Origin of the sequence: Massilia sp. YIM B02443, assembly GCF_030411955.1 — a bacterium.
Taxonomy (GTDB): Bacteria; Pseudomonadota; Gammaproteobacteria; order Burkholderiales; family Burkholderiaceae_D; genus Telluria.
Genome location: NZ_JASNRA010000007.1, coordinates 1 through 114,952, shown reverse-complemented (window position 1 = coordinate 114,952; position 114,952 = coordinate 1). Strand labels below are relative to the sequence as shown.

The 114,952-nt window shown below is 65.2% G+C and carries 101 protein-coding genes, 1 tRNA gene, 2 pseudogenes and 1 riboswitch (1 of these 105 cut by a window edge); of the genes and pseudogenes, 68 read left to right on the top strand and 36 right to left on the bottom strand.

Translation table 11 applies throughout. The annotated features are described in order from the left end of the window. The 20 genes from lptE to QPK27_RS09595 all read left to right on the top strand — a co-directional run. Positions 1-62 carry the 3' end of an LPS assembly lipoprotein LptE gene (gene lptE / locus QPK27_RS09690; protein ID WP_290418013.1) on the top strand. It extends 460 nt beyond the left edge of the window, so only the last 62 of its 522 coding nucleotides appear in the window; its start codon lies off the left edge, out of view; it ends in the stop codon at positions 60-62. Between the two features lie 7 nt (positions 63-69). Continuing rightward, on the top strand, positions 70-1,083 hold the full coding sequence (holA, locus tag QPK27_RS09685) for a DNA polymerase III subunit delta (protein WP_290418012.1): 1,014 nt from the start codon (positions 70-72) through the stop codon (positions 1,081-1,083). Positions 1,084-1,160: 77 nt separating this feature from the next. After that, entirely contained in the window at positions 1,161-2,426 is a 1,266-nt protein-coding gene (locus QPK27_RS09680; RefSeq protein WP_290418118.1) for a glutamate-5-semialdehyde dehydrogenase, read from the top strand. 17 nt (positions 2,427-2,443) lie between these two features. Then, the gene (locus tag QPK27_RS09675; protein WP_290418011.1) at positions 2,444-2,860 is read left to right on the top strand and encodes a CopD family protein; all 417 of its coding nucleotides are present in this window, start codon (positions 2,444-2,446) and stop codon (positions 2,858-2,860) included. 103 nt (positions 2,861-2,963) lie between these two features. Then, the gene (locus QPK27_RS09670; protein WP_374047042.1) at positions 2,964-4,166 is read left to right on the top strand and encodes a class I SAM-dependent RNA methyltransferase; all 1,203 of its coding nucleotides are present in this window, start codon (positions 2,964-2,966) and stop codon (positions 4,164-4,166) included. A gap of 9 nt (positions 4,167-4,175) precedes the next feature. Continuing rightward, positions 4,176-5,465 carry a multidrug effflux MFS transporter gene (locus tag QPK27_RS09665; protein WP_290418010.1) on the top strand — a complete coding sequence of 430 codons (1,290 nt, stop codon included), beginning with the start codon at positions 4,176-4,178 and terminating at the stop codon, positions 5,463-5,465. Between the two features lie 331 nt (positions 5,466-5,796). Continuing rightward, the gene (locus tag QPK27_RS09660; RefSeq protein WP_290418009.1) at positions 5,797-7,992 is read left to right on the top strand and encodes an HDOD domain-containing protein; all 2,196 of its coding nucleotides are present in this window, start codon (positions 5,797-5,799) and stop codon (positions 7,990-7,992) included. 96 nt (positions 7,993-8,088) lie between these two features. After that, positions 8,089-10,248, top strand: a complete 2,160-nt coding sequence (locus QPK27_RS09655) for an EAL domain-containing protein (protein WP_290418116.1) — start codon at positions 8,089-8,091, stop codon at positions 10,246-10,248. Between the two features lie 8 nt (positions 10,249-10,256). Beyond that, positions 10,257-11,684, top strand: coding sequence for a tetratricopeptide repeat protein (locus QPK27_RS09650; protein WP_290418008.1), 1,428 nt, complete (start codon positions 10,257-10,259; stop codon positions 11,682-11,684). Between the two features lie 199 nt (positions 11,685-11,883). Beyond that, complete coding sequence (locus QPK27_RS09645; RefSeq protein WP_290418007.1) at positions 11,884-14,640, top strand: pitrilysin family protein; 2,757 nt, start codon at positions 11,884-11,886, stop codon at positions 14,638-14,640. 203 nt (positions 14,641-14,843) lie between these two features. Continuing rightward, positions 14,844-16,073: a putative DNA modification/repair radical SAM protein gene (locus QPK27_RS09640; protein ID WP_290418115.1), complete on the top strand. Its 1,230-nt coding sequence runs from the start codon at positions 14,844-14,846 to the stop codon at positions 16,071-16,073. Then, on the top strand, positions 16,070-17,671 hold the full coding sequence (locus tag QPK27_RS09635; RefSeq protein ID WP_290418006.1) for a UdgX family uracil-DNA binding protein: 1,602 nt from the start codon (positions 16,070-16,072) through the stop codon (positions 17,669-17,671). Before QPK27_RS09640 ends, QPK27_RS09635 begins: the two co-directional genes overlap by 4 nt. Positions 17,672-17,792: 121 nt before the next feature. Next, the gene (locus QPK27_RS09630) at positions 17,793-18,857 is read left to right on the top strand and encodes a TraB/GumN family protein (protein WP_290418005.1); all 1,065 of its coding nucleotides are present in this window, start codon (positions 17,793-17,795) and stop codon (positions 18,855-18,857) included. A 91-nt stretch (positions 18,858-18,948) separates the two neighbouring features. Then, positions 18,949-19,022 (top strand) — tRNA-Gly (locus QPK27_RS09625). 245 nt (positions 19,023-19,267) lie between these two features. Then, positions 19,268-19,867 carry a hypothetical protein gene (locus QPK27_RS09620; RefSeq protein ID WP_290418004.1) on the top strand — a complete coding sequence of 200 codons (600 nt, stop codon included), beginning with the start codon at positions 19,268-19,270 and terminating at the stop codon, positions 19,865-19,867. A 93-nt stretch (positions 19,868-19,960) separates the two neighbouring features. Then, the gene (locus QPK27_RS09615) at positions 19,961-22,387 is read left to right on the top strand and encodes a hypothetical protein (RefSeq protein ID WP_290418003.1); all 2,427 of its coding nucleotides are present in this window, start codon (positions 19,961-19,963) and stop codon (positions 22,385-22,387) included. Further along, positions 22,387-24,624: an RHS repeat-associated core domain-containing protein gene (locus QPK27_RS09610; protein ID WP_290418002.1), complete on the top strand. Its 2,238-nt coding sequence runs from the start codon at positions 22,387-22,389 to the stop codon at positions 24,622-24,624. Before QPK27_RS09615 ends, QPK27_RS09610 begins: the two co-directional genes overlap by 1 nt. A 2-nt stretch (positions 24,625-24,626) precedes the next feature. Then, a complete protein-coding gene (locus QPK27_RS09605) occupies positions 24,627-25,010 on the top strand; it encodes a hypothetical protein (protein WP_290418001.1) in 384 nt (127 codons plus the stop codon). Positions 25,011-25,281: 271 nt separating this feature from the next. Then, positions 25,282-25,764 (top strand): suppressor of fused domain protein, encoded by a 483-nt coding sequence (locus QPK27_RS09600; protein ID WP_290418000.1) that lies wholly within the window; start codon positions 25,282-25,284, stop codon positions 25,762-25,764. Between the two features lie 123 nt (positions 25,765-25,887). Further along, the gene (locus QPK27_RS09595) at positions 25,888-26,202 is read left to right on the top strand and encodes a hypothetical protein (RefSeq protein ID WP_290417999.1); all 315 of its coding nucleotides are present in this window, start codon (positions 25,888-25,890) and stop codon (positions 26,200-26,202) included. 316 nt (positions 26,203-26,518) lie between these two features. On the opposite strand, the pseudogene QPK27_RS25325 reads toward QPK27_RS09595, so the two are convergent. Further along, positions 26,519-26,638 (bottom strand): annotated as a pseudogene (locus tag QPK27_RS25325) (RstR family transcriptional regulator); the annotation flags it as partial. A gap of 807 nt (positions 26,639-27,445) precedes the next feature. Between QPK27_RS25325 and QPK27_RS09585 the strand changes: the two are divergent. Both QPK27_RS09585 and QPK27_RS09580 read left to right on the top strand, forming a co-directional pair. Beyond that, positions 27,446-28,279: pseudogene (locus QPK27_RS09585) on the top strand (aldo/keto reductase); the annotation flags it as partial. A 100-nt stretch (positions 28,280-28,379) separates the two neighbouring features. Further along, positions 28,380-29,066, top strand: coding sequence for a DUF6064 family protein (locus QPK27_RS09580; RefSeq protein WP_290417997.1), 687 nt, complete (start codon positions 28,380-28,382; stop codon positions 29,064-29,066). On the opposite strand, the gene QPK27_RS09575 is transcribed toward QPK27_RS09580, so the two are convergent. After that, positions 29,038-30,153 carry a succinylglutamate desuccinylase/aspartoacylase family protein gene (locus QPK27_RS09575; protein ID WP_290417996.1) on the bottom strand — a complete coding sequence of 372 codons (1,116 nt, stop codon included), beginning with the start codon at positions 30,151-30,153 and terminating at the stop codon, positions 29,038-29,040. The genes QPK27_RS09580 and QPK27_RS09575 overlap by 29 nt on opposite strands. A gap of 179 nt (positions 30,154-30,332) precedes the next feature. On the opposite strand from QPK27_RS09575, the gene trmB reads away from it, so the two are divergent. The 3 genes from trmB to QPK27_RS09560 all read left to right on the top strand — a co-directional run bounded on the left by trmB (position 30,333) and on the right by QPK27_RS09560 (position 33,132). Then, positions 30,333-31,013 carry a tRNA (guanosine(46)-N7)-methyltransferase TrmB gene (gene trmB / locus QPK27_RS09570; protein ID WP_290418114.1) on the top strand — a complete coding sequence of 227 codons (681 nt, stop codon included), beginning with the start codon at positions 30,333-30,335 and terminating at the stop codon, positions 31,011-31,013. A gap of 164 nt (positions 31,014-31,177) precedes the next feature. Continuing rightward, positions 31,178-32,392, top strand: coding sequence for a sensor histidine kinase (locus tag QPK27_RS09565; protein WP_290417995.1), 1,215 nt, complete (start codon positions 31,178-31,180; stop codon positions 32,390-32,392). Beyond that, the gene (locus QPK27_RS09560; protein ID WP_290417994.1) at positions 32,389-33,132 is read left to right on the top strand and encodes a LytTR family DNA-binding domain-containing protein; all 744 of its coding nucleotides are present in this window, start codon (positions 32,389-32,391) and stop codon (positions 33,130-33,132) included. The genes QPK27_RS09565 and QPK27_RS09560 overlap by 4 nt, the downstream gene beginning before the upstream one ends. 10 nt (positions 33,133-33,142) lie before the next feature. Here QPK27_RS09560 and recQ read toward each other — a convergent pair whose 3' ends face one another. Next, on the bottom strand, positions 33,143-34,975 hold the full coding sequence (gene recQ, locus QPK27_RS09555; protein ID WP_290417993.1) for a DNA helicase RecQ: 1,833 nt from the start codon (positions 34,973-34,975) through the stop codon (positions 33,143-33,145). Between the two features lie 46 nt (positions 34,976-35,021). Next, entirely contained in the window at positions 35,022-35,855 is an 834-nt protein-coding gene (locus QPK27_RS09550; protein WP_290417992.1) for an undecaprenyl-diphosphate phosphatase, read from the bottom strand. A 278-nt stretch (positions 35,856-36,133) separates the two neighbouring features. On the opposite strand from QPK27_RS09550, the gene QPK27_RS09545 reads away from it, so the two are divergent. Next, complete coding sequence (locus QPK27_RS09545) at positions 36,134-36,541, top strand: hypothetical protein (RefSeq protein WP_290417991.1); 408 nt, start codon at positions 36,134-36,136, stop codon at positions 36,539-36,541. 24 nt (positions 36,542-36,565) lie between these two features. On the opposite strand, the gene QPK27_RS09540 is transcribed toward QPK27_RS09545, so the two are convergent. Continuing rightward, the gene (locus tag QPK27_RS09540; protein WP_290417990.1) at positions 36,566-36,841 is read right to left on the bottom strand and encodes a YkgJ family cysteine cluster protein; all 276 of its coding nucleotides are present in this window, start codon (positions 36,839-36,841) and stop codon (positions 36,566-36,568) included. 119 nt (positions 36,842-36,960) lie between these two features. On the opposite strand from QPK27_RS09540, the gene QPK27_RS09535 reads away from it, so the two are divergent. The 5 genes from QPK27_RS09535 to QPK27_RS09515 all read left to right on the top strand — a co-directional run bounded on the left by QPK27_RS09535 (position 36,961) and on the right by QPK27_RS09515 (position 41,371). Continuing rightward, positions 36,961-37,851, top strand: coding sequence for an SDR family oxidoreductase (locus QPK27_RS09535; RefSeq protein ID WP_290417989.1), 891 nt, complete (start codon positions 36,961-36,963; stop codon positions 37,849-37,851). Between the two features lie 114 nt (positions 37,852-37,965). Then, positions 37,966-38,607, top strand: a complete 642-nt coding sequence (locus QPK27_RS09530; protein ID WP_290417988.1) for a TetR/AcrR family transcriptional regulator — start codon at positions 37,966-37,968, stop codon at positions 38,605-38,607. 372 nt (positions 38,608-38,979) lie between these two features. Further along, positions 38,980-39,633, top strand: coding sequence for a protein-L-isoaspartate O-methyltransferase (locus QPK27_RS09525; protein ID WP_290417987.1), 654 nt, complete (start codon positions 38,980-38,982; stop codon positions 39,631-39,633). Positions 39,634-39,649: 16 nt separating this feature from the next. Continuing rightward, positions 39,650-39,973, top strand: a complete 324-nt coding sequence (locus QPK27_RS09520; RefSeq protein ID WP_290417986.1) for a rhodanese-like domain-containing protein — start codon at positions 39,650-39,652, stop codon at positions 39,971-39,973. Positions 39,974-40,012: 39 nt separating this feature from the next. Further along, complete coding sequence (locus tag QPK27_RS09515) at positions 40,013-41,371, top strand: TolC family outer membrane protein (protein ID WP_290417985.1); 1,359 nt, start codon at positions 40,013-40,015, stop codon at positions 41,369-41,371. A 96-nt stretch (positions 41,372-41,467) separates the two neighbouring features. Here QPK27_RS09515 and ribB read toward each other — a convergent pair whose 3' ends face one another. The 4 genes from ribB to QPK27_RS09495 all read right to left on the bottom strand — a co-directional run bounded on the left by ribB (position 41,468) and on the right by QPK27_RS09495 (position 43,842). After that, the gene (ribB, locus tag QPK27_RS09510; protein ID WP_290417984.1) at positions 41,468-42,115 is read right to left on the bottom strand and encodes a 3,4-dihydroxy-2-butanone-4-phosphate synthase; all 648 of its coding nucleotides are present in this window, start codon (positions 42,113-42,115) and stop codon (positions 41,468-41,470) included. A 113-nt stretch (positions 42,116-42,228) separates the two neighbouring features. Then, positions 42,229-42,375, bottom strand: a riboswitch (FMN riboswitch). A 144-nt stretch (positions 42,376-42,519) separates the two neighbouring features. Then, on the bottom strand, positions 42,520-42,933 hold the full coding sequence (gene gloA, locus QPK27_RS09505; RefSeq protein ID WP_290417983.1) for a lactoylglutathione lyase: 414 nt from the start codon (positions 42,931-42,933) through the stop codon (positions 42,520-42,522). Between the two features lie 152 nt (positions 42,934-43,085). After that, the gene (locus QPK27_RS09500) at positions 43,086-43,517 is read right to left on the bottom strand and encodes an OsmC family protein (protein WP_290417982.1); all 432 of its coding nucleotides are present in this window, start codon (positions 43,515-43,517) and stop codon (positions 43,086-43,088) included. A 13-nt stretch (positions 43,518-43,530) separates the two neighbouring features. Beyond that, positions 43,531-43,842, bottom strand: coding sequence for a hypothetical protein (locus QPK27_RS09495; protein WP_290417981.1), 312 nt, complete (start codon positions 43,840-43,842; stop codon positions 43,531-43,533). A 158-nt stretch (positions 43,843-44,000) separates the two neighbouring features. On the opposite strand from QPK27_RS09495, the gene QPK27_RS09490 reads away from it, so the two are divergent. From QPK27_RS09490 to QPK27_RS09445, 10 genes are all read left to right on the top strand, one after another. Beyond that, positions 44,001-44,912, top strand: a complete 912-nt coding sequence (locus QPK27_RS09490; protein WP_290417980.1) for a DUF3667 domain-containing protein — start codon at positions 44,001-44,003, stop codon at positions 44,910-44,912. 130 nt (positions 44,913-45,042) lie between these two features. After that, positions 45,043-45,957: an NAD kinase gene (locus QPK27_RS09485; protein ID WP_290417979.1), complete on the top strand. Its 915-nt coding sequence runs from the start codon at positions 45,043-45,045 to the stop codon at positions 45,955-45,957. A 68-nt stretch (positions 45,958-46,025) separates the two neighbouring features. Next, a complete protein-coding gene (gene recN, locus QPK27_RS09480) occupies positions 46,026-47,690 on the top strand; it encodes a DNA repair protein RecN (RefSeq protein ID WP_290417978.1) in 1,665 nt (554 codons plus the stop codon). A gap of 127 nt (positions 47,691-47,817) precedes the next feature. Beyond that, positions 47,818-48,246 carry an organic hydroperoxide resistance protein gene (locus tag QPK27_RS09475; protein WP_290417977.1) on the top strand — a complete coding sequence of 143 codons (429 nt, stop codon included), beginning with the start codon at positions 47,818-47,820 and terminating at the stop codon, positions 48,244-48,246. Positions 48,247-48,380: 134 nt separating this feature from the next. Beyond that, positions 48,381-49,484 (top strand): ferrochelatase, encoded by a 1,104-nt coding sequence (gene hemH / locus QPK27_RS09470; protein WP_290417976.1) that lies wholly within the window; start codon positions 48,381-48,383, stop codon positions 49,482-49,484. A 188-nt stretch (positions 49,485-49,672) separates the two neighbouring features. Next, positions 49,673-50,245, top strand: coding sequence for a nucleotide exchange factor GrpE (grpE, locus tag QPK27_RS09465; RefSeq protein WP_290417975.1), 573 nt, complete (start codon positions 49,673-49,675; stop codon positions 50,243-50,245). 124 nt (positions 50,246-50,369) lie between these two features. Then, a complete protein-coding gene (dnaK, locus tag QPK27_RS09460; RefSeq protein WP_290417974.1) occupies positions 50,370-52,319 on the top strand; it encodes a molecular chaperone DnaK in 1,950 nt (649 codons plus the stop codon). Positions 52,320-52,441: 122 nt separating this feature from the next. Then, entirely contained in the window at positions 52,442-53,575 is a 1,134-nt protein-coding gene (dnaJ, locus tag QPK27_RS09455) for a molecular chaperone DnaJ (protein ID WP_290417973.1), read from the top strand. Between the two features lie 272 nt (positions 53,576-53,847). Further along, a complete protein-coding gene (gene can / locus QPK27_RS09450) occupies positions 53,848-54,546 on the top strand; it encodes a carbonate dehydratase (RefSeq protein ID WP_290417972.1) in 699 nt (232 codons plus the stop codon). After that, entirely contained in the window at positions 54,497-54,892 is a 396-nt protein-coding gene (locus tag QPK27_RS09445; RefSeq protein ID WP_374047041.1) for a nucleotide pyrophosphohydrolase, read from the top strand. Before can ends, QPK27_RS09445 begins: the two co-directional genes overlap by 50 nt. Before the next feature lie 90 nt (positions 54,893-54,982). Here the strand turns inward: QPK27_RS09445 and gabD are convergent, their stop codons facing one another. Continuing rightward, positions 54,983-56,437: an NADP-dependent succinate-semialdehyde dehydrogenase gene (gabD, locus tag QPK27_RS09440; protein ID WP_290417970.1), complete on the bottom strand. Its 1,455-nt coding sequence runs from the start codon at positions 56,435-56,437 to the stop codon at positions 54,983-54,985. A gap of 192 nt (positions 56,438-56,629) precedes the next feature. Between gabD and QPK27_RS09435 the strand changes: the two genes are divergently transcribed. From QPK27_RS09435 to QPK27_RS09425, 3 genes are all read left to right on the top strand, one after another. Continuing rightward, a complete protein-coding gene (locus tag QPK27_RS09435; RefSeq protein WP_290417969.1) occupies positions 56,630-58,000 on the top strand; it encodes a S41 family peptidase in 1,371 nt (456 codons plus the stop codon). A gap of 258 nt (positions 58,001-58,258) precedes the next feature. Further along, positions 58,259-59,017, top strand: a complete 759-nt coding sequence (locus QPK27_RS09430; protein ID WP_290417968.1) for a gamma-glutamyl-gamma-aminobutyrate hydrolase family protein — start codon at positions 58,259-58,261, stop codon at positions 59,015-59,017. Positions 59,018-59,098: 81 nt separating this feature from the next. After that, entirely contained in the window at positions 59,099-60,469 is a 1,371-nt protein-coding gene (locus tag QPK27_RS09425; RefSeq protein WP_290417967.1) for a glutamine synthetase family protein, read from the top strand. Between the two features lie 147 nt (positions 60,470-60,616). Here QPK27_RS09425 and QPK27_RS09420 read toward each other — a convergent pair whose 3' ends face one another. From QPK27_RS09420 to QPK27_RS09410, 3 genes are all read right to left on the bottom strand, one after another. Beyond that, positions 60,617-62,077, bottom strand: a complete 1,461-nt coding sequence (locus QPK27_RS09420; RefSeq protein ID WP_290417966.1) for a sodium:solute symporter family protein — start codon at positions 62,075-62,077, stop codon at positions 60,617-60,619. Positions 62,078-62,170: 93 nt separating this feature from the next. Next, positions 62,171-62,908, bottom strand: coding sequence for a LytTR family DNA-binding domain-containing protein (locus tag QPK27_RS09415; protein ID WP_290417965.1), 738 nt, complete (start codon positions 62,906-62,908; stop codon positions 62,171-62,173). After that, on the bottom strand, positions 62,905-63,996 hold the full coding sequence (locus tag QPK27_RS09410; RefSeq protein WP_290417964.1) for a sensor histidine kinase: 1,092 nt from the start codon (positions 63,994-63,996) through the stop codon (positions 62,905-62,907). Before QPK27_RS09410 ends, QPK27_RS09415 begins: the two co-directional genes overlap by 4 nt. Positions 63,997-64,176: 180 nt before the next feature. Here QPK27_RS09410 and QPK27_RS09405 point away from each other — a divergent pair, with 180 nt between their 5' ends. The 3 genes from QPK27_RS09405 to QPK27_RS09395 are packed head-to-tail and all read left to right on the top strand — an operon-like array spanning position 64,177 to position 67,015. After that, complete coding sequence (locus QPK27_RS09405; protein ID WP_290417963.1) at positions 64,177-65,343, top strand: MFS transporter; 1,167 nt, start codon at positions 64,177-64,179, stop codon at positions 65,341-65,343. Between the two features lie 29 nt (positions 65,344-65,372). Next, positions 65,373-66,074, top strand: a complete 702-nt coding sequence (locus QPK27_RS09400; RefSeq protein ID WP_290417962.1) for a hypothetical protein — start codon at positions 65,373-65,375, stop codon at positions 66,072-66,074. A 47-nt stretch (positions 66,075-66,121) separates the two neighbouring features. Beyond that, complete coding sequence (locus QPK27_RS09395) at positions 66,122-67,015, top strand: pirin family protein (protein ID WP_290417961.1); 894 nt, start codon at positions 66,122-66,124, stop codon at positions 67,013-67,015. Positions 67,016-67,019: 4 nt separating this feature from the next. On the opposite strand, the gene thpR is transcribed toward QPK27_RS09395, so the two are convergent. From thpR to hda, 7 genes are all read right to left on the bottom strand, one after another. Next, entirely contained in the window at positions 67,020-67,538 is a 519-nt protein-coding gene (thpR, locus tag QPK27_RS09390) for an RNA 2',3'-cyclic phosphodiesterase (protein ID WP_290417960.1), read from the bottom strand. Positions 67,539-67,542: 4 nt separating this feature from the next. Further along, positions 67,543-68,412: a 3-methyl-2-oxobutanoate hydroxymethyltransferase gene (gene panB, locus QPK27_RS09385; protein WP_374047040.1), complete on the bottom strand. Its 870-nt coding sequence runs from the start codon at positions 68,410-68,412 to the stop codon at positions 67,543-67,545. A gap of 87 nt (positions 68,413-68,499) precedes the next feature. Beyond that, positions 68,500-68,847, bottom strand: coding sequence for a DMT family protein (locus QPK27_RS09380; protein ID WP_290417959.1), 348 nt, complete (start codon positions 68,845-68,847; stop codon positions 68,500-68,502). A 2-nt stretch (positions 68,848-68,849) separates the two neighbouring features. Further along, a complete protein-coding gene (folK, locus tag QPK27_RS09375) occupies positions 68,850-69,323 on the bottom strand; it encodes a 2-amino-4-hydroxy-6-hydroxymethyldihydropteridine diphosphokinase (RefSeq protein ID WP_290417958.1) in 474 nt (157 codons plus the stop codon). After that, entirely contained in the window at positions 69,320-70,714 is a 1,395-nt protein-coding gene (gene pcnB / locus QPK27_RS09370) for a polynucleotide adenylyltransferase PcnB (protein ID WP_290417957.1), read from the bottom strand. The genes folK and pcnB overlap by 4 nt, the downstream gene beginning before the upstream one ends. Beyond that, the gene (locus tag QPK27_RS09365) at positions 70,707-71,381 is read right to left on the bottom strand and encodes an HAD family phosphatase (RefSeq protein WP_290417956.1); all 675 of its coding nucleotides are present in this window, start codon (positions 71,379-71,381) and stop codon (positions 70,707-70,709) included. The genes pcnB and QPK27_RS09365 overlap by 8 nt, the downstream gene beginning before the upstream one ends. Further along, positions 71,378-72,061: a DnaA regulatory inactivator Hda gene (gene hda / locus QPK27_RS09360; RefSeq protein ID WP_290417955.1), complete on the bottom strand. Its 684-nt coding sequence runs from the start codon at positions 72,059-72,061 to the stop codon at positions 71,378-71,380. Before hda ends, QPK27_RS09365 begins: the two co-directional genes overlap by 4 nt. A gap of 156 nt (positions 72,062-72,217) precedes the next feature. Between hda and purM the strand changes: the two genes are divergently transcribed. Further along, positions 72,218-73,261 carry a phosphoribosylformylglycinamidine cyclo-ligase gene (purM, locus tag QPK27_RS09355; protein ID WP_290417954.1) on the top strand — a complete coding sequence of 348 codons (1,044 nt, stop codon included), beginning with the start codon at positions 72,218-72,220 and terminating at the stop codon, positions 73,259-73,261. Positions 73,262-73,324: 63 nt separating this feature from the next. On the opposite strand, the gene QPK27_RS09350 is transcribed toward purM, so the two are convergent. The 6 genes from QPK27_RS09350 to QPK27_RS09325 all read right to left on the bottom strand — a co-directional run bounded on the left by QPK27_RS09350 (position 73,325) and on the right by QPK27_RS09325 (position 82,095). Further along, positions 73,325-75,352: a prolyl oligopeptidase family serine peptidase gene (locus QPK27_RS09350; protein ID WP_290417953.1), complete on the bottom strand. Its 2,028-nt coding sequence runs from the start codon at positions 75,350-75,352 to the stop codon at positions 73,325-73,327. Next, on the bottom strand, positions 75,349-77,388 hold the full coding sequence (locus QPK27_RS09345) for a S9 family peptidase (RefSeq protein WP_290417952.1): 2,040 nt from the start codon (positions 77,386-77,388) through the stop codon (positions 75,349-75,351). Before QPK27_RS09345 ends, QPK27_RS09350 begins: the two co-directional genes overlap by 4 nt. A gap of 88 nt (positions 77,389-77,476) precedes the next feature. Then, entirely contained in the window at positions 77,477-79,537 is a 2,061-nt protein-coding gene (locus QPK27_RS09340; RefSeq protein ID WP_290417951.1) for a sodium:solute symporter family protein, read from the bottom strand. Next, positions 79,534-79,866, bottom strand: a complete 333-nt coding sequence (locus QPK27_RS09335; protein ID WP_374047039.1) for a DUF4212 domain-containing protein — start codon at positions 79,864-79,866, stop codon at positions 79,534-79,536. The genes QPK27_RS09340 and QPK27_RS09335 overlap by 4 nt, the downstream gene beginning before the upstream one ends. After that, positions 79,853-81,322 carry a sensor histidine kinase gene (locus QPK27_RS09330; protein WP_290418111.1) on the bottom strand — a complete coding sequence of 490 codons (1,470 nt, stop codon included), beginning with the start codon at positions 81,320-81,322 and terminating at the stop codon, positions 79,853-79,855. The genes QPK27_RS09335 and QPK27_RS09330 overlap by 14 nt, the downstream gene beginning before the upstream one ends. A gap of 56 nt (positions 81,323-81,378) precedes the next feature. Beyond that, entirely contained in the window at positions 81,379-82,095 is a 717-nt protein-coding gene (locus QPK27_RS09325; RefSeq protein WP_290417950.1) for a response regulator transcription factor, read from the bottom strand. A 199-nt stretch (positions 82,096-82,294) separates the two neighbouring features. On the opposite strand from QPK27_RS09325, the gene recA reads away from it, so the two are divergent. From recA to QPK27_RS09295, 6 genes are all read left to right on the top strand, one after another. Further along, on the top strand, positions 82,295-83,371 hold the full coding sequence (gene recA / locus QPK27_RS09320; RefSeq protein WP_290417949.1) for a recombinase RecA: 1,077 nt from the start codon (positions 82,295-82,297) through the stop codon (positions 83,369-83,371). 70 nt (positions 83,372-83,441) lie between these two features. Then, a complete protein-coding gene (gene recX / locus QPK27_RS09315; protein ID WP_290417948.1) occupies positions 83,442-83,900 on the top strand; it encodes a recombination regulator RecX in 459 nt (152 codons plus the stop codon). Positions 83,901-84,491: 591 nt separating this feature from the next. Continuing rightward, entirely contained in the window at positions 84,492-85,055 is a 564-nt protein-coding gene (locus QPK27_RS09310) for a DUF2889 domain-containing protein (RefSeq protein ID WP_290418110.1), read from the top strand. 68 nt (positions 85,056-85,123) lie between these two features. Next, entirely contained in the window at positions 85,124-86,296 is a 1,173-nt protein-coding gene (gene sucC / locus QPK27_RS09305; protein WP_290417947.1) for an ADP-forming succinate--CoA ligase subunit beta, read from the top strand. Between the two features lie 18 nt (positions 86,297-86,314). Beyond that, complete coding sequence (gene sucD, locus QPK27_RS09300) at positions 86,315-87,196, top strand: succinate--CoA ligase subunit alpha (RefSeq protein ID WP_290417946.1); 882 nt, start codon at positions 86,315-86,317, stop codon at positions 87,194-87,196. A gap of 201 nt (positions 87,197-87,397) precedes the next feature. Continuing rightward, positions 87,398-87,880 carry a prepilin-type N-terminal cleavage/methylation domain-containing protein gene (locus tag QPK27_RS09295; RefSeq protein WP_290417945.1) on the top strand — a complete coding sequence of 161 codons (483 nt, stop codon included), beginning with the start codon at positions 87,398-87,400 and terminating at the stop codon, positions 87,878-87,880. Positions 87,881-87,984: 104 nt separating this feature from the next. Here the strand turns inward: QPK27_RS09295 and QPK27_RS09290 are convergent, their stop codons facing one another. Beyond that, entirely contained in the window at positions 87,985-90,042 is a 2,058-nt protein-coding gene (locus QPK27_RS09290) for a S9 family peptidase (protein WP_290417944.1), read from the bottom strand. 247 nt (positions 90,043-90,289) lie between these two features. On the opposite strand from QPK27_RS09290, the gene QPK27_RS09285 reads away from it, so the two are divergent. Further along, positions 90,290-91,219, top strand: coding sequence for a MerR family transcriptional regulator (locus tag QPK27_RS09285; RefSeq protein ID WP_290417943.1), 930 nt, complete (start codon positions 90,290-90,292; stop codon positions 91,217-91,219). Positions 91,220-91,256: 37 nt separating this feature from the next. On the opposite strand, the gene QPK27_RS09280 is transcribed toward QPK27_RS09285, so the two are convergent. The 3 genes from QPK27_RS09280 to moaC all read right to left on the bottom strand — a co-directional run bounded on the left by QPK27_RS09280 (position 91,257) and on the right by moaC (position 93,132). Further along, positions 91,257-91,970 (bottom strand): flagellar brake protein, encoded by a 714-nt coding sequence (locus tag QPK27_RS09280; RefSeq protein WP_290417942.1) that lies wholly within the window; start codon positions 91,968-91,970, stop codon positions 91,257-91,259. Between the two features lie 199 nt (positions 91,971-92,169). Further along, positions 92,170-92,508: a hypothetical protein gene (locus QPK27_RS09275; protein ID WP_290417941.1), complete on the bottom strand. Its 339-nt coding sequence runs from the start codon at positions 92,506-92,508 to the stop codon at positions 92,170-92,172. 117 nt (positions 92,509-92,625) lie between these two features. Next, positions 92,626-93,132 carry a cyclic pyranopterin monophosphate synthase MoaC gene (moaC, locus tag QPK27_RS09270; protein WP_290417940.1) on the bottom strand — a complete coding sequence of 169 codons (507 nt, stop codon included), beginning with the start codon at positions 93,130-93,132 and terminating at the stop codon, positions 92,626-92,628. 124 nt (positions 93,133-93,256) lie between these two features. Between moaC and QPK27_RS09265 the strand changes: the two genes are divergently transcribed. Continuing rightward, positions 93,257-94,813 carry a M48 family metalloprotease gene (locus QPK27_RS09265; protein ID WP_290417939.1) on the top strand — a complete coding sequence of 519 codons (1,557 nt, stop codon included), beginning with the start codon at positions 93,257-93,259 and terminating at the stop codon, positions 94,811-94,813. A gap of 150 nt (positions 94,814-94,963) precedes the next feature. Here the strand turns inward: QPK27_RS09265 and QPK27_RS09260 are convergent, their stop codons facing one another. Genes QPK27_RS09260 through QPK27_RS09250 form a run of 3 tightly spaced genes read right to left on the bottom strand, consistent with a single transcriptional unit; the run spans position 94,964 to position 96,794 of the window. Further along, on the bottom strand, positions 94,964-95,551 hold the full coding sequence (locus QPK27_RS09260) for a DUF2946 family protein (RefSeq protein ID WP_290417938.1): 588 nt from the start codon (positions 95,549-95,551) through the stop codon (positions 94,964-94,966). Between the two features lie 4 nt (positions 95,552-95,555). After that, positions 95,556-96,566, bottom strand: a complete 1,011-nt coding sequence (locus QPK27_RS09255) for a YheT family hydrolase (protein WP_290417937.1) — start codon at positions 96,564-96,566, stop codon at positions 95,556-95,558. Between the two features lie 33 nt (positions 96,567-96,599). Beyond that, entirely contained in the window at positions 96,600-96,794 is a 195-nt protein-coding gene (locus QPK27_RS09250; RefSeq protein ID WP_078033632.1) for a zinc-finger domain-containing protein, read from the bottom strand. Positions 96,795-97,050: 256 nt separating this feature from the next. Between QPK27_RS09250 and QPK27_RS09245 the strand changes: the two genes are divergently transcribed. Beyond that, the gene (locus QPK27_RS09245) at positions 97,051-97,827 is read left to right on the top strand and encodes an AzlC family ABC transporter permease (RefSeq protein WP_290418109.1); all 777 of its coding nucleotides are present in this window, start codon (positions 97,051-97,053) and stop codon (positions 97,825-97,827) included. Beyond that, a complete protein-coding gene (locus QPK27_RS09240) occupies positions 97,820-98,164 on the top strand; it encodes an AzlD domain-containing protein (protein ID WP_290417936.1) in 345 nt (114 codons plus the stop codon). Before QPK27_RS09245 ends, QPK27_RS09240 begins: the two co-directional genes overlap by 8 nt. A gap of 322 nt (positions 98,165-98,486) precedes the next feature. Here the strand turns inward: QPK27_RS09240 and QPK27_RS09235 are convergent, their stop codons facing one another. Beyond that, positions 98,487-99,740: a DUF2167 domain-containing protein gene (locus tag QPK27_RS09235; RefSeq protein ID WP_290417935.1), complete on the bottom strand. Its 1,254-nt coding sequence runs from the start codon at positions 99,738-99,740 to the stop codon at positions 98,487-98,489. A 194-nt stretch (positions 99,741-99,934) separates the two neighbouring features. Between QPK27_RS09235 and QPK27_RS09230 the strand changes: the two genes are divergently transcribed. From QPK27_RS09230 to QPK27_RS09190, 9 genes are all read left to right on the top strand, one after another. Continuing rightward, positions 99,935-101,134 (top strand): phosphoglycerate kinase, encoded by a 1,200-nt coding sequence (locus QPK27_RS09230; protein WP_290417934.1) that lies wholly within the window; start codon positions 99,935-99,937, stop codon positions 101,132-101,134. A 54-nt stretch (positions 101,135-101,188) separates the two neighbouring features. Then, positions 101,189-102,637: a pyruvate kinase gene (gene pyk / locus QPK27_RS09225; protein WP_290417933.1), complete on the top strand. Its 1,449-nt coding sequence runs from the start codon at positions 101,189-101,191 to the stop codon at positions 102,635-102,637. Between the two features lie 117 nt (positions 102,638-102,754). Beyond that, positions 102,755-103,819 carry a class II fructose-bisphosphate aldolase gene (fba, locus tag QPK27_RS09220; RefSeq protein WP_290417932.1) on the top strand — a complete coding sequence of 355 codons (1,065 nt, stop codon included), beginning with the start codon at positions 102,755-102,757 and terminating at the stop codon, positions 103,817-103,819. A 156-nt stretch (positions 103,820-103,975) separates the two neighbouring features. Next, a complete protein-coding gene (locus QPK27_RS09215; protein WP_290417931.1) occupies positions 103,976-104,872 on the top strand; it encodes a phosphoribosylaminoimidazolesuccinocarboxamide synthase in 897 nt (298 codons plus the stop codon). A 4-nt stretch (positions 104,873-104,876) separates the two neighbouring features. After that, the gene (purE, locus tag QPK27_RS09210; RefSeq protein WP_290417930.1) at positions 104,877-105,374 is read left to right on the top strand and encodes a 5-(carboxyamino)imidazole ribonucleotide mutase; all 498 of its coding nucleotides are present in this window, start codon (positions 104,877-104,879) and stop codon (positions 105,372-105,374) included. A 3-nt stretch (positions 105,375-105,377) separates the two neighbouring features. Further along, positions 105,378-106,559: a 5-(carboxyamino)imidazole ribonucleotide synthase gene (locus tag QPK27_RS09205; RefSeq protein ID WP_290417929.1), complete on the top strand. Its 1,182-nt coding sequence runs from the start codon at positions 105,378-105,380 to the stop codon at positions 106,557-106,559. Beyond that, on the top strand, positions 106,559-107,575 hold the full coding sequence (locus tag QPK27_RS09200; RefSeq protein ID WP_290418108.1) for an L-threonylcarbamoyladenylate synthase: 1,017 nt from the start codon (positions 106,559-106,561) through the stop codon (positions 107,573-107,575). The genes QPK27_RS09205 and QPK27_RS09200 overlap by 1 nt, the downstream gene beginning before the upstream one ends. 256 nt (positions 107,576-107,831) lie before the next feature. Next, positions 107,832-109,193 (top strand): SGNH/GDSL hydrolase family protein, encoded by a 1,362-nt coding sequence (locus QPK27_RS09195; RefSeq protein ID WP_290417928.1) that lies wholly within the window; start codon positions 107,832-107,834, stop codon positions 109,191-109,193. 54 nt (positions 109,194-109,247) lie between these two features. Next, the gene (locus tag QPK27_RS09190) at positions 109,248-109,931 is read left to right on the top strand and encodes an OmpW family protein (protein WP_290417927.1); all 684 of its coding nucleotides are present in this window, start codon (positions 109,248-109,250) and stop codon (positions 109,929-109,931) included. A gap of 59 nt (positions 109,932-109,990) precedes the next feature. Here QPK27_RS09190 and QPK27_RS09185 read toward each other — a convergent pair whose 3' ends face one another. Next, complete coding sequence (locus tag QPK27_RS09185) at positions 109,991-112,099, bottom strand: bifunctional diguanylate cyclase/phosphodiesterase (RefSeq protein WP_290417926.1); 2,109 nt, start codon at positions 112,097-112,099, stop codon at positions 109,991-109,993. 285 nt (positions 112,100-112,384) lie between these two features. Between QPK27_RS09185 and QPK27_RS09180 the strand changes: the two genes are divergently transcribed. Beyond that, a complete protein-coding gene (locus QPK27_RS09180; protein WP_290417925.1) occupies positions 112,385-114,688 on the top strand; it encodes a hypothetical protein in 2,304 nt (767 codons plus the stop codon). A gap of 51 nt (positions 114,689-114,739) precedes the next feature. Here the strand turns inward: QPK27_RS09180 and QPK27_RS09175 are convergent. Further along, the coding region (locus tag QPK27_RS09175; RefSeq protein ID WP_290417924.1) for an acyl-CoA dehydrogenase family protein at positions 114,740-114,952 on the bottom strand (213 nt) is incomplete at its 5' end.

Here is a 114,952-nt window from a genome sequence, read left to right as displayed (position 1 = left end):
AGACCGACCTGGTGCAGCAGATCCTGCGCCGCCTGGTGGCGATCAAACCGGTGGGAGCCTGACCCCGCGATGCAGTTACGGCTCGAGGCGCTCGACGGCCAGCTGGCCAAGGGATTGGCGCCGTTGTACGTGATCACCAGCGACGAGCACCTGCTCGCGCTGGAAGCGGCCGACCGCATTCGCAAGACGGCGCGCGCGCAAGGCTACACCGAGCGCGACGTGCTGACGGTGGAGCGCACCTTCAAGTGGGGCGAGCTGCTGGCGGCCAACCAGGCCTTATCGCTGTTCGGCGACAAGAAGCTGATCGAATTGCGCATCCCGACCGGTAAACCAGGCAAGGACGGCAGCGCCGCATTGCAAAGCTACGCCAAGGACCTCAGCCCCGACAACCTGACCCTGATTACCCTGCCCAAGCTGGACTGGCAGACCGCCAAGGCGGCCTGGGTAACGACGCTGCAGCAGGCCGCGGTGTATATCGAGATCCCGAACGTGGAGCGGGCGCAGCTGCCGCAGTGGATCGGCATGCGCTTATCAAGCCAGGGCCAGAGCGCCGAGCGCCAGAGCCTGGACTTCATCGCCGACCGGGTCGAGGGCAACCTGCTGGCGGCGCACCAGGAAATCCAGAAGCTGGGCCTGTTGTACGAGCCGGGCCGCCTGACGTTCGAGCAGGTGCACGACGCGGTGCTCAATGTGGCGCGCTACGACGTGTTCAAGCTGTCCGAAGCGATGCTGTTGGGGGATGCCACACGATTGGCGCGCATGCTCGAAGGCCTGAAAGGCGAGGGCGAGGCGCTGCCGCTGGTGCTGTGGGCGGTCACCGAAGAAATCCGCACGCTGCTAAAATTGAAATCCGGGATGGGGCAGGGAAGGCCGCTGGGCGCGCTGCTCAAGGAATACCGGATCTGGGGTCCGCGCGAGCGGATGATGGAACCGGCGCTGCGCCGCGTGTCGCTCGCCACCCTGGAAGCGGCGCTGCAGGACGCGGCGCAGGTCGACCGCATGGTCAAGGGCTTGCGCTCCAAGGCGTTCGCCGGCGACGCGTGGGATGCGATGTTGCAGCTGGCGTTGCGGGTGGCGCGGTAGGGCGGACGGGTTTCCCGTCCACGCGTTCAAACCAGGCACGCATCCCATGCCACCGATTACAACGCAACGGGACAATGATGGACATCACCGCACACATGCACCTGCTCGGCCGCCAGGCGCGCGCCGCTTCGCGCGCGATGGCGCGCGCCGACACCGCCACCCGCAACCGCGCGTTGCACCTGATTGCGGACGCCATCGAGCGCGACGCGTCCGAGCTGCGCGCCGCGAATGAAAAAGATCTCGAGACCGCGCAAGCCGCCGGCCTGGCCCCGGCCCTGATGGACCGCCTGGCCTTGTCCGATGCGGCCATCGCCACCATGGTCGCCGGCCTGCGCCAGATCGCCGCGCTGCCCGATCCTGTGGGCGAGATCTCGAACATGAAGGTGCGCCCGAGCGGCATCCAGGTCGGCCAGATGCGCGTGCCGCTGGGCGTGATCGGCATCATCTATGAAGCGCGGCCCAACGTGACGGTCGATGCGGCCGGCCTGTGCATCAAGAGCGGCAATGCCGCGATCCTGCGCGGCGGCTCGGAAGCGATCCACTGCAACCGCGCGCTGGCCAAGCTGGTGGCCGAAGGCCTCGGCAAGGCCGGCCTGCCGCTTGATGCGGTGCAGGTGGTCGACACGGTCGACCGCGCCGCCGTCGGCGCCCTGATCACGATGCCGCAGTACGTCGACGTGATCGTGCCGCGCGGCGGCAAGGGCCTGATCGCGCGCCTGATGGCCGAGAGCACGGTGCCGATGATCAAGCACCTGGACGGCATCTGCCACGTCTACATCGACGCCAGGGCCGACGTCGACAAGGCGCTGGCGATCGCGTTCAACGCCAAGTGCCACCGCTACGGCACCTGCAACACGATGGAGACGCTGCTGGTATCAAGCGCGATCGCGCCGAGCGTGCTGCCGCGCCTGGCCACGCTGTATGCCGACAAGCAGGTCGAACTGCGCGCCGATCCCGAAGCGCAGGCAATCCTGGCCGGCTACCCGCACCTGGTCGCAGCCGTCGAAGAAGACTGGTCGACTGAATACCTGGCACCGATCCTGGCGGTCAAGGTCGTCGCCGGCATCGACGAGGCGATGGACCACATCGAGATGTATTCGTCGAAGCACACCGAAGCCATCGTCACCGAAGACTACAGCGCCGCCATGCGCTTCCTGCGCGAAGTCGATTCGGCCTCGGTGATGGTGAATGCCTCGACCCGTTTCGCCGACGGCTTCGAGTACGGCCTGGGCGCCGAGATCGGGATCTCGAACGACAAGCTGCACGCGCGCGGGCCGGTCGGGCTGGAAGGGCTCACTTCGCTCAAGTACGTCGTGTTCGGCCACGGCGAAATCCGTCAATAAACTCAACAAGGAACCGCATGCTGTATCTCTGGACCAAAGCCCTGCACATCGTCTTCATCGCCTCATGGTTCGCCGGCCTGTTCTACCTGCCGCGCATTTTTGTCAACCTGGCCCAGGAAACCAATCCGGAGGCGACCGCCCGCCTGCTGGGCATGGCGCGCCGCCTGTACCGCTTCTCGATGATCATCTCGGTGCCGGCGGTGCTGCTCGGCCTGTACCTGTGGATGGGCTTCGGCATCCAGGGCGGCTGGCTGCACGCCAAGCTCGCGCTGGTGCTGGTGACCATCGGCTACCATCATATGTGCGGCGCCATCCTCAAGAAATTCGAACGCGGCGTCAATACGCGCAGCCATACCTGGTATCGCTGGTTCAACGAAGTGCCGGTGGTATTGCTGCTGGCGATCGTGGTGCTGGTGGTGGTCAAGCCGTTCTAAGCAGCACAGTAATAAACCGCATTTTACGGTCAGCCGATTCCCCGGCTGACGCGTTATCTCCATGGCTTCACAGTTTCATCAACGGACAAAAGGTACCCCTGTAATGGCATCTTATTTTTGCCCATGCCCGCGCGGCATGGAAGCGGCGCTGGCCGAAGAACTGGGCGAGATCGCCCAGCTGAGCACCACCTTCAAGGTGCACAACCAGGTTCCCGGCGGCGTGCACTGCTCCGGTTCCCTGCAAGACGCCTGGCTGGTCAACCTGCACTCGCGCATCGCCTCGCGCGTATTGATGCGCATGGGCCAGCGCAGCTACAGCAACGAAAACGACATCTACGACCTGGTGCTCGAGCAGCCCTGGGAAGACTGGTTCGGCCCCGAGCACACCATCCGGGTCGACGTCACCGCGGTGAAATCGCCTTTGAAGAGCCTCGAGTTCACCACGCTCAAGATCAAGGACGCCGTCTGCGACCGCTTCCGCGACCAGTTCAACAAGCGCCCGTCGGTCAACACGCGCGAGCCGGACATGCGCATCGCCGGTTTCCTCGACCAGCGCAACTTCATCATCTATCTGGATACCTCGGGCGAGGCGCTGTTCAAGCGCGGCTGGCGCGAAGAGACGGGCGACGCGCCGCTGCGCGAGAACCTGGCCGCGGGCCTGCTGCGCGTGTCGGGCTGGAAGCCGGGCGTGCCGCTGTTCGATCCGATGTGCGGTTCGGGCACGATCCTGGTCGAGGCGGCCCAGATGGTGCAGGGCATTCCGCCCGGCGCGCGCCGCAAGTTCGCTTTTGAAAAATTCCGCGACCATGACCGCCAGGCCTGGGCCGCGATGAAGTCGGCCATCAAGCCGAACCCGCTACCGGACCAGCCGACCATCTTCGGCTCCGACATCTCGGGCGACATGGTCGCCATGACGCGCCATAACCTGAAGGTGGCCGGCATCCTGTTCGACGTGCCGCTCAAGCAGATCGAAGCCCAACACGTGGTGGCGCCGACCGAACAGCCGGGCATCCTCTTGACCAACCCGCCGTACGGCGAGCGGATCGGCGTGCGCGGCGACAGCACCATCCCGCAGGACGACATGGCGAGCGGCTTCTATTCCGCCTTCAGCACCACGCTCAAGCAGCGCTTCGCCGGCTGGACCGCTTACCTGTTCACTGCGGACCTGGGCCTGCCCAAGCTCTTGCGCCTGAAGGAATCGCGCAAGACGCCGTTCTTCAACGGCGCGCTCGAATGCCGCCTGTTCCGCTTCGACATGGTGGCCGGCTTCAACCGCCGCGAGGAAGCAAAACCGAAACAAGACTGACGAGAACCCATGCTGCCGCCCACAGAACCATCCGATCTGCCCAAGGACCCGGTCACCCCGGTGCCGCTTCCCCCGCCGCACAAGATCGCGATGCTCACGGCCGGCGGCCTGGCCACGCTGCTGGCGGCCCTGTCGATGCTGGGGCCGTTCTCGATCGACGCTTACCTGCCGGCCTTCCCGCAGATCCAGGCCGAGCTGCGCGCCACCCCGCTGGAGGTGCAGCAAACCCTGACCGCCTACATGCTGGCCTTCGCCGCCATGGTGCTGTGGCATGGCGCGCTGTCCGACGCCTTCGGCCGGCGCAACGTGATCCTGGTGGCGCTGGTGGTGTTCGCGATCGGCACCTTCGGCTGCGCCGCGGCGTCCTCGGTGCACTACCTGTGGGTGTTCCGCATCATGCAGGGGGTGTCGGCCGGGGCCGGGGTGGTGGTGGGGCGCGCCATCATCCGCGACCTGTATTCCGATACCGCCGCCGCGCGGCTGCTGTCGATGGTGACCATGATCTTCTCGATCGCGCCGGCCATCGCGCCGGTGGTGGGCGGCTGGATCGTGACCCTGTTCGACTGGCGCAGCATCTTTATCGCGCTGTGTCTGTACACCGTGCTGCTGGGCTGGTTCTGCTGGAAGCACCTGCCCGAGACGGTGCCGCTGCCGAAACGCCAGCCGTTCAATCCGCGCTTTTTGGCGCAGAGCTACGGCGCCATCTTCAGCTCCTTCCTGTTCCACATGAAGGCCGGCGTCACGGCCCTCAACTTCGCCGGCCTGTTCCTGTACATCGCGGCGGCCCCGGTGATGCTGCCCGAAAGCCTGGGCCTGGGTCCGTCGCAATTCGCCTGGCTGTTCGTGCCGACCGTGAGCGGCATCTTCCTCGGCTCGCTGATGGCCAACCGCCTGGCCGGCACGATGGACTTCGCGCGCCAGATCCGCATGGGCTTTTTCTTCATGCTCGGCGCCGTGGCGTTCAACGTGAGCTACCACGTGTTCCTGCCGCCGGCGCTGCCGTGGAGCGTGGCGCCGATGTTCTTCTTCACCTTTGGCAGCTCGCTGATCGCGCCCGGCGCCACGCTGCTGGCGCTGGATTTGTTTCCGCACATCCGCGGCACCGTGGCCTCGTGCCAGTCGTTCGTCTCGACCCTGCTGGGCGCGGTGGTGGCGGGGGCGGTGGCGCCGGCGCTGTCGCATTCGGTGCTGGCGCTGGCGCTGGGCCAGGCCGGCTTCGTGCTGCTGTCGCTGGCCTGCTGGGTAACCGCGCGCCGGCACCGGCGCAAGCTGCGCGCCAGCGGCCACCACGTCCCTTGAGCATGCCACTACCCGGGTGTATCATGCAGCCCGGGTAACGTTGTGTAATTGCAATTGCGACAAGTCTCTTGGGTAAAATTTAACCATTTACCACAAGTTGCTGTACAATGCGCCCCTAGCATTAGAGCAATTACTCGGCAAGAGTTTCCAGCGTAACTATTGTTCCAGATCAGAAATATATATATGCTAAGATGCGTTTTTACTTTAGCATCGGGAGCAGAGGGCACAACGCGCGCCTGTTCCATGGAATGAAGCGCTAGACGTTGTGGCAAGCCACCCGGGCCCGCCACCAGGTAAATACCTTCGACAAGTGGCGGCCGTGTTTGAAAACATGCACCAATCCGACCAGGACATCCGCAATCGCCTCCTGATTGCCCGACTGCCGGCCATGCCGCAGATCCTGGTCAAGCTGATCGAGCACCTGCAGGCCGACGACCTCGGCATGCCCGAACTCGCCGCCCTGATCGGCAAGGATGCCGGCATGACCGCCAAGCTGCTGGCGGTGGCCAACAGCTCCGCCTACCACCGCACCACGCGCAGCGCCAATCTCGAGCAGTCGCTGGTGGCGCTCGGCACCGACATGATCAAGACGCTGGTGATCAGCGACTCGGTGTTCCAGACCTTCAACAGCTTCCCCCATGCCGGCAGCGTCGACCTGCGCGCGTTCTGGAAGAACGCCCTCGGCGCGGCGGTAATCGCGCGCGACGCGGCGCGCATGCTCGACTACCCGCATCCCGAAGAAGCCTATCTTGCCGGCCTGCTGCACAACGTCGGCCGGCTGGCGCTGCTGGCCGCCGCGCCCAAGGAATACGGCTTCAATTTCACCGCGCGCGACGACGAAGACCTGTGCGCGGTCGAGCAGCGCACGCTGCAGATCACCCACACCGAGGCCGGCGCCTGGCTGATCGAGCGCTGGCGCCTGGACTCGTTCCTGGCCGACGCGGTGCTGTACCACCACGAGCCGAGCGAACGGCTGGAAGCGAGCCATCCATTGATCCGCATCGTGCGCCTGGCGCACGTGCTGGCGGCGCACGCGGACGACGCGGCGCAGGTCCTGGACGCCTGCGCCTTGTGCGCGATTCCCGTCGAACGCGCGACGCAGATGCGCGACGGCGCCGGGCGCCAGGTCGAGCAGGCGGCCGCCCACCTGGGCATCGACCTGAACGGGGCCGACGACATCGCGGCGCCGCCGGCCTGGGCGCCGCCGCCCGCCGACCCGGTGCAGCAGCGCCTCAACGAAGAGATGCGCAATATGGTGCTGGTGTCCGAAGTGGGCCAGAGCCTGGCGCGCCAGCAGGGAGAAACGGGCCTGGTCGAGGCGATGACGCGCACCGCGCGCATCCTGTTCGACTTCGAGAGCGCCGTGGTGCTGCTCGAGAACCCGACCGGCCAGGCGCTGGCCGGGGCGCCGCTGGCCGGCGTGCAGCGCATCGCCGGATTCAGCGTGTCGCTGGCCAGGGGCGGACCGGTGGCGCAAAGCGCGCTCGATCGCCGTCCCGCTTTTGTACAGCGCGAGCGCCAGCCGCTCGGCCTGGCCGAGGAACAGCTGCTGCGCATGCTGGGCAGCGAGAGCATGGTGGTGGTGCCGCTGGTGGCGGGAGCGCGCTGCCTGGGCGTGCTGGTGGGCGGCGTCGCCGCCTGGCAGCTGCCGCATTGCCAGCGGCGCGAGCGCTTCATGCAGGCCTTCGGGGTCCAGGCCGCCGGCGCGCTCGAAGCCCTGCTGGCCGAACGCGGCCAGGCGCGCCGTCAGCTGGCCCATGCCGCCGAAGAGTTCCGCGAAGCGTCGCGCCGCGTGGTGCACGAAGTGAACAATCCGCTGTCGATCATCAAGAACTACCTGAGCGTATTGGACAGCAAGCTGGCGCGCCAGGAACCGGTGGGCGGCGAGCTGTCGATCCTGAACGAAGAGATCGACCGCGTGGGCCAGCTGATCGGCAGCCTGGCCGACGGCGGCGCGCAGGAAGACGAACGCTGGGGCGCGGCACGGCCCACCGATGCCGCCAGGGTGGTCGACGAGGTGCTGCGCCTGTTCCGCGCCAGCAGCTTCGTGCCGTCCTCGATCGAGATCGTGGCGCGCATGGCCGGCGACGCCGCGATCGAAGGCGACCCGGACGTGCTCAAGCAGATCCTGGTCAACCTGGTCAAGAACGCGGTCGAAGCGCTGGGCCAGGGCGCGGGCAATCACGGCGGCGCCGGCCGGATCGAGATCGTCAACCGCGGCCACGTCAACCGCGAGCGCCAGCTGTACCTGGAGCTGGTCGTCAGCGACAATGGCCCCGGCCTGTCGCGCGAAGTGCTGGCCAACCTGTTCGCGCCGGTGCGCAGCACCAAGGCAGCGACCGACGGCAACGGCAGCGTCCCGCGCGGCATCGGCCTGTCCATCGTGCACGGCCTGGTCAAGAAGCTGGGCGGCCACATCGACTGCCGCAGCTCCGCCGCCGGCACCGCCTTTGAAATCCTCCTGCCGGCGTGGTCCGGCGCAGGCACGGCGCTCGCCCTGCCGGCGCGCGCGCTCGGCTCCGCCTGACCCACGTCCGACTTCACCATGCCTGCGCATCCCGCGAACAACGCCAACCCGGCCGCCGATCTGTTTTCCGGCGCACCCGCTCCGTTCTCCCAGCACATGGAGACCGATAGCCAGCCGCGCCTGCTGCTGGTAGACGACGAACCGCGCCTGCTGTCGTCGCTGTACGAACTGCTGCAGGGCCGCGGCTACCGCCTCACCACCGCGCCGTCGGGCTCAGACGCCCTGGATCATCTGTCGCGCCAGCGCTTCGACCTGGTCCTGCTCGACCTGCGCCTGCCCGACATCGGCGGCCACCAGATCATGGACTTCATCAACGAGCGCAACATCGACGCCGACGTGATCGTGATGAGCGGCGAGGTCGGGATCGACGCCGCCATCGGCGCCCTGAAACGCGGCGCCTACAGCTACCTGCGCAAACCCTACGGCCGCGAAGAGCTGCTGAGCACCGTCAGCAACGCGTTGCAGCGGCGCCGGCTGGCGGCGGAAAACGCGCGCATCGCCAACCAGCTCGAGAACTCCGAGAAGATGTACCGCTACCTGGTCGACTCGTCGCCGGACATCATCTATACGCTCAACCACGAAGGACGCTTCACGTTCGTGAACGACCGCGCCTACCAGCTGCTCGGCTACACGCGCGAAGAGCTGATCGGCCAGCACTACTCGATCGTGGTGCACGAGGAAGACAGCGAGCGCGCGCGCTATGTGTTCAACGAACGGCGGGTGGACGAACGCGCCTCGCGCAACGTCGAACTGCGCCTGAAATGCAGGAATGGCCACGGCAACAGCGACCGCACCTTCAACACCACCCTGATGACGATCTCGCTCAACGCGATCGGCATGCACGTGCCGGACCATGAAGTGAAAAAGCTCGAATTCTTCGGCACCTATGGCGTGGCGCGCGACATCACCGACCGCAAGCGCGCCGAAGAAGTCATCTCCTACCAGGCCTACCACGACATCCTGACCGACCTGCCGAACCGGATCCTGTTCAAGGACCGCCTGGGCCTGGCCGTGATCCAGGCCAAGCGCAAGCAGACCGAGCTCGCGGTGATGTTCATCGACCTGGACCGGTTCAAGCTGGTCAACGACACGCTCGGCCACGTGAAGGGCGACGAACTGCTGCAGCAGGCCGCGGCAAGACTGAAGGAATGCCTGCGCAAGGGCGACACGCTGGCGCGCCAGGGCGGCGACGAATTCACCATCGTGCTGCCCGAACTGCGCGACCGCGACGACGCGCGCATGGTGGCCGACAAGTTTCTCGAAGTGCTGCAGGCGCCGTTCGACCTCGATGGCCACGAAGTGCACATCTCGGCCTCGATCGGCATCGCGATCTACCCCAAGGATGGCGAGTCGATCGACGAGCTGCTGCGCCACGCCGACATTGCCATGTACCAGGTGAAAGCGCTGGGCAAGAACGGCCACAGCTTCTACCACGACTCGATGCTGGAAGTGTCGCACCAGAAGATCGCGCTCGAGCAGGCGTTGCGCCGCGCGCTCGAGCACGACGAGCTGGAGATGTACTACCAGCCGCAGATCGACGCCCTCAGTGGCCGTATCGTCGGCGCCGAGGCGCTGATGCGCTGGAACCATCCGACCCGCGGGCGGCTGGCGGCCGGCGAATTCCTGCCGTTCGCCGAAGAGAACGGCCTGATGCTGCCGATCTCGGACTGGATGATCGGCGCGCTGTGCCGCGACATGCTCAAGTGGAACGCGGTCGGCGCCAGCGACGTGCGCCTGTCGCTGAACCTGTCGCCGCAATACCTGGACCGCGGCGACTTCTTCGAAAAGATGCGCGGCGCGCTGGTGCGCTACGGCCTGGCGCCGAACCAGATCGAAGTCGAGATCACCGAGAACATCTGCATCCGCAATCCGCAGTACGCGATCGAGCAGCTCAATAAACTGTGCCAGCTCGGGGTGTCGATCGCGATCGACGACTTCGGCACCGGCTACTCGTCGCTCTCGTACCTGCACCGCTTCCCGATCCACACCGTCAAGATCGACCAGTCCTTCGTCAACGAGATCCATGAAGAGAACGGCCACTATCCGGTGATCCTGGCGATCATCTCGATCGCGCGCGGACTGGGCCTGAACCTGATCGCCGAAGGCGTCGAGACCGAGGAGCAGGCGCGCTACCTGACCGCCAACGGCTGCCTGACGATGCAGGGCTACCTGTTCTATCGCCCGATCGCGCTATCCGACTTCATGGTGGCGCTGCGCACCCAGCCGGGCCTGAACTGGCAGGCGGCGCAAGCCTAGGCCCTGCGATGCTCGATCTTCCTCCCCAGGCCGATGACGCCGATGGCGCGGCGCTGCACGCTGCTGCGCCGGCCGGCGCGCAAGCTCAGTACAACCTGGGAGTGATGGCCCAGAAGGGGCAGGACCTGAAGCAGGCGCTGCACTGGTACGAGCGCGCGGCGGCGCAAGGCTACGCGCCGGCGCAGTACAACCTGGGCTGGCTGTACGCCAAGGGCCAGGGCGTGCCGGGCGACGTGGGGCGCGCGCTGCACTGGTTCGCCCAGGCCGCGGCGCAGGGCGAACCGGGCGCGCAGCACAACCTGGGCATGATGCTGGACACCGGCAAGGGCGTCGCGCGCGATCCGGAGGCGGCCCTCGGCTGGTACCGGCGCGCCGCCGAACAGGGTTATGCGCGCTCGCAATTCAGCCTGGCGCTGCGCTACGACGGCGGACAGGGCGTGCCGCGCGATCCGGCGCAGGCGCTGAATTGGCTGCGCAAGGCGGCAAGCCAGGGCCACGCGCCGGCCCAGTTCAACCTCGGCCTGCGCTACGACAAGGGCCAGGACGTGGCCCAGGACAGCGCCCAGGCGCTGCTGTGGTACGGCCGCGCGGCAAGCCAAGGCCACGCCAGCTCGCAGTTCAACCTGGCGCTGATCCACGACGCTGGCCACGGCGTGGCGCGCGACGAAGCGCTGGCCCTGGCCTGGTACCGGCGCGCGGCCGAACAGGGCCACGCCGGCGCCCAGGACAGCCTGGGCATGCGCCATGAGCACGGCCAGGGCGTGGCGCGCGACCCGGCCCAGGCGGCGCTCTGGTACCGGCGCGCCGCCGAGCAGGGTTTCCCGGCTGCCCAGTACCACCTGGGCCAACTGCTCGACGCCGGCAACGGCGTGACGCAAGACCAGGCGCAGGCCACGGCCTGGTACCGCCAGGCGGCCGAGCAGGGCCACCTGCGCGCCCAGTTCGACCTCGGCCTGCGCTACGAAAACGGCGTCGGCGTGGAGCCGGACGCCAGGCAGGCGCTGGGCTGGTACCGGCGCGCGGCGGCGCAGGGCTATGCGCCGGCCCAGTACATGGTCGGCGCCCTGATCGACCGGCTCGACGCCGGCTCGCCGGGCGAAGCCGCCGACTGGTTCCACAAGGCGGCCGAGGGGGGCCATGCGCTGGCCCAGTTCGAGCTGGGGCTGCGCTACGATTGCGGCAAGGGCGTCGAGCGCGATTACGAGGCGGCGCATTTCTGGTACCTGTGCGCGGCACGCCAGAATCATGCGCGCGCCCAGTTCAACCTCGGCGTGATGTACGCGACGGGGCAGGGCGCGCAACGCGACCTGGCCGAGGCGTATGCCTGGCTGCACCGCGCCGGCGGCGCCGGTGTCGGCCCCGCGGCCGGCTACCTGGACAGGATCGCGGCGCGGATGGATCCACAGCTACTGGCGCAGGCGCGGCGTTTGCTGTAGGGTTGGCGGCTATGCCGCCGACGCGGTGATGGTTGGCTTGGGCGTAGTCGCGCACGAAAGCGGAGGCGGGTTTTTGCAGCTGTTTGCAACTGTTTGCAGCTATACAGCAAACGTCAGAACCGGTGCCGATTTGTTGGCGTGGCGATTCCCAAGCCAACCATCACCGCGTCGGCGGGGAACCCGCCAACCCTACGCCTCAATGAAAAAGCTGATCCTCCCTCTCATGCTCGGCCTGGCCTTTGCCGCGGCCAATCCGGCGCACGCCGCGCCCGTCTCCAAACCCGTCGCGTTCGACCGCAAGGCCTACGCCATCGACTACAAGAAGTTCGTCCTGCCCAACGGCCTGACGCTGCTGGTGCACACCGACCACAGCGTGCCGGTGGTGGGCGTGAATATGTGGTACCACGTCGGCTCGCGCAACGAGAAGCGCGGCAAGACCGGCTTTGCCCACCTGTTCGAGCACTTCTTCTTCAACGGGTCCGAGAACTACCCGCACGGCTTCCGCGAAGCGATGGACGACCTGGGCGCCAACAACCGCAACGGCACCACCAACACCGACCGCACCAACTTCTTCGAGGACGTACCGGCGTCCGCCCTGGAGCGCACGCTGTTCCTGGAATCGGACCGCATGGGCTTCCTCGGCAACTACATCTCGAAGGAGATGCTCGAGCGCGAACGCGGCGTGGTGCAGAACGAGAAGCGCCAGGGCGAGAACCAGCCTTATGGGCGCGTGCGCCTCGAAGTCGCGGCCAAGATGTTCCCATACTCGCACCCGTATTCGTGGTCGACCATCGGCAGCATGGAAGACCTGGCGGCGGCCTCGCTGGACGACATCAAGGAGTGGTACCGCACCTATTACGGCCCGAACAACGCGGTGATCTCGCTGGCCGGCGACATCACGCCGGAACACGCCTATGAATTGGTCAACAAGTACTTCGGCGCGATCCCTCCGGGTCCGCCGCTGCCGCGCACCGAAGCATGGATTCCCGAACTCGAACGCGACATCCGCGACGAGATGGAAGACCACGTGCCGCAGGTGCGCATCTACCGCAGCTGGCACGTGGCGGGCTGGCGTGACGCCGACAGCCAGCGTCTGAACCTGCTGGCGGGCGTGCTGGCCGGCTCCAAGAGCGCGCGCCTGGACCGCAGCCTGGTCTACGAGAAGGGCCTGGCGACCAGCGTCGCGGCCTACGTCAACGACCGCGAACTGGGCGGCACCTTCGACATCGTCGCCACCCTGAAACCGGGCGCCGACCCGCTCGCGGTGGAGCGCGAGATCGAACGCGTGCTGGCCGAGCTGCTGGCCAAGGGGCCGACGCCGGCCGAGCTGTCGCGTGTAAAAACGCGCGAGCTGGCCGACTTCTCGCGCAGCCTGGAACGCCTGGGCGGTTTCGGCGGCCGCTCGGACGTGCTGGCCGAAAGCATGACCTACGGCGGCAAGCCGGACGCCTATCTGGATCGCCTGGAGCTGTTCGCCAACTCCACGCCGACGCAGGTGCAGGACGCCGGCAAGCGCTGGCTGCGCGGCCACCACTACACGATGACGGTGCGCCCGGCGCCGAAACTGGCCGCCAGCGCCTCCACCATCGACCGCAAGCAACTGCCGGCCTTGGGCGAGGCGCCCGACGTGAAGTTCCCGGCGCTGCAGCGCGCGCAGCTGAAGAACGGCGTCAAGGTGGTGCTGCTCGAACGCCACTCGGCGCCGATCGTCAACGCGGCCCTCGCCGTCGACGCCGGCGCCGCGTCGGACAGCGCGGCAAAAGCCGGCGCCGCCTCGCTGGCGCTCGACCTGCTCGACAAAGGCAGCAAGACGCGCGACGCGTTCGCGTTGTCCGACGCGCTGGAGAACCTGGGCGCGCGCCTGTCGACGTCGACCACGCCGGACCTGTCGCTGGTGCGCCTGCAAGCCACCAGCGCCAACCTGGCGCCGTCGCTCGGCGTGATGGCCGACGCGGCATTGAATCCCGCCTTCGCGCCGGACCAGTTCGCGCTGCAGAAGGCGCGCCGCCTGGCCCAGATCGGGCAGGAAAAGGCGCAGCCAAACAGTCTGGCGCTGCGCCTGATGCCGGGCCTGCTGTATGGTCCGCAACACGCCTACGGCAAGCCGGCGTCGGGTTTCGAAACGACGGTACAGGGCGTCGGGCGCGACGACCTGGCGGCGTGGCACGCGGCCTGGTTCCGTCCCGCGAGTGCCACGATCGTGGTCGCCGGCGACACCACCATGGACCAGCTGCTGCCGGCGCTGGAAGCGAGTTTTGGGCGCTGGCAGGGCGGCAGCGCGCCGGCCAAGCAGATGGCCACGGTGCCGGCCACCGCCGGCAAGCGCGTGATCCTGGTCGACAAGCCGGACGCGCCGCAATCGACGGTCGTCGCGGCGCACGTCTCGCAAGCCTACGGCCAGCCGGAAGACCTGGCGATCGAGCCGGTGATGCAGAACTTCGGCGGCATCGCCACCTCGCGCCTGAACCGCAACCTGCGCCTGGACAAGCACTGGAGCTACGGCACCAGCGCGCGCCTGCCGGAAGTGCGCGGCCAGCGTCCGTTCTACGTGCTGGCGCCGGTGCAGACCGACAAGACGGTGGAAGCGATGCGTGAAGTGGCGAAGGAAGTGCGCGGGGTGGCGGGCGAACGGCCGCTGGTCGGCGCCGAATACCAGAGCATCATGCGCAATATGACGGCGCGCCTGCCGGGGCGCTTCGGCACGCTCGATGCGCTGGAAGGCGCGGCGCTGTCGACCGTGAACCTGGGGCTGGCGGACGATTACTGGAACCGCTATGCGGCCGGCGTGCGCGGCCTGTCCGAGCAGCAGCTGGGGGCGGCGGCGGGCAAGTTCGTGCGGCCGGACGAAGTGGTGTGGGTGGTGATCGGCGACCTGCGCCGGATCGAAGCCGGGGTGCGCGCGCTAGGATGGGGCGAGGTCACCGTGGTCGATGCGGATGGCAAGCCGATCCGCTGATCGCTGACGGGGGCCGGCGCATGCCGGCCTGTCATCCTCGCGATCAAAGTGACGGTCATCCAGTTCAGCATCAGTTCAGTAAACCAACACATTCCTTGATGTCTCACATTTGAACCGTCGCCAGCGGTGCACGAGTGCGGCTTCACACGAAGCGCTGGTGTCCATCGCGTTATACTGTATGTCCATACAGTCACGTGCGCATGATGGAACTTACCGACAAGCTCGAAATCCTGGCCGACGCGGCCAAGTACGATGCCTCCTGCGCCAGCAGCGGCGCGCCCAAGCGCGGCTCGGAGGGCAAGGATGGCCTGGGCGCCACCACCGGCATGGGCATCTGCCACAGCTACACGCCCGACGGCCGCTGCGTCTCGCTGCTCAAGATCCTGCTCACCAATTTCTGCATCTACGACTGCCAGTACTGCATCAACCGGCGCAGCTCGAACGTGCCGCGCGCCCGCTTCGCGGTCGACGAGGTGGTCAAGCTGACGCAGGATTTTTACCTGCGCAACTACATCGACGGCCTGTTCCTGAGCTCGGGCATCATCCAGTCGGCCGACTACACCATGGAGCAACTGGTGGCGGTGGCGCGCCAGCTGCGCGAGGTGCACCAATTCCGCGGCTACATCCACCTCAAGACCATTCCCGACGCCGACCCGAAACTGATCGAGGAAGCCGGGCGCTGGGCCGATCGCCTGTCGGTGAACATCGAGCTGCCGACCCACGACAGCGTGACCCGTCTGGCGCCCGAAAAGAACGTGCACACGATCAAGCTGGCGATGGGCTCGATCCGCCGCAAGCTCGACGAAAAGGCCGAGGAGCCGAAGGCGCCGAGCTTCGCGCCGGCCGGCCAGAGCACCCAGATGATCGTCGGCGCCGACAGCAGCGACGATCACACCATCCTGAACACGGCCGAGACGCTGTACGGCAGCTATAAACTCAAGCGCGTGTACTACTCGGCCTTCAGCCCGATCCCGCAAAGCCCCAAAAGCGTGCCGCTGGCGCCGCCTCCGCTGCTGCGCGAGCACCGCCTGTACCAGGCCGACTTTCTGCTGCGCGGCTATGGATTTACGGCGGGCGAATTGATGCCGCAGACCGGCAACCTGGCGCTGGACGTCGATCCCAAGCTGGCCTGGGCGCTGGCCAATCGCGAGCACTTCCCGATGGACCTGAACCGGGTCGATGCATCCCTGATCCCGCGCATTCCCGGCATCGGCATCCGCAACGCCAAGCGCCTGGCCGACCTGCGCCGGCTGCGCCGCATCCGCTGGGAAGACCTGTCGCGCCTGCGCTGCAGCCTCAAGAAGCTGGCGCCGTTCGTCGTCACCGCCGACTACAAGCCGGCCCAGGGAGGGACCAGTTCCGAACTGCTGCGCAAGCACATGGCCGATGCGCCGCAGCAGATGAACCTGTGGCCGGAATTGCAGGCGGCATGAGACCCGACCGGGGCGCAGGGGGCAATACGGCCAACGGCGCCAGTGAGGCCGGCAGCGCCAACACCGCCGCCGCGCTTGCCGCCACGGCCGCCGCCGACGCCCGCGCCGGCCGGCCGCTGCTGGTCTCGAACTTCACCGAATGGCGCGCGGTGGCGCGCGAACTGCTGCGCGCCGGCGTGCCGCCCGAAGCGGTGACCTGGGGCGCGCCCGGCGCCGACCTGTTCTCGGGTGCGCCGGCTCCCGCGCCGGCTGCGCATAATGGGGCAGACCTCCTGTCCACCCCGCCACCGGCGCAGCGCCAGGAGCCTTCCAACCCGACGGCGCCGCGGCCGCAAGTGCCGCGTTCGCTGATGGACATGCTGCAGACCGCCGCCTGCTACCGCGACCATGACCGCTGGGCTTTCCTGTACCGCGTGGTCTGGCGCTGGCAGCAGGGCGAGCACGACGTGCAATCGCCCGCCGATGCGGACGGGCAGCGCTTGCACACGATGGTCAAGGCGGTGCGGCGCGAGGTACACGATATGCATGCCTACATCCGATTCCGCGAACGGCCGATCGAAGCCGGCCCGCCGCATTTCGTGGCCTGGTTCGAGCCGGCCCACGACGTGCTGCCGCAGGTGGCCGAACACTTCGTCGCCCGCATGGGCAAGGTCAGCTGGATGATCGCCACACCCGACGCCAGCGTGCTGTGGGACGGCCGAACCCTGCACAACACCGGCCCCCTGATGTCGAGCGCGGCCGACCTCGACGATGCCGGCGAAGCCCTGTGGCTGACCTATTACCGCAGCATCTTCAACCCGGCGCGCCTGAACACGCAGGTGATGAACAGCCATATCCCGTCGCGCTTCTGGAAGAACCTGCCCGAGGGCGCGCTGGTGCCGTCCCTGGTCAGCCAGGCCGGCCTGGGCGCGCGCCGCATCGGCCAGGTGCAGACCGTCGGACGGCGCAGCGGCACCACGATCCCGATCACGGCCGAGAAGGCGCAGCCCGAGCGCCAGCAGCCGTCGCAACTGGACGAATGCCGGCGCTGCGACCTGTGGGAACACGCCACCCAGGCGGTCGGCGGCGAAGGGCCGAAAAGTGCAAAAATCATGATCGTCGGCGAGCAGCCGGGCGACCAGGAGGACCTGGCCGGCCAGCCCTTCGTCGGCCCGGCCGGCAAGCTGCTCGACCGCGTGTTCGAGCAGGCCGGCGTCGAGCGCAAGGGCGTCTACATCACCAACGCCGTCAAGCATTTCAAATGGGAGCCGCGCGGCAAGCGGCGCCTGCACAAGACCCCGGCGCAGAAGGAAATCGAAGCCTGCCACTACTGGCTCGAGAAAGAAATCGCCAGCCGTAAACCGAAGGTGATCGTGGCCATGGGCGCCACTGCGCTCAAGTCAGTGCTGCAGACCGGCAGCGTCACGCTCAAGGACAAGCTCGGCCGGCCGGTGCGCCACGGCGACAGCTGGGTGGTGACGATCTACCACCCGTCGTACGTGCTGCGCGTGCCGGATGAAGCGAGCAAGCATGAAGCATTTTCGGTCATGGTCAAAGGCTTGCGGATGGCGCAGGAATTGCTGGATCGTCCAGATCTGCCAGAGCCGCCGGCAGAATGACATACGCATAAAATATGCATAATATGCAACACTAATTGATTTGCAACATCTTGTTACGTCTGGCTTGTGCCGGCGCTGAATCGCCTTAAGCTTGCCGTCACCACAACAACAGGATGTCTCCATGCGCACACTCGTCGTACCGGCACTTTGCCTGTGCCTGCTGTCCATTCCCGCCGCGGCGCAGTCGACCGATGGCGCTGCTGTCGGCCCGCCCGCCGCCCAGCCATCGACGGCGCCCGGCGCCGGCACCGCAAGTGCCGCGCTTGACACCGCCGAAGCAGTCCCGGAACAGATCCGCGTCGTCGCCCAGCGCCCCGGCCCGGGCATGTGGAAAGTGTCGAAGGGCGAGCACGTGCTATGGGTGTTCGGTACCTATGCACCGCTGCCGAAGGACATGCAATGGCGCTCGGCGCAGGTCGAGGCCGTGATCCGCAATGCGCAGGAATACCTGGCGCCGCCGCAAGCCTTGGCCAAGCCGGGTTTCTTCAAGTACGTCACGCTGTTGCCGTCGATGATCGGCATGCGCAAGAATCCGGACGGCGCCACGCTGCGCGACGTGATGCCGGCCGACGACTACACCCGCTGGAGTGGGCTCAAGGCGAAATACCTGCCCGACAACGACGACATCGAACGCGAGCGCCCGATCTTCGCGGCCCAAGCCCTGACGGATGCCGCGCGCCGGCAGGCCGGGCTGTGGAGCGACAAGGCCGTGCGCGAGCAGATGGTCGCGCTGATCAAGAAGAACAAACTCAAGGAAACGACCTCGACCTTCGAGATCCCGATGGACAATGCGCGCACGGTGCTGAAGAACTTCAAGAAGTCGACCATCGGCGACGCCGCCTGCCTGGCGCGGACGATGGCGACGCTGGAGAGCGACATCGCCGCCGCCAGCGCGCGCGCCAATGCCTGGGCCAAGGGCGACATGGAAGAAATGCGCAAGCTCGACTTCTCGAGCCGCGAAGAAGCCTGCTTCGGCGCCATGATGAACAGCGCCGCCTTCGACGCCGAGCCGGAATTCAGGAACATGAAGGACCGCGCCAATGCCAAGTGGATCGTGTCGGCCGAAAAGGCGCTGGCATCGAATGCGTCGACCTTCGCCATGCTGCCGATTGGCGCCATCCTCGATCCGAAAGGCGTGATCGCGGCGCTGGCAGCGAAAGGCTACAGCGTCGAACAGCCGGAGTGATGCGGCAGCGCGCAGGGCAGGGATGCCGTGCGCGAATTGCAGCTTGAGAATTTGTCAAAACTTCGCAAAGACGCGTAGAATGCTGGCACACGCGGGTGTAGCTCAATGGTAGAGCAGGAGCTTCCCAAGCTTAAGACGAGGGTTCGATTCCCTTCACCCGCTCCAGTCACTACGGCAGGCGCCGAACCAGAACGCTTCATCGACGCATGCCGCCCTCGGCGCGATCCAGCCAAACTTCAGCCGAACTCAGCGCGTATGCGCTTCCCTGTTGCCATCCCTGAGCACGACCCAATTGCTGCTGACGATATCCGTCTCCAGCTCTTCATGCTGGCTGCAGATTGTGCCGGTACCGGCCGCTTGCCCGACGAAGCGCTGCGCAGGCGTATCGCCCAGGATGCCGGAAGGCTGGCATGAACGAGTGGTGGACCTATTCGCTGAGCGACTTTCTGATGTTCTCGGTGCGCAGCTACTGGCGTCTGACCGAGCTGACCAACCGTGACCTGTGGCCGGCCCAGCTGACCATCGAAGCCACAGGAAGCGATGCCTCCGGCAGCCCGCGCACCATATTGCTAACTTATGTAACGCTTGGTTCCACTGCCTCAAATCTAGTAGCCAGCGTCTCGGATGGAACGCGCACCTGGCGCTACACTTATGACAATCCGTCGTCGTACGCCGCTCAACTTCAGTCCATCACTTTGCCGGATCAGTCGTCCTGGTCCGTCGGACAAGTATCGAGTCTTTTAAAAAGCATTCAATACCCCGGTGCAGGATCGTGCGAGAACCCAGGAATTCTATTTCCTGACGATCGGGTCGGTACCATAACGCATCCTTCCGGCGCAATTGGCCGGTTCACGTTGACGCCTACCCGCCATGCACGTTCTCAGGTCGAAAAGGATTGCCGTTACGAGATAGCGACGGAAAGTGAGCTGATCAGATATCCGTATCTCTTCGATACCTACGCGTTGACGAGAAAAGAGCTGATCGGTTCGACGATCGGTACCCTTGCCTGAAGCACGAGCTATCCCCAGGCTGAACCGAGCTGGAGCGATTGCCCCGGCTGCGCAAAGAGCAAAACGGTAAGCGTTACCGACCCGGCCGGCGACGTGACCTCGTACACCTTCGGTACCGTGTGGCGTGAAACCGAGGGCCAGCTGCAGCGGACCGATGTAAGTAGCAGCAGTGGCTTGTTATTGCGTTCGACCGCGGTCGATTATGTCACCCCGATCAATCAATTCGGCGCCAGCCTGCAGCCGCGCGGGGATGGACTCATTTCCGCCAAGATCACGGAAGTGTCGCGCCGCCAGATTACGCAACAGGGAGCCACCTTCACTTGGGAGGCCAGTGCTTTCGATAGCTTCGCTCGTCCAGCACAGGTTACGAAATCGAGCTCGCTGGGATTCCAGCGCCGCGAGACGATCAGCTATGACAACAACTTCGGTAAATGGGTGATTGGCCAACTCAAGCAGATCACGGACACCGATTCGGGCAAAGTAAGTGTATCCAACGCCTACAACGCCTCGACCAGCACACTGACCAGTGTGACCGAATTCGGCAACCTGAAGCGCTCGATGCTGTATAACGCCGATGGCACGATCAGCTCGGTCAGCGACGGCAAAAATCAGGCGACGAGCTATTCCAGCTACATGCGTGGCGTGCCCAGACTCATCCGCTTTGCAACGGGAGAAAGCCAGAGTGCTACGGTCAATAACGTCGGTCGCATCACGGCACTGACCGATGAGAACGGGTATACCACTGGCTTCGAATACGACGCGATGGGCCGGCTGGCAAAAATCACTTACCCCACAAGTGATTCCCGGGTATGGAATCCCACCGTGGTCGAGGTATCGCGCTCTTCCAGCTCAAAATTCGATCTTCCTGCCGGGCACTGGCGCCAGCAAATTTCGACCGGCACCGGCTACAACATCAATTATTACGACGAACTTCTTCGGCCGGTCTACACCGAACAGTACGATAGCGCGAGCCCGTCTACGACCACCCGCATTGTCAAGCGCAGCTACGACTTCAACGGCCATACGACGTACGAGTCGTATCCGAAACGCGGTTATGCGCAACTTGGCGATGGCGTGAGCACTTCTTACGATGCGCTTGGAAGAATCACCGGCACGATCGCATCCAGCGAGATCGGAAATCTGTACACGAGCCGTTCTTACGACAGCGGATTTACCACGACGGTGTCCGATGCTCGGAATAACCGATCGACCTACGGCTACCAGGCGTTCGATGAGCCGAGCGAAAACGCAATCACGAGCATCGCCATGCCTGAAGCGGTAAGCGTGTCGATTCAGCGCGACGTATTCGGCAAACCGACGTCGATCACCCGCGCCGGGAATGAAGCTGCCGTGACACGCCGTTATGTCTACGACAGCAAGGAGCGGCTATGCAAGACCATCGAACCGGAAACCGGCACAAGCTTCCAGGAGTACGATGCCGCCGACAATATTCTGTGGCGCGCGTCCGGGACCGATTTGTCGACAGTCCTGTCCTGCAATTCCTCGACCGTTGGAGCGGGCAGGAAGATCTCGTACAGCTACGATGCGCGCAACCGGTTGAAGACGACCACGTTCGGCGATGCGAGCCCCGCGATCGACCGCACTTATACGCCGGACGGCTTGCTTGCCACCACCACGTCCAAGAACTCCAAGTGGACCTACACCTATAACAAACGCCGTCTTCTGGAACGCGAAAGCCTGGTGTATGGCACTACGCCGTACAACATCGATCGCGGCTACGACGCCAATGGATCGGCGGCGACATTGACGTATCCGGGCCGAGGACTGGCCGTGACTCTGGCGCCGAATGCACTCGGCGAGCCGCAGCAGATCGGTTCCTACGCGACCGGCATCAGCTACCATCCTAATGGCGCAGTGGCCCAGTTCACTTATGGCAACGGCATCGTGCACAGCATGGCGCAGAACGCGCGGGGCTTGCCGATGTCGGCGAATGATGCCGGTGTGCTGAGCGACAAATACACTTACGACCAGCAAGCCAATGTCCAGGCTATCCAGGATGTGCAGGAGGGCGTCACCACCCGCGGCATGACCTACGATGGACTGGACCGGCTCAAAAGCGTCTCGGCGCCAGGCCTGTGGGGACTGGCCAGCTATTCCTATGACGGCCAGGACAACCTGATTTCCACCACGATCAGTGCGGGCAGCAATGCGCGCAACAGCGCGCACGCGATCAACCGTTCCACTAACCGTCTCGAGAACGTTACTAGCGGCAACGCAGCTTTCAGTTTTGCATATGGCTACGACGTGCAGGGCAACATCACCCGGCGCGGCAATCGCAGCTATGTCTTCGATATCGGCAACCGCATGTCGGCCGCAACCGGCCTGGCGACCTATGAGTATGACGGCCATGGTCGTCGGGTGAGTGTGGTGGGCACCGATGGCGTAAATCGCATCCAGGTGTATAGCCAGGCCGGCCAGCTTCTATATGACACGGCCGGTGCGAGTGCATCGACCAGCTATATCTATCTGCATAACCACGTCATCGCGGAGGTGAAATAATGCGCGCGCCCGGATTCTTAAATTTTGTCCTCAAGGCGCCCGATCGCGTTCTCTCGATCCATTGGAGCGTGCTGCTGACGTTGGTCTTGTGTGTTCTTCTTTGCACGGGTAGTGCAATTGGCCAGACTTTGCCGAAATCAGGTCCTGGTGCACAACCTCCTTCGACGGATTTCGTGCCACCTCCGCCCCCTGAGGAAGAGGTGATCGATGATTCGAACATCACCTATACGTCAATGCCGTCCACGATCGAAGCGGGCAGCACGGCCACTGTGACGGTGACCGCAAAAAACTTGGGATCAACGACCTGGTCGTCTGCCAGCCCCTATCCCTACAGGCTTGGCTCGGCGCTTCCTGCCGATAACCAGGTATGGGGTGTCGGCCGTGTGAATGTGCAGTCGTACGTTCCCTTCGGCTCCACGATAACCTTTACTCTGAATATCAAGGCTCCCTCCACACCGGGTACCTACACCTTTGCCTGGCAAATGTTGCGTGAGGACCTGCACTGGTTTGGCCAGATCTTGTCGCGCACCGTGACGGTCACAGCCCCTCCACCGGTGTATGACGCGCAGATCACGAACGCGACAATTCCGGCACAAATGTCAGCAGGAGGCACGTATAACGTTTCGCTGACGTTTAAAAACACCGGTAATGTCACCTGGACACAACCAGGGTATCTGATCGGCACGAGTAGCCCGTACGATAATCAGATTTTCGGCCCCAACCGTGTCGGACTGAATGTAGCGAGCGTGGCGCCTGGCCAGTCCGCTACGTTCAATTTCCAGGTAAAGGCGCCGAGCGCAACAGGTAATTACGCGTTCGACTGGGGAATGCTGTGGGAGCATAATCTTCGCTTCGGCCCAACTACACGTGCTACGGTGGCAGTTGTCGCAGCAGTGCCATTGCCGACACTCAGTACCGCGCACTCACCATCCCTGGTTGCAGGAAGCACCTTCACGACATCGTGGAGCACGACCAACGCAACATCGCTGACTCGGGTGTGTACTGCAGGCGGAACCGGTTTCAAGGTCAATGAATCGCTACCAGTCAACGGTCAGCGCAGCCAGACTGCTCTGGCCGCCTGGGTTGGCTATCCGTCGTCCTGCACATGGACCGCTGTCGGGCCATCGGGAACGACGGTGCGTACCGAGACCATGCGAACCGACCCGGCACCGACATCGACGCCGAAGCCGACGATCAGTGTGGCACGTACGCCTGCGCCAGTGGAAGGCCAGTCGTTCACGACGACCTGGAGCACGACAAACGCAACGGCATTGTCGCGAGTGTGCACGGCGTCGGGAGCCGGTTATAAAGTCAACGAATCGCTTGCAGTTACCGGTTCCCGGACTGAAACAGCGGTCGTGGGATGGGCTGCAAATCCGTCCACGTGCAGCTGGACGGCAAGCGGCGCGGGCGGGACCACGACCTATGCGGAGACGATGACCACGACGTCCAATGCTGGCGGGAATGTCACGTACATCCATACGGATGGACTCGGCAGTCCGGTGGCGCGCACAAACGCATCGAAGCAAGTAATCAGTCGGACGCGTTACGAGCCGTATGGGTATGTTGCTGCTGGGACACAGCCGACCATCGGGTTCACTGGCCACGTCAATGATGTGGATACCGGGCTGACATACATGCAGCAGCGGTATTATGATCCGGTGGCGGGAAGGTTTTTGAGCATTGATCCGGTGACCACGGATGCGAATACCGGGGGCAGCTTCAATCGTTATGCGTACGCTAACAACAGCCCTTACAAGTACATCGATCCGGACGGACGCAACGCGGTAACAAAGTTCATTAAGCAAACCATCAAACACCGTGGGGACGCGATTCAAGCTGTCGCAGATGTTGCCTCGGATGTCGTTACGGTTGTATCCCCGTCCTCAACCATGGGAGAGCGAGTTGAGGCTGCAATTTCCTTACTTTCGCCAGTTGACGTCAAAGATGTAAAGGCCGCCAAAAATCTTCTTGAAAAAGTAAGCTTGCCAAAGCCAGGTAAAGGACCGGGAAGTGTTCCGAAGGAAGACCGGGATCCAAAACGTTATTTTTCCCCTAACGAGCGCGAGGCTAAACGAGCGGAACAAAATCATGAATGCGCTAACGGTTGCGGCACGGAAATCGACAGAGGGAACTCAGCGGGCCATCACATTGAACGCCATGCAGATGGGGGGCGTACTGTTTCTGAAAATCATGCTGAGGTTTGCAGGGATTGTCATGATAAATTACATGAGTGAAAATGAGCGATATGATACCTATTTCAAAAGACGAGCATAATCAACAGCCGGTTCCTTCTGCATGGAGGCCTATCTTTGTTGAAATAGTCGAGGCGTTCAAAGACGGTGATTTCAATCTGATACGAGGTGTAAAAACCGTCCGTCCCGTTTCCGAAAAACGTGCTAAAGCAATGACTGACAACATCGTTGAGTATGGAGCGCGATTGGTCAGCCTGCCGGAGAACACGTGGCAAACTTCAGTATGTATATGGATGCTAGATTATTGGGAAGTGTTGGTTGATCTATATACCATGGAAGAAGGGGCTAGCGATTTAGTATTGCACATGCGGGTTTATGAGGAAGGGCCGAGTTATACGTACGAAGTCGTTAATGTTTATGTGCCATGAGCAACCTCTCAATTGGCAGCGTGGCCGCATTCCACAGAGGTGAGTCAGTACGAATCGGAATGTTGTTGGACTAAGGAGCCTCCGCCCGCGCCTTCCCAGCTTTGAACAGTAGCGAGCGCTTTCCCACATTTCGACAGATTTTTGGAAGAGTCATTATAGGGTGCCAATGAATAATAACGTTGCTGATCTGCTGTTGGGTTATTTTGAGAAATACCTGGGCGTAGGGGAGAGTAGTTGGAAGTAGGAGAAGAGGGGGAGAATCCAGTTTTATGTGCTGAAGTACCCCTGTCCATTTTCATTAAATTCTCATGTCCTTATTACTTGTGGTCTGTCCGCTCACCGTCTGTCGTTAGCTGATGAGCCGCTAAAGCGGGTAGAGCGAGAATTTCTTATTTGCGCTGATAATGGAAACGATATAAATGCTCTGGCGGCATTGTTGATAGCTGTCAGCATGGACTCTTTAGATAATCATGTGACACAGAAAATTTATTCTGTGATGCCTGGCAGTGGGGCAGTACTATCAAGGGGGAATCCCATTTTTGAACACTTATTTCTTTCGAAGCCGCTAGGTTTTCCAGAAGGGTTTGGCAATTGTGAAAACTCTTCATCGTCTTTGGAAATCATTCAAATAATTCCTTTGTCCGAGCGGGAAAGGCGGGTGGTGAGTACCGAGGGCCGTCAAGTACTCGAAAAAAGGTTGGCCGGGGATCTCGAAAATTTGCTACGTTTCGATTGGCGCACTGAGTGCGTTTGATGCCCAGGCACCCCATACAAGAATTCAGCGGAATACGACAAGGCCATGAGGGAAAAAGATGATGAAGGTAAGCAGAAGGAAGAAGAAATGCCCAAGCAGCCACAAGACAAGTAGTTGCCAGCCATGACTTGGTTCATGATTCGTATAGAGGGTGAGGGGGGAGAAGTGAAAATTGATGGCAAGCAACCTGTACTCTGGGGTCTATTCACGGTTAAGAGGAAACTCGGCATTACTGGATTTTATGCAACCCGTTATGTGGAGGCCGTCGACGCTGATACCGCAATCGAGCTCGTAAGTTTATCTATTAAGAATGACCTTATTGAATCACTGCCGCAAAGTTGTGGACCTTGGAATGGACTTGTACTTAAGGTTGATGGCATCGAAACCGTAGATCCCAAAGATGTGGATGTCAATGCCAAGGGTTTTACCTTTTTTTAGCGGTAGGTGAACGCTACAGTTCACTGTGACGTCCACCACAACGTCCACTCCAACGTCCACTGTCAGGGTTAGTATCTTCAGGACAGGATGAGAAACGTATCGCCACGACCAGTCGTGGCGATACGGCGCCGCGCAGCGTTCGGTGGCACAGCCCCCATCACGCTGCGCAGTTTTTCCTGGAACTCAGGGCATGCGCCGAGACCCCTACCGTGGACGGTAGAGATTTCCCCTTCTTTTTAAACAAAAAAAGCCACTCCCTCCGGTGTCCCGGATGCGAGTGGCTTCTTCTTTTTTAGCTGCTAAAAAGCGGTTCGGTTTAGCTGCTCAAGTTGCTCACCATTTGCTTAGTCTGGAACTTGATGATCATTTCCTCAAGCAGCGCCTTGACGATCTTGCGCTCTTCTTCCGGAAATTGGGACACCGCCTCGAACTGTAGGATCGCGCTCTTTTTGTGGGGGGATTACCGGAGCTTTCGCCGAGACCATCAGCGCGTCCTGAGGACTTCTGACCGCGAAATTCGGTCACCGCAATAGATGATTTTAGCGGCGCTTCGGCGCCGTTTTTCTTTTGCGATTGCCGCCCTTGGACGACAAAAAACCGCTCCACAAAAATCTTGGGTGCCGCATGAACAGTGGGCTGTAGCGGGCCGAAAAACACATTTTTGTGGAGCGGAGAACACCCTCAAATGCGCATGGTTATGCGCTTCCTTAGACAGCTTCCCAAGCTAGGACGAGGGTTCGATTGCCTTCACTCGCTCTGGTCACCACGCCAGGCGCCGAACCAGGACCGTTGATCGACGCATGCCGCCCTCGGCGCAATCCAGCCGAACTCCAGCCGAACTCAGCGCGTATGCGCTTCCCTGTTGCCATCCCTGAGCACGACCCAGTTGCTGCTGAGGATATCCGTCTCCAGTTCTTCATGCTGGCTGCAGATCGAGCACGTGCGCTTGCCATTCGCGTCGTCGTAATGCCACGCGTGCGCGGACGGGAAGATCCTCCGCAGAGGCAGGAATAACGAATGGAGAACCGCGCCGTAGCTCATACAATGTTGGTCAAGAGTGAAGATCGACAGAGTAGAGTATAAATTTCCAGTGCGCAATCAGGGTGTGGTTTTTCCGGTTTTGCGGCTCTTTCAGCTTGATATAAATCATGGTTTAGCATAGGTATTGACGCCGCTGAACTGCGCCGTGTCCGATGCGGGCACGGTATGCTGAGTGTTCCGCTTCGCCGAGCAAGGAAACGCCATGTCGCCCGGATCGCCTCCTCATTTGCATTTACAGCGCCGCCGCCTGCTGGCGGCCTTTGCCGGCGTGGCCGGCAGCCTGTTGCTGCCGCCGCTGCACGCCGCGCCGGCGCCCCTGATCACGCGCCCGATTCCATCCTCGGGCGAGGCGATTCCCGTCATCGGCCTGGGCAGCTGGATCACCTTCAACGTCGGCCGCGATCCGCAGGCACGCGCCGAGTGCGCCGATGTGATGCGCGCCTTCTTCGCCGGCGGTGGGCGGCTGATCGATTCTTCGCCGATGTACGGCTCGGCCCAGGACGTGATCGGCGAGGCGCTACAAGCCATCAAGCCGGCGCGGCTGTTCTCGGCCGACAAGGTGTGGATCAGCGGCGGGGCGCGTGGGCCGGGCCAGATCGAGACGTCGCGCCGCCTGTGGCGCGTGCCGCGCTTCGACCTGCTGCAGGTGCATAACCTGCTGTCGTGGGAAGAGCACTTGCCGCAACTGCTGGCGATGAAGAAGGAAGGACGCCTGCGCTACGTCGGCATCACCACTTCCGAAGGACGGCGCCATGGCGAGATCGAAAAGATCGTGGCGTCGCAGCCGATCGACTTCGTGCAAGTGTCGTACAACGCGCTCGACCGCGAAGTCGAGCAGCGCATCCTGCCGCTGGCGCGCGAGCGGCGCATCGGCGTAATCGTCAACCGGCCGTTCCGCCAGGGCGACCTGACCGGGGCGCTGGCCGGCAAGCCGCTGCCGGGATGGGGCGCCGAGATCGGCTGCACCACCTGGGCCCAGGCGCTGCTGAAGTTCATCGTGGCGCATCCGGCCGTCACCTGCGCCATTCCTGCGACCTCGAGCGTGGCGCACGTGCGCGAGAACCTGCTGGCCGGCACCGGCCGCCTGCCGACGAAGCGCTGCGCAAGCGCATCGCGCTCGACGCCGGAAGGCTGGCATGAGCGAGTGGTGGACCTATTCGCTGAGCGACTTCCTGATGTTCTCGGCGCGCAGCTACTGGCGCCTGACCGAACTGACCAACCGCGACCTGTGGCCGGCCCAGCTGGTGGCGCTGGCTGCCGGCATTGTCGTGCTCGGCTGCATGGCGCGCGCGGACGCCCGGGCGCAGCGCATTGCCTACCTGTTGCTGGGCGCCGGCTGGGCCTGGGTTGGATGGGCGTATCACTTGCAGCGCTATGCCGACATCAACACCGGCGCGCCGTATTTCGCGGCCGCGTTCGCGCTGCAGGCGTTGCTGCTGTGGCTGTGTGCGCTGCGTCCGCGCATCGTGGCGGCGTCGCGCCTGCGCAGATGGAGCGGACTGCTTGTCGGCGGCGCCGGCGTGCTCGCCTATCCCTTGCTGGCGCCCGTCGATGGCCACGGCTGGAGCCGGGCCGAAGTCTTCGCCATCGTGCCGGACCCGACTGCCGTCGCCACGCTCGGCGCGCTGCTGGCGCTGCGTGCACACTGGCTGGCCTGGATCGTTCCGCTCGCCTGGTGCGCCACCAGCAGCGCCACCTTGATGGAGCTGCGCCTCTGGCAGGCGTGGGTGCCGGCGGCATGCGCGGTGCTGGCAATCACGGCCGGACTGGCCGCGCGCCGGCAAGGACGCGCGCTCAGCTCGACAGCAGGTTCCCCGACCTGAACGAATCCGCGCCGGCCACCTTGCACACGTGCATGCCGCGCAGCAAGTGGCGGTGCGCGGTGCTGGCGAACAGCAGGCCGGGCCGCGTGGCGGCGACCGGCGTCACCTTGCCGCTGACCGGATTGACGATGTCGGCGATCGGCTCGCCCGCCGCCACCTGCTCGCCCAGCCGTTTATGGAACACCAGCACGCCCGCATGCGGCGCCACCAAGGGTTCGACCGCGTCCAGCGGCAGCGGCTGGCACTGCGGCGCCGGCAGCGGACGCTGCTCGATGTCGAGCACGCCGGCGCGCGCCAGGTATTGCAGGATCGCATCGGCGTCCTGGCGCGCGTAGTCGTAGCGCACGTCGTTCTCGCCGCGCAGCTCGACGGTGACGGCGACGCAGGACGGCGGGATGTTCGCATCGAGGAAATGGTCCTGCAGATCCCACCAGACCCGGCTGCAGGCTTCGTCGAAGGCTTCGCCGCCCGATTCCTTGGCCACCAGCAGCACGCGCGCGCCCATCAGGTCGGCCAGCGGCTGCACCGCCTCGGTCAGCGGCGTGCCGGTGTACATGTGCAGCACGGCTTCGTTATCGCAGTGCAGGTCGAGCACGATGTCGGCGTCGATCGCCATTGCGAGCAGGGTCTTCTTGAGCGTGGCGGCGTTGTCCTGCGGTTCCCATTCGGACACGACACGGCGCGCCTCGGCGCGGATCAGGGCGACGTTGGCGCCGGCATCCTGGCCCAGCTTGCCGGCCAGCGACTGCTTGAGCGCGTCGGCCACGTGGCGGTAGGCGCGGTTGAAGTTGGTGCCGGTGGACAGGTCGTAGCGGCCGAACGGCGCGCCGTGCACCACCTGCGACAGGCCGAGCGGATTGGCGGCCGGCACCAGGATGATTTCGCCTTTGACCTTGCCCTCCGCCTCCAGACGCGCCAGTTCGCCGCGCAGCACGTGCGCCACCAACATCGCCGGCACTTCGTCGGCGTGGATCGCCGCCTGGATATAGACCTTCTTTCCGCTGCCAGCGATGCCGTAGTGGAAGGAATTCAGGTGCAGGGTAGCGACGTTGTCGTCGATGGCGATCTGGTGTTTCGTCGAATGCATGGCTGGCGGCTCCGGCGGACTGGTAAAGGGAGATTATGGCCGATTCCGCCAACAGACTTCGCACGGCCGGGCGCCCCGGTTGCTGGCCCCGCCGCTGGGATATAATGACAGCCGTTTTTTCCTGCACACCTCAACTTCCCATGTCTTCAGAAAAGCCCACCAACGGCCCGGCGCGGTCGATGCTGTACGATCCTACCGAACACCGCATCCGCAGTTTCGTCACCCGCGCGGGGCGGCTGTCGACCGGGCAGGCGCGGGCGTTCGAAGAGTTCGGCGACAAGTTCCTGGTCGAATACAAGAAGGAGCCGCTCGACCTGGCCCAGGCCTTCGGCCGCCAGGCGCCGACCATCCTCGAGATCGGCTTCGGCATGGGCGACACCACGGCCCACATCGCGCGCCTGATGCCTGAGAAGAATTTCCTGGGCGTCGAAGTGCACACCCCGGGCGTGGGCAGCCTGCTCAAGCAGATCGGCGAGCAGGACATCCAGAACCTGCGCCTGATCCAGCACGACGTGTTCGAGGTGCTGAACCACATGATCGGCGACGCCACCCTGGCCGGCGTGCACGTGTTCTTCCCGGATCCGTGGCACAAGGCGCGCCACAACAAGCGGCGCCTGATCCAGCCCGCCTTCGTCAAGCTGCTGTGCCAGAAGATCGCTCCGGGCGGCTATATCCACCTGGCCACCGACTGGGAAGACTACGCGGTGCAAATGCTGGAAGTATTGAGCGCCGAGCCGGAATTGACCAACACTGCCGAGGGCTACGCGCCGCAGCCCGCCTACCGTCCGCTGACCAAGTTCGAGAACCGCGGCATCAAGCTTGGCCACGGCGTATGGGACCTGGTGTTCACCCGCAAGTAAGCTCTTCTGCCGGCGCTCCGCCCGGAGCGCCGCACATCGTGGGCGTCATAGCGTCTCGTCGTTCGCGCCTCCGGCTTCGTCGTTCGTCACCCGCCGCTGTTTTCTTCCTGTTGCTGTTCCTACACTGAACCTGTTGCTATACATTAACGGGTACGGAGGAGAGCATGTTCAAGCGCATCGCGGCATGGTGGAACGAGTGGGACGACGAAATGCTGGCGCTGCTTCAGCAGCCCAACCTTGCATCCGCAGTGCGGCCGGGCTGGCGGCGTAACATGGCCTGCAAGGTCGGTACGCTGACGCCGATCGAACGCCAGGAGCTGTATCGCTTCTGCACGACCTACCGCGGATGGGCCATGGTGCGGCTCGTTGCCAAGTTGTGCCTGGCCTTCACGGTGCTTGGCGTGCTGTACAAGTTCGGGGCAAAGCCCGACATGCCCTTGTGGCGGGTGATGGTCGCCGCCAATGCGCTCGGCTTCACGACGTGCATGGGCCTGGTGATGATATGGTTCAATCACACAAAATACGTCCGTCTTGGCAAGATCACGCTCGCCAAACAGATCGGCATGGCCGCACTCGGCGGCCTGTTCGGCGGTGCACTGGTCGTGATGTTGCGCGGCGGCGGCTCATGGTCCGACCTGGCCGACAGGCTGCCCAGCACCATGATCGGCGTCGTCTTCGGCATGCTGATGCTGCTCATCCCCGGCACCGCCCTGGCCATGATCCGCAGCCGTCACCACGAGCTGCTCACCGCCCAGCTGACCCAGGAAGCCGAACAGGCGCGCCTGGCGCGCGAGCTGAGCGAAACGCAATTGCGCCTGCTACGCGCCCAGATCGAGCCGCACTTCCTGTTCAATACCTTGGGCGCGGTGCAACAGCTGGCGCAGAAGGGCGCGCCGAAAGCCGCCGAACTGACCGCGCACCTGATCGACTTCCTGCGTGCCAGCACCAGCGACATGCGCTGTGAACAGGTGTCGCTGGATACCGAGCTGGGACTGGTCGCATCGTACCTGGGCGTGATGCAGATCCGCTTGGGCGAGCGCCTGCGCTTCAGCATCGACCTGCCGCCTTCTCTGGCCGACACGCACGTGCCCAGCATGCTCGTGCTGACCCTGGCCGAGAACGCCATCAAGCACGGCATCGAACCGTCCCTGCGCGGCGGCGAGATCGCGGTCGCGGTGCGGGAAGAGGACGGCAGCGTCCGCATCGGCGTACGCGACAGCGGTGTCGGCATGAGCGACACGCCGGGCAACGGCACCGGCCTGGAGAACCTGCGCCACCGCCTGCGCCTGACCTACGGCGACGCGGCCTTCCTGCTGCTCAGCGAAGCCGAACCGGGGCTGCTGGCCGAGATCGTCATCCCGGCGAAGGAGGCGCAATGAGCGTGACAGTGTTGATCGCCGAAGACGAACCGCTGATGCGCGAGCGCCTGCTCGGCATGCTGGCCACGGCCTGGCCCGGGGCGCAGGTGGTGGCGGTGGCGGAAAACGGCATCGACGCCTGGGACGCCTTTCTCGAACACGCGCCGCAGGTGGTGTTCCTCGACATCCGCATGCCCGGCATGTCGGGCCTGGAGGTGGCGGCGCGCATCGGGCGCGCGGCGCACGTGGTGTTTGTCACGGCGTACGACCAGTACGCGGTGGACGCGTTCGACGCCGGCGCGGTCGACTACCTGCTCAAACCCTTGCAGCCGGGCCGGCTGGACAAGGCGCTGGCGCGCCTGCGCGACAAGCTCGACGCGCGTCCGGACGATGTGAGCGACGTGGTGCGGCAATTGCGCGCCGGCGAGCGCAAGCCCGAGCGGCTGAAATGGCTGAAGGCGACGGTGGGAAAACAGATCCGCCTGATCGACGTGAACGAGGTGCTGTTCTTCCAGGCCGACAGCAAGTACACGCGCGTGGTGCTGGAGGGTTCCGAAGCGCTGGTGCGCATTCCCCTGAAAGAACTGACCGGCGGCCTCGACCCGGAACGCTTCTGGCAGATCCACCGCGGCACGCTGGTCAACGTGACCGCGATCCGCGCCGCCGAACGGATCGACGCCGAACGCATGCAGGTGCTGCTGCGCGGCAGTAGCGAAGTGTTGCCGGTCAGCCGCAGTTTTACTTACCTGTTCCGCGAGTAAAACAGCGCGCTCACATCATCTCGCCGATCAGGGCCACGATCTCGTCGCCGTACGACACCAGTTTTTTCTCGCCCACGCCCGACACGCCGCGCAAGGCGTCGATCGAGGTCGGCTTGACCTTGGCGATCTCGCGCAAGGTCGCGTCCTGGAACACGACATAGGCCGGCACGCCATGCTCGCGCGCGGTGCCCATGCGCCACGAGCGCAGGCGGTCGAAGATGGCTTGCTCGGAGCGCGACAGTTCCATCTCTTCGTAGTTCGAGCGCGAGGTGCTCTGGCGCTTGGGCTTGACCGGTTTTTGGTACTGGCGCAATTGCACCTTCTGCTCGCCCTTGAGCACCGGCCGCGCGGCATCGGTCAGCTTGAGCGAGCTGAAGGCGTCGTGGTCGACCGTCAACAGCCCCAGCGCAATGGCCTGGCGCGCGATCGCACGCCACTCCTGCTCGCTGCGGTCGGCGCCGACGCCATATACCGTCAGCTTGTCGTGGTGCCACTGGCTGATGCGCTCGGTCTGGGCGCCGCGCAGCACGTCGATCACGTGGCCGGCGGCAAAGCGCTGGTCGACCCGGTACACGGTGGAAAGCAGCTTTTGCACCGGCACCGTGCCGTCGAAGCTGACCGGCGGAATCAGGCAGGTATCGCAATTGCCGCACGGACCGGAACGCTCGCCGAAGTAGTCGAGCAGGCGCATGCGCCTGCAGGACAATGTTTCGCACAGTCCCAGCATGGCGTCGAGCTTCATCGACAGCACGCGCTTGAAGCCGTCGTCGGCGTCGGATTCGTCGATCATGCGCCGCTGCAGCACCACGTCCTGCAAGCCATACGCCATCCAGGCGCTGGCAGGCGCGCCGTCGCGGCCGGCACGGCCGGTCTCCTGGTAGTAGCCCTCGATGCTTTTCGGCAGATCCAGGTGGCAGACGAAACGCACGTCCGGCTTGTCGATGCCCATGCCGAAGGCGATGGTGGCGACCATCACGATGTTCTCTTCGCGCAGGAAGCGCGCCTGGTTGGCGGCGCGCACCGTGTGCTCCATGCCGGCGTGGTAGGCCATGGCGCGGATGCCGTTTTCGTTCAGGAAGTCGGCGGTTTCCTCGACTTTTTTGCGCGACAGGCAGTAGACGATGCCGGAATCCTGGGCGTGTTCGGCGCTGATGAAATCGATCAGCTGCTTGCGGCCATTGGTCTTCTCGACGATCGAATAGCGGATATTGGGACGGTCGAACGACGACACGAACTGGCGCGCGTCTTCCAGCTGCAGGCGGTGCGCGATCTCGGCCCGGGTCTGCTGGTCGGCGGTTGCCGTGAGCGCGATGCGCGGCACGTTGGGAAAGCGCTCGTGCAGGATCGACAGGCGGATGTATTCGGGCCGGAAATCGTGGCCCCATTGCGACACGCAGTGCGCCTCGTCGATGGCGAACAGCGAGATGCGCGAGGCCTCGAACAGCTCCAGGCAGCGCGGCGTCATCAGGCGCTCGGGCGCCACGTACACCAGGTCGATTTCTCCGCTGCGCACCAGGCGTTCGATGCGCAGGGTTTCCTCGAAGCTCTGGGTCGAATTCAGGAAGGCGGCGCGCACGCCGACCTCTTCCAGCGCATCGACCTGGTCCTGCATCAGCGCGATCAGGGGCGAGACGACGACCCCGACGCCGTCGCGCAGCAGGGCCGGGATTTGGTAGCACAGCGACTTGCCGCCGCCGGTCGGCATCAGGACCAGGGCGTCGCCGCCACTGGCCACGTGCTCGACGATCTCTCCCTGCTGCCCGCGGAAGGCGGGGTAGCCGAAGACGGTCTCGAGCACATGGAGGGCGCGGGCGCCGAGGTCGGCGCCGAGGTCGGGATTCATACTACGGGATTCATACTTTCAATTCTAATGGGATAGGGCGCCCGGATCATTCTTTCCAGAGGACCAGGCCGAAATGGCCGGTCACGAGCACCAGGATACCGAATACGATACGGTACCAGGCGAAGATCGTGAAGTCGTGCGAACTGATGTAACGCAGCAGCCAGCGCACGCACAGGAAGCCGGCGATGAAGGCCGAGACGAAGCCGAGGCCGAACAGCGGCACGTCGTTCAGCGACAGCAGCTCGCGTTCCTTGTAGACGGAGTATACCGTGGCGCCCAGCATCGTGGGCATCGCCAGGAAGAACGAGAATTCGGTGGCCGCCTTGCGCGACAGGCCGAACAGCATGCCGCCGATGATGGTCGAGCCCGAGCGGCTGGTGCCCGGAATCAGCGCGAAGCACTGGGCAAAGCCGACCTTGACCGCATCGAGCAGGGTCATGTCTTCGGCCGTCTCGACCCGCGCCGCGGTCGGGTAGCGGCGGTGATGGCGCTCGACCAGCAGGATGATCACGCCGCCGACCACCAGCGCGATCGCCACCGGGATCGGGTGGAACAGCACCTCGGTGATGGTGGCGCTGAACAGCACGCCGGCAATCGCCGCCGGGAAAAATGCCGCGATTACATTGCGCGCGAAGCGCTGCTGCACCGGGTCCGATCCCAGGCCGCGCACCACGCGCGCGATGCGCGCCCGGTATTCCCACACCACCGCCAGCACGGCGCCGAGCTGGATCACGATCTTGAACACGGTTGCCTTGGTGCCGGTGAAGTCGAGCAGGTCGCCGGCCAGGATCAGGTGTCCGGTGGACGAAATCGGCAGGAATTCCGTGAAGCCCTCGACCAGGCCCATGATGATCGCCTTGATGGCGAGAACAATATCCATGAAAACTATGTGATGTGGAAGTGATCTGTGGAGGCGGACTGTGCAATGACCGTACAGCAAACTGCACGGCGAACTGCACAGCAGCGTACGGTGCGGGCTCGAAGCTTACCATGAGCACGGCTGCAAACTGAGCCGTAACTCTGAGTTGTGCAAGATTTTAAGACAGGCGCTGGAGCCGCGCATGACCTTGGCGGCCCCGCTTCGTTACATTTTTGGGCTTGCGCATGAGACGAAAACGCGTGCTACACTCAATTCATGAGCACGACGACACTCACGCAATGAGTCTTATCTTAGTCATCATCCTTGCTGCACTTGCCTGGGCAGCATTTCATGACTGGCAACTTCCCAATGCCTTGCGCTACCGCCCGTTCCAGGGCCGGGTCTGGCGCTCTTCCTTCCCTTCCGCTTCCCGTAAAGACATCCGCGATTTCCTGTCCGTATTCGGCTCGGCCTGCGCCTTCGGCGACTGCGACCGCCTGCACCTGCGTCCCGACGACCAGGTGCTGGGTGTGGTGCGCGCCGGCCGTCCTTCGCGCTGGCAGCCCGAAGCCTCGCACGTCGAGCCGCTGGCGCGCGCCCTGCGCGAGCGCTATGGCGTGCTGCTGGACGACATCTGGCACGACGGGCTGACCCTGGGCGGACTGTTCCAGCGGGTGCAGCAGGCGCGCGGCCGGCCGGCGCTCTGAGCGTTGGCCGAGGCGCAGGCGACCTTACGGCGCCGTCGCCCGTTCCAGTTCTCCCAACCACTGGATCGCCTGCTCGCGGTTTTCCCCGCACATCTCGCGCGACGGCTGCAGCCCGCCACAAAACGCCGGGCGCTCCGGCTTGCCGAAAATGCGGCAGCGCTCGTCTTCCCCCAGCTGCACGCAGCGCACGCCCGCCGGCTTGCCATTCGGCATACCGGGAATCGGGGTGGTGATCGAAGGCGCGGTGCAGCAGGCGCCGCACTGCGGGCGGCAGTCGAAGGAGTCGTGCGTGGAGGTCATGGCGTGGGCGGATGGAAGCGGCCACAGTATACAGGTGAACGCAGCATCTTAAGCGGGCGCTTCGCCACCCCCGATCCTGCTAAGTTGTGTCCATCGACGATGCACGCAACGGAGTCTCCATGTCCAGTCCGCTCAAACCCCTGAACCGCCAGGTGCTGGTGATCACCGGCGCCACCAGCGGGATCGGGCTGGCCACCGCCCACGACGCGGCGCGCCAGGGCGCCTGCCTGGTGCTGGCCGCGCGTGGCGGCGACGTGCTGGACGCGGTGGTGAGCGGCCTGCACGCCAAGGGCGCGCAAGTGATCGGCGTGGTGGCCGACGTGTCGCAGCGCGCCGACGTCGAGGCCATCGCCCAGGCCGCGGTGGGGCGTTTCGGCCGCATCGACAGCTGGGTCAACAACGCCGGCAGCACCATCTACGGTCGCCTGGACGAGGTGTCGGAAGACGACAGCCGGCGCCTGTTCGACATCAATTTCTGGGGCATGGTGCACGGATCGCTGGTGGCGCTGCCGCACCTCAAGCGCCAGGGCGGGGCATTGATCAATGTTGGCAGCGAAGCGTCGGAACTGGCAATCCCGCTGCAGGGCATGTATTCGGCCAGCAAGCATGCGGTGAAAGGGTTTACCGACGCGCTGCGCATCGAGGTCGAGCAGGTCGACCAGGCGCCGGTGTCGATCACCCTGATCGAGCCGACCGCGGTCGACACACCGCTGCCGCAGCACGCGCGCAACTACATGGAGCGCGAGCCGAAGCTGCCGTCGCCGCAGATCGACCCGCACCAGGTCGCGGCCGCCATCCTGCACGCGGCGGTGATGCCGATGCGTTCCGTGCGCGTCGGCCTGATGGCCGGCATCGACACCGCGGTCGAAAAGCTGCTGCCGGGCCTGGCCGACCGGGTGTCGGTAATGCAGGTGCCGCGCCAGCAGGCCGATGGTCCGCCGCGCAATCCCGAAGGCAGCCTGTACCGTTCGCGCGCCGACGGGCGTATTTATGGGCCGGGCAGTGCGTGAAAATGCATATCATTGTCACACGGCCTGGTAGTTTCGTTTGCACAACGATGGCTTGACTGGGCCATGTCGCCCAGTCTATATTGGTTGTTCCTTAGATAATTTCTGGGCCGGAAGATGGACTGCCAACTCGACAGCAAACCACGCTGGGAGCGGCGCAAGCAGGCGCGTCCCCAGGAATTGCTGGCCGCCGCGATCGACCTGTTCGTCGAGCGCGGTTTCGCCGCCACCCGCCTGGAAGACGTGGCGCGCCGCGCCGGGGTGTCGAAAGGCACCCTGTACCTGTATTACGCCAACAAGGAAGACTTGTTCAAGGCCGTGGTGCGCCAGAGCATCGTGCCGGTGCTGGGCGACGCCGAGACCTCGGTGGCCGAGTTCGAAGGCCACAGCGCCGACCTGCTGCGCGAGCTGATCCTGGCCTGGTGGCGCCGGCTGGGCGCGACCAAGGCGTCCGGCATCAGCAAGCTGATCCTGGCCGAAGCCGACAATTTCCCCGAGCTGGCGCGTTTTTATCAAGAAGAAGTCATGAACCGCGGCACGCGCATGATCTCGAACCTGCTCGAGCGCGGCGTGCGGCGCGGCGAATTTCGCGCGCTCGACATCCCGCAGGCGACCCAGGTGCTGATCGCGCCGACCCTGATGCTGTCCACCTGGAAGCACACCATCGCCCCGTGCGAGCGCTGCGAATTGCAGCCCGAAGCCTTCCTCGAAGCCTTCCTCGACATCACCCTGCACGGCCTGCTGCCTGCCCAAAAATAGGGCGCGATACCGTTCTTTCCAGCACCGAATCGCGCCAGACGCCGAATTCCGGCGTTCATCCCCTCCAAATTGCAGACTGTCGCAATTTCCCTCCGGCTCGGATGCGCATCGTTAAGATGTGCTTCTGTTCCTTCAAACTTACGTAAAACTATTCACAATCAGCTTTACCGTTGAATTCCTGCTTCATCGAAGCTGGTTTCACCCTTCAATGTTGTAGGGCCAGAGCCTTCTTCTCCACAGGCTGACACGGTGGAACTCACCGCCGTATTTGTAAGACTACACAAATTTGAATGAGTTCCAGGCTAACTATTTAAACCCGAGGCCGTTCAACGATAAAATATCGGATTATTTATTTTTCCACCGAGAATGCAAATGAATATCGAACAAGCCCGCTTCAACATGATCGAACAGCAAATCCGCCCTTGGAACGTGCTGGACCAGGACGTGCTCGACCTGCTGCACGTGGTCAAGCGCGAGCAGTTCGTGCCGCAAGCCTATGAAAACCTGGCCTTCGCGGACGTCGAGATCCCGCTGCCGGGCGGCGAGGCGATGTTCAATCCGAAGGTGGAAGCGCGCATCGTGCAGGAAGTGGCGGTCAAGAAGCACGAAAACGTGCTCGAGATCGGCACCGGCTCGGGCTATATGGCGGCGCTGCTGGCGCACACCGCACAACACGTGACCACGGTCGAGATTCTGCCGGAAACCGCAGCACTGGCCCAGCAGAACCTGGCCAAGGCCGGCGTCACCAACGTGACCGTGGAAACCGGCAACGGCGCCGAAGGCTGGGCCAAGGGCGCGCCGTTCGACGTGATCGTGGTCTCGGGCGCGCTGCCGGTGCTGCCGGAGTCGCTGGTCAAGAACCTGAAAGTGGGCGGCCGCATGATCGCCATCCTGGGCGAAGCGCCGGCCATGACCTGCCAGCTGATCAAGCGCACCTCGGAAACCGGCCATGACGCGGTCAAGGTGTTCGAGACCATCGCCAAGCCGTTGACGGGCGCGCAGACTCCGTCGCGCTTCACCTTCTGATCGACGGGAGCGGGCGATGCAACAGATGACCGCTCCCGAGTTGGCCGCCTGGCTGGCCGACCCGGCACGCGAGCAGCCGCTGCTGCTCGACGTGCGCGAAAACTGGGAATTCGAGACCTGCCATATCGCAGGCTCGACCCCGATCCCGATGCACCTGATCCCGGTCCGCGTGAGCGAGATCGACGACGACCGCGAGATCGTGTGCATCTGCCACCACGGGGCGCGCAGCATGCAGGTGGCTGCGTTCCTCGAGCGAAATGGATTCAGTAACGTCACCAATCTAACGGGCGGGGTACACGCCTGGGCAGTACAAGTCGATCCTTCGATGCCGAAGTATTGATCTGATCCTCAACTCTTGATGACTCCTGTGGAGACCGCAATGCAGAAACCCCTTATCGCCGTGCTGCTCGCCAGCGCGTGCTTCTCGCTCAACGCCGCTGCGGCCGACCTGATCCAGGTCTACCAGCAGGCATTGGCCAACGACGCGACCTATGCGAGCGCGCGCGCGTCGCTGGCCGCCGGCCGCGAGCGGATCGTGCAGGGGCGTGCGGGCTTGCTCCCGACCGTGGGCATCAGCGGGGCGATCACCAAGAACGACAGCGACTTCGACCCGTGGAACCTGGGCGCCATCGGGACCCTGCCGAACGGCCAGCCGGGCGTGATCGGCGCCAGCGGCTCGAACCTGCGCACCAACGAATACACGCTGGCGCTGCAGCAGCCGCTGTACCGCTGGGACCGCTGGCAGACTTACCAGCAGAGCAAGCTGCAGCAGGCGATCGCCGAAGCGCAGTTTGCCCAGGCCCAGCAAGACCTGATCACGCGCGTGGCGCAAGCCTATTTCGACGTGCTGGCGGCGCAGGACGCGCTGGAATCGATCCGCGCCCAGAAGGACGCCACCACCGAGCAGCTGGCCTCGGCCAAGCGCAATTTCGAGGTCGGCACCCAGACCATCACCGACACCCATGAAGCCCAGGCCCAGTACGACCTGACGCTGGCGCAGGAGTTCGCCGCCGTCAACGACCTGGACAACAAGCGCAACGCGCTGCAGGCGATCATCGGCGCCGCGCCGGCCAACCTGGCCTCGCTCAAGGCGGGCGTGACGCTGGCGGTGCCGCAGCCGGCCAACGTCGATCCATGGGTGTCGTCGGCCGAGAACCAGAACTATGGCGTCACCGTCAGCGAGCTGCAGGTGGAATACGCGCGCCGCGACATCTCGCGCAACCGCGCCGGCCACCACCCGACGCTCGACTTCGTAGCCAGCTCGACCCGCCGCGACCTGAACGGCCAGAGCAGCAGCTCGGGCGTGACCAAGAACAACGCCATCGGCCTGCAGTGGAGCGTGCCGATCTTCAGCGGCTATGCCGTCACCAGCCGCGTGCGCGAAGCGATCGCGCTGGAAGACAAGGCGCGCAACGACCTGGAGGCGACCCGCCGCAACTCGGCGCTGCAGGCGCGCCAGGCCTTCCTCGGCGTGAGCAGCGGCCTGGCCCGGGTCAAGGCGCTGGAAGCGGCCGAGGTGTCGAGCCAGTCGGCGCTGGAATCGAACAAGCTGGGCTATCAGGTGGGCGTGCGTATCAACATCGACGTGCTGAACGCGCAGCGCCAGCTGTTCCAGACCCGTACTGACCTGGCGCGCGCGCGCTACGACACCATCCTCAACGGCCTGCGCCTGAAGGCCGCGGCCGGTTCGCTGCGCGAGGCGGATCTGGTGCCGGTGAACAGCCTGCTGGGCGAATAAGTTTTAGTTCTATCGCGGCAGTGCGCCGTGAATGGATGGCAAAAAGCCCGGAACCAGCATGCTGGCTCCGGGCTTTTTATGTTCCTGCGTCGATGCTTACAGGGCGCGGGTGCGGCGCCACTGGATCAGTTCGGCGATGGTGAGGATCGGGAAGGCGCGTTCTTCGGCGAAGCGTTCGATCTGCTCGCCGCGCATCATGGTGCCGTCCGGATTCATCAGTTCGCACAGCACGGCGGCCGGCTGCAGGCCGGCCAGCTTGGCCAGGTCGACCGAGCCTTCGGTGTGGCCGGCGCGCGCCAGCACGCCGCCCGGGGTGGCGCGCAGCGGGAACACGTGGCCCGGACGCACCAGGTCGTGCGGCTGGGCGTTGCGCGCGATCGCGGCCTGGATGGTCGATACGCGATCAAGCGCAGAGACGCCGGTGGTCACGCCATGGCGGGCCTCGATCGACACCGTGAACGGGGTGCCGTAGCGGCTGCCGTTATCGGCCGCCATCGGCGGCAGCTCCAGCGCGCGCACCTTGTCGTCGGACAGGCACAGGCAGACGATGCCGCTGCATTCGCGGATCATCAGGGCCATGGTTTCGACGGTCAGCTTCTCGGCGGCGACGATCAGGTCGGCCTCGTTCTCGCGGTCGAAATCGTCGAGCAGGATTACCGGCACGCCGGCGCGCATGGCGCTCAGGGCGGCGGCGATGCGGCCTTCCAGGTCATTGCTGTGAAGGGTATGGGTGGGGACTAACATGTGAGACGCTCCTCGCGAAAGTTGGCGAAAAACGCATCAGGGCAAGCGAAAACCATGCGCCCATGCGGCAGCTAAGCGATAACTAAGCAGCCGCGGCAGGGCACAAGGACAGCGCACATCTTCTTTCATCCGGACTATACCGTCGGCCCTGGCATCTCACCAGGTCTGCTGACCCTGCTCATGACAAGCAGGCGCTCGCGGGCTCGACCGTTGCCGGTCATACCGCCGGTGGGGAATCGCACCCCGCCCCGAAGACGTCATTACATTGTGGTTGCCTGTTGGACAGGCGGAAGGGATTGTAGCAGCGCATCGCCATCCTTGCCGGGAGCGGGCCACTTTCTGATGGAGAAGACCAGCCTGCAAACCATCGACCGGATTTGCAGGCAGTCGTCGGGTGATGCGGGTTAGTTGCTCAGCCCGCTACCGCTGGCGTTGTCGGCGCGCTCGATCAGCTCGACCTTGTAGCCGTCCGGATCGGTGATGAAGGCGATCACGGTGGTGCCGCCCTTGACCGGGCCCGGCTCGCGCGTGATGTTGCCGCCGGCGGCGCGCACCTGTTCGCAGGTGGCGTAGATGTCTTCGGCCGAGATCGCGATGTGGCCGTAGGCGGTGCCCATGTCGTAGCTGTCGGTGCCCCAGTTGTAGGTCAGCTCGAGCTCGGCGTGGTCCGGGTTGCTGCCGTAGCCGAGGAAGGCCAGGCTGTACTTGTACTCGGGATTCTCGCTGGTGCGCAGCAGTTTCATGCCCAGCACCTTGGTGTAGAAGTCGATGGAACGTTGCAGGTCGCCGACCCTCAACATGGTATGCAGGATGCGCATTGGTGTTGTCCTATTGGTGTTTCGGAAAACGCCATTTTATGCGTTCAGCGCAAAGCGTGCCGAAGGCGACCGGCAAACCGGACCGGGAAGGTTCGGCGGCTGCATGCCGCCGCGGGCAGGGCGCCCGTGGCGGCGTACAGCGCAGCCGGCGCTCAGCTTTCCAGCCTGGCGTCGAGCGTGATCCTGGCGTTCAGCAGCTTCGACACCGGGCAGTTTTCCTTGGCCGTGGTGGCTGCCTTGTCGAAGGCTTCCTGGCTGGCGCCCGGGATCTTCGCCACCAGGTCGAGGTGGACGGCGGTGATCGAGAAGCCGCCTTCGACCTTTTCCATCGACACGGTGGCCGTGGTGCGCAGCTCGTCGGCGGTGAGGCCGGCCTGGCCCAGCTGGCCGGACAGCGCCATCGTGAAGCAGCCGGCGTGTGCGGCGCCGATCAGTTCTTCGGGGTTGGTACCGGGCGCATCTTCGAAGCGGGTGTTGAAGCCGTAAGGCTGGTCCTTCAGCGCGCCGCTGCCGGTCGAGACCTGGCCCTTGCCATCCTTGATGCCGCCGCTCCAGACGGCGCTGCCATTGCGTTTGATCGTCATGCGTTGTCCTTTCTTATCGGTTTTGACCCGGTTCGGAATCGACCGAATCGTGATCGCGCATTGCCTGATGGCGGTCCGGCTGCGGCTTGGCCTGGCCGGCCGCTTCCGGGTTCGGATTCACCGCCTGCGAAATGCCCGGCGTGCCACGCGCTTCGGTATCCACCAGGCCCTGTTCCAGGTCCTTGGCGGCCTGCTTGATGATGCCGCGCGGCGCCTGGTCCTGGGCGTCGGGCGACTCGTCGCGTTCGTGCGGCTGTCGTTTGACGCCGTCATTGCTCATCGGTTCCTTGGTATTGACGAACCGGTCTTTGGTTTCGGTCACCATGTTGCGCTCCTCCTATGTTTCTGTCGGTTTCATCGTAACCGGGTGCGCATGAAACGGTCGCGCAATTGAATGAGAAGCAACACAGTGACTATTGGTGATGCTTTCTTGCAATTAAATCGCTACCATGGCTGCTTCACTGTCTTGACGCAACTTGCCCCGTGACTTCCGAGACCTTGTCCCACCATGATGCTTGCGCGGCCTGCCGCAACTGCGGCGCCGCCACCGCCGGCAATTATTGCCAGCACTGCGGCCAGGCCACCCACCTGCACGTGCCGAGCGCGCGCGAATTCCTGCACGAATTCATCGCCCATTACGTGGCGCTGGAGGGCAAGCTGTGGAAGTCGCTAGGCAAGCTGATCGCCAGGCCCGGCTTCCTGACGCGCGAATACATCGAGGGCCGGCGCGTGCGCTACCTCGAGCCGCTGCGCCTGTATCTCACCTTCAGCATCATCTTCTTTGCGATCTTCAAGCTGAGCAATGTCGAGGTGGTGCAGTTCGAAGATGGCACGCCGGCCCGCGCCGCCGCGCTGGCCGAGGGACGCCTGAAGGACACCTTGTTCGGCCCGGCTTCGCCCAAGCAGGCGGCCAATATGGAGCGGGCCATGCAGCAAGTGGTGGAAAAGGCGAGGGGGATGCATCCGGTGCTGGGCGACAAGGTGGCGCAATTCGCCGCGCTGACGCCGGCAGCGCAGCGCGCCGCATTCAAGCAGGCTTTCTACAGCTACACGCCGTACGCGATCTTCGCCATGCTGCCGCTGTTCGCGCTGTACCTGAAGATCTTGTACTTGGGCAGCGGACGGCGCTATGGCGAGCATTTCCTGTTCGGCCTGCACACCAACGCTTTTGCCTTCCTGATGCTGTCGGTCATGGTGCTGCTTCCCACCGGCTGGGATTTCGTGCGCTTCATCCTGACGTTGTGGCTGCTGTTCTACCTGCCGATCGCGATGCGTCGCGTGTATGGCGGCAGCCGCTTGAAGACCTGGCTGCGCTGGCTGGTGCTGATCTTCGCGCATGTCATCTCCCTGAGCTCGGCAGTCATGACGGTGATGGGCCAGGTGCTGCTGGCCTGAACTTGCAGGGTGAGGGCGGCGCCAAGTATACTGTTCATCCATACAGTAATTGCAGAGCGCCGTTATGGCAGCCGCAGGGATTATCGGTTAATCTCCAGCGTGTCGTTAACCCTCAACCGCCGAGACCGTTATGCCCGCTTCGCCTGCTTCGCCACAGAACACGCAACAGATCATCGCGCTCGTGGTGCGGCACAACACGGCCGGCGTCGAAGAGCCGGTCGGCCGCATCCAGGCTTTCCTCGAGGAGGCCGGTTACCGCGTGGTGTTCGAGCAGGACACGGCGGCGCACCTGCAGATGAAAGGCCTGGAGTCGATGACCGTGGCCGAGATCGGCCAGCAAGCCAAGATCGCGATCGTGGTCGGCGGCGACGGCACCATGCTCGGCATCGCGCGCCAGCTGGCCGAATACGATATCGCCCTGATCGGCATCAACCAGGGCCGGCTCGGCTTCATCACCGACATCCCGCTCGACAACATGCTGCCGGCGCTGGGCGAGATCCTGCAGGGCCGCTCGCGCGCCGAAGAACGCACCTTGCTCGAAGCGCGCGTGATGCGCGGCGGCGAGCAGATGTTCTGCAGCGTCGCCGTCAACGACGTGGTGGTGGCGCGCGGCACCGGCGCCGGCATGGTCGAACTCAAGCTCACCGTCGACGGCCAGTTCATGTACAACCAGCGTTCGGATGGCCTGATCGTCTCGACCCCGACCGGCTCCACCGCGTACGCGCTGTCGGCCGGCGGCCCGCTGCTGCATCCGAGCCTGGGTGGAACGGTGCTGGTGCCGATCGCGCCGCATGCGCTGTCGAACCGCCCGATCGTGGTGCCCGACACCAGCGAGATCGTGGTCGAGCTGGTCAGCGGACGCGACATCAGCGTCAACTTCGACATGCAGACGTTTACCAGCCTGCAGCTGGGCGACCGCATCGTGATCTCGCGTTCGCCGCACACGATCACCTTCCTGCATCCGCTCGACTGGAGCTACTACCACACGCTGCGCCAGAAGCTGCACTGGAACGAATACCCGACGGGCGACGGCAGGCTCAAGTAAGCACCCGCACCTCGCTCAGTTGCCAACAGATCGTCACAAGACCGCCAACCCCGGAGACCCGATTTTTCATGCTGCGCACACTTACCATCCGCGACTTCGTCATCGTCGACACCATCGAACTGGAGTTCTCGCACGGCTTTTCGGTGTTCACAGGCGAGACCGGCGCCGGCAAGTCGATCCTGATCGACGCGCTGCAACTGGCGCTGGGCGGGCGCGGCGACGCCAGCATGGTGCGCGAGGGCGCGGCCAAGGCCGACATCACGGCCGACTTCGCCCTGACCGAGGCGGCAACGCAATGGCTGCAGGAGCATGAATTCAATACCGACGAAGGCGGCGCGCTGCTGCGCCGCGTGATCGACAACGCCGGCCGCTCCAAGGCCTACATCAACGGCGTGGCCGCCACCGCGGCGCAGTTGCGCGAGCTGGGCGACATGCTGGTCGACATCCACGGCCAGCACGCGCACCAGTCACTGTTGAAACCCGACGCCCAGCGCGCGCTGCTCGACAACCAGATCGCGGTGCGCGACCCGGCCGCGCGTGCCGAAGCCCAGCAAGTCTCGCACTCCTGGCGCAGCTGGCGCGCGCTGGTGCGCCAGCGCGAGGAATACGAGACCAACGCCAAGAACGTGCTGATCGAGCGCGAGCGCCTGGAGTGGCAGGTGAGCGAACTGGATAAACTCGCGCCGAAGGCCGGCGAATGGGTCGAGATCAGCAATGAGCACAGCCGTCTGTCGCACGCCGCCAGCCTGCTCGAAGGCGCGCAGGAAGCGTTGGGCGCGATCTCGGAATCGGACCATCCGATCCTGTCGCAGCTGTCCTCGCTCAACGCCAAACTCGGCAAGCTGGTCGACATCGACGCCCAGCTGCAGGGTGTGCTCGACTGCATGGAGCCGGCGCGCATCCAGCTGCAGGAAGCCGTGTCCGAGCTGAACAACTACATCGACAAGGTCGAGCTCGACCCGGGCCGCCTGCGCGAAGTCGACGCCCGCATGGAAGCGCTGCACAGCGCCGCGCGCAAGTACCGCGTCACGCCCGAGGAGCTGCCCGACGAACACGCGGCGCTGGCGGCCAAGCTGCGCCAGCTGGCCGACGCCACCGACATCGACGGCTTGCGCAAGCAGGAAGACAAGGCGCGCGCCGCCTACATGGAGGTGGCGGCGAAGCTGTCGGCGCGGCGCACCAAAGCCGCGGCCGAACTCGGCACGCAGGTGACGGCGGCGATGCAGGAACTGAGCATGAGCGGCGGCAGTTTCGCCGTGGCCCTGGTCGGCGGCGAGCCGGGCGCGCATGGTCTCGAGCAGGTCGAATTCCTGGTGGCGGGGCACGCCGGCGTGGCGCCGCGTGCGCTGGCCAAGGTGGCCTCGGGCGGCGAACTGGCGCGCATCTCGCTGGCCATTTCGGTGATCACCTCGAATGCGACCACGGTGCCGACCCTGATCTTCGACGAAGTCGACACCGGCATCGGCGGCGGCGTGGCCGAGGTGGTGGGACGCCTGTTGCGGCGCCTGGGCCAGCAGCGCCAGGTGCTGTGCGTGACCCACTTGCCGCAGGTGGCAAGCCAGGCCAACCAGCACTTCCAGGTGGCCAAGGGCACCACCGGCGAAGGGCGCACCGTGTCGCGCATCGACGTGCTCGACAGCCGGGCGCGGGTGGAAGAGGTGGCGCGCATGCTGGGCGGGATCGAGATTACCGAGACCACGCGCAAGCACGCAAGGGAGTTGCTGGCGTCGTAAGCGCGCGGGCGCGCATGCCGTGGTCATGCAAGCGTCATCCACCGTTCGCCATTCTGTGGCAGAGTCGTCATCGGTCAGCCGGTCCAGCCGGCGTCGATCCCTGACAATCCATGGAAAGGACATCCGCATGAGCATCGACAAAGTTATCTACCGCGCCCAGGCCACCTCGCAAGGCGGCCGTGAAGGCACCTCGAAAAGTTCCGACGGCGTACTTGACCTGAAACTGTCGACCCCCAAGGAACTAGGCGGAGGCGGCGGTTCCGGCACCAACCCGGAGCAGCTGTTCGCGGCCGGCTACTCGGCCTGCTTCATCGGCGCCCTGAAGTTCGTCGCCGGCCAGGCCAAGGTGGCGCTGCCGCAAGACCTGAGCGTGACTGGCGACGTCGGCATCGGCCCGGTGCCGACCGGCTTCGCGATCGAAGTCGACCTCACCATCAAGGCCCCCGGCATGGACCAGGCCCAGCTGCAGGAGCTGGTCGACAAGGCCCACGTCGTGTGCCCGTACTCGAACGCCACCCGCAACAACATCGACGTGCGCCTGCACGTGAGCACCTGATTCGTCAAAATCGGCGCGCGCCGTGGCGGCACCGCCACGGTTGCGGCGCCAGGATGGCGTGCGCGCGGCCACCGGCCTGCGTGCCGCGCAGCCCCCACATATAATGCATGAGTCTTGTCAGCGATCATCTCCTCATGCCATTTCGTAAAGAACCTCCCCATACCCACGGCGCCGTATCGCGCAGCGCGATCGTGCTGGTCAACCTCGGTACGCCCGACGAACCGACCCGCGCCAAGGTGCACACCTACCTGAAGCAGTTCCTGTCCGATCCGCGCGTGGTCGAGATCCCGGCGCGCATCTGGTGGTTCATCCTGAACCTGTTCATCCTGCCGTTCCGTTCCGGCCAGTCGGCCGCCAAGTACCGCACCATCTGGACCCGCGAAGGTTCGCCCCTGCGCGTATTCACGGCGCAGCAGGCGGTCAAGCTGCAAGCGATGCTGGCCGAGCGCGGCCACCACGATGTGCAGGTGGCGATGGCGATGCGCTACGGCTCGCCCGCGCTGCCCGACGTGCTCGACCGGCTGAAGGAAGAGGGCGTCGACCGCATCGCGATCCTGCCGTCCTACCCGCAGTATTCCGGCACCACCACCGCCTCGATCTGGGACGCCGTCTTCAATCACTACAAGCACGTGCGCAACATTCCCGAGCTGCGCCTGGTGAAGCACTACCACGACCACGAAGCCTATATCGAGGCGCTGCGCGCCAACGTGCAGGCGCACTGGGATGCGCACGGCCGCGGCCAGAAGCTGGTGCTGAGCTTCCACGGCACCCCCAAGCGCACCCTGGAGCTGGGCGATCCGTATTTCTGCGAATGCCAGAAGACCGGCCGCCTGCTGGCCGCCGCTCTGGGCCTGGGGCCGGACGAGTACCTGGTGACGTTCCAGTCGCGTTTCGGCAAGGCCGAATGGCTGCAGCCGTATACCGCGCCGACGGTGCAGGAGCTGGCCCGCGCCGGCGTCGAACGCATCGACGTGATGTGCCCGGGCTTTACCAGCGACTGCCTGGAAACGTTGGAAGAGATCTCGATGGAAGTGCGGCACGATTTCGAGACCGCCGGCGGCAAGGAATTCCACTACATCCCTTGCCTGAACGCTTCGCCGGCCTGGATCGTTGGCATGGCCGAGATCGCCGAGCAGCACCTGATCGGCTGGCCGACCATCCTGACCCCGGCCCAGGTCGAGGCGCGTCGCCAGGACGCGCAGATCGGCGCCGCCAATGCCGCACGCCTGGGCGCCTGATCCTTGCTCGTTGACAACCTGCTAAAATACCCTGCTGTCAATGCAGGGTTGGCAGGCTTTCCCATGCTGCATATGGCTTTCTTGCAATTCCCCTTGAAATTGTAGGAGATCGCCCCATCTGGGGCGCTGTGTATCAGTCAGGATACGTTTCCAACTCAGCCAAGTCCTTGATTCCAGGAGTATTTTCGATGCAAGACCAAAAAAACGAAGAGGTGATCAACCAGCAGGAAGGCGTGCAACCAGCCGCTGACACTGCTGCTGACGCTGCTCCGCAAGCCGCCGCGCAGGCTGCTGCCGCCGAACCCGGCCTCGAAGAACAGCTGAGCGCCACCGAAGCCAAGCTGGCCGAAATGCACGACGCCTTCATGCGCGCCAAGGCCGACGCGGAAAACATCCGCCGCCGCGCCCAGGAAGACGTCAGCAAGGCCCACAAGTTCGCCATCGAAAGCTTTGCCGAAGCGATGGTGCCGGTGCGCGACAGCCTGGAAATGGCGCTGAAGGTCGAAGCCCCGACGGTGGAGTCGATCAAGGAAGGCGTCGAAATGACCCTCAAGCAGCTCACCAGCGCGTTCGAGAAGAACCGCCTGGTCGAAGTGATGCCGCAAGCGGGCGACAAGCTCGACCCGAACAAGCACCAGGCCGTGGCCGTGGTGCCGTCCGAGCAGGAAGCCAACACCGTGGTTGCCGTGCTGCAGAAGGGCTACATGATCGCCGACCGCCTGCTGCGTCCGGCCATCGTGACCGCGGCAGCGCCGAAGTAATCAGGACGAATGCGGGGCATTCAGCCCTTCGGTGCGTGATTTAACTGAACCGCACTTGAAACCGCGCTCCCGCTTCCCAATATTGAATCCATCAGAAATCCACAAATACTAAAAGGAACACATCATGGGCAAAATCATCGGTATCGACCTGGGCACCACCAACTCCTGCGTCGCCATCATGGAAAACGGTACCCCGAAGGTGATCGAGAACGCCGAAGGCGCGCGCACCACGCCGTCGATCATCGCTTATCAGGAAGATGGCGAGATCCTGGTCGGCGCACCGGCCAAGCGCCAGGCCGTCACCAACCCGAAGAACACCCTGTTCGCCGTCAAGCGCCTGATCGGCCGTAAGTTCGAAGAAAAAGAAGTGCAGAAGGATATTTCCCTGATGCCTTACGCGATCACCAAGGCCGACAACGGCGACGCCTGGGTCGGCGTGCGCGACAAGAAGCTGGCGCCGCCGCAGATCTCGGCCGAAGTCCTGCGCAAGATGAAGAAGACCGCCGAGGACTACCTGGGCGAAGAAGTCACCGAAGCCGTGATCACCGTGCCGGCCTACTTCAACGACTCGCAGCGCCAGGCGACCAAGGACGCCGGCCGCATCGCGGGCCTGGACGTCAAGCGCATCATCAACGAGCCGACCGCGGCCGCGCTGGCATTCGGCCTGGACAAGACCGACAAGGGCGACCGCAAGATCGCCGTGTATGACCTGGGCGGCGGCACCTTCGACGTCTCGATCATCGAAATCGCGGACGTGGACGGCGAGAAGCAGTTCGAAGTGCTGTCGACCAACGGCGACACCTTCCTGGGCGGCGAAGACTTCGACCAGCGCGTGATCGACTACATCATCGACGAATTCAAGAAGATCAACGGCCTCGACCTGTCGAAAGACCCGATCGCCCTGCAGCGCATCAAGGCCTCGGCCGAGCGCGCCAAGATCGAACTGTCGTCGTCGCAGCAGACCGAGATCAACGAGCCGTACATCGCCATGGCGAACGGCGCGCCGGTCCACCTGAACCTGAAGATCACCCGCGCCAAGCTGGAAGCGCTGGTCGAAGAGCTGATCACCAAGACCATCGAGCCATGCCGCGTCGCCATCAAGGACGCCGGCGTCAAGGTCTCGGACATCGACGACATCATCCTGGTGGGCGGCATGACCCGCATGCCGATGGTGATGGACAAGGTCAAGGAATTCTTCGGCAAGGATCCACGCCGTGACGTCAACCCGGACGAAGCCGTCGCCGTTGGCGCCGCGATCCAGGGTTCGGTCCTGTCGGGCGAGCGCAAGGACCTGCTGCTGCTGGACGTGACCCCGCTGTCGCTGGGCATCGAGACCCTGGGCGGCGTGATGACCAAGATGATCCACAAGAACACCACGATCCCGACCAAGTTCTCGCAGGTGTTCTCGACCGCCGACGACAACCAGCCGGCCGTGACCATCAAGGTGTACCAGGGCGAGCGTGAAATCGCGGCCGGCAACAAGGGCCTGGGCGAATTCAACCTGGAAGGCATCCCGCCGGCAGCACGCGGCACCCCGCAGATCGAAGTGACCTTCGACATCGACGCCAACGGCATCCTGCACGTCGGCGCCAAGGACAAGGCCACCGGCAAGGAAAACAAGATCACCATCAAGGCCAACTCGGGCCTGTCGGAAGAAGAAATCCAGAAGATGGTGAAGGACGCCGAGCTGAACGCGGAAGAAGACAAGAAGGTCAAGGAACTGGCCGAAGCGCGCAACCAGGGCGACGCCCTGGTGCACTCGACCCGCAAGTCGCTGGGCGAGTACGGCGACAAGCTGGAAGCCGGCGAGAAGGAAAAGATCGAAGCGGCGATCACCGACCTGGAAGGCGCGATCAAGTCGGGCGACAAGTCGGACATCGACGCCAAGACCGCGGCCCTGTCGGAAGCGGCCCAGAAGCTGGGTGAGAAGATGTATGCCGACATGCAGGCGCAGCAGGCAGGCGGCGCAGGTGCGGCCGGCGCGGCAGGTGGTCCGGGCGCGGGCGAGCAATCGGCCAAGCAGGACGACGACGTGGTCGACGCCGACTTCAAGGAAGTGAAGGACGCCAAGTAAGCGTCTTTGGCGCGGAAGTGAATCACTTCCGCGCACGGGCCGAGCCGAGACCTTCACCGGTTCATCGGCTCGGTTTTTTTGGTTTAAAGAATTCCGTTAGTAGATAACTTTAGGTGCCGACCATGGCAAAGCGTGATTTTTACGAGATCCTCGGGGTCGCGAAGGGTGCGTCGGAAGACGAGATCAAGAAGTCGTATCGCAAGCTCGCGATGAAGTACCACCCTGACCGCAATCCGGACAACAAGGAAGCGGAAGAGAAGTTCAAGGAGGTGAAGGAAGCCTACGAGATGCTGACCAATCCGGAGAAGCGCGAAGCGTATGACCGCTACGGTCACGCCGGCGTCGATCCGAACAGCGGCATGGGCGGCGGCTTCGGCGGCGGCGCGGGCGGCTTCGGCGACGCGTTCGGCGACATCTTCGGCGACATCTTCGGCGGCGGGCGCGGTGGCCGCGGCGGCGGCGGTCCGCAGGTGTACCGCGGCGCCGACCTGCGCTACAACCTCGAGATCACGCTGGAGCAGGCGGCGCACGGCTTCGACACCACCATCCGCGTGCCGAGCTGGGACAAATGCGACACCTGCCACGGCAGCGGCGCCAAGCCGGGCACCCAGCCGGTGACTTGCACCACCTGCGCCGGCCACGGCCAGGTGCGCATGCAGCAGGGCTTCTTCAGCATCCAGCAGACCTGCCCGAAGTGCCACGGCAGCGGCAAGATCATCCCGGAACCGTGCGCAGCCTGCGGCGGCGCCGGACGCATCAAGCGCAACAAGACGCTGGAAGTGAAGATCCCGGCCGGCATCGACAACGGCATGCGCATCCGCTCGTCGGGCAACGGCGAACCGGGCACCAACGGCGGGCCGCCGGGCGACCTGTACGTCGAGATCCACATCAAGCAGCACGCGGTGTTCCAGCGCGAAGGCGACGACCTGCATTGCGAGATGCCGATCTCGTTCAGCAAGGCCGCGCTGGGTGGCGAGATCGAGGTGCCAACGCTCACCGGCAAGGTGTCGTTCACGGTGCCCGAAGGCACCCAGACCGGCAAGACCTTCCGCCTGAAAGGCAAGGGCATCAAGGGCGTGCGCTCGGGCTACGTCGGCGACCTGTTCTGCCACGTGGTGGTCGAGACCCCGGTCAAGCTGACCGACAAGCAGAAAGACCTGCTGCGCGAGCTCGACCGCCTGACGGTCGAAGGCGGCGCCAAGCACAGCCCGCAGAGCAAGAGCTTCATGGACAAGGTCAAGGACTTCTTCGAGTAAGTCGCCATACCGAACCGCCGACGGCGCCAGCCCTCGGCGGTTTTTTTTCGTCCGGCGTGCGGTGGCGGGCATGCGCGGTGAATGACGGCGGCCGGCAGTCGTCGTGACCTTGCCATCAGCCTGCGCCCGCGAACGCTGTTACACTTCACGTCTTTCCGGAATTTTTCAGCGCGTTTTCAAGCGCATTCCAGCATCAGCGCCATCACGCCCGCATCAGACGGGCAGGGCAACGTCCGCCTGCGGACGGCAACATCAAATACAAAGGAATCACGATGGACCAACACAAGACCACGGGTTTGACTGCGGAAGAACTGTTCGAGCGTAACCGCAACTGGGCTGCCGGCATGGTGGCCGAAGACCCGAACTTCTTCAAGGCGCTGTCCGAACAGCAAGCCCCGGAATACCTCTGGATCGGCTGCTCCGACAGCCGCGTGCCGGCCAACGAACTGCTGGGCATGGCGCCAGGCGAACTGTTCGTGCACCGTAACATCGCCAACGTGGTCGTCCATTCGGATCTGAATTGCCTGTCGGTGCTGCAGTTCGCGATCGACGTCCTGAAGGTCAAGCACATCATCATCTGCGGCCACTACGGCTGCTCGGGCGTGCACGCGGCGCTGACCGACATCCGCGTCGGCCTGGCCGACAACTGGCTCGGCCACGTGCGCGACGTGCGCGAAAAGCACGGCCAGTACCTGGGCAACGTCAGCGGCCGCGCCGCCACCAACCGCCTGGTCGAACTGAACGTGGCCGAGCAGGTGATCAACACCGCCCACACCACCATCGTGCGCGACGCCTGGGAACGCGGCCAGCCCTTGACCATCCACAGCTGGGTGTACGGCGTGCACGACGGCCTGCTGCGCGACCTGGGCATCACGGTCAGCAGCTTCGACGAGATCGCGCCCAAGCTCGACCGCGTGCTGAATGGCTACCTGGACAACGGACAGGTGCGCGAGGAACGCCGTGGCCAGTGACCTGGCGCGCCTGCGCGCGCTGGTCCGCGAATTCGTGGACGAGCGCGATTGGGACCAGTTCCATACGCCCAAGAACCTGGCGTCGGCCCTGACGGTCGAGGCGGCGGAGCTGCTGGAGCATTTCCAGTGGCTGCAGTCCGGCCGGGTCGAGGAACTCGGTCCGGACAAGCTGGCCGAGGTGCGGCACGAGATGGCCGACGTGCTGGTCTACCTGGTGCGCATCGCCGACAAGCTCGACGTCGACCTGTTCGCGGCGGTGGAAGAGAAGATGGTGCTCAACCGCGCCAAGTATCCGGCCGAGCTGGTGCGCGGCGATGCGCGCAAGTATTACGAGTACAAGAAGTAAGGCAGAAGGTAGGGTGGACCGGGGCGCGCAGCCGGGTTTCCCGTCCACGCGTCCAACCGCTCCAGCCCAGTCGTCAGGCGCGCACCCGGCTCAGATCCCGCCCATGCAGATGTACTTCACCACCAGGTAATCGTCCATCCCATAGGTCGATCCTTCGCGCCCCAGCCCCGACTGCTTGACCCCGCCAAACGGCGCCACCTCGCTCGAGATCAGCCCCGTGTTCACGCCCACCATCCCGGTCTCGATCGCCTCGGCCACGCGCCACACGCGTCCGATATCGCGCGCATAGAAGTACGAGGCCAGCCCGAACTCGGTATCGTTGGCCAGCTTGATCACCTCTTCCTCGGTCTTGAAGCGGAACAGCGGCGCCAGCGGCCCGAAGGTTTCCTCGCGCGCCACCACCATGTCGGTGGTCACGTCCGCCAGCACGGTCGGCTCGAAGAAGCTGTGTCCCAGCGCGTGACGCTTGCCGCCCACCAGCACGCGCGCGCCCTTGCCCAGTGCGTCCTCGATGTGCTGCTCGACCTTTACCACCGCCTTTTCTTCGATCAGCGGCCCGGTGGTCACGCCGTCCTCGACGCCGTTGCCGACCTTCAGCTTGCCCACCGCGGCGGCCAGCTTGCGCGCGAATTCGTCGTACACGCCGTCCTGCACGTACAGGCGGTTGGCGCAGACGCAGGTCTGGCCGGCATTGCGGTACTTGGATGCGATCGCGCCTTCGACCGCGGCGTCGATGTCGGCGTCGTCGAACACGATGAACGAGGCGTTCCCGCCCAGTTCCAGCGACAGCTTCTTGACCGTCGGCGCCGACTGTTCCATCAACAGCCGTCCGACCGGCGTGGAGCCGGTGAAGCTCAGTTTGCGCACAGTGGGGTTGGAGGTCATCTCGCCGCCGATCGCTTTCGCGTCGCCGATCACCACGCTGAACACGCCGGGCGGTACGCCGGCGCGCTCGGCCAGTTCGGCCAGGGCCAGCGCCGACAATGGCGTCAGCTCGGCGGGTTTCAGCACGATCGGGCAGCCGGCGGCCAGCGCCGGGGCGACCTTGCGGGTGATCATCGCGGCCGGGAAGTTCCACGGCGTGATCGCGGCGCACACGCCGATCGGCTCCTTGGTGACGATCATGCGGCTGTGGGCCCAGGGCGAGGCCAGGGTCTCGCCGGCGATGCGCTTGGCTTCCTCGGCGAACCACTCGAAGAACGAGGCGGCATACTGGATCTCGCCTTTCGCTTCCTTGAGCGGCTTGCCCTGCTCGAGCGTCATCAACAGCGCCAGGTCGTCGGCGTTTTCCAGCATCAGGTCGGACCACTTGCGCAGGATGGCGGCGCGTTCCTTGGCGGTTTTCTTGCGCCAGGCCGGCCAGGCGGCGTTCGCGGCCTCGATCGCGCGCCGAGTCTCGGCTGCGCCCATGTGCGGCACGCGGGCAATGGTCTCGCCGGTGGCGGGGTTGAGGACGGCGACCGTTTCGCCATTGTCGGCGTCGATCCAGGCGCCGTCGATATAGGCCTGCTGGCGCAGCAGGGAGGGGTCTTTCAGGTCAGGCATGGGACTCCTTGTCCGTGAGATAGGGGAAGGGGTGAGAAGTCCATGGTAGACCTTTTTGCCGAAGCGCGTGCAGGGCGGCCCCGGTTTGCCGGTGCAGCCTGTACCGCGAAAACGCCGCCCTGTCGCAGAGCGGCCGGGCCGGCGCGGGCGTCCGTTTACACTGAACTCATCAATACGAGAGGAGATCTGCGCATGGCAAACCGTATCATTTCCCGGGCCGTATTGGCGGCCGCCCTGACCGGCACGGCCGCAAGCAGTCTTGCGCAAACGCCAGGCAAGGCGAGCGACTTCGACGCCCGCCTGTTCGATTCGCCCGCGCTGGCCACGCCCTACCGCGACAACCTGAGCGACGACGAAAAGGTGGCCGGCCTGTCGAAGTTCTGGTCCGAGGTGAAGTACAACTTCGTCTACGTCGACAAACTCAAGCAGCTCGACTGGGACCGCCTGTACCTGGAATACCTGCCCAAGGTGCGCGCTACCGCCAGCACCGCCGAGTACTACCGCGTGCTGGCCGAGCTGTGCGCGAAGCTGCAGGATGGCCACACCAACGTCTATGCGCCCGCGCAGCTGGACGACGAGACGATGGCGCGGCCGCTGTTGAGCACCTGGCTGGTCGAAGACCGGGTGCTGCTGCGCCAGGTGTTCGACCCGGCCCTGATCAAGCAAGGCCTGGCGCCGGGTGTCGAGATCGTGGCGGTCGACGGCGAACCGGCGCGCGCCTATGCCGGCCGGGTGCTGGCGCCGGGCGTGAGCGCGTCGACCCCGCAAGACCTGGACAACCGCATCTACGGCCTCGAATTTTTGATGGGCTCGCTCAAGGATGCGGCGCCGCGCCTGACCCTGCGCGACGCGGCCGGCAATACCTTCGAGCGCGCCGTGCCACGGGCGAGCTGGGAACGCTTCGTCGCCGCGCGCGGGCGAGCCGAACCGTTCGAGCTGCGCATGCTGCCCGGGAACGTCGCCTACGTGGCCCTGAACAGCTTCCGCGACGATCGGGCGGCCGACGCTTTCCTGGCCGCGTTCGACCGCATCAAGGGCGCCTCGGCGCTGGTGATCGACGTGCGTGCCAACAGCGGCGGCAATTCCTCGGTCGGCTACCGCGTGCTGCAGACCCTGGCCGACAAGCCGTTCCAGCCCGGCAAATGGGCGACGCGCCAGTACCTGCCGGCCTACCGCGCCTGGCAGCGCCCGCTGCCCGATCATGAACAGGTGGGCGAAGCACGCGCGCCCGACCCCGCGCACCACTTCGGCAAGCCGGTGGCGGTGCTGACCTCGGGCGCCACCTATTCGGCGGCCGAAGACTTCGCGGTGGCATTCGACGCCATGCGGCGCGGCATCCTGGTCGGCGGCGCCACCGGTGGCAGCACCGGCCAGCCACTCAAGGTGGCGCTGCCGGGCGGCGGTATCGCACGCATCTGCACCAAGGCCGACACCTACGCCGACGGCAGGCGCTGGGTCGGCAAGGGCATTGCGCCGGACGTGGTCGCAACGCCGACGGTGTCTGATGTCCGGCAGGGGCGTGACACCGTGCTGGAAACGGCGCTCGTTCACTTGCGCAAATAATTTATTTCGTGAAATTTTGTTTCACGGAAACCTGATTGAAGAGAGGAAATTTCACGATGGCGTGCAGTCGTGTGGGCACTTCTTGCGGGTTCCGTTAAAATTTTGACATGGAATCGTATTTATAAAACAGACCGGCAGGAGCGGCGCGCGGCACCTGAAAAGTGGTGCGCCCGGTTCGGTCTGGATTAAAGGCCATTCGCGCCGGGACCTGGATTATTCGCATGAGGGTCCCGCCGCCTCATCGGAAGGACACTGCCCATGCGCCCCATCGTCATCGTTCCCGCCTGCACCCGTGATTTCGGCGAACACCCGTATCACGCCGCCCAGCACAAGTATGTCGACGCCGTCACCCTCGGCGCCGACTGCACCTCCTTGATCCTGCCGTCGTTCGGCGAGTCGCTCGACCTGGAAACCATTTTCGGCACCATCGACGGCATCATGCTGACCGGTTCGGCGTCGAACGTGCACCCAAGTTACTACTCCGAAGAAGTGCTGGACCCGTCATTGCCGCAAGACCCGTGGCGCGACCAGACCACCTTGCCGCTGATCCGCGAAGCGGTGCGCCGTGGCGTGCCGATCATCGCGATCTGCCGCGGCTTCCAGGAGATGAACGTGGCGCTGGGCGGCAGCCTGCACCAGGCGGTGCAGGCGGTGCAGGGCAAGTTCGACCATCGCGAGAATCCCGAGCTGGGCATGGACGAGCAGTATGGCGACGCCCACAACGTCACCCTGTGTCCCGGCGGCATGCTGGAATCCATCCTCGGCGTGAAGGAAATCCCGGTCAATTCGCTGCACGGCCAGGGCGTGAACGAACTGGCGCCCGGGCTCACGGTCGAAGCATTGGCCGAAGATGGCCTGGTCGAAGCTTTCACCGTGTCGACCTCGCCGGGCTTCACGCTGGCGGTGCAGTGGCATCCCGAATGGCGTATCCAGCACAATCCGTATTCGATGAAGATGTTCCGCGCGTTCGGCGACGCTTGCCGCGCCTACCGCGAACAGCGCCGGAGCGGCGCATGATCCTCTCGAGAACCGGCTCTCCTGCCGCACGCATCCGGCGCGCCGCTCTGCGCACCTTCGATCAACGACAGTGAGACAACTATGGCAATCCGCAACAACTTCAGTTACACCGACATGGAAGAGTGGCTCGACGCAAAGCGGGTCACCGAAATCGAATGCCTGGTCCCCGACCTGACCGGGGTCGCGCGTGGAAAGATTTTGCCGCGCGTGAAATTCACCGAAGACCGCGGCATGCGCCTGCCCGAGGTGGTGCTGGGCATGACCGTCACCGGCAACACGCCCGAGCGCGACGACGCCTACGGCCGTGCCATCGCCTCCACCGACCGCGACATGGTGCTGAAAGCCGACCCCACCACCATCACCATGGTGCCGTGGGCGGTCGACCCCACCGCGCAAGTCATCCACGACTGCTACTACGCCGATGGCCGCCTGGTCGACTTCGCGCCGCGCAGCGTGCTGCGCCGCGTGCTCAAGCTGTATGCCCAGCGTGGCTGGAAGCCGCTGGTGGCGCCCGAGCTCGAGTTTTATCTCACCGCCAAGAACATCGACCCCGACCTGCCGCTGGCCGCGCCGATCGGCCGCAGCGGCCGCGCCGAGACCAGCCGCCAGGTGTACAGCATCGACGCGGTGAACGAATTCGATCCGCTGTTCGAAGACATCTACGATTACTGCGAGCTGATGAACCTGGACGTCGACACCCTGATCCACGAGATCGGCGCCGGCCAGATGGAGATCAACTTCCAGCACGGCGACCCGCTTGGCCTGGCCGACAAGGTGTTCTTCTTCAAGCGCACCTTGCGCGAAGCGGCGCTCAAGCACGACATGTACGCCACCTTCATGGCCAAGCCGATGGCGGACGAGCCGGGTTCGGCCATGCACGTGCACCAGAGCGTGGTCGATCTTGATACCGGCAAGAACATCTTCAGCAACGACGACGGCTCGCCGTCGCCGCTGTTCCAGCACTACATCGGCGGGCTGCAGCGCTACATGCCGTCGGCGATGGCGATCGTGGCGCCGTACGTGAACTCGTACCGCCGCATCGTGCGCCACACGGCGGCGCCGATCAACCTGCAATGGGGGATCGACAACCGCACGGTGGGCTTCCGGGTGCCGGTGTCCGGCTCGCAGGACCGGCGCGTGGAAAACCGCGTGATCGGGGCCGACGCCAATCCCTACCTGGCGCTGGCGATCACGCTGGCCTGCGGTTACCTGGGCATGACCGAGCAGATCGATCCGTCGCCGATGGTGGAGGGCAGCGCCTACGACATGCCGGTCGAGCTGCCACAGGGCCTGTCCGAGGCGATCACCCAGCTGCGGCGCGAAGACCGGCTGCGCGACATCCTGGGCGAGCGTTTCATCGATGTCTACACGGCGGTGAAGGACCTGGAGCACCAGGAATTCATGCGGGTGATCAGCCCGTGGGAGCGTGAGCATTTGCTGCTGCACGTGTGATGTGAGGGATGTGCCGGCGCCGGTTGAACGCGTCGGCGGCGAAGCCGCCAACCCTACGTGATATTAAATGCTGGTTGAACCGCCCACTCCCGTAGGGTTGGCGGGTCCCCCGCCGACGCGTTCAACCAGCTTGAGAACAACCGCGCATCAAGCCTTGGCCGCAGCCGCCGGATGCCCCGTACCGCTATTGGCCACCACCTGCGGCGCCAGCGACCCCAGCACCATCCCGACAAACGCCGCGATCAAGCCCGCCAGCTGCCCCGGGAAGTGCTCGCCCCAGCCGGTCACGCCTTCCATGAACAGGATCCAGGTAGTCAGGCCGGCCGCAATCGACAGCACCGCCCCCTGCGTGGTCGCGCGCTTCCAGTACAGCCCCATCACCAGCGGAATGAACGCCCCCACCAGCGGCACCTGGTACGCGCCCGACACCAGCTCGTAGATCGAGGTGCCTTCCATCGCGATCGCATACGTGAGCACCAGCGCGGCAAAAATCACGATGGTCACCCGCATCGCCAGCAGTTGCTGGCGGTCGCTCATGCCCGGCTTGAAGTTCTTGAGGATGTTCTCGACAAAGCTGGTCGACGGCGCCAGCAGCGTGGCCGACGAGGTGCTCTTGATCGCCGACAGCAGGGCGCCGAAGAACAGGATCTGCATCACCAGCGGCATCTTGGTCATGACGAACGTCGGCAGCAGGCGCTGGTAGTCGTTCTGGGCCAGCTCCATCGCCTGCGTGCCCATCACCACCACCGCAGCGGCGACGATGAACATCGGAACAAACGCGAACAGGATGTAGCTGGCGCCGCCGATCACGGCGCCGGTGCGCGCGGTCGGCGCGTCCTTGGCCGACATCACGCGCTGGAACACGTCCTGCTGCGGGATCGAGCCGAACATCATGGTGACGGCGGCGCCGATGAAGAACATCATGTCGGTGAAGGTCGGCTCGGGCCACAGGCGCCACAAATCGGCCTGCTGCGCCATCGCCAGCACGTTGCCGGCGCCGCCGGCCAGGTCGGCGGCGAAATAGGCGATCACGCTCATGCCCACCACCAGCACGATCATCTGGATGAAGTCGGTCACGGCCACCGCCAGGAAGCCGCCCACCACCACGTAGATCAGCACCGTCAGGGTGCCGACGATCATGCCGGTGGCCGGCGCCATCGCGCCGCCGGTCAGCACCGAGAACACCAGTCCCAGCGCCGTGATCTGGGCCGCGACCCAGCCCAGGTAGCTGAAGATGATCGCCACCGAGCAGAAGATCTCGATGCCCTTGCCGTAGCGCTGGCGGTAGTAGTCGCCGATGGTAAGCAGGTTCAGTTTATACAGTTTCGAGGCGAAGAACACGCCGACCAGGATCAGGCACATGCCGGCCCCGAACGGGTCCTCGATCACCGCATTCAGGCCGCCCTGCACGAACTTGGCCGGAATGCCCATCACGGTCTCGGCGCCGAACCAGGTGGCAAACGTGGTGGTGATCACCATGATCAGCGGCAGGCTGCGGCCGGCGACGGCGAAGTCGCTGGTGTTCTTGATGCGCGTGCCGGCCCACATCCCGAGAGCGAGCGTACCGAGCAGGTAAAGCACGACGAAAACGATCAGAGTGGTGTTCATGCAGGGCAGCTCCCAGGGCCAGGATAATAATGGGCGGAAAATCCGCGATTATAAAGGCAGAACCCGGCGGGAGGATCAACTTTGCCGTCAGCGCTAGATTGCCATGTCGCGCAGCAGTTTCGACGCCTCGCGGTTGGCCCCGAGGCTGGTTCCGTCGCGCATCAGGATCTGCAACTGCGATTGGTCGTCGGCGCGCATCGAGTCGACGAAATCGAGGTTGACCAGCGCCGAGCGGTGGATGCGGATGAAGCGCGCCGGGTCGAGCTGGGCCTCCAGTTCCGAAATCCCGATCCGCACCAGGAAGTGCTGGCCGCGCGCCGCGATCACGGTGTACTTCGAGTCGGCCTTCATGTATTCGATCTCGTTGACCGCGAGCGGGAAGATGCGGCCGCGGTCGCGCACCAGGATGCGTTCCAGCCGCGCCGGGCCGCCGGCCGCCCGCACCAGCGCGCCGTCGAGCGCATCGCGGCCCGGCTCCGGCGCGTCCAGCAGGCGCGCCACGGCGGCGCCGAAGCGCTCGCGCGTAAAAGGCTTGAGCAGGTAGTCGACCGCATGCAGCTCGAACGCCGTCACCGCGTACTGGTCGTAGGCTGTGGTGAACACGATGCGCGGCAGATAGTCGAGCCGGCGCAGCACCTCGAGGCCGGTCATCTCGGGCATCTGGATGTCCATGAACACCACTTCGGGGCGCAGCTGCAGGATGCGTTGCAAGGCAGTCGCCCCGTCGGCGGCTTCGCCCACCAGGCGCAGCCCGGGGTGGGCGTAGATGGCGTCGCGCAGCACGTCGCGCGCCAGCGGTTCGTCTTCGGCGAAGAATACGGTCCTGGTCATGGGTTGGCGAGGGGCAGGGTGACGGTGACGGTAAAACCGGCGCCGGGCCGGGTATTCACCGTCAATGCAGCGCGGCCGGCATAGTCGAGTTCGAGCCGGCGCCCGATGGTGCGCAGGCCGAGGCCGGGCGAAGCGTCGACCGCGGCCCGGGCGGCGCCGGGACCGACGTCGCTGACGCTCAGGCGCAGCACCCCTTGATCGACGTCGCGCCGGCTGGCGATGCGCAGCAGGCCGGGACGGCTGTGCGGATTGAAGGCGTGCTTGATGCTGTTCTCGACCAGCGGCTGCAGCGTCAATGCCGGCAGCAGATGGTCACCGGCGTCCGGATCGAGATCCCATGCGACCTGCAGCCGCTCGCCCAGGCGCAGCGCTTCCAGCTCCAGGTAGTCGCGCACGAAATCGAGTTCGGCGTCGAGCGTCACCCGGTCCACGCCGGCGCGCTCGGTGTCGAGCACGTAGCGCAGCATGTCGGAGAACTGGAACAGCGCCGTCTCGGCGGCCGCCGGATTGCGCCCGGTGAGGGCGATGATCGAATGCAGGGTATTGAACAGGAAGTGCGGATTGAGCTTGCTGCGCAGCGCCCCCAGTTCGGCCGCCACCAGCATGGTGCGCGCCTGCTGCGCGGCCAGCGCCTGGCGCTGGGCGGCGGCATTCGCGCGCACGGTCTGGAAGGTGCCGGCCACCAGCGCATAGATCATCAGGCTGTACATCAGCGGCCAGGCATGCCACGACAGCGGACGCGCCTTGCCGCCCATCGTCGCCACCAGCAGCAGGTGGGTGCACAGGCCGAAGCCGAGCGCCAGCGCCAGGTGCAGGCCGAAGCGCGCCGCGCCACGCAGGCCGCGCGCGTCCATCCAGCCGGTCAGGGGCCACAGCAGCGCAAGCACCACGCCGGGCGGCCCCGTGGTGCAGAGCGAATAGAAGACCATCGACGGGTCGAAGCGGCCGGCCATGATCTGGTCGGCCTGTACCACCAGCGCCACCAGCAGCACGTAGGCCAGCCACAGGCCGATATAGATGCGCCACATCAGCGGCAGGCGCGCCGGCGTCGGCAAGAACGAAATGGTACGGGTGGCGGGAATGCTCATGCGCTGAGTATCGCGCAGAACCGCGCTCTTGTGACGATCCATGCGCCGGAATGCGGGCGTGCGGCGCGAAGTGCGGATCGGATGCGCCGGATTGCGCCTTGCCTGGGCGCGGTCGCTTGGGTAGAGTAGGTCCCGACGCCGCCGGCTGGCCCGGCTACCCTCCATGAATAAGACCACCGCATGAACGACACCACCACCCACTCCGCCGCCACGGCTTCACGCTTCATCGACGCCGGCCGCTGGGCCATCTCCACCATTTTCCTGCTCAACGGCGTCGGCATCGGCCTGTGGGCGGCGCACGTGCCGACGGTGCAGGCGCGCATGGGCATCAATACCGGCATGCTGAGCATGGTGCTGCTCACCATCGCCGCCGGCGCGCTGCTGGCGATGCCGCTGATGGGCGGGCTGACGGGACGCTGGGGCACGCGCCGCATGGTGCTCGTCTCGGGCTTTGCCTTCGCGCTGATGCTGGGCGTGATCATGATGGTGCCGAACCTGCAGCTGCTGTTCGGCGCGGCCTTCCTGTTCGGCGTCAGCAACGGTGCGCTGGACGTGGCGATGAACGCCAACGCCAGCGAGGTCGAAACGGCGCGCGGCCTGCCGACCATGTCCTCGTTCCACGGCTTCTTCAGCCTGGGCGGCCTGTTCGGCGCGGCCATCGGCGGGGTGCTGATCGGCCAGGGCTGGGGCCACGGCCAGGGCGCGCTGGGCATGGCGCTGGCCTGCGCCGTGATCCTGGCCCTGGTGACGCCGCGCGTGATGGGCTTTGCGCCCCATGCCGACGGCGCCAGCCACTTCGCGCTGCCGCGCGGCGCCGCTGTTGGGTTAGGCTTGCTGGCGCTGCTGTGCTTCGCGGTGGAAGGCGCGCTGGTCGACTGGAGCGCGCTGCTGATGCGCGAGCGCACCGGCGCCTCGGAAGCGTCGGCGGCGCTGGGCTTCTCGGCGTTCTCGATCGCGATGGCGGCCTGCCGCTTTGCCGGCGACCGGCTGATCGTGCGCTTCGGCGCGGTGCGCGTGATGGTGCTGGGCGGCCTGGCCATGTTCGCCGGGCTGGCGCTGGCCACCACCAGCACCCATTTCGCCCTGTCGGCCTGCGGCTTCGCGCTGATCGGCCTGGGCGCGGCGAACGTGGTGCCGCTCCTGATCGGCGCCGGCGGCCGCATTCCCGGCATGAGCCCGGGCGCCGGCGTGGCGGCGGTGGCGACGCTGGGCTACGGCGGACTGCTGCTGGCGCCGCCGGTGCTGGGCTGGGTGGCGATGCACTCGAGCGTGACGATGGCGCTCGGGATGCTGTCGCTGTCGGGGTTGGTGATCGCACTGAATGCGCGGATACTGAAGCACAAGTGAAGCAGCACACACCATAGGAGAATGCACGCATGGATTCGAACGTCGTACCAACCATCAAGCACCGTGAAACGATTCGGGACGTCTTCACGGGCAATGCTGCGCCGGTGCTGACGGCGCAGCATTGCGCACTGATGCGGCGCTTGCGGGTGATCTGGTTACCGATCGAAAGCGGTGGCCCGGGGATCGATTTCTCGCAGCCCTTCGGCGAGGGCAATCCAACGCTCGCCACCGCGATGGCCATCCTGGAGCTGAACGACGAAGCGCTTGCTGCGCGCCTGGTGGCAGAACTAGGCTTGCTGGTGGCGCCGTATGTCGGCGCCGGCGCCGGGCTGGCGCCTGGCCGTTACGCGCTGCCTGCCGATGTGGCCGCCGAGCTCGCATCGGCCGAGGCCGGCATCACGCCCGACGGCCAGTTTGACTTCACTGCGCAACATGCGGCCTTGCTCAAGGGGTTCAACTGGATCAGCGTGGATGCTTCGATGGTGGAATACGTGCTGGAAGAGGATACCGAGACCTGGCCGATGCCCTATGTGGATGGTAAATATCCTTACGGCGAATGCAGCTACTTTCAGATCGACATGGCACGCGTGCTCGGCGAACCGTACGCATTGGACGACAGCGGCGCCATGATCGGTGACGCCGACAAGGACGAGCGCCTGGAAAACCTGCACTATCAGACCCTGACGGCGCTGCAGGTATTCCTGGTCCACGCGACGCCGCTGGCGCAATAGCGCTGCCGGCAACCCCGCATCCGCCTGACAACTGGAGAAACGACACCATGATTGACATGATCATCGAGCAGCGCCGCCGCAAACTGGGCGGCGGTTTCGAAGTCGGCCGCGTGCTGCCGTTCGCCAAACGGCGCATGGTCGGGCCCTTCATCTTCTTCGACCACATCGGGCCGGTCGACCTGCCGGCCGGGATCGAGCGCAGCGTCGACGTGCGCCCGCATCCGCACATCGGCCTGGCGACGGTGACCTATCTGTTCTCGGGCGAGATCATGCACCGCGACAGCCTGGGCGTCGAGCAGCCGATCCGGCCGCAGGAAGTCAATTGGATGACGGCGGGCCGTGGCATCACCCACAGCGAGCGCTTCGAGCACGCGCGCGCGCACGGCGACCGCCTGCACGGCATCCAGGCCTGGGTCGCGCTGCCGGACGGGATGGAAGAAATCGCCCCAAGCTTTTCGCACCACGCTGGCGCCGACTTGCCGCAGTGGCACGACGCAGGCGTGGCCGGCCAGCTGATCGCCGGCAGCGCCTACGGCCTCACGGCCGGCGCCGCGACCCACTCGCCGCTGTTTTACGCGCATCTCGACATGGCGCCCGGTTCCACCGCCGAGATACCGGCCGACTACAGCGAACGCGCGCTGTACATCGCCACCGGCGCGGTGGAACTCGACGGCATGCGCCACGAGAGCGGGCGCATGCTGGTGCTGGGCGCGAATGCTTCGCGGGTGCGGGCGCTGGAACGGGCGACGGTGATGGTGCTGGGCGGGGAGCCGGTGGGCGAGCGTCACCTGTACTGGAACTTCGTGTCGTCGTCCAAGGACCGGCTGGCGCAGGCGGCGGCCGACTGGAAGGCCGGGCGCATGAAGCTGCCCGATGCGGACGACGCCGAATTCATTCCGCTGCCGGATGAACCGGCGCCGCCGGCGCCGGCCATGTCGTGAAGCGTCAGCTGTATTCGCGCAGGACCGTGTAGGCGCCGCCGTCGCCGGTCCTGGATTCGACCAGCGCGTAGCCGCGCACGTCCCACCCGATCGCGGGACCATGTTCGGGAATGCCGGCGCCGGCGGCGCGGCGCGCCATCGTCACGTGCGGACGGTAGGTGCGCGCTTCCGGCTGCAGGCCGAGTGCGGGCAGCGCGTCACGCAAGCGCGCGTGCAGGGCCAGCAATTCAGGCGGTTCGGAGAGTGGCTCGAGCACCGCGATCCCGTGCGGCCACAGGACCGGCTGGCCGAGGTCGAGCCGGAACGGTTCGAACGGCACGCTGAATCCTTCCAGCAGCTCGGGCAGGCGCACCGTCGGCACTCTGCCCAAAAAGTGCAGGGTCACGTGCAGCTTGTCGGCATGCACCGGCCCGGCGCCGCGCGGCCATTGCCAGGCATCGCGCGCCTCGCGCAGCTGGTGGCGCACGGCCGGCTCCGGCCACAGGGCCAGGAACAGACGCGAGGTCGCAGGCTGCGCGTCCATGGCCTTAGAAGCAGTGCTCCGGCGCCGGGAAGCTGCCGTCCTTCACTGCCGCCACATAGCTCGAGACGGCGGCGTCGATGCTGGTCTGCCCGTCCATGAAGTTCTTCACGAAGCGCGCCTTGCGGCCCGGGAACACGCCCAGCAGGTCGTGCATCACCAGCACCTGGCCCGAGCAGTCGGGACCGGCGCCGATGCCGATGGTCGGCACGGTGAGCAGCTCGGTGACTTCCTTGCCCAGCGCCGCCGGCACCGCTTCCAGCAGCACCACGGCGGCGCCGGCCGCCTGCAGCGCCAGCGCGTCTGCCTTCAGGCGCTCGGCGCCTTCGCCGGTCTTGCCCTGCACCTTGAAGCCGCCCAGCTGGTGCACGAACTGCGGGGTCAGGCCGATGTGGGCGCACACCGGAATGCCGCGTTCGACCAGCAGGCGCACGGTATCGGCCAGCCAGGCGCCGCCTTCTATCTTGACCATCTGGGCGCCGGCGCGCATCAGCTGCACGGCGCTGTCGTAGGCTTGCTGCGGGTTGCCGTAACTGCCGAAGGGCATGTCGGCCAGCACCAGCGCGTTCTTGTTGCCGCGCGCGACGGCGGCGGTGTGATACACCATGTCGGCCACCGTCACCGGCAGCGTCGAGTCGTAGCCCGAGCAGACCATGCCCAGCGAATCGCCGATCAAGAGGATCTCGACGCCGCAGCGGTCCATCAGTGAGGCGAAGCTGGCGTCGTAGCAGGTCAGCATCGCGATCTTGTTGCCGGCCGCGCGCATGGCGTGCAGCGAAGGTACGGTCACGGCCTTGGGGACCGGCTTCGGGGCCGGCGCGGGGGAGGGTGCGCCGGCAGCGCCGGCCATGTCGTTACCCTGCAAATATCCGCTCATACAATGAATCCTTTGGAAAAACAGAACGTTCAGAGCGCGTAGTGTAATGCGGCGCCCGCGAACCTGCTGGCGGTGGGCGTAAAGCGTCTAGGAACGGAAGATGAAGTACACCGCGCCGACCAGGCACAGGCCGGCCCACACGTAATCGAGCTTGAACGGCTCGTTCATGTAGAACATCGCGAACGGCACGAACACGGTCAGGGTGATCGCTTCCTGCATGATCTTGAGTTGCGCCAGCGAGAACTGGGTGTGGCCGATGCGGTTGGCCGGCACCTGCAGCAGGTATTCGAACAGGGCGATGCCCCAGCTGATCAGCGCCGCCACGTACCAGGCGCGGTTCTGCAAGCCCTTCAGGTGGCCGTACCAGGCGAAGGTCATGAAGATGTTGGACAGCACCAGCAAGCCCGTGGTCTGGGCCCAGACAGGAAGATTCATCGTCAGTCGATCCGGTAGATGGATTGTGCGGCCACCCGCGGCCCGAAACTGCTTGCCAGGCCGAGGCCCGGGATGACGGCGTCGGGCGCGATCTCGTACAGCGGCACCAGCACGAAGGCGCGTTCGTGCATGCGCGGATGCGGCACGCTCAAGGTCGGGGTCTCGATGCTCTCGTCGCCGTACAGCAGCAGGTCGAGGTCGAGCGTGCGCGGCGCGTTGCGGTAGGGCCGTTCGCGGCCGTGGGCCTGTTCGATTTCCTGCAGCGCCCCCAGGAGCGCGTGCGCGTCCAGGCTGGTCTCCAGGCAGGCGACGGCGTTGATGTAATGGTCGCCGCTGGAGTCGATCGGCGCCGTGCGGTACAGGCCCGAGGTATGCAGCAGTGCGCCGCCCGGCAAGGCCGCCAGCCGCGCCAGCGCATCGAGCACGTTGGCGCGGGCGTCGCCCAGGTTGGCGCCGACGCCGACGTAGGCGATCATTCGTCGCCGGCGGCGGCTGGAGCGGGTGCGCCGCCTTCACCACCTTCGCCAGTGTTCTTGCGCGGACCGCGGCGCGGACGGCGTTTTTTTGGCGCGCCGTTGGCGCCGCCTTCACGCTCGCGCGTGTGGGCTGCCGCTACCAGGCGTTCGCGCTCGCCGCCTTCGGCCGCGTAGAACTCGGTCCACCATTCGCCCACCTCGGCAGGCAGTTCTCCCGACTGGCAGCGCAGCAGCAGGAAGTCGTAGCCGGCGCGGAAGCGCGGGTGTTCCAGCAGCTTGTACGGCGCGCGGCCGGCGCGGCGCTCGAAGCGCGGTTGCATGGCCCAGATGTCGCGCATGTCGGTGGCGATGCGGCGCTGCAGGGCCAGGTTTTCGGTCTGGGTTTCCAGCACGGCGTCGGCGGCCAGGTGCAGGGCCGGGATCGGCGACTCGCCAGCGGCGCGGTAGGCGGTCCACTTTTCCAGCACCTGGTGCCACAGGAGCGAGGCGAACAGGAAGCCGGGCGAGACGCCCTTGCCGGCTTTCACCCGGTTGTCGGTCGACTCCAGCGCCAGGGTCACGAACTTCATGCCGATCGGCTGCTCCAGCACCACGTCCAGCAGCGGCAGCAGCCCGTGGTGCAGGCCGGCCGAACGCAACTCCTTGAGGCAGGCCAGCGCGTGGCCCGACAGCAGGAGTTTCAACATCTCGTCGAACACGCGCGCCGCCGGCACGTTGTCGATCAGCGGCGCCATCACGGGGATCGGCGCGCGCGTGGTCGGCTCGATGGTGAAGCCCAGCTTTGCAGCGAAGCGCACCACGCGCAGCATGCGCACCGGGTCTTCGCGGTAGCGCGCTTCCGGCATGCCGATGATGCGCAGCAGCTTGGCGCGGATGTCCTCGATGCCGCCGTGGTAATCGAGCACGCTCTGCGTGGCCGGATCGTAGTACATGGCGTTGATGGTGAAGTCGCGCCGCGCGGCGTCTTCGTGCTGCGGACCGAAGTTGTTGTCGCGCAGGACGCGGCCGTGTTCGTCCTTCGGCGCGTTGTCGCTGCCGTTGCCGCGGAAGGTGGTCACTTCCAGCAGGTCCTGGCCGAACATCACGTGCACGATCTGGAAGCGGCGGCCGATGATGAAGGCGCGCCGGAACAGTTTTTTCACCTGCTCGGGCGTGGCGTCGGTGGCGATGTCGAAGTCCTTGGGTTTCACGCCCAGCAGCAGGTCGCGCACGGCGCCGCCGACCACGAAGGCCTTGAAGCCGGCTTCCTGCAGGGTCTGCGTGACGCGGATCGCGTTCGACGAGACGTTTTTCGGGTCGATGCCGTGTTCCTCGGGGCCGAGGATCACGGGTTCGGAGGCGTCGCGCTGGTCTTTCACACCCAGGATCTTGCGGATGAATTTTTTAATCATTGAATAAACGGATGGTTGGCCAGCCCTGCTGCGCCGCGTGGCTTGCAAGCGCTTTGCTCGGGTTGGTGGCGACCGGGTGGGACACGATCGAAAGCAGCGGAATGTCGTTGTGCGAATCGCTGTAGAAGTGGCTGCGCTCGAAGCTCTCGAACGGCCGGCCCAGGCGCGCGAGCCAGGCGTGCATGTGCACGATCTTGCCCGGCCCCGAGGTCGGGGTGCCCGCCAGGCGCCCGGTCAGCTTGCCGGCGGCGTCGAATTCGGGCATCGCCGCGATGTGGTGCTCGACGCCGAAGGCGGCCGCGATCGGCGCCGTGATGACGTGGTTGGTGGCGGTGATGATCGCCACCAGGTCGCCGGCGTCCTGGTGCTCGCGCACCAGCCTCAAAGCCTGCGGCTGGATGGCCGGCTCGATCACTTCGCGCATGTACTGGGCGTGAAGGGCTTCAAGCTCCAGGCGCGAAAAACTCGCCAGGGTGCCGAGCGCGAACTCGAGGTACTCGACCGGGTCGAGCACGCCGGCGTTGTACTGGGCGAAGAAGGCGTCGTTGCGGGCGCGGTAGGCGTCCCCGTCGACCGCCCCGACGCGCGCCAGGAATTCGCCCCATTCATGGTCCGAATCGATCGGCAGCAGCGTGTGGTCGAGGTCAAACAGGGCAAGGTTTTTCATTCTTTTGGTTCGAGCGGCAGGTTCTCTTGGAGCAACAGGTCGCGCAGCAAAGGCAGCGTGACCGGGCGCTGGGTTTCGAGCGAATACTGGTCGAGGGCGTCCAGCATGGTCGACAGGGAACGCATGTCGCGTTTGAAATGAGACAACAAATAGGGTAACACGCTGGCCGACAGCGTCAAACCGCGCGCTTCGGCGGCGTGCGTCAGGGCTTCGATCTTCTGGTCGTCCGACAGGCCCTTGATCTGGTACACCAGGCCCCAGCCCATGCGCGTGCGCAGGTCTTCGCGCACCCCCAGCAGCGCCGGCGGCACCGGGCCGGTGCAGACCATGTAGGCGCCGTGCTCGCGGATCTGGTTGAACAGGGCGAAGGCGTCGATCTGGCGCTGTTTGCTCAGCAGGTGGCAATCGTCGAGCAGGTACAGGGTGATCGCGGGCGCGTGCACGAAGTCGGCTTTCGGCGCGTCGAAGGCGATGTAGCGCGAGGCCGGGCTGGCGGCCAGGGCCTGCAGCAGGTGGGTCTTGCCGGCGCCGGTGTCGCCCCACAGGTAGGCGAAATGCTCGCGCGACGCGCGTTCGGCGAACAGGTGCATCAGGTGCGCCAGTTCGGCATTCTCGCCCACCTGGAAGGTGTCGAGACTCTGCGCCGGCTCGGCGCCTAAATCGAGCACCAGCTGTTTCATGGCGTCACTCGGATCATGCCGGGCAGGCGGGTAAATGGCATGCGCTTGGTTGTTATATTCGTTAAACGGGTTATGGAGAGAACCGTTTTGCTAAAATAGTGGATTGACCAGTTTCGCCGGTCGCCTCCTATTTTACCGCCTCCGCTGCCAAATACCATGAACCAACCATCTAATGTTTCTCTCTCCTACCGCGACGCGGGTGTCGATATCGATGCCGGCGACGCCCTGGTCGAAGCCATCAAGCCCATGGCCAAGCGCACCATGCGCGAAGGCGTGCTGGGCGGCATCGGCGGCTTCGGCGGTCTGTTCGAGATCAGCAAGAAGTTCAAGGAACCGGTCCTGGTATCGGGCACCGACGGCGTCGGCACCAAGCTGAAACTGGCTTTCGAGCTGAACCGTCATGACACGGTCGGCATCGACCTGGTGGCGATGAGCGTCAACGACATCCTGGTGCAGGGCGCCGAGCCGCTGTTCTTCCTCGATTACTTTGCTTGCGGCAAGCTGGACGTGGCCACCGCCACTGCCGTGGTGTCGGGCATCGCCAAGGGCTGCGAGGAATCGGGCTGCGCGCTGCTGGGCGGAGAGACCGCCGAGATGCCGGGCATGTACCCGGACGGCGAATACGACCTGGCCGGCTTCGCGGTCGGCGCGGTCGAGAAGTCGCAGATCATCGACGGCTCAAAAATCGTGCCGGGCGACGTGGTGCTGGGCCTGGCGTCGTCGGGCATCCACTCGAACGGCTACTCGCTGGTGCGCAAGATCATCCAGGTCGCCAAGCCCGACCTGGAAGCCGACTTCCACGGCCGCAAGCTGGCCGACGTGCTGATGGCGCCGACCCGCCTGTACGTCAAGCCGCTGCTGGCGCTGATGCAGTCGATGGAAGTCAAGGGCCTGGTGCACATCACCGGGGGCGGCCTGGTCGAGAACATTCCGCGCGTGCTGGCCGACAACCTGACCGCAGTGCTGGATGGTTCCTCGTGGACCATGCCGCCGCTGTTCCAGTGGCTGCAGCAGCACGGCGGTGTGGCCGATGCAGAGATGCACCGCGTGTTCAACTGCGGTATCGGCATGACCGTGATCGTGTCGAAAGAGAATGCGGATGCGGCGTTTGCCCAGCTGCAGGCGGCGGGCGAGACCGTGTACCGCATCGGCGAGATCCGTGCCCGTGCCGAAGGGCAGGCGCAGACCGTGGTCGAATAAACTGGCTGCTGCCGGATGAAAAACGGGCGCCCGCGGGCGCCCGTTTTTCGTGGCGGGTCGCGTTCAGCGCACCGCATCCTTCCCGATGTGCCGGTCCAGGAAGCGCTCCACCCGGCCCCAGAAATCGACCCGGTTCTGCGGCAGCGACCAGCCATGCCCTTCGCGCGGGTACTCGACCCATTCCACCGCCTTGTTGGTGCGCGTGACCGCGTCGCGCAGGCGCGTGCCGTGCACGATCGGCACCCGCAGGTCGGCCCCGCCGTAGGCCAGCAACAAGGGCTGGGTGATGCGCGCCGCCTGCTCGATCGGCGAGGTCGCTTTCAGCTGAGCCGCATCCTTGACCGGGTCGCCCACCAGCACTGGCATGCCGAACTTCTTCCATGCCGCGCCGAGGTCGGATTCGAAGCTCCAGTGGCCGCTGTAGAGCAGGTTGATGTCGCTGACGCCGACCCAGTTGACCCCGCAGCGGTACAGGTCGGGATCGCGCACCAGTCCCATCAGCGTGGCATAGCCGCCGTAGCTGGCGCCCATGATGCAGATGCGCTTCGGATCGGCGTGGCCCTGGGCGACTGCCCAGCGCGCGCCGTCGGCGATGTCGTCCTGCATCGCCAGGCCCCACTGCTTCCAGCCGGCCTCGAAGTGGGCGCGGCCGAAGCCGGTGCTGCCCCTGAAGGCCGGCTCCAGCACCGCATAGCCGCGCGAAGCGAGGAACTGCGATTCGGCATCCCAGCCCCAGCTGCTGCCGCGCACGTAGGGGCCGCCATGCACCAGCAGCACCAGCGGCAATCCCTTGCCGCCGCCTGGGGGCAGCGTCAGCAATCCCGGAATCTCGCGGCCGTCGCGCGCCTTGTACTTCACCGGCTGCTGGCGGCCCATGCGCGCCGGATCGATGGCGGGATGGGCGCCGCCGACCGGGCTCAGGGCGCCGCTGGCGACGTGGTACGCCAGCCAGGTCGAGGGCTGGCGGTCGGAGTAGGCGCGCACCAGCACCCAGGGCGCGTCGCTGCGGCTGGCCACCGACAGCAGGTTGTTGGTGCCGGGCAGCAGGGCATCGACCTTCTTCTGCAGCGCCGCCATGTCCTTGTCGAACCACACGCTGCTGTAAGCATCGGTCAGCAGCGTGAAGCCGAGCAGCTTGCCGCGATGGCCGACCGGCACGCCGTCGAAGTCGTAGCCGTCGGTGACGATCAGCGGCTGCGGGTTGACCTTGCCGGTGGCGAAGTCGAAGGTGTGCAGGGCCATGGTGTCGCGGCCGTCGTTCTTGCCGACATACAGCACGCCGTCGCTGCCGAAGCCGAGCGGCTCGAACGCCTGCGGCCCGCCGGTGTAGGAATCGAAGCTGGCGAGCACACGCCACTGGCCATTGGCGGGATCGCGGTAGTGCACCCTGGTGACGCCGTCCTGCGCCGCCAGCGCCAGGCGCGGCTCGCCGGCGTCGTCGAGCAGCCAGCGGTAGACCGGGCCGGGACGCGGCACCTTGCGCGTCTGGCCGGTGCGCGTGTTCAGATGCAGCAGGTCGACCGCCTGCATGGTTCCGGCGCTGCCGATGTCCGGCAGTTCCACGTAGGCCCAATCGGAATCCTGGGCGCCGCGCTGGCCCAGCATGCCGGCATACCAGGGCAGCAGGCGCTGGGTCTGCAGGCGGCTGCCGACGACCGGGGCGCCGCTGTTGCCGTTCTGCGCCGCCAGCTGGCGCAGGTCGGCGCCGTCGCGGTCCACCGCATACAGGCCGCCGGCCAGGTAGGCGCCGTCCGGGCCGACCTGCTTGTCGCTGACCGAAAACAGCAGGCGCCCCGCGCTGACCCACTCGAAGGCGAGCACGTCGACGTTGGAATAACCGGCCACGATCTTCAGCGCCTTGCTCTGCAGGTCCACCACCGCCAGCACGTCGCGCCGCCCGGGTGCGCCCGAGATCGCGGCCAGGAAGCGGCCGTCGGGCGACAGCGCGGTACGGGCGAATTGCGGATTGGCGAAGAATTGTTCGATCGGCGCGCGGCTGGAGGCGGTGTCCGCGGCGCTTGCGACAGCAGGTACGGCGCCGCTCGACAGCACGGCGGCAATGGCGCAAAGCGCATGGCGCAAGCGGTTCACGGCGCTGCTTTCGCGGCGTTCTTGCCGATGTGCTTATCCAGAAACTTCTCCACCCGTCCCCAGAAATCGACCCGGTTCTTCGGCAGCGACCAGCCGTGCGCTTCTTCCTCGTACTCGATCCACTCCACCTGGCCGTTGGTGCGGCCCACGGCGTCGCGCAGCTTGGTGCCGTGGTACAGCGGCACGCGGCGGTCGGCGCCGCCATAGGCCATCAGCAGCGGGCGCTGGATGCGGGCCGCCTGCTCGATCGGCGAGGTCGCCTTGAGCTGGGCCGCATCCTTGACCTGGTCGCCGATCAGCAGGGGCATGCCGTATTTCTTCCACTCCTTGCCCAGGTCGGACGCCAGGCGCCAGGAGCCGGTGTACATCAGGTTGATGTCGCTGACGCCGAGCCAGTTGACGCCGCACTGGTACAGGTCGTGGTCGCGCACCAGCCCCATCAGGGTGGCGTATCCGCCGTAGCTGGCGCCGGCGATGCAGATGCGTTTCGGGTCGGCGATGCCCTGGGCGATGGCCCAGCGCGCGCCGTCGGCGATATCGTCCTGCATCGCCAGTCCCCACTGCTTCCAGCCGGCGCGGAAGTGGGCCTCGCCGAAGCCGGTGGTGCCGCGGTAGGACGGTTCCAGCACCGCATAGCCGCGCGAGGCCAGGAACTGCGAATCGGAATCCCAGCCCCAGGTGCTGCCGCGAACGTACGGCCCGCCGTGCACCAGCACCACCAGCGGCAGGTTCTTGCCGCCGCCGGGCGGCAAGGTCAGCAGCGCCGGGATGGTGCGGCCGTCGCGCGCCGCGTACTTGACGTCGTCCTGGCGCCCCATGCGCGCCGGATCGATGTCGGGATAGGTGTCGCCGATCCGGGTCAGCTTGCCGCTCTCGGTATCGAACAGGATGTAGCTGAGCGGCTCGCGGTCGGAATAGGCGTGCACCAGCGCCCATGGCGTGTCGGCCCTGGACGCCACCGACAGCAGGTTGACGGTGCCGGGCAACAGCGCGTCGATCCTGGCCTGCAGCGCTTTCATGCCGGGATCGAACCAGACGCTGTCGTAGGCATCGGTCAGCACCCGCACGCCGAGCAGCTTGCCGTTGCGGCTGACCAGGGCGCCTTCGAAGTCGTAGCCGTCGGCCGTAATCACCGGCTGCGGCCGTACCTTGCCGGTGGCGAAGTCGAAGATGTACAGCGAGGCCGTGTCCTTGCCGTTGTACTTGCTGACGTACAGGGCGCCGTCGTCGCCGAAGCCGAGTGGCGAGAACGCGTTGTCGTCGCCGGCATACGAGTCGAAGGTGGCGATCACGCGCCACTGCGAGCTGGCCGGATCGCGGTAGTGGACCGTGGTCTTGCCGTCTTCCGACGCCAGCGCCAGGCGCGGCTGGCCAGCGTTGTCGAGCATCCAGCTCTCGACGATGCCGTTCGGGCGCGGCACCAGGCGGTTGGCGCCGGTGCGTGTGTTCAGGTGCAGCAGGTCGACGTGGCGCACTTCGCCGCGGCTGTCGAAATCGAGGCTGCGCACATAGATCCAGTCCGAATCCTGGGCGCCGCGCTGGCCCAGCATGAAGGTATGCCAGGGCAGCCGGCGCGAGGCCGTGGAATTGTTGAGCGAGGTCTCGATGATCTCTTCGCGCCGCGCAACCAGCTGGCGCAGGTTGGCGCCGTCGCGGTCGACGCCGTACAGGCCGCCGGCCACGTTGGTATGGCCCGGGCCGAGCCGCTTGTCGATGACGTCGAACACCAGGCGCTCGTCGTTGACCCACTGGAAGTCGTCCACGTCGACCCGCTCGTAGCCGATCAGCTTGGTCGCCTTGGTCTGCAGGTCGATCACGGCCAGCATGTCGCGCCGCTCGGGGGCGCCCGAGATCGCTGCCAGGAAGCGGCCGTTGGGCGACAGCACGGCGCCGCTGAGCTGCGGATCGGCGAAGAAAGCCTCGATCGGCGGCGGCGCAGCGGTGGCGCCGGCCGCAGCCGATGACGGCGCGGCAGCCACCAGGGCCAGCAGCAGGAAGGACAAGGCGGCGCAGCACCGGAACAGCAAGGACATCATGGTATTTCCCATCGGGTCGAGAGGAACGAGCATAGCAGTCGTATTGACGCCGGATACTCTCCAATATTCACCGGAGCTGTTCAAGCTTTCATTCGGGCGCGCGGATGTAATCGACCATGGCGTCGCCCGTGCGCGGCGGCGGCGCGCTCAAGAGGCTGACCACGACCACCGTCAGCAGCCCGGCCGGCATCCCGAACACCCCGGCCGCCATTGGCAGGATGCCGAACCAGGCATCCAGTGCGTTGCCGCCCAGGCCGGGACTGGCGCGCAGCATGTAGAACAGGCACACGGCAAATCCCACCACCATGCCGGCGAGCGCGCCCTGGTGGTTGGCGCGCTTCCAGAACACCCCCAGCACCAGCACCGGGAACAAGGTGGAACCGGCGAGCGAGAACGCCGCCGCCACCAAGGACAGGATGTCGGCCGGCTTCTGCGACGCCGCGTAGGCGGCGATGAAGGCCACCGCCAGCAGCAGCAGCTTCGAGATCGTCACCCGCTTCTGGGTCGAAGCATTCGGCTGCACGATCTTGTAGTAGACGTCGTGCGACAGCGCGTTGGAGATCGCCAGCAGCAGGCCGTCGGCGGTGGACAGCGCCGCCGCCAGGCCGCCGGCCGCCACCAGGCCCGAGATCACGTAGGGCAGGCCGCCGATCTCGGGCGTGGCCAGCACCAGCACGTCGGCGTCGATCGCGAACTCGGCCAGCTGCACGATGCCGTCGCCGTTGATGTCGGCCACGCTCACCAAAGGATTGGCCTTGTCGACGTTGGCCCAGTACGAGATCCAGGTCGGCAGCGCGGTGAAGTCGCTGCCGATCAGCGAGGTGTATAAATCGTACTTGACCAGCACCGCCAGGGCAGGAATGGTGAGGTACACCAGCAGGATGAAGAACAGGGTCCAGAACACCGACACCCGGGTCTCGTGCACCGAGGGCGTGGTGTAGGCGCGCATCAGGATGTGGGGCAGGGCGGCGGTGCCGAACATCAGGCAGAACACCACCGCCAGGAAGTTGTTGCGGCGCGCATCCGATGCTTCCTGCGTGGGGCCGGGGAAGGGCGTGGCGTGCGGCTCGGGCGGGCGCGCGCGCTCCAGGTTGGCGTCGCGCCGTTCGATCCACAGCGCCTGCGCCTCGTCGCTTGAATTCGGGTAGGTGGCCAGCGCGCGTTCGGCCTGGCGCACTTCGCCCAGCGAGGCGTTGCGGGCGCGCGCTTCGGCCAGCTGGCGCTGGGCTTCCAGTTTGCCGGCTTCCCACGATTCGGGCAGGGCGTCGACCCGCGCCGCGTATTCGGCGGCGCGGCGCCGGAACTCGGCGCGCACCTGTTCCTCGCGCGGGTCTTGTGCCAGCTGCGCTTCGCGTTCGGTCAGCTTGTTGAGCAGCGAGCCGTAGGCCACCTGCGGGATCGGGTTGTCGGCGTGCTTGGCCGACAGCCACATGGTCGGGATCAGGAACGCCACCAGCAGGATGATGTACTGCGCCACCTGGGTCCAGGTGATCGCGCGCATCCCGCCCAGGAACGAGCACACCAGGATGCTGGCCAGGCCCAGGAAGATCCCGACCGAGAAGTCGACCCCGGTGAAGCGCGAGGCGATCAGGCCGACCGCGTAGATCTGCGCCACCACGTAGGTGAACGAGACCAGGATGGTGGCGCCGACCGCGATCGCGCGCACCAGGGCGCCGCGCCCACCGCCGTTGCCACCCCCGCCGCTGGCGTAGCGCGCCGCCAGGAAGTCGGGGATGGTGTACTGCGCGAACTTGCGCAGATACGGCGCGATCAGCAGCGCGACCAGCACGAAGCCGCCGGTCCAGCCCATGATGAAGGCCAGGCCGTCGAAGCCCTGCAGATACAGGCCGCCGGCCAGGCTGATGAAGCTGGCGGCCGAGATCCAGTCGGCGGCGGTGGCCATGCCGTTGAACAGGGCCGGCACGCGGCGGCCGGCGACGTAATACTCGGTGACGTTCGAGGTGCGGCAGATGACGCCGATGGTGGCGTACAGCGCGATGGTGGCGAACATGAACAGGTGGCCGATCCACAGGCGCGGCATGCCTTCCTGCTCCAGGATCGCCAGGGCCACCAGAAACAGTACGAAGCAGCCGGTGTACCACAGGTAGTAGCGCGACAGCTTGCCGAAGTAGTGGGGCTTCGCGCTCATGCATGCTCCTGCGCAGCGGCGCGGTCGAGCCAGCGCATGCGCCAGGCGTAGAAGCCGATGATGGCCAGCGACACCAGCGAGGCGCCCTGCGCCGCCATGTAGAACGACAGCGGCCAGCCGAACAGCTCGAAGCGCGCCAGTTCGCGCGCGAAGAACACGGTGCCGAAGCCGGTGACCAGCCACAGCACCAGCAGGATCGACGTCATGCGCCGGGTGCGCTCCCAGTGCGCGGCGCGCGTGGCCAGCAGGCGCCGGCGCGCCGCATTATCGGCGGCGTCGGCGTCGGCGTCGGCTACGGCAGGAGCGGAAGAAGGTTCAATCGGCGTCATCGGATTCACGGACGGGAGGCGGGAAGGTCAGGCGGAACAAGGTGCCGGGAAAGCGCCGCGAATGGCTGCGCGGATTGTTGAAGATGTCGATCTCGGCGCCGTGCTGCTGGGCGATCTCGCGCACGATGGCCAGCCCCAGGCCGCTGCCCTGGGTATTGCTGCCCAGGATGCGGTAGAAGCGCTCGAACACGCGCTCGCGCTCGAGTGGGGCGATGCCGGGGCCGGTGTCTTCGACCTCGAGCAGGGCGCGCTCACCGTCGCGCCGCACCCGCACCGTGACGCTGCCCTCGGGCGGGGTATAGCGCAGCGCATTGTCGATCAGGTTCGACAGCATCTCGCGCAGCATCAGCGGCTGGCCGGCGATCAGGATCGGCGCGTCAATCGGCTCGGGCGGCTCGAAGCCGAGGTCGATGCGGCTCGCGAACGAGGCCTGCACCCAGTCCTGCACCGTCTCGCGCGCCAGCGCGGCCAAGTCGATCGCGTCGAACGCCAGCCCGGCCTGCGGCTGGTTCTCGGCGCGCGCCAGCGCCAGCAGCTGGTTGACCAGGCGCGTGGCCGATTCCGAGCTCTTGGCCAGCTGCTCGAGCGAACGGTGGATTTCAAGCGGATCGACCTGGCGCAGCGCCAGCTCGGACTGCATGCGCATGCCGGCCAGCGGGGTCTTCATCTGGTGCGCGGCGTCGGCGATGAAACGCTTCTGCATCTCCACCGTTTCGCCGAGACGCTCGAGCATGTCGTTGAACGAGCCGACCAGCGGCGAGATCTCTTCCGGCACCTGGCGCGGGTCGATCGGCGACAGGTCGTCCTGCGGGCGCGCGCGGATGCGCTGCTGCAGCTCGGCCAGCGGCGACAGGCCGCGCGACAGCGCGAACCAGACCAGGCCCAGGATCACCGGCAGGATGATGAACTGGGGCAGGATCACACCCTTGATGATTTCGTTGGCGAGGTGGGCGCGCTTGTCGAGCGTCTCGGCCACCTGCACCAGCGCCAGGGGCGGCGCTTCGGGCGGATGGATGGCGCGCTGGTGCAGCGGGTCGAGGTTGACGTAGGTGTAGGCGACCCGGATCGGCACGCCGTGGATGCTGTCGTTGCGGAACTCGACCGCGCCGCTGCGGGCACGCTCGTCGCCGTCGTTCAGGCGCGGGCGCGGCAGGTCGCGGTCGCCGTCGAGGATGGCGCCGTCGGGGCCGGCCAGGACAAAGTAGACGCTGTCGACGTCGTCGGCGCGCCCGTCGATGCTGCGGATCTGCTGGCCCAGCACCGTGACGCGGTCTTCCAGCGCATCGTCGAACGGTTGATTGGCGATCGACTTCGCCACCAGGTAGGTAATCGCGATGCTCATCGGCCACAGCAGCAGCAGCGGCGCCAGCATCCAGTCAAGGATCTCGCCGAACAGCGAGTGGCGGATGTTTTCGTCCGGCTCGGGATTCGGCGGGACGTACAGCGGCGCACCCATGTCGGCGCCGGCGTCGAGGCTGCCGGCGGCCGGCGCCAGGCCGGCGTCGCGCCCGTTCACTTGCCGCTGGCGGTGTTGGCCACGGCGGCGGGACGGTTGGCCGCGTCAGGGAATTTCTCGAGACAGTAGCCAAGGCCGCGCACGGTGGCGATGCGCACGCCGCCGACCTCGATCTTCTTGCGCAGGCGGTGCACGTAGACTTCGATCGCGTTGTTCGACACTTCCTCGCCCCATTCGCACAGGTGGTCGACCAGCTGTTCTTTCGAGACCAGGCGCCCGCTGCGTGCCAGCAGCACTTCGAGCAGGCCGAGCTCGCGCGCCGACAGGTCCAGCATTTGCTCGTTGATATAGGCGCTGCGGCCGACCTGGTCATACACCAGCGGGCCGTGGCGCACCACGGCCGGGCCGCCGCCGGCGCCGCGCCGGGTGAGGGCGCGCACCCGCGCCTCGAGCTCGGACAGGGCAAACGGTTTCGCCATGTAGTCATCGGCGCCCAGGTCGAGGCCCTCGACGCGCTGCTCGACCGAGTCGGCGGCGGTGAGGATCAATACCGGCAGCAGCGAAGCGCGCGCGCGCAGGCGGCGCAGCACTTCGAGGCCGGACATTTTCGGCAATCCGAGGTCCAGGATCAGGAGGTCGAACTCCTGGGTCGAGAGCGCGGTGTCGGCGTCCTGGCCGTTCTTGACGCAATCGATCGCATAGCCGGACTGGCGCAGTGAGCGCGTCAGGCCGTCGGCAAGTACGCTATCATCTTCGGCAAGCAGGATACGCATGGGGATACCTCGTCAGTGGGTTAGACACGGTCAAGTGCTTATTGTGTTTGATTTATCGCAACAATGCGAGCTTTCGCAAATTTTGGTAAATACACCACGTATTTGTGCTTGCCAAAACCACTGGATTTTTATACAGTAGTGACCCTTGAAGTGCGCACCCGCGCCCATACCTTCACTGCTCCACGATTGAAAGTACACCATGGACGATAAAAAATCCGCATTGAACGTTGCCGAAAAAGGCAAAGCGCTGGCAGCTGCACTGGCGCAAATCGAAAAGCAGTTTGGCAAGGGCTCGGTCATGCGCATGGACGCCAATGCGCCGGTCGAAGAAGTCCAGACTGTTTCCACCGGCTCGCTGGGCCTGGACATCGCGCTCGGCGTCGGTGGCCTGCCGCGCGGCCGTATCGTTGAAATCTACGGTCCTGAATCGTCGGGTAAGACCACCCTGACGCTGCAGACCATCGCCCAGATGCAAAAGCTGGGCGGCACCTGCGCCTTCATCGACGCCGAGCACGCGCTCGACGTGGGCTATGCGCAAAAGCTGGGCATCAAGCTCGACGAACTGCTGATCTCGCAGCCGGACACCGGCGAACAGGCGCTCGAAATCACCGACGCCCTGGTGCGTTCGGGTTCGGTCGACCTGGTGGTGATCGACTCGGTGGCGGCCCTGACCCCGCGCGCCGAGATCGAAGGCGACATGGGCGACTCGCTGCCGGGCCTGCAAGCCCGCCTGATGTCGCAGGCGCTGCGTAAACTCACCGCCTCGATCAACCGCACCAACACGCTGGTGATCTTCATCAACCAGATCCGCATGAAGATCGGCGTCATGTTCGGCAGCCCTGAAACCACCACCGGCGGTAACGCGCTGAAGTTCTACGCCTCGGTGCGTATGGACATCCGCCGTACCGGTTCGATCAAGTCGGGCGACGAAGTCATCGGTAACGAAACCAAGGTCAAGGTCGTCAAGAACAAGATCGCGCCGCCGTTCAAGGAAGCCCACTTCGACATCCTGTACGGAGAAGGCACCTCGCGCGAAGGCGAGATCCTGGACCTGGGCGCCGACAACAAGATCGTCGAGAAGTCGGGTTCCTGGTACAGCTACAACGGCGAGCGTATCGGTCAAGGTAAAGATAACGCCCGCCAGTTCCTGAAAGATCGCCCGGCCCTGGCGCGTGAAATCGAGAACAAGGTCCGCTCCGCCTTGGGCGTGCGCGAACTGCCGCCGGTCGCCGCCGGTGGCGACGACAAGCCGAAGCTGCAAGCGGTCGGCGAGTAATCCCCCTGGCGCAGGAAGGGTGGCAGCGTGCCGCCGCCCTCCCTGCGCTACATGATCCATCACATTCCTTATGCGCCAACCCGTACTCAGCCTCAAAGGCCGCGCCTTGCGCTACTTGTCGCAACGCGAGCACAGCCGGTTCGAGTTGCGGCGCAAGCTGTCCAAGTATGCCGAGGAGGGCGACGACGTCGACGCCTTGCTGGATTTCCTCGAAAAGAACAACTGGCTGTCGCAGGAACGGTTCGCCGAATCCCTGGTCAACCGGAAAGCGGCCCGTTTCGGGGCCAGCCGCGTCGTGGCCGAGCTGCAGAGCCATGGCGTCAGCGGCGAAGCGCTGACTGAAATCAAGGCTGGCCTGACCGACAGTGAAACCGAGCGGGCGGTCGAAGTCTGGCGCCGCAAGTTCGGCACCGTGGCCGAAGACGCCGCGGCGCGCGCCAAGCAGATGCGTTTCCTGCTGCAGCGCGGTTTTTCGCAACGTGCGGCCCGGATCGCGATGCAGGGCAATCCGGACGACGAATTCGAATAGCCCACACCGTTCCTTCAAACTTACGTAAAACTATTTACAGCTAGCTTTACCGTTGAATTCCTGCTTCGTCGAAGCTGGTTTCACCCTGCAATTTTGCAGGGCCAGAGCCGTCTTCTCCACAGGCTGACACGGTGGAACTCACCGCCATATGATAAGACTACGCAAGTTTGAATGAGTTCCAAGCTAACTGCTAAAACCCCTGCCGGCTGGATGTCCAGACGCCAGCGTGGAGCGTCATTCCCGATATGCCCCGGCATATTCCTCAACGGGCGATGGCGCTGCACGCTGGCGTTTTGCATTTCCCGCCCCACATCCTGCTCTGCCATATGCATGGTGAATATCAGTTATGTTCATGAGCAACGGTGTGAATTGCACCTCTCCAGCCCCCATCGCCGGCCCGGCTAAAACCCTTCCACTCTTGCAGTCTTCCCTCTAAATGGCCCTTCCGACGGCACAACAGCCTGTACGCTGTGCTAAACTTTCATGGTTTAAGCAGCGCCGCATGAGCGGTTGTTGCCGTAGAAGCTGCGGCAACGTGCATTGAGCACACCGGCTGCACCACTAACCGCCGTTCCGACGGCACTGGTATTTATGCCTTTGTCTCCACCCGTATCGCGTACGCTGCGGCATACGCGCGCCATCACCGTCGAAGCCTTCGCGCGCGACGATGGCTTGTGGGATCTCGATGCCAATATCCGCGACGTCAAGACGCGTGACATCACGCTCGCCTCCGGCGCGCGTCCTGGCGGCGTTCCGGTGCACGACCTGAAGCTGCGCGTCACCATCGACCGCGACCTGAACATCGTCGATGCCGAAGCCGCATCCGATGCCGTCCCGTATCCGGGCTTCTGCGATACGATCGCTCCCGCCTACAAGAAACTGATCGGGCTTTCGCTCGTGAACCATTTCAGGCTGCACCTGAAAGACCGCCTCACCGGCGTGCTCGGCTGCACCCACCTGACCGAATTGGCCCAGGTGCTGCCTACCGCAGCGCTGCAAGCCTTCGCCGACGACAATGTCGACGCCCCTGGCGTTGCCGGCTTGACGTCGACGGACCGGCCCTTCGAGCTCGACCGTTGCCATGCCCTGCGCAGCGACGGCCCGGCCGTGGCCAAATACTATCCTCGATGGTCCATCAAAGCCGTGTCGGGTTAGCATTCGTTGTTTTTTTTGTAGTTCAACCGTATTTCTAATTCATTAGTAATAGAAGAAGGGAAGCCAGCATGAAAATCCATGAGTATCAGGGCAAAGAAATCCTCCGAAAGTTCGGGGTGACGGTTCCGCGCGGCATTCCGTGCATGTCGGTGGAAGAGGCCGTCAAGGCCGCTGAACAACTGGGCGGTCCGGTCTGGGTGGTCAAGGCCCAGATCCACGCTGGTGGCCGTGGCAAGGGCGGTGGCGTGAAAGTCGCCAAGTCGCTCGAGCAAGTCAAGGAATACGCTGACCAGATCATGGGCATGCAGCTGATCACGCATCAGACCAGCCCTGAAGGCCAGAAAGTGCGTCGCCTGATGATCGAAGAAGGCGCGGACATCAAAAAAGAACTGTACGTCTCGCTGGTCACCGACCGCGTGACCCAGAAGGTCGTGCTGATGGCGTCGTCGGAAGGCGGCATGGACATCGAAGAAGTCGCGCACAGCAACCCGGAAAAAATCCACAATGTCGTGATCGACCCGAAGGTCGGCCTGACCGACGAGCAGGCTGACGACGTCGCCGCCAAGATCGGCGTGCCGGCCGAGTCGATCGCCGACGCCCGCGCCAACCTGCAAGGCCTGTACAAAGCCTACTGGGAAACCGACGCATCGCTGGCCGAAATCAACCCGCTGATCCTGACCGGTTCGGGCAAGGTCATCGCCCTGGACGCGAAGTTCAACTTCGACGCCAACGCCCTGTTCCGCCACCCTGAAATCGTCGCCTACCGCGACCTGGACGAAGAAGATCCAGCCGAAGTCGAAGCATCGAAGTTCGACCTGGCCTACATCTCGCTCGACGGCAACATCGGCTGCCTGGTGAACGGCGCCGGCCTGGCCATGGCCACCATGGACACCATCAAGCTGTTCGGCGGCGAGCCGGCCAACTTCCTGGACGTCGGCGGTGGCGCGACGGCCGAGAAGGTAACCGAAGCATTCAAGATCATGCTGAAGAACCCGGGCCTGAAGGCCATCCTGGTCAACATCTTCGGCGGCATCATGCGTTGCGACGTGATCGCCGAAGGCGTGATCACCGCCTCGAAGGCCGTGTCGCTGCAAGTGCCGCTGGTCGTGCGCATGAAGGGCACCAACGAAGACCTGGGCAAGAAAATGCTGGCTGACTCGGGCCTGCCGATCATTTCCGCAGACACGATGGAAGACGCAGCGAAGCAGGTCGTTGCCGCTGCCGCCGGTCACGCTGCCTAATTCGCGAAGGATATAAAAATGTCGATTCTGATCAACAAAGATACCAAAGTCATCACCCAGGGCATCACCGGCAAGACCGGCCAGTTCCACACCCGCATGTGCCGCGACTACGCGAACGGCAAGGAAGCCTTCGTCGCCGGCGTGAACCCGAAGAAAGCCGGCGAAGATTTCGAAGGCATCCCGATCTACGCATCGGTCAAGGAAGCCAAGTCGGAAACCGGCGCCACCGTGTCGGTGATCTACGTTCCGCCGGCAGGCGCGGCCGCCGCGATCTGGGAAGCCGTTGAAGCCGAGCTGGACCTGGCAATCTGCATCACCGAAGGCATCCCTGTCCGCGACATGATGGAAGTCAAGGATCGCATGGCCAAGGCCGGCTCCAAGACCCTGCTGCTGGGCCCGAACTGCCCAGGCCTGATCACCCCGGACGAAATCAAGATCGGCATCATGCCGGGCCACATCCACAAGAAGGGCCGCATCGGCGTCGTGTCGCGTTCGGGCACCCTGACCTATGAAGCAGTCGGCCAGCTGACCGCACTGGGCCTGGGCCAATCGTCGGCAGTCGGCATCGGCGGCGACCCGATCAACGGCCTGAAGCACATCGACGTGATGCGCATGTTCAACGACGATCCTGATACCGACGCGGTCATCATGATCGGCGAAATCGGCGGTCCGGACGAAGCCAACGCCGCTGAGTGGATCAAGGACAACATGAAGAAGCCGGTGGTCGGCTTCATCGCCGGCGTCACCGCGCCTCCGGGCAAGCGCATGGGCCACGCCGGCGCGCTGATCTCGGGCGGCGCCGACACCGCGCAAGCCAAGCTGGAAATCATGGAAGCCTGCGGCATCAAGGTCACCAAGAATCCGTCGGAAATGGCGCGTCTGCTGAAGGCAATGCTGTAATCCTGACGGTCTTCTGATCGTCCTATAGAACGGGGAGCTGCGGCTCCCCGTTTTTTTCGTCCGCCGCTCTCTTGCGCGCACTTGTGGCCGCACAGGATTGATCCGTTTGCTCTCCCTACAATCAGCCTCGTCCTAACTGGTACGCCGTGCAGTCTCCATGCGCACGGCTCACGATTTCTATTGCCCACTGGAGAGCTGACCATGAACCTGCACCGACAGCAGCACCGCAACATAGCACGCGGCTTCACCCTGATCGAACTGATGATCGTCGTCGCCATCATCGGCATCCTGGCGACGGTGGCGATTCCCGCGTATACCGAATACACCTCCAAGGCCAAGGCCGCCAATGCGCTGTCAGCGCTGAGCCCGTACAAGACAGCGGTGGCGCTATGCGGGCAGGAGAATGGCGACCTGGTCAATTGCAACCAGACCGCGAGCGAGGATGCGTTCCCGACCACCTTCACGGCGACCAAGGAAGTCAAGAATGTGGCCGTGGCCGATGCGGGCGAGATCACGCTGACCCTGGCCGATATCGGCAGGGGCACGGAAGACAAGATGGTGGTGTTCACGCCGAACCTGACCGAAACCAGCCTCACGTGGCAGGTCGATGCGTCGAGCATCACCGAGAACGATGCGGTGAAGAGGGCGTTCGAGAAGAACAGCTTCGAGGTGGCGGCGCAGTAAGCGTTTTGGTTAGCCCAAAGACCGTCGTTCCCGGACTAGTCCGGGGACGACGGGCTGATGCTAGTGGTGATAATTCAGCTGGCGGTTTGCCAATGCCGCGAGCATCAACGCTTCAGATACCCATCCAGCCAATCGATCACGGTGTGATGCCACTGCAGCGAATTGGCCGGCTTGAGCACCCAGTGGTTCTCGTCCGGGAACACCAGCAGCTTGCTGTCGATGCCCTTGCGTTGCAGCGCGGTGAAGGTGCCCAGCGCCTGCGCGGTCGGGATGCGGAAGTCGAGGTCGCCCTGGATCACCAGCATCGGGGTCTTCCACTTGTTCACGTGCAGCACCGGATTGAAGCGTTCATGGTTGTCCGGCACCTTGAAGTAAGGACCGCCGCTTTCCCAGTCGGTGAACCACTGCTCTTCGGTCGAGTACGCCATGCCGCGCGTATCGAACACGCCATCGTGGTTGACGATGCACTTGAACTCGTCCGGCCAGTTACCCTGGATCCAGTTCATCATGTAGCCGCCGTAGGACGCGCCCAGCGCGCAGTCGCGCGAACGGTCCAGCCATGGGAACTTCTTCACCGCCGCGTCATAACCCTTTTGCAGGTCCTCGAGCGGCTTGCCGCCCCAGTCGTTGCTGATCGCGTCGGTGAACTTCTGGCCATAGCCGGTCGAGCCGTGGAAGTCGATGAACACCGCCGCATAGCCGGCGCCGGCATAGGTCTGCGGGTTCCAGCGGTAGCTCCAGCTGTTGCCGAAGCTGCCCTGCGGGCCGCCGTGGACGATGAAGGCCACCGGATACTTCTGGCCCGGCTGCGCGTTCCACGGCTTCATCACGTAGCCGTACACGGTTTCGCCATTGGCGCCGGCGAACGAGAACTGTTCCGGTTCGCCGAAGCGCACGTCCTTGAGCAGCTCGGCGTTCACGTTGGTCAATTGCTGCGGCTTGCTGCCCAGCTTCATCGAGAACAGTTGCGCGCCAGACGTCAGGCTGGCCTGGGTGTAGGCCAGCGTGTTGCCGCGCAGGTCGTAGCCGCCGACCGCGCCGTTGCCGGTCAGGGGCGTGACCTTGCCGCTGCCGACGTCGATCGAGAACAGGCGGTGCTGGCCGATGTCTTCGGCGTCGACCACCAGCGCCTTGCCGTCGGCGCGCCATTGCAGGTTGCCGGCCGAGCGGTCCCAGTCGGCCGCCAGCTTGCGCTTCTGGCCGCTGGCGACGTCCATCAGCATGATCTGGTAGCGGTCGGCTTCAAAACCCGGACGCGCCATCGCCAGGTAGGCCAGGGTGCGGCCGTCGGGCGAGAACACGCCCTTGGTGTCCCAGGCCGGATTGTCGGCGGTCAGGTTGCGCGGCGCGGCGCCGCCAGCGGCCGGGACGCTGTACAGGTCGAAGTTGGTCGACCAGGCCTCGGTCTTGCCGGCCACGCGCAGCGAGAACACGACGGTCTTGCCGTCCGGGCTGAAGCGGTATTCCTCGCGGTCGCCGAACGGCTTCGAGGGCGCATCGCCGTCGAGCGAACCGGACAGGCTGACCGGCGCGCCGCTGAGCTTGCCGCTGGCGTCCAGCGCCGCCGAGAACAGCACGTTGTTGCGGTGATCGTTCCAGGTGTCCCAGTGGCGCACGAACAGGCGGTCATACACTTTGCCGGTGGCCTTTTCTTTGGCTTTTGCATCGGCACGATCCTTGGTGCAGGCCAGGTCGGCGCAGTCGCGGAACACCGAGCTGCTGAAGGCGATACGGTCGCCGGTCGGCGCCACGCGGTAGCTGTCGACGTCCAGCGGCAGGTCGGTGACCCGGGTCGGCTCACCGCCGGCGGCCGGCAGGCGCCACACCTGGGACGAACCCGAACGGGTCGACAGGAAGTACACGGCGTCGCCCGAGGCCGACCATTCCGGATCGACGCTGCTCGACGCATGGCTGGTCAGGCGCTTGGGCGCCGGCTTGGCGGCGCGCAGGTCGACCATCCACAATTCGGTATGGCCGCGGTTCTTGTCCAGGTCCGTGCTGCGCACGGTGTACACCACGCGCGTGCCGTCCGGCGACACTGCCGGGCTGCCGACCCGCTCCATATTGACCAGGTCTTCCACGGTAAGACCACGCGGCGCCGCAGTGGCGGTGGCCGTGACGGCGGCCAGGGCCGCTGCCATCGTCAGCAAACGAAATTTCATTCCACCCTCTTGATGATGTCGGTGCGCGGCAGGATGCGGCGCACGTAGACCATCAATTTACCATGTGACATGAAATGTGGCTGGAAGGCCATCGTCGCCTGAGCGCTAGTCCGTATGCATAAACTTGGCACATTACCAAACGGAAATGCATCAATGTCAGATGTGTGACACACTATCGACTAACTATCAAGGTTCACATTCGGGACACGTAATAATGGATGCTTTTAAAAAGGGACAAGAACGGATCATGTACCGCACCGGCGCTGCCGCGCGGTTGGCGGGATTGCCGGTCGAGACGCTGCGCGTCTGGGAGCGCCGCTACAGCTTGTCGGAAGCGCAGCGCTCCGAGCGCGGCCAGCGCCTGTACTCGGCCGAGCAGGTCGCGCGCCTCGGCCTGCTCAAGCAACTGGTCGACCAGGGCCACTCGATCGGCGTGCTGGCCGGACTCAGCCACGAACAACTGCAGTCGATGCTGGGTCTGGACGGCCAGGCCAAGGCGGTGGCGGAGACCCCGGTGCGGGTGCTGCTGGTGGGCGCCATGCTGTCGCGCCGCATCGCGGCCATGGGCCAGGGCGCCTATGGCCTGGACGTGCGCGGTCATTGCGACGACCTGGAACAGGCGCCGCGCCTGGCGCCCGACGCCGGCGCCGACGTGCTGGTGATCGAGATGTCCGAGCTCGACGACAACGCGATCGCGCCGATCGTCGCCGCGCGCCAGGCCACCGGCGTGAGCGCCACCGTGGTGCTGTACCGCTTCTCGCCCAGCGCTACCATCCGCGCGCTGCGCGCCCAGGGCTGCCTGGTGGCGCGCATCCCGGCCGACCTGACCGAGCTGGCGCTGCTGTGCCAGTCGGCGCTGGACGGCCACCGTCCGCCGCTGCACGGCATCGCGCTGCCGAACGTGGCGCCACCGCGCTTCGACGAAACCGCGCTGGCGCGGATCACCGCGGCCGGCACCAACGTCACCTGCGAATGCCCGCGCCACCTGACCGACGTGCTGCTGATGGTGGGCAGTTTCGAGCGCTACAGCCAGCAATGCGCGTCGCGCAATCCCGAAGACGCGGCGCTGCACGCGCAGCTGGCGCTGGCCTCGGGCCGGGCGCGCATGCTGCTGGAAGATGCGATGGAACAGCTGGCCATCGCGGATGGGCTGCCGCTGCCGGACGGCTGGCGCTGACTCTGACTTTGACGTGGTCTGATCGGTCTGGCCGGCGCTAGACGATCTTGGCGCGGTCGGCCAGCAGCGCCTCGTAGGTCATGTTCTGCAGCAGCGTGTAGTGCACCGGGTCGAGATCGGTGAACTGGACGCCATAGCTGTACAGTTCGCGCTGGCCGTCGGCCGGGCGCGCCACCGCCAGGTTCCTGATCGTGGCGCGGGTGCTTACCTGGGTTTCCTGGTTCGACGGCGGGGCGACCAGGGCAAATTGCAGGCCGACCACGTTTTCATCCTGCGGCAGCGGCTGCGCCGAATCGATGCGGGCGCCCGTCACCGACACGTTCGCCAGCAGGCACTGCATCGGCGCCACGCTATTGCGCAGGCTGCTCACCCGCACCGGCAGGTCGGCCCGGACCCGCATCGCGCCGCGCAGGCTGGTGCCCTGGATCGAGGTCGGGAACGACAGGTGCACATAGAACAAGGGCCGCCCGAACACGCGCTGTACGGTACAGGCGAACGAGCACACGTTTACGCCCGAAAACACCCGCACCGTGACCCGCTCGCCTTCGGTGAGGCCGATCGGCGCACCGTCTTCGAACGGCAATTTGAGGATCAGGTATTCGTCGCGGACGTAGCCGATCAGGGTCGAGAAATGCTGGACCGGCTTGAGGCGCCGGTGGGTGATGAGTTGCAAGCGGACGCCGACCTGCATGTTCAGCGTCTCGAACTCGTACTCCTGAGGCTTGAGCTCGTGGGCTAGTACGCTCTTCATATCGGGTGCAGCAATGCGACTGTTGCCGCAAATAAAACCCGGCATGATAGCAGTTGATCGCCCGTCAAATGTATCTTAGTGTCACTACCGACAACGCTTGCCACTCCTGTTGCGTGCTTTTAATGCAAGAGGTTGCACATTCGTGATGACGCCCATGACTGCCTGCTACGCCGGAGTCCGGCGCAGCGCGGGCAGCGTCTTACTGGACGGGCTTCAGGCCGGACAACATCATATCCGTCGCCGCCTGGCCCATGATCTCGAAGGCTTTCTGGTTGGCGCCGATGATGCGGCCGAACGATTGCTGCTGCACCGAAGCCGCGTTCTTGGCCAGCGCCTCCATGCACGACTGCGACGCCGCCATGAACGCCTTGACGGTTTCCTGCACGATGATCTGCGACGAGCTGATCCACATCTGCTCGACGTTGGCGCGCATCGAGTCGGCGTAGACGTTGGCGATCTTGGCGACGGCGTCCTGGTAGGGACGGGTATTCATCTGGAATGGAACGGGATTGAACTGCGGGTAAGCGGTCGTGGTCATGGCACATCCTCTCAAGCAGGTTCTGGGGGGAAGCGAGGCAAGGTTGTGCATCGCACCACAAGTATAAGAGGAGTGGCCGGAATGTCTACAGGCGCGTGTCCAATGGACGACGCTGGGTCAAGCGTCGATGTCGGCGGTCCAGTCGCCGCTCTTGCCGCCGTGCTTTTCCATCACGCGCACATCCGTCATCACCATGCCGCGGTCCACGGCCTTGCACATGTCGTACACCGTCAGCAGCCCCACCTGCACCGCGGTCAGCGCTTCCATTTCGACCCCGGTCTTGCCGATGGTTTCGACCTGGGCCCGGCAGTGCACGCTGTTGGCCGCCGCGTCGATCTCGAAATCCACCGCCACGCGCGTGATCGGCAGCGGATGGCACAGCGGCACCAGGTCGCTGGTGCGCTTGGAAGCCATGATCGCGGCGATGCGCGCGATGCCGATCACGTCGCCTTTCTTGGCGCTGCCCGAAGTAATCAGGGCCAGGGTCTCCGGCTTCATGCGGATGGTACCGGCCGCCACCGCGACGCGGTGGGTGTCCTGCTTGGCGCCGACGTCGACCATGTGGGCCTGGCCGGTGGCGTCGAAGTGGGTCAGATGGTCGGCGGTTGGAGCGGTAGTCGTCATTGCAAGGTCGATATGATGAGGTAACAAAGTAAGTCGGCAGCAGCAATCTGCGCGCGGATACGGTTATCATAGCACCGTGAAATCCGTCGTCCGCCCCGCAACCGCGCGCCGCTGGCGCCCTGCAATGTCCGCCGCCGCCCTGTGCGTGACGGCCGCTTTCGCCGTTGCCGCTTCCGATTCCGGTGTCGCCCAGACCCTCAAGCGGCCCGACCATACCCACCTGCCCACGCTCGGCGACACCGCGCGCGCCGACCTGTCGCCGGTGGTCGAGCGCAAGCTCGGCGAAGAGATCATGCGCGACATCCGGCGCGACCGCGACTATCTCGACGACGAGCCGATCGCCGAATACCTGAACAATTTCGGCAACGCCCTGGTCGCCGCCGCGCCCGGCGCGCGCGGCGAAACCAATGCCGACTTCACCTTCTTCGCGGTGCGCGATGCGCAGCTGAACGCGTTCGCGCTGCCCGGCGGCTTCATCGGCTCGCACTCGGGCCTGATCATCGCGGCCCAGACCGAATCGGAACTGGCCGGCGTGATCGCGCACGAGATCGGCCACGTGTCGCAGCGCCACATCGCGCGCATGCTGGGCCAGCAACGCCAGGACGTGCTGCTGCCGCTGGCGTCGCTGATCCTGGCGGCGCTGGCCGCCAAGGGCGGGTCGGACGCGGCCATGGGCGTGCTGATGGGCGGGCAGGGCCTGGCGATCCATCGCCAGCTCAGCTTCAGCCGCGACGCCGAGCGCGAGGCCGACCGCGTCGGCTTCCAGATCATGGAGGCGGGCGGCTACGACACCACCGGCATCGTCGCATTCTTCCGCCGCCTGCAGAGCGCCAGCAAGCTGTACGGAGAATTGCCGGCCGGCTTGAGCAACCTGAGCAGCCACCCGCTGACCCAGGAGCGCATCACCGACATGCAGGCGCGCATCCGCGAGATGCCGAAGAAGCAGCGCGTCGACGCCCTCGATTTCCACCTGGTGCGGGCGCGCATCCGCGTGCTGCAGGACCAGGGCGAGCAGGGCCGGCGCGATGTCCGCACCGCGTTCGAGACCCAGCTCAAGGAAAGCCACCGCCAGCAGCAGGCCGGGGCACAGTATGGCCTGGCCTACCTGGCGCTGAAGGAAGGCGACCTGGCCGGCGCCCAGCGCTGGCTCGACAAGGCGCGCGAGACCGTCAAGCCGAAGGAGGGCGTGTTTTCGACGGCGCCGTCCACGGTGGGCGACGGCGCGACCATGTTCGCCGGGCTGTCGATCGAGATCAAGATGGCAACCGCGCAGCCGGCGGCGGTGCAGGCGCAGGCGCTGCAAGAGGCGGAGACGGCGCGCCAGCGCTTCCCGCTGTCGCGCGCCATCGCGCACCAGTACGCCGAGGCGCTGATCGCGAATAACAAGCTCGACGATGCGGCGCGCTACCTGCGCGAGCAGAGCCAGCAGTATCGCGAGGAGACCAAGCTGCACGACCTGCTGGCGCGGACCTATGCCAAGCAGGGCAAGATCGCGCTGCAGCACATGTCGCTGGCCGAATCGTACGTGCTGGCGGGGGCGCTGCCGGCCGCGGTGGCGCAGCTGGAACTGGCGAGGAAGGCCGGCGACGTGTCGTTCTACGACCAGGCCGTGATCGATGCGCGCGAGCGCGAGTTGAAGGCGCGCCAGGAGCAGGAAAAGGAAGACGAGAAGGAGCGCTGATCGGCGGCGCGGGTGGGCTGAACGTTACCGTAGGGTTGGCGGCTCCGCCGCCGACGCGGCGATAGTTGGCCGCAAGATCATCCGGTGCGATATCTGAACTGCTGACGATCACCGCGTCGGCGGCGAAGCGCGGGGCCGCCTAGGCCAACCCTACGGGGTTGGCAACTGGTTGAAGCCGAAGCGCTGCGGCAAGTCGCTGGACCCGATGCGTTCGACGTCGTAGGCCTTGCCATTCCACGGCAGCGCCAACTTGCCGGCGCCATTCTCCAGCCACGCCATCACCGCCTCGTCCGACGCAGCCTGCCCATCCAATTGCAGCTTGCCCAGCACCTGCGCCACGTCGCGGTCGTCCAGCTGCGCCACGATCTCGCCAGCCTGGAACAGCACCGCGCCGGCATCGCTCAGATACACGTGCTCGATCTGCGCCAGCGCCTGCCCGGTCTGCAACACCAGTCCCTGCTGCGGATCGGTGCGCGCGATGAACGGCGTCGCCTCCAGGTTCACGTACACCCGCTGCGGCCCGTTCTGGAAATACCAGTTGCCGCGCTCGTCGTGCCCGTAGTTGCGGTTGATGAAGCCGACCAGCGCCGGATTGGTCAGCTTGTCGCCCGCCGCATCGGCGCGCTGGGCCGCTTCGTCGCGCATGCGCCAGCCGCCGCGCGCATCGAGCGCCAGCCAGCCGTAGCAGTGCGGCACGTTCGGCCACTTGGCCATTGCCTGTTTTACGATATCGTCCATGGTGCTAGTCAGCTTCGCATAGTTCGGCCGCCTCCGGCGCGCGGCTATTCGGCGCGGCGCCCGCCACATCGTCGAAGAACGCCAGGATGCGGCGTGGCAGCCAGTCGATCCGGCCCGGCAGCGGACCGGTCGGAAAGCCGACGTGGCCGCCCTGGTCGGGATACTCGAGCGTCACCGCCTTCGATGCGCCCGTCGGCAGGTGCGCGCCCGGCAAAAAGGGATCGTTACGCGCATTGAGCACCAGCGTCGGCACCGTGATCGCGTCCAGCACGTGGCGCGCGCTGGCGCGGTGCCAGTAGTCGTCGGTGTCGCGGTAGCCGTGCAGCGGCGCGGTGACCACGTTGTCGAAGGCGTACAGGTCGCGCGCCTGCAGCAGGGCGGCGCGGTCGAACAGGCCGGGAAATTGTTCCAGCTTGGCCAGGCACTTCGGTTTCAGGGTTTGCAGGAACATGCGCGTGTACAGCATGTTGAAACCGGAAGAGAGCGCTTCGCCGCCGCGCGCCAGGTCGAGCGGGGCCGAGACGGCGCAGGCGGCGTCGACGATCTCCGCGCCGTTGCCCGATTCGCCCAGCCAGCGTAGCAGGGCGTTGCCGCCGAGCGAGACGCCGGCGGCATACAGCGTGCCTCGATGGCGCGCGCGCAGCGTACGGACGACCCAATCGACTTCGGCGGCGTCGCCCGAGTGGTAGAAGCGCGGCGCCAGGTTGGCTTCGCCGGAGCAGCCGCGGAAATGCGGCACCGCGCCGCTCCAGCCGCGCGCCTGCAGCGCCGCCATCAGGGAGCGCGCGTAATGACTGTTGGAAGAGCCTTCCAGGCCATGGAACAGCACCACCAGCGGCCGACCCGGCTGGCCGTCGACGAAATCGACGTCGATGAAGTCGCCATCGGCGCTGGCCCAGCGCTCGCGCCGGTAAGTCACCGGTGGCCTGGCGATGCAGGTGGCCGGATAGATGGTCTGCAGGTGGCCGCCGGGCAGCCACGCCGGCGCGCGGTATTCGGCAATTGAACGGCGCATAAGGAAACGGCGCACCGGGTGCGCCGTAGAAGATCAGTGGTGCTTGAGCACGGTGCCCGGGGCCAGGCGGTACTGGGTGCCGCAGTACGGGCACTTGGCGTCGCCGTGGTGGTCGAAATCGAGGAAGACGCGCGGGTGCGAGGACCACAGCGGCATTGCCGGATTCGGGCAGTACGCCGGCAGGTCCTTGGCCTCGAGTTCCACCACAGGCATCGTCTTTTGGTTCATCTGATTGTCTCCGTCAGGCAAGTTAGGCAAAGACTGGATTTTAACGGATTCGCTCTATTGTCGAAATGACCGTAAAATAATGCGTTGAACATATTGACCAAGGCGCAACCCGCGCCTGCGCCAGCGCCTGGCCCGGCGTCCACCTACACATGCGTTTCATGCCCGTCCGTTTCAAGTCCGCCACCATCGTCGTCCCTGCTGCCGGCAGCGCTTGCCGTTGCAGGAATGCCACATGAACGCGGGTATGAACTCGGGCATGAGCGCAGGCACTCAGGCAGACCAGGCGGCGCTCGACGCGGTCGACGCACCCAATAAAGAGGCTTGGCGCGCCGGCTTCAAGACCGGCCTGCCAACCCTGTTCGGCATCGCGGCCTGGGGCATGGTGGTCGGCATCGCCATGGTCAAGAGCGGCCTGTCGGTGCCGCAGGCGCTCGGCATGACCCTGCTGGTGTTCGCCGGCTCGGCCCAGCTGGCCTCGCTGCCGCTGATCGCGGCCCAGGCCCCGATCTGGGTGATCTTCGCCACCGCGCTGGTGGTCAACCTGCGCTTCGTGATCTTTTCCGCACTGCTCGGGCCGCACTTCGCGCACCTGCCCTGGAAGCAGCGTTTCCTGCTCGGCTATATCTCGGGTGACCTGACCGTGGCGCTGTTCCTGCAGCGCTATCCGACGCTGGAGCCGATCGCCGGCAAGCTGTCGTACCTGAAGGGATTGATGTTCCCGAACTGGTTCGCGTGGCAGTTCGGTTCCCTGATCGGCATCTTCCTCGGCAGCGCCATTCCGGCCGAATGGGGGCTGGGCTTCGCCGGCACGCTGGCCATCCTGTGCATCACGGTGCCGCTGATCATCAATAACGCCGCCCTGTGCGGGGTGCTGGTGGCGGGCGCCATTTCCGTGCTGGCCTACGATCTGCCGTACAAGCTGGGCTTGCTGGTGGCGGTGGTGGTCGGCATGGTCACTGCGATGGTGATCGAAGAAACCATCCTCAAACCGCGCGACAGGCGTAACGTGAAGCGCAAGGCGGACCATGGCTGACTGGGAAATCTGGGTCGTGATCGGTGTGCTGTGCGTGGCCACCGCCGCCACCCGCAGCTCGTTCTGGATGATCGGCCACCGTGTCACGATTCCGCCACGGGTGCAGGAGATGCTGCGCTATGCGCCGGCGTGCGCGCTGGCGGCGATCATCGGGCCCGACCTGCTGATCGACACCCAGGGCGAGACCCAGTTCACCCTGGCCAATCCAAAGTTATTGGCGGGCATTGCCGCCTTCGCATTTTATGTATGGCGCCGTCACATGCTCTTGACCATCGTGTTCGGCATGCTGGTATTCACGCTGCTGCGCGTGTTTCACATCTTCGGCTCCGGCATGTGATGGATTGTAGGGTGCCTGGATCTGTCCCATCGGCTCGGATCCGGTTCTCGGCACCAGCACCACAGCGCCGACAAGTCCCAGGCCGACGAGATTCCATACCACCTCGTTCCTTTCTTCCTTGATATATTCCTGTCGCGCGATTTCGGTTGCGGCAATCGCCTGCATTGTTTTCTCGAATTCGGTCGGTGGGCCGAATTCTTGTTGATATTGTTCTGCGGTTATACGGCTTGCCGCTGCCGCGCTCGAATACGGGATCATTTTCCGGCAGGGCGCTGGCTGCGGTATCAGGTTGCAAGATGTTTATTGCGCTCTCTTCCTGCTCTTATTTCTTGCGCTTCTTGCCGGCGTTTTTCAGTTTACTTACCGAGAGCGCCACACCTGCGGTGCCGGTTTGGCCGGCACCTTTTTGCCGTTGGAGGCGCGACTGGTTCAACACCACCGCGACCAGCACGACGAAAACAATGGCGCCGAACCAGACCAGCTTCTCATGACGCCGTGTATCGATCGCCTTCAGCTTTGTGGTGACCTGCTGTTCCAGCGAGGTGGGTGGCCCGAACACGAAATCGTCCAGCGTGCTGCGGCTGCGTTTGTCCCGCTCGGTCCGGTCGCGATGGCGCTGGCCCGGCGCAATCACGAGTCCAGCCATCACGCGTTCCAATTGCGGGCGATAGGCCAGGATCTGGTCCACCGCGGCGAACTTGTTGTTCGAGCCGACGTTCAGCACGACGATGCGATCACGTCCCAGCCGCAAGAAATTGACATACACGGTGGTCATGCCGCCAATGCCCCCGGTGGTGTGCGCCCAGTCCACGCCTGGCAGGGCAGGGTCGTATGACGGCGGAATCACCCAGCGCGCCAGGCTGGCGCCGAGGTCCAGCGAGTCGAGGCGGCCCCGGTTCAGGCGCAAGGTGTTCTTGAGCCGCTCGAGCGCCCGTGCAGGGTCGTCGAAGCTCCTGTGGTCGGGATCGATCCATCCGGTTTCCTGGACGACCAGATTGCCGGACCAGCGATCGGCCTTGTCATGCAGGTAGGCGAACGACGTGCCGGGGCTGCTGCGCGGGTCGCCATCCACCCGCACCTTTGCCACCTCTTCGGGCGCAAGATATTTGACGTCGGAGGGCAGGTTGAGGACGATCCCTTTAGCCAGGACCACTTGTGCCGGCCCATTGATCCAGCTTGCCTGCGCCATTCTGGCCTGGCGCTCGTCGTCGGCGACCAATGTGGCAACTGTGTCGGACATCCCGTCGAGCATCTCCTCGATGCTTTTTTTGCGCTCGGGAGGCAAGTTCTCAAGCTCACCATTACGCCGCATGCGTTCCAGCTGCACCAGTTCTTTTCGCGCCAATGTGCGCAGGTCGTTGGCATTGTCTTTTTCTTCTATATAGGGCGTCCCACTGCCGCGCGCGATGATGCCATCGTCTTCCGGTAGCGGGGGTGGAGAAGGGGGCGTGACGACGGCCGCCGGCGCCGTTCCAGCATAAGCGGGCAAGGCGCAGCTGGCGCCTGGTCCGAGCATCAGGAAGCAGGCGAAGTGCAGAGCATGGCGCAGAAGGCGGGTTGTGACAGGTTCGGGCATGGGCGAATGGTCTGGAGAGCGTGATTTTCGATGACATTCAATGTGAAACCATTTTTATATTCTGCAATATTTCCTCTTGGGATAGCGCCCAATGTTGTCACGCCGGCACATGCGACACCATTGCCATGCAGGACATTTTTTCCTGTTCTCCCTCATGTACAATGATGTTTTTCTCACTATTGCCACGCTGAACAATGGACGCTCTCCGTTTCACCCGTCTGCAAGACCTGATCGACCAGAATGCGCTGCAGGGCAAGCGCGTCTTTATCCGCGCTGACCTGAACGTCCCGCAAGATGACGCCGGCAACATCACCGAAGACACGCGCATCCGCGCTTCGGTGCCGGCGATCCAGGCCGCCGTCAAGGCCGGCGCGGCGGTGATGGTGACCTCCCACCTCGGTCGTCCGACCGAGGGCGAATTCAAGCCCGAAGACAGCCTGGCGCCGGTCGCCAAGCGCCTGTCGGAGCTGCTCGGCCAACAGGTCGAACTCAAGCAAAACTGGACTGACGGCGTCGATGTCGCGCCGGGCTCGGTCGTGCTGCTGGAAAACTGCCGCGTCAACAAAGGCGAAAAGAAAAACAGCGACGAGCTGGCCCAGAAAATGGCCAAACTGTGCGACGTGTACGTCAACGACGCGTTCGGCACCGCGCACCGCGCCGAAGCCACCACCCACGGCATCGCCAAGTTCGCGCCGATCGTGGCCGCCGGTCCGCTGCTCGCAGCCGAGCTGGATGCGCTGGGCAAGGCCCTCGGCCAGCCGCAGCGTCCGCTGCTGGCGATCGTCGCCGGCTCGAAAGTGTCGAGCAAGCTGACCATCCTGCAGAGCCTGGCCGACAAGGTCGACAACCTGGTGGTCGGCGGCGGCATCGCCAATACCTTCATGAAGGCCGTCGGCCTGAACATCGGCAAGTCGCTGGTCGAGAACGACCTGGTCGATGAGGCCAAGGCCATCATCGAGAAGATGGCCGCGCGCGGCGCGCAGGTGCCGATCCCGGTCGACGTCGTGTGCGCCAAGGAGTTCGCACCGACCGCCGCCGCCACCGTCAAGGACGTCAAGGACGTTGCTGACGACGACATGATCCTCGACATTGGCCCCAAGACCGCCGCCATGCTGGCCGAGCAGGTCGCCAAGGCCGGCACCATCGTCTGGAACGGTCCGGTCGGTGTGTTTGAATTCGACCAGTTTGCCAAGGGCACGGAAACCCTGGCACTGGCCATCGCGCAATCCCAGGGCTTCTCGATCGCCGGTGGCGGCGACACCCTGGCCGCGATCGCAAAATATAAGATTGCCGACCAGATCGGCTACATTTCGACCGGTGGCGGTGCGTTCCTGGAATTCCTGGAAGGCAAAACCCTGCCAGCGGTCGATATCCTGCTGCAACGCAGCGCTTAAAGTGAGACCCCAGCGCAGCCTCTGGCTGCGCTTTGTTTTTTACAAGGACAATCCATGTACCGTGGCACCAAGATCGTCGCAACCATCGGCCCAGCGTCGACCGATTTCGATACCCTCGTCAAAATGATCCGCGCCGGCGTCGACGTCGTGCGCTTGAATTTTTCGCACGGCAAGGCGCAGGATCATATCGACCGCGCGGACCTGGTGCGCCGCGCTGCTGCGGAATGCGGCCGGGAAGTGGCGATCATGGCGGACATGCAGGGACCGAAGATCCGCGTCGGCAAGTTTGAAGACGGCAAGATCTTCCTGAACAAGGGCGACCGCTTCATCCTGGACGCCAAGTGGGGCGACAACGGCGAGCTGGGCAACCAGGAACGCGTCGGCCTCGACTACAAGGCGCTGCCGCGCGACGTCAAGCCGGGCGACAAGCTGCTGCTCAACGACGGCCTGATCGTGCTGGTGGTCGAGCGCGTCGTGGGTCACGAGATCTGCACCACGGTCAAGGTTGGCGGCGAACTGTCGAACAACAAGGGCATCAACCGCCAGGGCGGCGGCCTGACCGCGCCGGCGCTGACCTCGAAGGACATGGAAGACATCAAGACCGCGATGAGCTTCCAGGCCGACTACCTGGCGATCTCGTTTCCGAAGAACGCCACCGACATGGAAATGGCGCGCCAGCTGGCCAACATCGCCGGCGAGCCGTACGGCCACAAGCCGATGATGATCGCCAAGATCGAGCGCGCCGAAGCGATCCCGCTGCTGCAGGAAATCCTGGACGCGTCGGACGGCATCATGGTCGCCCGCGGCGACCTGGCGGTCGAAGTCGGCAACGCCGCGGTGCCGGCGCTGCAGAAGCGCATGATCCGCATGGCGCGCGCCTCGAACAAGCTGACCATCACCGCGACCCAGATGATGGAGTCGATGATCGTCAACGCCGTGCCGACCCGCGCCGAAGTGTCGGACGTGGCAAACGCCGTGCTGGACGGCACCGACGCCGTCATGACCTCGGCCGAGACCGCATCGGGCAAGTACCCGATCGAGACGGTCGAGATGATGGCCGCGATCTGCGTCGAAGCCGAGCAGTCCGAATACAACAAGCTGGACGCCGACTTCCTCAACGTGCAGTTCACCCGCATCGACCAGTCGATTGCCTACGGCACCCTGTTCACCGCGCACCACCTGCGCGTGAAGGCGATCGTGGCGCTGACCGAGTCGGGCTCGACCGCACTGTGGATGAGCCGTCACAGCATCGACACCCCGATCTTCGCCCTGACCCCGCTGCAACCGACGCAGCGCAAGGCGTCGCTGTACCGGAACGTGCGAGCATTCCATCTGCTGCAGGAAGGCGGCAGCCACGCCGTGCTGCGCAAGGCAGAGGAACTCCTGATGAACGAAGGTGTCGTCCGTAAAGGTGACCTGATCGTCGTGACCTGGGGTTCCCCGATGGGCCAGGCCGGCGGCACCAATGCGCTCAAGATCGTGCGCGTTGGCGAATTCGATTAAGGGAAGATCGCGACTGGATCGAGGCGCTTTATCTGCGTGGCGGTGAGGCCTGGCCCGCCACGCAGCGCCCGGCGGTTGCGGCTTCCGGACAAGTTTCTTTATTGTTTGGAGTAAACCATGGCACTCGTATCACTGCGTCAATTGCTGGACCACGCCGCCGAAAACGGCTACGGCTTGCCCGCATTTAACGTCAACAACCTGGAGCAGGTGCAAGCCATCATGGCCGCCGCCGACGCTGCCAACAGCCCGGTGATCATGCAAGCTTCGGCCGGCGCGCGCAAGTACGCCGGCGAAGCCTTCCTGCGTCACCTGATCGACGCCGCCGTCGAAGCCTACCCGCACATCCCGGTCGTCATGCACCAGGACCACGGCCAGTCGCCGGCGGTCTGCATGGCCGCGATCCGCTCGGGCTTCTCGTCGGTGATGATGGACGGTTCGCTCGAAGCCGACGGCAAGAGCGTGGCCAGCTACGAATACAACGTCGAAGTCTCGAAAGAAGTGGTCAAGTTCGCGCACGCGATCGGCGTCACGGTAGAGGCCGAGCTGGGCGTGCTGGGTTCGCTGGAAACCATGCAGGGCGACAAGGAAGACGGCCACGGCGCGGAAGGCGCGATGACCCGCGAGCAGCTGCTGACCGACGTCGACCAGGCGGCCGACTTCGTCAAGCGCACCGGTTGCGACGCACTGGCGATCGCCATCGGCACCTCGCACGGCGCCTACAAGTTCACGCGCAAGCCGACCGGCGACATCCTGGCGATCGACCGCATCAAGGAAATCCACGCGCGCATCCCGAACACCCACCTGGTGATGCACGGGTCGTCGTCGGTGCCGCAGGAACTGCTGGCGATCATCCGCGAATTCGGCGGCGATATGAAAGAAACCTACGGTGTGCCGGTCGAAGAGATTCAAGAGGGCATCAAGCACGGTGTCCGCAAGATCAACATCGACACCGACATCCGCCTGGCGATGACGGCTGCGATCCGCCAGTACCTGTTCCAGAACCCGTCGAAGTTCGACCCGCGCGACTACCTGAAACCGGCGCGCGAAGCGGCGATGGCAGTGTGCAAGGCGCGTTTCGAAGCCTTCGGCTGCGCCGGCCAGGCAAGCAAGATCAAGCCGATCCCGCTGGAAAAGATGGCCGAGCGCTACAAGGCCGGCGAGCTGGCGCAGATCGTTCAGTAAAGCCGCGCCGTATCCCTTCCCGCTATTTCCGCCTTCGTGGAAATGGCGGGGGAGGGACGGAATTGACGTAAAATATCGCATTGACCAGGTCCGCAAGACCTGACTTTCTCAACCGGCGCACCTTTGCGCCGGTTCCGCTTTCCTGATAGCCCATCTATGAACAGCCTCTACCAATCCTCCATTCAGTCCCTGCCACTGCTCGGTCATGGCAAAGTGCGCGATAACTATGCTGTCGGCGACGACAAGATCCTGATCGTCACCACCGACCGCCTGTCGGCCTTCGACGTGGTCATGAACGAGCCGATCCCGGGCAAGGGCATGGTGCTGAACCAGATGAGCGATTTCTGGTTCGAGAAGCTCGGCCACATCGTGCCGAACCACCTGACCGGCGTCGCGCCGGAAAGCGTGGTCGCCGAGAACGAAGTAGAGCAGGTGCGCGGCCGCGCGGTCGTGGCCAAGCGCCTGAAGCCGATCCTGGTCGAAGCCGTGGTGCGCGGCTACATCATCGGTTCCGGCTGGAAGGACTATCAGCAAAGCGGCGCCATCTGCGGCATCCAGTTGCCGGCCGGCCTGCGCCAGGCCGACAAGCTGCCGCAACCGCTGTTCACCCCGGCCGCCAAGGCCGACATCGGCGAACACGACGAAAACATCTCGTTCGCCCAGATGGAAGAAAAGATCGGTGCCGAACTGGCCGCCAAGATGCGCGACATCAGCATCCAGCTGTACACGACGGCCGCCGAATACGCGGCAACCAAGGGCATCATCATCGCCGACACCAAGTTCGAATTCGGCCTGGATGAGAATGGCGTGCTGCACCTGATGGACGAAGTGCTGACCGCCGACTCGTCGCGCTTCTGGCCGGCCGACTCGTACGCGCCGGGCATGTCGCCGCCGTCGTACGACAAGCAGTTCGTGCGCGACTACCTGGAAACCCTGACCGACTGGAACAAGACCGCGCCGGCCCCGGCCCTGCCGCAGGACGTCATCGAAAAAACCCAGGCCAAGTATTTCGAGGCCATCGAACGCCTGACCGGCGACAAGCTGAAGGCGTAACCCGATGACTGAACAAGCAAAACCGCTCGTCGGCGTGATCATGGGCTCGTCGAGCGACTGGGACGTGATGAAGAACGCGGTCGACATTCTGAAACAGTTCGGCGTGCCGTTCGAAGCGCAGGTGATTTCGGCGCACCGCATGCCGGACGAGATGTTCACCTACGCAGAGCAGGCCCGTTCGCGCGGCCTGCGCGCGATCATCGCCGGCGCAGGCGGCGCGGCCCACCTGCCGGGCATGGTCGCTGCCAAGACCATCGTGCCGGTGCTGGGCGTGCCGGTGCCGTCGAAGTACCTGCGCGGCGAGGATTCGCTGCTGTCGATCGTGCAGATGCCGAAGGGCGTGCCAGTGTCGACCTTCGCCATCGGCGAAGCCGGCGCCGCCAACGCGGCCCTGACCGCGGTGGCGATCATCGCCGCCGGCGACGACGCGCTGGCCGACAAGCTGGAGCAGTTCCGCCGCGACCAGACCGCGGCCGCCCAGGCAATGACCCTTCCAGTTTAAGCAATGAGCCAGACTCCGTTTCCCCCCAACGCCGACCCGGCAACTTGGCTCGGCGTGATGGGCGGCGGCCAGCTCGGCCGCATGTTTGCCCACGCCGCCCAGGCCATGGGCTACAAAGTCGCCGTGCTCGAGCCGAGCGCCGATTGCCCGGCCGGGCAGGTTGCCGACCGCACCGTCGAAGGCGGCTACAGCGACCAGGCCGCCTTGAAGGAACTGGCCGCGCTGTGCTCGGCCGTGACCACCGAATTCGAGAACGTGCCGGGCGACAGCCTGGCCTTGCTGGCCAACGACAGCTTCGTGGCCCCGGCCGCGTCCTGCGTCTCGATCGCGCAAGACCGCATTGCAGAGAAAGCCTTCTTCGTCGAATGCGCGCCGACCTCGAAGGTGATGCCGGCCCCGCACAAGACCATCGCTTCGCATGCCGACATCGACGACGTCAAGGACGACCTGCTGCCCGGCATCCTGAAGACCGTGCGCATGGGCTACGACGGCAAAGGCCAGGTGCGCGTGCGCTCGCGTGAAGACGTGCGCGCCGCCTTCGACAGCATGGATGGCGTGACCTGCCTGCTCGAGAAAATGCTGCCGCTGGCGTATGAAGTATCTGTGCTCACCGCACGCGGCCATGACGGCGCCTCGGTGGTGTACCCGATCGCCGAGAACGTGCACCGCGACGGCATCCTGTTCACCACCACCGTGCCGGGCCCGAACGTGTCCGACGCGTGTGCCAAGCAGGCACAGGATGCGGCGCGCGCCATCGTGGCCCAGCTGGGCTACGTCGGCGTGCTGTGCATCGAGTTCTTCGTGCTCGAAGACGGCGCCCTGGTGGTCAACGAGATGGCGCCGCGTCCGCACAACAGCGGCCACTACACCATCGACGCCTGCATCACCAGCCAGTTCGCGCAGCAGGTGCGGGCGATGGCGCGCCTGCCGCTGGGCGACGTGCGCCAGCATTCCCCAAGCGTGATGCTGAACATCCTGGGCGACGTCTGGTTCGACGGCGACACCGTGCGCGAACCGGCCTGGGACCAGGTGCTGGCGCTGCCCGGCGCCAACCTGCACCTGTACGGCAAGAACGATCCGCGCCGCGGCCGCAAGATGGGCCACGTGACCTTCGTCGCGCCGACGCTGCAGGAAGCCCAGGACAGCCTGCGCGCCGCCTGCGCCATCCTGGGAATCGACGCATGATGGACCAGCAGCAGATCGAGGCCGCCGCCCGCGCGCTGGAAGCGGGCCAACTGGTCGCTTTTCCGACCGAGACCGTCTACGGCCTGGGCGCTGACGCCGAGAACCCGCAGGCGGTGGCCGCCATCTACGCCGCCAAGGGCCGCCCGCAAGACCACCCTGTCATCGTGCACCTGGCGCCGGAAGCATCGCTCGACTACTGGGCCTGCGACATCCCGCAGGAGGCACATGCGCTGGCCGAGGCCTTCTGGCCCGGCCCATTGACCATGATCCTGAAACGCGCCGCGAACATTCCGGACGCCGTGAGCGGCGGCCAGGACACGGTCGGCCTGCGCTGCCCGTCGCACCCGGTGGCGCTGGCGCTGCTGCGCGCGTTCAAGGGCGGCAAGGGTGGCGTCGCGGCGCCGTCGGCGAATAAATTCGGCCACGTCAGCCCGACCCTGGCCCAGCACGTCCGCGACGAATTCGAGCATGAGGGCAGCGTGGCCATGGTGCTCGACGGCGGCGCGGCCCAGGTCGGCATCGAATCGACCATCGTTGACCTGTCGCGCCTGGCCACTCACGGCCCGGTGCTGCTGCGCCCCGGCCATATCAGCGCCGAAGCGATCGCCGCCGTGATCGACCGGTTGCCGGCCGCGCCGGATGCTGCCGCCCCGCGCGCATCGGGCACGCTGGAATCGCACTACGCGCCGCACACGCCGGTGGCGATGCAGGAGCGTGCGGTGCTGGTGCAGACCCTGGATGCGCTGCACGCGGCCAGCCGCAAGGTGGCCCTGATCCACTACAGCGATTTGCCGCCGACCCACGCCGCCCAGCGCCTGCCGGCTACTCCGGAAGGCTTCGCCCACGCCCTGTACGCGGCGCTGCGCGCGATGGACGGCCACGGCGCCGACGTGATCCTGGTCGAAGCTCCGCCGCAGGATGGCGCCTGGCTCGGCGTCAACGACCGCCTGCGCCGTGCTGCCCACGGATCGACGGGCATCGTCCACGGGCTGCTCAACAAACAGCCTGGTATTTGATCTTCATCAGATATTGAACTGACGGGGCGCAAGACGCCCCGTAGTTACATTTGACGCGTTACAAAATCATTTTTTCCTTGGCGAAAGGCATTGCTATAATCGCTCCCGACTGATCCCCCATCGGTTCTGATAGGTATGGGAGCAACTTACATTTCCGCAACGGATTTCGTTAGACAAGCGGATTGAAGACTGGCATATTAATCAGGATGCGAATAGCACGGGCGTTCGTTTCACAATAATTCACCCAGGAGACAAAATGCGTCATACCAAACTCGCGCTCGCCGTGTTGACGGCGGCTGTGCTGACCGCCTGCGGCGGCGGCACCAGCCCGAAAGGCGGCGACCAGACCAACAAGCTCACCTTCACCAACCAGGTGTCGTTCGGCGACAGCCTGTCGGACGTCGGTACCTACCGCGTAGGCGCGGTGGCGGCGGCCGGCGGCGGCAAGTTCACCATCAACGGTGACAGCACCGCCAAGAACGAAGACCTGAGCGGCAAGATCTGGCTCGACTTCATGGCTGCCCAACTGAAGCTGCCGGCCCCGTGCGCCGCGCAGACCGGCCTGCAGGGCAACGCTGCCCAAGGCTTCTCGGTGCCCGTCACCAACCATCCGAATTGCTTCAACTACGCCCAGGGCGGTTCGCGCGTGACCAACCCGATCGGGCCGGGCAATGCCGCCACCGGTTCGCCGATCGGCGAAATGACGGTGCCGATGGCCACCCAGATCGCGAATCACCTGGCCAAGGTCAACGGCAAGTTCACCGGCACCGAGCTGGTCACCGTGCTGTCGGGCGGTAACGACGTGCTGATGCAGCTGGCCGCCGTGACCCAGGCCGGCACCACCGCCGGCGCCCAGGCCTTCGCCCAGCTGCTGGCCACCCGCCTGGCCGCCGGCGCCACCAACCCGCAAGCCGCGGCGCAAGCCATCGGCCTGGCGATCGCCACCGAAAACGCGCGTCCGGGCAAGACCGACCAGAGCGTCGTGACCGCCGCCGTGACCGCCGCCGCCCAGCAGCCGGGCAACCAGGCCGTCGCCCAGCAGTCGGTGTGGGGCCCGATCGTGGCCGGTGCGCAAACCGAAGGTACCGCCGCCGGCAACGCCGCCGCCGCCACCTACGCCAGCACCAACGCCACCCGCATGGTGACCGAACTGGGCACCGCCGGTGCGCAGATGGCCGCCCTGGTCAACAACCAGCTGATCGCCAACGGCGCCAAGTACGTGATCGTCGCCAACCTGCCTGACGTCGCCAGCACCCCGGCCGCCAAGAACCGTCCGGCCGCGATCCAGACCCTGGTTGCCGCCATGGTCAATGCGTTCAACACCCAGCTCAAGAACGGCCTGAACGTCAACGATGCGCGCATCCTGTACACCGACCTGTACTCGGTCAGCAACGACCAGGTCAAGAACCCGGCCCCATACGGCCTGAGCAACACCAGCGCCCCGGCCTGCGCCCCGAACGCGCTGGGCACGACCTCCCTGATCTGCACCGCCAACAACACGGCTGCAGGTGATGTGAGCCGCTACATGTTCGCCGATGAAATCCACCCGACGCCGTTCGAGAACGACCTCATCGCGCGTTATGTCCTGAAGGACATGGCAGTCAAAGGCTGGCTGTAAGCAGCGGCGGGCCCGCTCGGTGAGCGGGCCCTTACACACGAATCAGGAGAAAACATGAAAGTACGTTTCAACAGCATGATCAAAGTGCTGGGTGTGGCTGCCGCGCTGGCCTTCGCGAATGGCGCCGCGGCGCAGTCGGCCGGCCAGTTCACCGCCAAGTTCGGCCTCAACCAGCTGACCCCGAAAGTGGAAAGCGGCGACATCACCGCGCCGGCGCTGCCGGGCACCAAGGCCGACGTCGGCAACGACATGCAGCCGGTGCTGATCTTCGCCTACGGCATCACCGACAACATCTCGACCGAAGTGGCGCTGGGCACCCCGTACAAGCACAAGATCTTCGGCGCCGGCGCGATCGAAGGCACCGGCGTGCTGGGCACGGTCGAGGCGCTGCCGCCGACCGCCTTCCTGCAATACCGCTTCTTCGAGCCGACCGCGACCTTCCGTCCCTTCGTCGGCATCGGCGCCACCTACGCCTACTTCATGAAGGAACGCGGTTCGGCCAAGATGACCGCGATCACCAACCCGGGCAGCGGCGTGCCGACCACCTTCAGCATCGACAACAAATTCACCTACACCGCGCAAGTCGGCGTGGCGATGAACCTGTCCGAGAAGTGGTTTGCCGACGTGACCGTCAACAAGACGCGCCTGCGCACCGACGTCACTTTCTCGACCGGCCAGACCCAGTTCATGAAACTGGATCCGGTGGCGGTGGTGGTGGCTGTCGGCTACAAGTTCTGAGCGGCGCCAGCCGCATAGAGAAAGCCCGCTTCGGCGGGCTTTTTCATGTCCGCTCGGCGTTAATGCAAGCCGCGCGCATACTGCGTGAAATGCTCCGAGCTCAGCGCCCGCTGGTACAGGTAGCCCTGGTAGATGAAGCACCCCGCATCCGACAAAAACTGGCGCTGCCCCGGCGTCTCCACTCCTTCCGCGATCACCTGCAATCCCAGGCTGTCTCCCAGCGCGATGATCGAGCGCACGATCGAGGCATCGTTCTGGTCGGTCAGCACGTCGCGCATGAAGGAGTGGTCGATCTTCAATTGGTCGAGCGGCAGTTTGCGCAGGTAGGCCAGCGACGAGTAGCCGGTGCCGAAGTCGTCGAGCGAGAAGCTCAGCCCGCGCCGCTTGAGCGTGGCCATGGTGTGCGCCGTGGTCGAGAAATCCGACACCACCAGGCTCTCGGTCAGCTCCAGCTTCAATCCGGCCGGATCGACCCCGCTGTGCTCGAAGATCTGCTGCAGCATGGCGACAAAGTCGGGCTCGGTGAACTGGCGCGCGCTGACGTTCACCGACAGCGTCAGCCCGGCGGTTTCCTTGACCCGCTGCCAGCGCGCCAGCTCGGCGCAGGCGATGCGCAGCACCCAGCGGCCGATGTCGATGATCATGCCGCTCTCTTCGGCGGCGCGGATGAACTCGGCCGGATACAGCAGCTTGCCGTTCGGCAGGCGCCAGCGCAGCAGCGCCTCGGCCCCGATCACGTGGCCCGAGTGGTCCAGCTGCGGCTGGTAGTGCAGCTCGAATTCGTCGTGCTGCAGCGCGCGCCGCAGGCCGCTCTCGAGCTGGGCGCGCGCCGACCACGCCGCCTGCACCGCAGGGTCGTGGAAGCGGAAAGTGTTGCGCCCCGACGCCTTGGCCTGGTACATCGCCGCGTCGGCCTGGCGCAGCGTCGACTCCACCGTGTCGACCGTGCCGCACAGCGTCACCACGCCGACGCTGACCGACAGCGTGTAGCCAAGGTCGGCCAGCTGGAACGGCGCCGCCATCGCCGCCAGGATCTTGCGCGTCACGGTCTCGGCCTGCAGCGCCGCCAGCTCGCGCGTATCCTCGACCGGCTGGGTCAGGATCACGAATTCGTCGCCGCCCAGGCGCGCCACCATGTCCGATTCGCGCACGCAGTGTTCCAGCCGGCGCGCCACCGCCTGCAGCAGCAGGTCGCCGGCGGCGTGGCCCTGGCTGTCGTTGAGGTACTTGAAGTTGTCCAGGTCGCAGAACATCAGCGCCCCGCACTTGCGCGTGCGCGCGCTGCCGAGCAGGGCGCGGCGCAGGTGGTCGAGCAGGTTGGCGCGGTTCGGCAGTTCGGTCAGCGAATCGAAGAAGGCCAGACGGAAAATCCTGGCTTCGTTGATCTTGCGCTCGCTGACGTCGGTGCCGATCACCAGGATTTTCTGGGCCGCCCCGAGCACCTCGTCCGGCGGCAGCAGGGTCCAGCGGGTGTCGACGTCGAGCGTGCTGCCGTCGCGCCGCACGTGATCCAGCTCGCCGGTCCACTCGCCGTCGGCGACCGTGTGCGCGAAGGCCAGGTGGTACAACTCGGGTTTGTCGCACAACAGGTCGCAGAAGCGCTTGCCACGCGCCTCGCCCGCGCTCCAGCCGTACAGGCGCTCGGCGCCCTGGTTCCAGTAGTGAATGCGCGAATCCATGTCGAGCGCGATGATGGCGTCGCGTGCGCGCTGCAGATACGAGGCCTGCTCCATCACCAGCTGGTCGGCCTGCTTGAGCAGCGTGAAATCGGACATGAAGCCTTCCAGCACGCCGGGCGCACCGGCGTCCAGGTTGAGCGCGCCCTGTTCGCAGATCCAGCGCACCTCGCCGCCGGCGATGCGGATGCGGTAGGTGACGTGGAACGGCTGCGCGTGCGCGAGCGCGGCGGCGACCGCATGGTCCACCTGGGCGCGGTCCTCGGGCAGGATCAGACTGGCGAACGACAAGCCGGGGCGGGCGGTGAACGCGGCGGCCGAATAGCCGGTCAGCTGCTCGATGCCGTCGCTCAGGAACAGCATGCTCCACTCGCCATCGTTGAGACAGCGATAGGCAGCGCCGGGCAGGTTGCGCAGCAGCAGCTCGAGCGACATCGCGCTGCCCTGCTCAGGTGCGGAGGGATCCAGTACAGGCAACGTTGGGCTCATCATGCCTCGCTGGCGAGTGGGCGCCTACTACGACTGGGGTAGCCAGTCAGGCTTGGTGTTTACGATGGTAGCGCAAAAGTGGTGTATGTCCGGTATGCGATAGATCAAATGACATGCAATATGTTCAGATGAGATCGCTATACCACGGAAGGTGTCCTTCGATCTGCGAGGCGTGACAATCGCATGACCTATTCATGCAGCATGAAATGTTCTGCAAATGTTCTTTTAGTAAACTTGAATGCTAGACTTTCCGGTTCCGGCCGCCGCGCCAACGATTTCTTACGCCACGTGGCAACGACTCCCATCCTGCTCCACGGCATTCTCTTGATTTGCCTGCTATGCGCCGCGGCGCTAGCATCCGCGTCCCAGACCGATCTGGCCGGCCGCGACGGCTTACGCGCGCTGCGCATCGACCCCGGCGCGGCGCCGCGCATCGACGGCATGCTGGACGATGCCGTCTGGCAGCGGGCGCCGGCGTTCACCGCCTTTCACAAGCATGCCCCGCGCGACGGCGCCCATCTGCCCATCGGACTTGCAACCGAAGTACGGCTGGTGGTCGACGATGACGCGCTGGTGTTCGGCATCCGCGCGCGCGATCCGCAGCCTGGCCTGCTGCGCGGCACGCTGGCGCGGCGCGACAAGGTCGGCCTCGACCAGGATTTCATCGGCATCTGGATCGACCCGGTCGGCCATGGACGCAGCGCCCAGTTCGTGCGCATCAACACCGCCGGCGTGGTGACCGACGGCATGCACCGCGCCGAGGACGACGAAACCGACCTCGGCCCCGACTTCCCGATCGAGGCCGCGGTGCGCCTGCTGCCCGACGGCTACAGCATGGAAGTGCGCTGGCCACTGTCGAACCTGCGCTTTCCCTATATGGGCGGGCGCAACTGGCAGATGATGGTCGAGCGCAGCATCCCGCATGCCGACGGCGCCTTGCTGGTGTCGGCGCCGTTTCGCATCGATGCGCTGAGCCACCTGAGCTTCCTGCACCAAGTCGAGGACATGGAAGCCACGGTGGCGGCGGTGCGTGACCGCGCCTTCCTGGAGTTGCGCCCGGAGCTGACGGTGCGGCGCGAACGCGCCAGCGTCCCGGGCGAGCGCACGCGTGGCCGGCAGGCCGGGCTGGGGCTGGAGATCAACGCCCGCCCGCGCGCCGACTGGGTCTTCAACGCCACCTTGAATCCCGATTACTCGCAGGTCGAGATCGACGAGCCGGTGTCTCAGGGCGCCGGCAACATCGCCTTCAGCCTGCCCGAGAAGCGCGGCTTTTTCCTGGAAAGCGCCGACGTGCTGGGCTTGCCGCTGGCGGCGTTCTATTCGCGCACGATCAACGATCCCGAGTACGGCCTGCGCGCCACCTGGCGCGCCGCCCATGCCGACTCGACCGCCATGAGCCTGCGCGACGAGCCGGGCGGCCTGGTGCTGCGCGGCCAGCCATACGGGACGCTGGAATACCTGCAGCCGCGGCGTACCGTGGCCAGCCTGTGGCGCGGGCGCTGGCACGGTGATGGATGGCTGCTCGGCGGCTTCGCCTCGCAGCGCGACTACCATGCCTTCGGCAGCAATGACGTGCTCGGGGCCGATGCCCAGTGGCGCGGTGAAGGCGCGGACGGCGTGCAGCGCCAGGCCACGCTGGTGGCGATGCATTCGCGCACCGACGCCGGCTTCGACGCCGACGGGCGCCAGATGCGCCAGGCGCGGCGCTCGGGCAGTTACCTGTCGGGCAAGTTCATCCATAGTTCGGAGCGCTGGTGGAACGAGTTCGTCGTCGAGGCGGTAGGGCCCGGTTTCGTCAACGACAACGGTTTCGTGCCGCAGGCCGGCATCGTCAAGGCCAGTGCCGAGCTGAACCGGATACTGGGCAACCACACGCTGGGCCCGTTGCCGCTGTACGAGCTCGAGGCGCACCTGGGCCTGCACCAGACGCGCACGCTGGCGGACAGCGTCAGCGGCCAGCCCGGCGGAGAGATCATCGACAGCAAGCTGCGTCCTGGCTTCTGGATGGCGGCGCCGCTGCAGACCGGAGTGTGGGCCCAGCTCGGCTTCGACCGCCAGCGCGCGCGGCCCGGCGGCGAGCTGCACGAGGTGCCGGCGCTGCACTTCGGGCTGGAGACAACGCCGGCGCCGTGGATCTCGCGCATCGCGGCCGAGGTCTCGCTCGGGCGCCAGCTGGACGTCGATGCCGACCGCGTCGGGCCGGGCGGCAACGCGACGCTGGATGTCGGCCTGCGCTTTCCGCTGCGCCGGGGCTGGGCGCTGGAACTGGACCATCATGTGTACCGCGCCTGGGTACGCGGAACCCTGGACCAACCGGCGTTTTCCGACACCGCCTGGCGCTGGCTGGCGCTGCTGCATTTCAGCCCGCGCGATTCGATCCGCCTGCTGGCGCAGAACACCTGGGCGGCGCGGCGCGACGACGGCGTGACCCAGCTGCCGGCCTGGAACGACCGCCAGATCCACCGCTCGCTGCTGTACCGCTACCAGTGGCGCCATGGACGCATCGTGTCGTTCGGCGTGGTCGACGACAAGCTGCCGTTGGTGGACGAGCGCAGCCGCTCGCTGACGTTCAAGCTGCAGTGGGAGGTGTGATGGGTGCTGCTGGATCCGCGCCGCCGGAGCAGGCGGCGCGGGGGAGATGACTCAGAACGCGGCGATGCCGGTCTGGGCACGGCCCAGGATCAGGGCGTGGATGTCGTGCGTGCCCTCATAGGTGTTGACCACCTCGAGGTTGACCATGTGGCGGATGATGCCGAATTCGTCCGAGATACCGTTACCGCCCAGCATGTCGCGCGCGGTGCGGGCGATGTCCAGCGCCTTGCCGCACGAGTTGCGCTTCATGATCGAGGTGATTTC

Bases quoted from the DNA above. Each gene is read 5' to 3' on its own strand.
- QPK27_RS09260 (WP_290417938.1), bottom strand. From the start codon at position 95,551: ATGGACGATATCGTAAAACAGGCAATGGCCAAGTGGCCGAACGTGCCG.
- purE (WP_290417930.1), top strand. From the start codon at position 104,877: ATGACTGAACAAGCAAAACCGCTCGTCGGCGTGATCATGGGCTCGTCG.
- pcnB (WP_290417957.1), bottom strand. From the start codon at position 70,714: ATGATTAAAAAATTCATCCGCAAGATCCTGGGTGTGAAAGACCAGCGC.
- QPK27_RS09275 (WP_290417941.1), bottom strand. From the start codon at position 92,508: ATGACCACGACCGCTTACCCGCAGTTCAATCCCGTTCCATTCCAGATG.
- QPK27_RS09635 (WP_290418006.1), top strand. From the start codon at position 16,070: ATGAGACCCGACCGGGGCGCAGGGGGCAATACGGCCAACGGCGCCAGT.
- QPK27_RS09595 (WP_290417999.1), top strand. From the start codon at position 25,888: ATGACTTGGTTCATGATTCGTATAGAGGGTGAGGGGGGAGAAGTGAAA.
- QPK27_RS09545 (WP_290417991.1), top strand. From the start codon at position 36,134: ATGAGTCTTATCTTAGTCATCATCCTTGCTGCACTTGCCTGGGCAGCA.
- QPK27_RS09605 (WP_290418001.1), top strand. From the start codon at position 24,627: ATGAGCGATATGATACCTATTTCAAAAGACGAGCATAATCAACAGCCG.
- holA (WP_290418012.1), top strand. From the start codon at position 70: ATGCAGTTACGGCTCGAGGCGCTCGACGGCCAGCTGGCCAAGGGATTG.
- recN (WP_290417978.1), top strand. From the start codon at position 46,026: ATGCTGCGCACACTTACCATCCGCGACTTCGTCATCGTCGACACCATC.
- QPK27_RS09200 (WP_290418108.1), top strand. From the start codon at position 106,559: ATGGACCAGCAGCAGATCGAGGCCGCCGCCCGCGCGCTGGAAGCGGGC.
- dnaK (WP_290417974.1), top strand. From the start codon at position 50,370: ATGGGCAAAATCATCGGTATCGACCTGGGCACCACCAACTCCTGCGTC.
- QPK27_RS09540 (WP_290417990.1), bottom strand. From the start codon at position 36,841: ATGACCTCCACGCACGACTCCTTCGACTGCCGCCCGCAGTGCGGCGCC.
- QPK27_RS09310 (WP_290418110.1), top strand. From the start codon at position 84,492: ATGCCTTTGTCTCCACCCGTATCGCGTACGCTGCGGCATACGCGCGCC.
- QPK27_RS09500 (WP_290417982.1), bottom strand. From the start codon at position 43,517: ATGACGATCAAACGCAATGGCAGCGCCGTCTGGAGCGGCGGCATCAAG.
- QPK27_RS09645 (WP_290418007.1), top strand. From the start codon at position 11,884: ATGAAAAAGCTGATCCTCCCTCTCATGCTCGGCCTGGCCTTTGCCGCG.
- QPK27_RS09495 (WP_290417981.1), bottom strand. From the start codon at position 43,842: ATGGTGACCGAAACCAAAGACCGGTTCGTCAATACCAAGGAACCGATG.
- pyk (WP_290417933.1), top strand. From the start codon at position 101,189: ATGTACCGTGGCACCAAGATCGTCGCAACCATCGGCCCAGCGTCGACC.
- moaC (WP_290417940.1), bottom strand. From the start codon at position 93,132: ATGACGACTACCGCTCCAACCGCCGACCATCTGACCCACTTCGACGCC.
- fba (WP_290417932.1), top strand. From the start codon at position 102,755: ATGGCACTCGTATCACTGCGTCAATTGCTGGACCACGCCGCCGAAAAC.
- grpE (WP_290417975.1), top strand. From the start codon at position 49,673: ATGCAAGACCAAAAAAACGAAGAGGTGATCAACCAGCAGGAAGGCGTG.
- QPK27_RS09680 (WP_290418118.1), top strand. From the start codon at position 1,161: ATGGACATCACCGCACACATGCACCTGCTCGGCCGCCAGGCGCGCGCC.
- QPK27_RS09335 (WP_374047039.1), bottom strand. From the start codon at position 79,866: ATGACGCCGATTGAACCTTCTTCCGCTCCTGCCGTAGCCGACGCCGAC.
- QPK27_RS09265 (WP_290417939.1), top strand. From the start codon at position 93,257: ATGTCCGCCGCCGCCCTGTGCGTGACGGCCGCTTTCGCCGTTGCCGCT.
- hemH (WP_290417976.1), top strand. From the start codon at position 48,381: ATGCCATTTCGTAAAGAACCTCCCCATACCCACGGCGCCGTATCGCGC.
- QPK27_RS09550 (WP_290417992.1), bottom strand. From the start codon at position 35,855: ATGGATATTGTTCTCGCCATCAAGGCGATCATCATGGGCCTGGTCGAG.
- can (WP_290417972.1), top strand. From the start codon at position 53,848: ATGGACCAACACAAGACCACGGGTTTGACTGCGGAAGAACTGTTCGAG.
- thpR (WP_290417960.1), bottom strand. From the start codon at position 67,538: ATGGACGCGCAGCCTGCGACCTCGCGTCTGTTCCTGGCCCTGTGGCCG.
- QPK27_RS09340 (WP_290417951.1), bottom strand. From the start codon at position 79,537: ATGAGCGCGAAGCCCCACTACTTCGGCAAGCTGTCGCGCTACTACCTG.
- QPK27_RS09395 (WP_290417961.1), top strand. From the start codon at position 66,122: ATGATTGACATGATCATCGAGCAGCGCCGCCGCAAACTGGGCGGCGGT.
- QPK27_RS09230 (WP_290417934.1), top strand. From the start codon at position 99,935: ATGGACGCTCTCCGTTTCACCCGTCTGCAAGACCTGATCGACCAGAAT.
- QPK27_RS09640 (WP_290418115.1), top strand. From the start codon at position 14,844: ATGGAACTTACCGACAAGCTCGAAATCCTGGCCGACGCGGCCAAGTAC.
- QPK27_RS09365 (WP_290417956.1), bottom strand. From the start codon at position 71,381: ATGAAAAACCTTGCCCTGTTTGACCTCGACCACACGCTGCTGCCGATC.
- QPK27_RS09330 (WP_290418111.1), bottom strand. From the start codon at position 81,322: ATGGGTGCGCCGCTGTACGTCCCGCCGAATCCCGAGCCGGACGAAAAC.
- QPK27_RS09530 (WP_290417988.1), top strand. From the start codon at position 37,966: ATGGACTGCCAACTCGACAGCAAACCACGCTGGGAGCGGCGCAAGCAG.
- QPK27_RS09630 (WP_290418005.1), top strand. From the start codon at position 17,793: ATGCGCACACTCGTCGTACCGGCACTTTGCCTGTGCCTGCTGTCCATT.
- sucC (WP_290417947.1), top strand. From the start codon at position 85,124: ATGAAAATCCATGAGTATCAGGGCAAAGAAATCCTCCGAAAGTTCGGG.
- QPK27_RS09445 (WP_374047041.1), top strand. From the start codon at position 54,497: ATGGCTACCTGGACAACGGACAGGTGCGCGAGGAACGCCGTGGCCAGT.
- QPK27_RS09195 (WP_290417928.1), top strand. From the start codon at position 107,832: ATGCGTCATACCAAACTCGCGCTCGCCGTGTTGACGGCGGCTGTGCTG.
- purM (WP_290417954.1), top strand. From the start codon at position 72,218: ATGAACCAACCATCTAATGTTTCTCTCTCCTACCGCGACGCGGGTGTC.
- QPK27_RS09190 (WP_290417927.1), top strand. From the start codon at position 109,248: ATGAAAGTACGTTTCAACAGCATGATCAAAGTGCTGGGTGTGGCTGCC.
- QPK27_RS09290 (WP_290417944.1), bottom strand. From the start codon at position 90,042: ATGAAATTTCGTTTGCTGACGATGGCAGCGGCCCTGGCCGCCGTCACG.
- QPK27_RS09255 (WP_290417937.1), bottom strand. From the start codon at position 96,566: ATGCGCCGTTCAATTGCCGAATACCGCGCGCCGGCGTGGCTGCCCGGC.
- QPK27_RS09670 (WP_374047042.1), top strand. From the start codon at position 2,964: ATGGCATCTTATTTTTGCCCATGCCCGCGCGGCATGGAAGCGGCGCTG.
- QPK27_RS09665 (WP_290418010.1), top strand. From the start codon at position 4,176: ATGCTGCCGCCCACAGAACCATCCGATCTGCCCAAGGACCCGGTCACC.
- QPK27_RS09485 (WP_290417979.1), top strand. From the start codon at position 45,043: ATGCCCGCTTCGCCTGCTTCGCCACAGAACACGCAACAGATCATCGCG.
- trmB (WP_290418114.1), top strand. From the start codon at position 30,333: ATGCTGTACGATCCTACCGAACACCGCATCCGCAGTTTCGTCACCCGC.
- folK (WP_290417958.1), bottom strand. From the start codon at position 69,323: ATGATCGCCTACGTCGGCGTCGGCGCCAACCTGGGCGACGCCCGCGCC.
- QPK27_RS09400 (WP_290417962.1), top strand. From the start codon at position 65,373: ATGGATTCGAACGTCGTACCAACCATCAAGCACCGTGAAACGATTCGG.
- QPK27_RS09425 (WP_290417967.1), top strand. From the start codon at position 59,099: ATGGCAATCCGCAACAACTTCAGTTACACCGACATGGAAGAGTGGCTC.
- QPK27_RS09475 (WP_290417977.1), top strand. From the start codon at position 47,818: ATGAGCATCGACAAAGTTATCTACCGCGCCCAGGCCACCTCGCAAGGC.
- QPK27_RS09345 (WP_290417952.1), bottom strand. From the start codon at position 77,388: ATGATGTCCTTGCTGTTCCGGTGCTGCGCCGCCTTGTCCTTCCTGCTG.
- QPK27_RS09660 (WP_290418009.1), top strand. From the start codon at position 5,797: ATGCACCAATCCGACCAGGACATCCGCAATCGCCTCCTGATTGCCCGA.
- QPK27_RS09415 (WP_290417965.1), bottom strand. From the start codon at position 62,908: ATGACCAGGACCGTATTCTTCGCCGAAGACGAACCGCTGGCGCGCGAC.
- QPK27_RS09560 (WP_290417994.1), top strand. From the start codon at position 32,389: ATGAGCGTGACAGTGTTGATCGCCGAAGACGAACCGCTGATGCGCGAG.
- QPK27_RS09205 (WP_290417929.1), top strand. From the start codon at position 105,378: ATGAGCCAGACTCCGTTTCCCCCCAACGCCGACCCGGCAACTTGGCTC.
- QPK27_RS09280 (WP_290417942.1), bottom strand. From the start codon at position 91,970: ATGAAGAGCGTACTAGCCCACGAGCTCAAGCCTCAGGAGTACGAGTTC.
- panB (WP_374047040.1), bottom strand. From the start codon at position 68,412: ATGAGCGGATATTTGCAGGGTAACGACATGGCCGGCGCTGCCGGCGCA.
- QPK27_RS09515 (WP_290417985.1), top strand. From the start codon at position 40,013: ATGCAGAAACCCCTTATCGCCGTGCTGCTCGCCAGCGCGTGCTTCTCG.
- QPK27_RS09410 (WP_290417964.1), bottom strand. From the start codon at position 63,996: ATGAGCATTCCCGCCACCCGTACCATTTCGTTCTTGCCGACGCCGGCG.
- QPK27_RS09610 (WP_290418002.1), top strand. From the start codon at position 22,387: ATGCGCGCGCCCGGATTCTTAAATTTTGTCCTCAAGGCGCCCGATCGC.
- recA (WP_290417949.1), top strand. From the start codon at position 82,295: ATGGACGATAAAAAATCCGCATTGAACGTTGCCGAAAAAGGCAAAGCG.
- QPK27_RS09620 (WP_290418004.1), top strand. From the start codon at position 19,268: ATGAACGAGTGGTGGACCTATTCGCTGAGCGACTTTCTGATGTTCTCG.
- QPK27_RS09215 (WP_290417931.1), top strand. From the start codon at position 103,976: ATGAACAGCCTCTACCAATCCTCCATTCAGTCCCTGCCACTGCTCGGT.
- QPK27_RS09655 (WP_290418116.1), top strand. From the start codon at position 8,089: ATGGAGACCGATAGCCAGCCGCGCCTGCTGCTGGTAGACGACGAACCG.
- recX (WP_290417948.1), top strand. From the start codon at position 83,442: ATGCGCCAACCCGTACTCAGCCTCAAAGGCCGCGCCTTGCGCTACTTG.
- QPK27_RS09285 (WP_290417943.1), top strand. From the start codon at position 90,290: ATGTACCGCACCGGCGCTGCCGCGCGGTTGGCGGGATTGCCGGTCGAG.
- QPK27_RS09325 (WP_290417950.1), bottom strand. From the start codon at position 82,095: ATGCGTATCCTGCTTGCCGAAGATGATAGCGTACTTGCCGACGGCCTG.
- hda (WP_290417955.1), bottom strand. From the start codon at position 72,061: ATGAAACAGCTGGTGCTCGATTTAGGCGCCGAGCCGGCGCAGAGTCTC.
- QPK27_RS09245 (WP_290418109.1), top strand. From the start codon at position 97,051: ATGAGCGCAGGCACTCAGGCAGACCAGGCGGCGCTCGACGCGGTCGAC.
- QPK27_RS09435 (WP_290417969.1), top strand. From the start codon at position 56,630: ATGGCAAACCGTATCATTTCCCGGGCCGTATTGGCGGCCGCCCTGACC.
- QPK27_RS09575 (WP_290417996.1), bottom strand. From the start codon at position 30,153: ATGCATTCGACGAAACACCAGATCGCCATCGACGACAACGTCGCTACC.
- QPK27_RS09525 (WP_290417987.1), top strand. From the start codon at position 38,980: ATGAATATCGAACAAGCCCGCTTCAACATGATCGAACAGCAAATCCGC.
- QPK27_RS09430 (WP_290417968.1), top strand. From the start codon at position 58,259: ATGCGCCCCATCGTCATCGTTCCCGCCTGCACCCGTGATTTCGGCGAA.
- gabD (WP_290417970.1), bottom strand. From the start codon at position 56,437: ATGCCTGACCTGAAAGACCCCTCCCTGCTGCGCCAGCAGGCCTATATC.
- QPK27_RS09250 (WP_078033632.1), bottom strand. From the start codon at position 96,794: ATGAACCAAAAGACGATGCCTGTGGTGGAACTCGAGGCCAAGGACCTG.
- ribB (WP_290417984.1), bottom strand. From the start codon at position 42,115: ATGTTAGTCCCCACCCATACCCTTCACAGCAATGACCTGGAAGGCCGC.
- QPK27_RS09295 (WP_290417945.1), top strand. From the start codon at position 87,398: ATGAACCTGCACCGACAGCAGCACCGCAACATAGCACGCGGCTTCACC.
- QPK27_RS09405 (WP_290417963.1), top strand. From the start codon at position 64,177: ATGAACGACACCACCACCCACTCCGCCGCCACGGCTTCACGCTTCATC.
- QPK27_RS09650 (WP_290418008.1), top strand. From the start codon at position 10,257: ATGCTCGATCTTCCTCCCCAGGCCGATGACGCCGATGGCGCGGCGCTG.
- QPK27_RS09675 (WP_290418011.1), top strand. From the start codon at position 2,444: ATGCTGTATCTCTGGACCAAAGCCCTGCACATCGTCTTCATCGCCTCA.
- recQ (WP_290417993.1), bottom strand. From the start codon at position 34,975: ATGAATCCCGACCTCGGCGCCGACCTCGGCGCCCGCGCCCTCCATGTG.
- QPK27_RS09235 (WP_290417935.1), bottom strand. From the start codon at position 99,740: ATGCCCGAACCTGTCACAACCCGCCTTCTGCGCCATGCTCTGCACTTC.
- QPK27_RS09420 (WP_290417966.1), bottom strand. From the start codon at position 62,077: ATGAACACCACTCTGATCGTTTTCGTCGTGCTTTACCTGCTCGGTACG.
- sucD (WP_290417946.1), top strand. From the start codon at position 86,315: ATGTCGATTCTGATCAACAAAGATACCAAAGTCATCACCCAGGGCATC.
- QPK27_RS09565 (WP_290417995.1), top strand. From the start codon at position 31,178: ATGTTCAAGCGCATCGCGGCATGGTGGAACGAGTGGGACGACGAAATG.
- QPK27_RS09380 (WP_290417959.1), bottom strand. From the start codon at position 68,847: ATGAATCTTCCTGTCTGGGCCCAGACCACGGGCTTGCTGGTGCTGTCC.
- QPK27_RS09580 (WP_290417997.1), top strand. From the start codon at position 28,380: ATGAGCGAGTGGTGGACCTATTCGCTGAGCGACTTCCTGATGTTCTCG.
- gloA (WP_290417983.1), bottom strand. From the start codon at position 42,933: ATGCGCATCCTGCATACCATGTTGAGGGTCGGCGACCTGCAACGTTCC.
- QPK27_RS09535 (WP_290417989.1), top strand. From the start codon at position 36,961: ATGTCCAGTCCGCTCAAACCCCTGAACCGCCAGGTGCTGGTGATCACC.
- QPK27_RS09520 (WP_290417986.1), top strand. From the start codon at position 39,650: ATGCAACAGATGACCGCTCCCGAGTTGGCCGCCTGGCTGGCCGACCCG.
- QPK27_RS09185 (WP_290417926.1), bottom strand. From the start codon at position 112,099: ATGATGAGCCCAACGTTGCCTGTACTGGATCCCTCCGCACCTGAGCAG.
- QPK27_RS09240 (WP_290417936.1), top strand. From the start codon at position 97,820: ATGGCTGACTGGGAAATCTGGGTCGTGATCGGTGTGCTGTGCGTGGCC.
- dnaJ (WP_290417973.1), top strand. From the start codon at position 52,442: ATGGCAAAGCGTGATTTTTACGAGATCCTCGGGGTCGCGAAGGGTGCG.